The following is a 97,680-nucleotide window of genomic DNA, read 5'->3' as shown; positions in this document are numbered from 1 at the left end:
GCCTCAAGCTCTTTTCTGAAAGTGGCGTTATCAAGCAGATTGGATTTGAGATCGCGTAATAAATTACGCATCGCCAGCATGGCGCGGAGTTGCGGTATTTGCCGGGCAACCTGCTCTGGTTCAAAATCTTTGATATCGGTAAAACGCAGTCTGACATTCTCCTCTTCGCCGTTACCGGCCAGCGTATTCGGCACCGAGAGATTCACCTCCGGGCTAAATTCCGAAAGTACGCTGTTAAAGTTATTTTTATTGACGTTGATCTTTTCTCTTTCCGATAAAGGCCGGTTTTCCTTACCATGACTAAAATCGCCAATGGTAAGCAGCTTCAGCGGCAGTTCGACCTTCTTCTGCGCGCCGCCGGTATGAAGAGATAATTTGAGATTAATGCGCGCCCTGGGGACTTCATTCTGGAACGTATCAGCCATAGCAGTTCCTTTCCTTAAGGAATAATTATTGAAGAGTTGACGATAAAAACCGGATGATAATAGAGCAAAAACAGATTATCGATCAACTTAACAAGAATATTTCTTTAATGCATTCACAAGGCAAACAAGTTTATTTTAATAGTAACAACAATGAATGACTTACAGCCAAATAAAAAGTTCAAAGCCAACACCTTCAATTAACATTGAACACATGAATATTCACATTACATATCATCAAGGCGATAAAAAATAGATTAAATGAATATGATAGCGACAATTCCCGTGAATAATATTGTCATGAGATAATTGATATTATCGTTAGCAGATCAGGCACGCATTTAAGCCACTTCTCCTGTTTTCGTCCACGCTGAACCGTCAACAGCCCTGGCACACAGGCCTGCGGAACCCGCGATATTTTCCACCACAGACAGCCGTCAGTAGCTGAAAAAGGCTATTTTCCCGGGTGACTGACCACACGGCGATGTCGGCAAAAGTTGTCGTTACCAGAAAAAACATGACCCCGATAGCAAGATGCACACGCTACCGTCTTCGGCATCCTGAGGGGGTCGCATTCTGCGGATCGCCAGGCTATATCTAAGACACCTTTCTCCCACAACGAGTAAAAATGATGAGCAAGAAGATCCTGATGCTGGTCGGCGATTATGCCGAAGATTACGAAACGATGGTCCCTTTTCAGGCACTGCAGATGATTGGCCACCAGGTCGATGCCGTCTGCCCGGATAAAGCCGCTGGCGACTATGTCATGACCGCGATCCATGACTTTGACGGCGCCCAGACTTATAGCGAAAAGCCGGGGCACCGCTTCACCCTGAACGCCAATTTTGCCGCGGTGAAGGCCGAGGACTATGACGCGCTAGTGATCCCTGGTGGCCGGGCGCCGGAGTATCTGCGCCTGAATGAGGAGGTTATTAAACTGGTACAGGCGTTCGACGCCGCGCGTAAACCTATCGCCGCCGTCTGCCACGGCCCGCAACTGCTGGCCGCCGCCGGTATTCTGCAGGGCCGCACTTGCAGCGCTTATCCCGCCTGTGCCCCGGAAGTGCGCCTGAGCGGTGGGCACTATGCGGATATTGGTATCGACCAGGCGCATGTGGACGGTAACCTGGTTACCGCCCCCGCCTGGCCGGCTCATCCACAGTGGCTGGCGAAATTCGCCGCCCTGCTGGCGGAATAACCATACTGAGCCGGCGTTTTTGTTGAGCCACCCGCTCCCCTGCGGGAATCTATGCCTCAGCGCGGTGTTTAGTCTCGGGTAAACGCGCTGTTGTAAGTTATACCGATGGCGGGGATGCGCCACGATTTACCGCTTATCTTCAGGGGCCGGTTAAAAAACCAGCCCCTGAAAGATTTATCGCTGCCCTGACGGGCATCATCAATTCAGCAACGCGATCTGCTTGACAACTATGTCATTGATTTTATAGATTATTTCAGGAGTTACGCGTTCTTTGATATCGCGGTCAACAAATACCCGAATGCAATATTTGATGATTTGATACTGATTTAACTTATCACCACATTCAATTAACGGTTTTATTTCGTAGCGGTTCTTAAGATCTTTCACCAAAAGCTTAACTTCGGTTTTATCCAGGTCTTTAAAGGCGCAGTCGGAGACAATATCAACGGCAAATTCATGTGGTTTGAAATGAGGCTGTAATACAGAAGTCAATAACCCGGTGAGTTGACTCTTCCACGCCTTATTTTCCTTGTCAGCGATGTTAGCTTTATACACAGAGTGTTTGGCCTCATAGACCTTCGACCATGGGTGTCGGTTAATAATGTCATCAAGTATTTTTTTATTAACCGCTTCGGTATCGCTGGTATCTATCCATTCACCAACCTTTTCATTCAAAAAATAATCATCACTGCACGCCAAATAAAATTCCTTCAGCGCGTCGATGAAACTTTCATCGCTATGGTCAACGATACGGTCGGTAACGTCAGAGATAATGACATTTTGTGGATCCTTGCTTTGCATAATCTCACATAATGTGCTCAACATCGTCGCAAAAGCGCGGTTTGTTTTATGGTAATACACCTGCGAGAAAAGGCTGGAGCGCGCCCCAATAAACTCAGCGATCGAATCAATCCCACTCTCTTTGTAAGCAAGGTACAATTTTCCCTTTTCCTCGACCGGGACAATTGACATAAACAAGCGATTGTAATCGTAGATACCACACTTGACGCCGGAGAAATAGCCATCTCTGAGTAAGTAATCCATCCGGTCGGCATCGATAGGACAGGAAGAGATGATCGAGGTCATTAACGGCAGGATATCTGTTGCCTTTCCATTAATTTCCTCAATGATCTGTTGGTCACCGTATCTTTTTTCGATGATTTTTAACACATTTTCGATATTTATTTCGTCATCGACCTTACCCTGTGTTCTCAGATCATGATAAATCATCAGGCTGAACAACAGCGAAAGCTGTTCATGTTCAACTTTCTGATCTGGCTTGCTCAATACATTGATGACCGAATGGAAGGCTTTGGGCAGAACATCGGATAATTCCTGCTTATTGGGCATAAAACTATCAAACTGGTGCGATATAGGCCCGTGTCCGATGTCATGCATCAGCGCAGCGAGTCTCAACTCCTGGATGTTATGTTTTGGTATCTGATCGATATAACAAAATACATGTCCATCATTATATTTCTTTTGATACCGTATCGCATTCAGGCGTAAGTTATTCAGTATTTCACTTGATAAATGAAGCACACCAAGAGAGTGTTCGAAGCGACTGTGCACCGCAGAGGGAAAGACCTTATATAAAAAAGAGTTCTGTTTAATGTTGCGTAAGCGCTGGAACAGGGGGTGATTGATAAAGGCAATCTCGAGTGTCGTCAAACGAATAGTGCCGTGAATGGGATCAAGGATCTTACTGGTCAATTCATTTTCAAAATCCATATCTTAAATCCTTTCATAAGTACATTAAATATATTTAGCATATTGACTGTTTATTCAACAATAATCTTGCGCATTCAGGCAATAAGGTCAATCACTAATATTTAACGAGCAACGCGGCAGATTTTTATTTCCTTATCTCTGCACAGCGTCGCGCTATATCGGCATCCACTGACATATCGATTGACTACGGATGAAAACAGCCCCGGTTTTCTTCGCTCAGATCCGCATTCCCCCGGAAACCTCAATGCGCTGGGCATTCACCCAGCGATGATCATCGGATAACAGCGAGGCGATCATCGGCCCGATATCCTCTGGCACCCCCGGTCGACCCAGCGCCGTCATGTTCGCCACCGCCTGAGCGACCTGCGGGTTATCCCGCACCACCCCGCCGCTGAAATCGGTGGCGATGGCGCCGGGCGCCACGCAGTTCACCGTAATTCCGCGACTGCCCAGCTCAAACGCCATATAGCGGGTCAGGGTTTCCACCGCGGACTTCATGATCGCATAGGGCGCCCGGTTCGCCATCACGATACGGGTTAGCCCGGACGAGACATTCACTATCCGTCCGCCATCGGCCATCAGCGGCAATAGTTTTTGGCTGAGGAAAAAAACGCCCTTCACGTGGATACGATACAGCGCATCGAATTCCGCTTCCGTAGCGTTAAGAAAACCCATGCCGCTGGCGTTGCCGGCATTATTGACCAGGTAATGAAACCGATCGGCCCCCAGCTCCGCCAGCGCCTCCTGAAAGGCGCTGACAAATCCCTCAAAGGTATCGGTTTCGCCGGCGCTGAAGGGCAACGCAATCGCCCGCGAACCCTGAGCTTCAACCCGCGCGACCACCTCGTTCGCCTCGGCAAAATGCGCGTTATAGGTCAATACCACATTCACGCCGCGCTGAGCCAGCGCTTCAACGGTCGCGCGCCCCAGGCCGCGACTGCCGCCTGTCACCAGGGCAATTTTTGCGCTATTGTTCATGTTTCCCCCTTTATCTCTGCTGAAAACATGAGCGATTATAGGCTTCTGCATGCCGACGATAAGACCGCGTTGCGCGACAGGATTGTTTTGCCAGCTGGAACAATGCCATGGATAAACTGGATACCCTGACCCTGTTCGTGCGCATCGTCGAACGAGGTTCGTTCAGCGCCGCCGCCGCGGATCTGGGTTTTTCCCGGCCGGTGGCGACCGCGGCCATTAAGGCGCTGGAGGCCAGTCTCGGGGCGCGGCTGCTGCAGCGCACCACCCGGCACGTACGACCGACGGCGGAGGGCTCGCTGTATTATCAGCGCTGCGTGGCTATTCTGGCGACCCTTGAGGAGGCCAACCGCAGCGCCGGGGGGAGCATTGCCGGTATTATCCGCGTGGACGTGGCGGGCAATCTGGCGCGAACCCTGCTGCTGCCCGCGCTGCCACAGTTTCTCGCCCGCTATCCTGCCATGACGCTGCAGATCGGTGAAAGCGAGCGCGACGTCGATCTGGTTCGCGAAGGGGTCGACTGCGTCATTCGCGGCGGCCATCTCCCCGACAGCGAGATGATTTGCCGGCCGCTCGCCAGGCTGCAGGAAATCACCTGCGCCAGTCCGGCCTACCTCGCCCGGTACGGTACCCCGCATACGATTGAAGGACTGACGGGCCACGTGATGATCGGGTTTGTTTCATCGCGCACGCAACGTACCTTGCCGCTGAGCTTTACCCAGGATGGCGGCCAGAGCGAGGTCAGTTTGCCCTGTCGGCTGCTGACCTCCGATGCCGACGTTGGCGCCGAAGCGGCAAGGCTTGGCTTTGGCCTGTATCAGGCCCCCTTGCCCCGCCTTGAGGCCGATCTGGCGTCGGGCGTGTTAACGGAAGTGCTGGCCGATTTTCGCCCTGCGCCGCTCCCGCTCTCCCTGCTCTATCCCAGTAATCGGCAGCTCTCTGCCCGGGTACAGGTATTTATCGACTGGGTGACGGCGCTGATGAAGCCTCCCCTGGTGCAGCAGGCATCCGGAAGGCTAAAATAATATTTGCTATTATTCGCGGCACGTGCGTTAATCGTCGTGTCGATTTACCAGACGAAAAGTTATTATCTGAGTACGAGTTCTCATCTCCAGGCGTTATCCCTGATACCACCTTCCTTTGAGCAGTCCCGTTAGTATTTTGCTTTTTCTGTAAACAGGCCCTGTCAGATCCCCTATCGGCTCACGAAATAAGCCGCCATCTGACCCAAAACCCGGCTTACCACTAACAAAAAATAGCCGCGTTAATTTTCCTGAAAACGACCTTTGTCTTTTCAACAGAACATTACCCATACAAGGTTTACATTATGATTGAACATATCCATTTTAGATGCCCATGCTGCCATGGCTCCCAGTACAGAACGTCCCAGTTTGATGTGACGGAAAAAAATCCCTTTGGTGCGAAATGCATTTTCTGCAAATCGGCGATGATGACATTTGATGCTATCCGCCCTCGTCATCTGGGCGCGCAGTCTACTGCGCAGGCACAACAATAAGTATGCGCGGGTAAAGCATGCCTGTTATCCGCCAGGCGGATGACGTCTTTTTCTCAACCGCCATTTTTGTCGGTTGAATAATTAACAGCGGGATCAGGCAACGCTTTTATCAGGGTGGTAATATTTTTCCCTGCATTCATTTCAACGTCAAAAAAGTCCACCGCACACAGAATAAGCCGCAAGCCTCTACCGCTTTCCGCTAACGGATCGACATCGAAATGCTCATCACCACGCGCCAGCGCCAGGCGCTCGGCGGGAAAGGTTTCCCCCGCGTCGGTAAAGCGCAGCGTCACCCGTCGGTCCGCGACCCTAAATTCCACACCAAAACGACTTTCCCGATCCTCATGCAGCGCATAGCGAATAATATTCGTTGCCGTTTCACAGGCAGCGAGATCGAGCGCGAAGCGCCACTCGTCCGCAACAGGCAGCGGCGCCATTTGCTGGGCAAGCCACTCCGCCAGCGGTGAAAGCGAGGTGAGTTCGGCAGGAAACATCATTTTGCTATTCACGGGCACGTCACTCATTTGGCTGTGCAATTTTGCTGAAATCAACAATCAAATCGGTGCGAGATTCGCCTATCTCCTGGGCGACTGCCGCTTTAAAGGCCACCGCGACGGAAGCATCCAGCCGACGCACCGCCGGCGTCAGGATCGTGACCGTGGCCTGCCGTTCGGTTTCAATTTTCATCACTGTCCCCTGTACGTTCAATAATCAAAAGTGAAACATCATCGGCCATCGCCTGGGTCTCCTGCGCGTCGCCATTGCGCCAGTGGATCAAGTACCGGGCAAACCGCGGCAGCAGCGCGGGCAGCGGCTGCGTCACGCTGTCCTGCAGCCACGCTTGTAAACGCGCTTCGCCAAACTGTTCACCGCTCCGGTTTTCACATTCGGTGATACCGTCGCTGAACAGGCAAAGCCGCTCTCCCGGCGCCAGCGAGAAACTGACATCTGCCCATGAGAGATGGTTTATCAACCCCACCGGCGCCCCACCGCTACCGACCGAGCGCACACCTCCATCCACGGTGACGATAAACGGCGTGGGATGCCCGGCCTGACACAGTTTCCCCTCACCGGTTGTGAGGTCGATGACGCCATAGATGAGGGTGAAATAGCTGACAATCTCTGCCTCGTCGCTACAAAAACGACCATTCAGGATCTGCACTACCTCGGCAGGTGATGCCGGCTGGTTATCAGCAGAGAAAAGAAAACGCTCAACCGCCCTGCCATGCAGAAACTGGCGGGCGACGGCAAGCGACATCATCGCCGCCCCCACGCCGTGCCCGGAGACATCCACACAGTAAAATCCGAGATGCTCCCCCAGCGGGAAAACATTAAAAATATCCCCCGATACCCAGGCCGACGGCAGGAAAATCCAGTCGGAGAAAAAACCCTGATAGCACAGCTGATGAGCCGGGAGAACCGACTGCTGAATGCGCGCCGCCAGCTCCAGATCCTGTTCAATCTGCCGCAGCGCTTCACTTAGCCGCGTATTGCGCGCGGCGAGGTCGGCTTCAAGGGAGAGGATCCGCGCCCCGGCGTGCAGCCGCGCCCGCAGTTCGCTCTGCTCCACCGGTTTGCTGAGAAAATCATCGGCCCCTGCCGCAAACCCTTGCGTTAAATCGCCAGGATCTTCGCGAGCGGTAAGCAATATCAGATAAACGTAGTGACCAAACTGGCGACGGCGAACTTCCCGGCACAGCGTCAGGCCATTCATCTCCGGCATTTCCCAGTCGCTAATCACCAGGCTGACGGGCTGGTTTTCGAGGATCGCCAGCGCGGCGACGCCGTTTTCCGCCTCACTGACGATATAGCCCCACTGCGTCAACATCCGGCTTAGCAACCGACGATAAACCAGCGAATCTTCAACAATCAGGACGTGCTGTGCCGACATCGCGCCTCCTAAATCGGCAGGAACCAGATAAGGCTGATCATTCCTTCACGAAACTTGCCGCTGTACGCTATCAGTTTAGTCAGTAGCGGGTTGGCTTGCTCATCAGCAATGGGGTTGTCAACCAGGCTATACTCCAACCTGACGGCAACGCCAATCGACTTTAGCGACAAACCGGCGATAAATGGCTGGTCAGCAAAAGTATCGTGTGGCTGATGCTGGATAAAGACGGGTGAGCGGCGGCCCGCTTTTCCGCAGAATGGCAACGAGGAAATCCTGTAAGGGGAAAACTCATGCATGGCCAGCGCGTGTCGCCTGCGGATCCTAACCCGCCCGGCCGCTGCCGGGCGAACGGGTCATGAGGAACGCACCATGAAGTTTTATCGCGATCTTTTTGAAGCCAGCCTGAATCGCGTCGTACCGGAGCACGATAAAAAGCGCTTTTTTCAGGCCTTCTACAGCACCTTTATCCATATGTCGCCCGAGACGGAGCAGCACTTCTCACGACGCCCGGGCGAGGAAGGCCAGCAGATGATCTTTAAGAGCTTTTTCGCCATGCTGGCGGTCAACGGCGACCTCTTTGTACCCGATTTTCTGGAACGGCTGGCGCGAGCGCAGAGCGAGGAAGGCCTGCGTCTGCCACCGCGGTTTTTTGCCCTGTGGCGAGAAGCCATGCTCAAAACCGTCCGCGCCAGCGATCCACTGTGCGATGAAGAGATCCTCACTGCATGGGCAATGGCGATCGCCCCTGGTCTTGAGTATCTACGCCGCCAGGCGGAGCTCCACTATCAGACCGCAGGTCACTGATCATGCGCGCCGCTAACCGTGTCGACCTCAACGTCCTGCCCTCAGCGGTGATGATCTACGATGAGCGCGAACGACTGCAGGCCTGGAATGATAAGGTGGCGCTGTTTTATCCCGCGATCGCGCCCTGGCTCGCCGTCGGCGCTCCCCTTGAGAGCCTGGCGGAGAAGTTCATCGATGCAGGGTATAACATCGACCCTGGTCGGCAACAGACGCTACGCGAGACGATTATCCGCAACTGCCGCCAGACGAACCACTGCGAGGTCCGCCAGTCGGGCAACCGCCGGATTTACGTTCAGCATCAGCGGCTGGCGGATGGTGGAATTGTCAGTCTGCATACCGACATCACTGAGCTTGACGAGGCCCGACGCGCACGTCACCAGCTTCACGACGATTTTTTATTCACTGCGGAGTCGATCCAGATCGGTATCTGGGACTGGCAGGTCTCCCACGACAACCTGCAGGTGAATGACACCCTGCTGGCGATGGTCGGCCAGTCGCGGGCACAGTGGCGCTATCCGCTGCGTTTTATGCTCAATCTGGTCCACGAGGAAGATCGCGCTACCCTGCAACAGGCGATGATTGCCTCGCAAAACGAGCATATGCCGGTTTTTGAATGTGAACTTCGTGTCCAGCACCCAACGCAGGGCTGGCGCTGGATGCTGCTCTCCGGGCAGATCGTCACCCTCAATATGCAGCAGCAGGCAGAGCGGGTGATCGGGACGTTGCAGGATATTACCCGGCGCAAAGCCGCAGAGCTGCTGGCCATTGAGGCGGCGAAGGAGGCCCGCGAGGCGAACGAAGCGAAAAGCGCCTTCCTCGCCAATATGAGCCACGAAATCCGCACCCCGATGAACGGCATTCTCGGTATGACGCAGCTCTGCCTCGATACGCCGCTGACCGCGGAGCAGCGGGAGTACCTTTCGCTGGTGATGAGCTCAGCCCAGTCGCTGCTGCACATTATTAACGACATTCTTGATTTCTCACGCATTGAGTCGGGCAAGATGCAGGTGGACGAAGAGCCGCTGGAGATCCGCCCCTTTATCCAGTCGCTGATCCGCCCGCATATGCCTGCCGCCAGCGAAAAGGGCCTTGAGCTGCTGGTGGACATCTCACCTGCGGTACCGGAGGTGCTGATCGTCGATGGCCCCCGGCTGCGGCAAATCCTGACTAACCTGTTGGGTAATGCGCTGAAGTTCACACATCAGGGGGAGGTTCTGCTGGCGATAGCGCCGGCCGACGACGAAAGCCGCTGGCGCTTTCGCATTCGCGATACCGGGATCGGCATCGCCCCGGAGAAGCAAAAGGCGATCTTCGAAGCCTTCAGCCAGGCCGATAGCTCTACCACCCGCCGCTACGGCGGCACCGGGCTGGGGTTAACCATTTCAGCCCGCCTGGTCAGCCTGATGGGCGGCGAGCTGATGGTGGAGAGCCAGCCCGGGGCGGGCAGCGAATTTGCCTTCACCCTGCCGCTGGAAGGCCTGAACGCCACGGCCTCCGGTAGCGCTCCGCTGAGCCGCTTCAACCACCAGCGGGTGCTGGTGGTTGACGACAACAGCACCAACCTGCGCCTGCTCGACACCATGCTTCGCCAGATGGGGCTGATGCCAAGCTGCGTGGACAACGCCAGCGAGGCGTTACGTCGGGCCGCCGAAGGGCCGCCCTGGCCGCTGATCCTGCTGGATGCACAGATGCCGGATATGGACGGCGTATCCCTGGCGCTGGAGCTCTCCGCCCTGCCTGAAGCCCGGCAAAGCCAGATTATTATGCTCAGCTCCATGAGCCGCCATTTCGACGCCAATATGCTCAAGCGCATCGGCATTGCCCACTATCTGCATAAACCGGTGGCGCAGCGCGAACTGCATCAGGTTATCGCCGGGATTCTGGTCCCCACGCCAGTAGCGACAACAGCGCCAGCCCCCGTTGCGGCGCCGGTCAGGGCCCAGGCCGGGCTGCATATCCTGCTGGCCGAAGATAACCTGGTGAATCAAAAGGTCGCCAGACGACTGCTGGAACAGCTTGGCCACCGCTGCGAAGTGGTGAATAACGGCCGGGAGGCGCTGGAGCGCTGGCGCGCCGCCTGCTGGGATCTCCTGCTGATCGACCTGCAAATGCCGGAGATGGACGGTGAAACCGCCATCCGCCTGCTGCGCGAAGAGACGCTGGCGCGGGGCCGGGAGCACCAGCCCGCGATGGCCATGACCGCCCACGCCATGCAGGGCGATAGAGAGCGCTGTCTGGCGATGGGCTTCGACGACTATATCGCCAAACCGGTGAGTCAGGAGGCGCTACGGGAAGCCATCGCCCGCGTCGGCGCAGCGGAAGATAGCGGTTTGGAGGAAGAGAAAGGCCTGCCGGACGAGGCCCACCTGCTAAAACAGTGCGCAGACGATCCTGAGCTGGTCGAGGAGTTGCTGGGATTCTTCGCTGAAGGGCTTGACGCCGCAACGGCGGCCCTTACCCACGCCATTGACGCCAATGACCGGGAGACGCTGCGCCGTACCGCCCACAAGCTGCGCGGCGAGGCGGTCACCCTCGGCTTTCAACGCCTTGCCGGGGTGCTCCAGCAGCTGGAGAGCCAGGCGACGTCGCCCGACCAAACCGTGTCTGACGCTCTGCGCGACGCGCTGGCTGAGGCGATCACAGGCTGCCACTTGTGGCTGCGGCGCAGAGCGCAGGCGGCTTCACGCTAAGCTCCTCTCAGTCGTGGATTTTCACCCCCAGACAGCCGCGAACAAATTCAGGGTTAAAGTGTTTCACCGCTTCGCCAACGTAACCTAAATCCAGGGCGCCGATCTGCGCCATTTCGCTCGTGGTGAGCGAGAAATCCCAGATGGCAAAGTTCTCTTCAATACGCTCCTGGCGGGTGGATTTAGGGATCACCGTGACGCCACGCTGCACGTTCCAGCGCAGGATGACCTGTGCAATGGTTTTTTGATGGGCATCGGCAATCCCCTGCAGCATCGCCTCTTGATACGGATTATGTCTGCCACCGCCTAACGGCGCCCACGCTTCCGGCTGAACGTGATAATGCTTCATGGTTTCCAGCGCCGCAGGCTGCGCGAAATAAGGATGCAGTTCAACCTGGTTCACCATCGGCCTGATTCTGACAGTTTCGCAGAAGTTAGCTAACACATGGGGGTAGAAATTGGAGACGCCAATCGCTTTCAGCTTCCCGGCTTCATACGCGTCTTCCAGCGCGCGCCAGGCGCTGAAATAATCGCCCATCGCCTGATGCAACAGATAGAGATCGAAATATTCCAGCCCGGATTTTTTTAAGGACGCGGCAATCCCGGCTTTCGCCATCCCGGTGTTGGCCATGTCCTGGACCCACAGTTTGGAGGTTATAAACAGCGCCTCACGGGTACACAGACCTTCGGCGATGGCTTCGCGAACGGCTTCACCCACCGCATCTTCATTATCGTAGACGGCAGCGGTATCGATAAGGCGGTAGCCGGTACGAATGGCGTTCAGCACTGACTGCTTACACTCTGCTTTATCGGTCACCTTAAAAACGCCAAAACCCAGCATCGGCATTTTAAGGTTGTTACTTAATACAGAATATTCCACGATGAAGCTCCCCTCTTGTTAAAACATCATGGTAAGACAAGAACGCGGTCACGATTAGCCTGTCATTCCTGATTTGACTTATGCATTCAATTCATTAATCGCAGTGCGCTGAGATGATCTGATTTTGACAGAGAGCAGAAAAGTCCCCCCTGCCGCGCCCAGCAATAACAGACCGCTCAGTGCAAACGTGCTGTGCCATCCCAGACTATCAAACACCAGGCCGCCTGCCGTTGACCCGAGGGCAATCGATAGCTGGATCACAGCAACCATAAGACCACCGCCCGCCTCCGCATCTTCGGGCAGCGTCCGCGCAATCCATGTCCACCAGCCGGTGGGCGCCGCCGTCGCCAGCAGGCCCCACAGGCTTAACAGTACGGTGACAGCACCGGTATGGTGCCCGGCCAGCAAAAGCGCTCCGACAATCGCAGCCATAATCAAAGGGATAGCCACCAGCGTCGGATAAAACCGGGCGTGCAGAACGGTCGAAATGATCAGCGTGCCGACAAAACCAGCGACGCCAATCGCCAGTAATATCAGGGGCAGACCAGAAGAACTGACCCGGGTCACCGTCTCCAGAAACGGTCGCACATAGGTAAATAAGGTAAACTGCCCCATAAAGAACAGCCCGCAGGCCAGCAATCCAAGGGATACCGTCGAGCGGCGGAACAGACGCAGCACGGTTCCCTGCCGCTGTGGTGCGCGCTGGCTTTTCATCGACGGCAGGCTAACGCATTGCCAGATGAAGGCTACCATCGCCAGCGGAACAAGACATAAAAAGGCACCGCGCCAGCCGACAGTGGCCCCCAGGTAGCTGCCCAGCGGCGCTGCCACAACGGTGGCCAGCGCGTTACCGCCGTTAAAGATGGCCAGTGCGCGGGGGACCTGGCGTTGCGGCACCAGCCGAATGGCCGTTGCCGCCGACATCGACCAGAAGCCGCCGATGACGATCCCGATGAGCGCTCTGCCCAGCATATAAACCGGGAAACTGGACGCCAGGGCAATCATCAATCCTGAGGCCGCCATCAACGCCGTGAGCCCCAGCAACAGCCATTTACGGTCCAGCGACCCGGTAAGACGGGAAATCGTCAGGCTGGTCAATACCGCCAGCGCGCCAGAAAGCGCGATCCCCTGGCCTGCTAATCCCTCGGTAATGTGTAAATCACCCGCGATGGGTGTCAACAGACTGACCGGCATAAACTCTGAGGCAATGAGCACAAATACGCAGAGCGTCATCGCCAGGACGCCGCTCCAGTATGCGCGGGTGTTATGTAATCCAGACATTATTTATCTCCGACAAAACAAAGCCGCCTGCAGGCGGCTTTGGGGATGTCTCCGGCACAGGAGAGCTATTGCAGGTTGGTTTTGAAAAATTGAGTGAATGTAGCAAAGGGAATTTTGCCCGCGACGTTGTCATAGAGATCGACGTGGTTTGCGCCAGGGACAATCACCAGCGCTTTCTCTTTACTGCCGATCGCCTTAAAGGCATCTTCGGCAAAATAGCGTGAATGGGCTTGTTCGCCGGTCACAATAAGCGTCGGAATAGTCACTTCGCTGGCGTAACTCAGCAGCGGCATATTCATAAACGACAGCGGCATCGTCGCATTCCAAGCCCCGGTTGAATTAACCGAACGCGCATGGAAACCTCGCGGCATACGGTAATAATCGAAGAACTCTTTCAGGACCGGATTGGGGTTGGCGGGCAAGGTTTCCGGCAAAATACGATCGGCAGCGCTGACGTTGCCTTTATCATCAACATATATGTCATGCCCACCGGGGGCAAAAGTGCCGTTTGCCGCATCCTTCCAGCGCTGCGCGTTCAAATACTGCAGAACCGCTCGGCGGTCGGCTGTCGAGTAGCGATCTTTGCCATCGCCTACCCCATGACCCATCGCGCGGCTCATGTCATACATGACGCTGGTCGCCACCGCTTTGACGCGGGTATCCATCGCCGCGTCGTTTAGGGCCATACCGCCCCAGCCGCAAATGCCGAGCAAACCGATACGGTTGCGATCCACCTCTTTTTGCAGGCCCAGAAAGTCCACCGCGGCACTGAAATCCTCGGTATTGATATCCGGTGAGGCCATGTTGCGTGGGTAACCACCGCTCTCGCCCGTATAGGACGGATCAAACGCCAGGGTGACAAATCCTTGTCCGGCCAGCGTCTGGGCATACAGGCCGCTGGACTGCTCTTTCACCGCCCCGAAGGGACCGCTAACGGCAATGGCGGCCAGTTTGCGTTCACCGCGATCCTTCGGCAGGTAGAGATCGCCAACTAAGGTTATCCCGTAGCGGTTCTGGAAGGTCACCTTACGGTGATCCACTTTCGAACTCTCAGCAAACGTTTTATCCCATTTTTCAATCAATGAAACAGGCGCATTCGGGTTAGTTGTCTCAGCAGAGCTCATCGTTGTGACTCCAGTTAATGAGGCGCAAAGCAGCATGGCGGGTATCGCGGCTGTCAGTTTTTTGGTGAAAACCGTCATCAAAATTCCCCTAAATAAACGTGATCAATGCAAGTCTTCAGTAGACAACGCTGCTGTGCTTTGTTGTCGTGCGCTTAGTGTAGCCAGCAGTAATGGTTCTTATTAGGGGGTGAAAAATGCTAAGATTAATACCATATTGTTCTAAATGGCATGCGGGTGACGAGGCGGGAGAATGGCGAAACGGGAAAACTATAATGACCTTTATCTGTTTATGCAGGTGGTGCGGGAAGGCAGTTTTACCGCCGCAGCGCAACGACTTGGCCTGGCGCAGTCCGGGGTAAGCCGTGCGGTTCGCGAACTCGAAGAGCGGCTGGGCGTTCAGCTTCTGGTGCGCACCACCCGCCGGTTGTCGCTCACTCAGGCGGGTGAGCAGCTCTATCACAATGTCGAATCCGGTTTCGACGCCTTAGATATGGGACTCGCCACGCTGGCCCACTATCGTCAAACGCCCTCCGGTACGGTACGCATCAATGCCAGCCAGCATGCCATTGATAAAGTCCTGCTGCCGAAGCTGGCAGTATTTAAACACCGCTATCCCGATATCAGACTGGAACTGATCAGCGAAAGCCGGTTTGTCGATATTATTGCGGAGCGATTCGATGCGGGCGTGCGTCTGGGCCCGGAAGTCGGGAGTGGTATGATTGCGGTACGCATTTCGCCCGATATGGAGATGGCTGTTGTCGGTACCCCGGAACATTTTCGCCGCTACGGCTTTCCACAAACGCCCGCCGATTTAGTCGCCCACCCCTGCATCGCTTATCAGTTCGGCGACGGCAGCCTTTACGCCTGGGAACTTAATGTGGATGGCAAAAAAATCGCCCACCCGCCTCAGGGACAGTGGGCTTTCGCCGATAGCTATATGGAGGCCAAAGCGGCGAGGCTCGGTCTGGGGCTGGCCTATGTCCCGGAAGAGCTGATTACCGACGATCTAGCCCAGGGCACACTTATCCGGGTGCTCCAGCGTTATAGCCAGCGTCTGGAAGGTTCATTTCTCTATTACCCGCACCGCAATGTGTCGCCCGCGCTGAGAGCGGTCATTGATACATTGCGAATGTAGCTGAGGTTGCCTGCAGGCAGCAGACCACCGGTAGCGGTTGGTGGAGGGGTCTGAACTCAGAGCTTTCGCTTAATTCCGAACCATGCAAATTGTTAGGCGAGGCGGAAATGATCTGATATCAGTATCAATTTTGCGACTTACCTATGTGATCATAAAGTTATAATACAGCACCGCTTCGTAACGAGTTAAAAAAACGCATATTTCCCTGCTACGCAAACCCTTTTTCTTCGCCTACCCACGCCTGTTGTTGAAATACCTCCAAAACGCTTAAGCATGCCTTTCCACCTCAGGGCTGCTACGCTAACTCTCAGTCAATGGCGAAGGAGGCGTAATGAAAGTCCTCAATATCCTGGTCCGTCGATGCGTGCTGATTACCCGCTTTGAAGAGACCGTTTCGTTTTATGAAAACCTTATCGCGCAGACGGCCAGGTTGCGTTTCGACTATCCCGAATACGATCTCAAACTGGCGCAGGTGGGTTCAGTGCTTTTAATCGGCGGAACCGAGCAAAGCCTGGCGCCTTTTCGCGCCACCGAGGCCACTTTCCTGGTCAACGACATTACCGCCTGGGAGAAACATCTGCCTTCCACCGGAGCAACGATTATCAATCCGGTGAAGGCCGTGCCCACCGGCTGGAACATGCTGGTTCGGCATCCGGATGGCATGATTGCCGAATACGTTGAGCATCATGACAAAAACCCAGCAGATGAGATCTTCTGATGCTTCGCTTTCAGAGGGTTGGACCTGGTATCAGTCGGCTATACTGCCAGAAAAGTGCGCTTTCTGCTGTAGCCAGAGAGGGAGAGAGGGAGAAACTGGCGCTGCAAGCCGCAGCGCCACAGTTATCCTCTTACCCGGATAGCATCACAGGCTGACACTGTTCAACCAGTTGAGCAGACTTTCCACTGAGTATTGCGTCGGTGCGCGCGATATCGGCTGCCCCGATGTTATCAACAGCAGCGTCGGCAGGCCGCGTACGCCGAGGTCGCTGGCCAGTTCCTGATGCAGGTCGGCATCCAGATAGCGCGTTTCAAACTGAGCAATCCGCTGGCTGAGTTTTTCATGGGCCAGTAGCTGCCAGTGTTTACGGCAGTGCACACAGCGCTCCGCGCCAACGAACAGCAGCACGGGTCGTTCACCCTCCAGTTCACTCGCCGCGCTTATCGGCCGGAATGCGCTTTCCGCAACGCGGAACAGCTTCGGACTGCGGCGCAGCGTATCGTTATCGGTTGCGACGCACAGCGCATCGGCGCTTTTACTGTACGGCTGTACGCCCGCCACGCGCACCACGCTCTGCGCCGGGCCCGCCGCCGCCGCGCCCGGCTGACGCAGAGTGCGGACATCAACTGCCGCAATCGGCGTCTCCTGCGGTTGCGCAAGCTGCGGGATCCACGCGTAAGGAATGCGGTAGGCGCGGTAAACCATATTATTATTCAGCGTCTTGCCCCAGAACGGCGAAATATATTCCCAGACAATGTCGTGATCGCGGGTCACTTCAAAAATACGGCCGTTCGAACCTTCGTTAATCAACGTATTGCCATTTTCCAGGCGCTGCATATTGCTGATATACGGGCTGTAGAAGCGGTATGAATCAGTCGGCTGCGGCAGGTCCGCTTCATAAGGCGAGTAGCGCCACTCAATATCGAGGGTCAGCGGGTTGATCTCAAGGATCCGTGAATAATCGCGCCAGGCGTTTTTCACCCCATCCGCCGATGCCGGGTTAGGCGCACCGTATCCGGCCCAACCGCCGTTGTCGAAAATCAGGATATTGCCCGCCCCCGGCAACCCCTGGGGGATCATATGCGCATGATGCTGGCCGATGATCCAGCCGATGTGCTTCAGCTCCGGTTTGCTGTAGTCCGGGCCGAGCTGCCAGACTATTTTGCCGCTCTGCTTATCGATAATGGCGATAATATTGGATTCGCGGGCGTCCCAGATAATGTTGTCGGGATGAAAGCGCGCATCGCCGGCGTCATACCATTTATTCGGCCCCAGCGCCGACATCGAGTTGATATGCATCCAGTCGCCCATTCCGCCGCCGCTGGCGCGCATATTCGGGTTATTGTACAGCGCGGTGCGCGCCGCATCGTCGAAGCCCAGCTCATGAAAATGGTCGCTGCAGCGCCACTCCCAGACCACATTGCCCTGCCAGTCGACTTCAATAATGGTGTCGTCCAGCAGCAGCTTGTCGGAGATCGCTTCATTCACCAGATTGGTGTGGGCGAGGATCAGGGTATTGCCGCCATCGACCTGCGGCTCCAGCCCCGGCGCGTAGTAGCCGACGGGGTTACCCGCTCGCTGATAGTCGTGATGAGCGCGCGCCATCCAACGCGTTTCATTGCCAGGGTCGCTGACCTGTTCGTAGTGGTCGAATTTCCAGGTCACGTTGCCCTCCCAGTCCACCTGGATCAGATCGAGCATATCCTGCATGCCATAGCGCGGGTCGCGCTCGCCGCTGTGGCCAAGGATGGCGCCGCCGGGCAGAATTTTGTTGGGAAACCCATGCAGTTCAGGCCATTCCCGCACCACGTGACCATTCATATCCACCAGTACCGCGCCGTGTTCGGTGGCCTGGAAAAGGGTGTAGCCGCTCCAGGCGCGCTGCGGATCGTAAAGGGTGGCGCTGGTCGGGTAAACGGAAGGATGTCCCATATGTTGCTCCTTAAATAATAAAATCAGACAGAAGTAATCAGGTTGCGAATGTGGCGGCAGGCGGCGGTAAACGAGTCATCATCACGCTGGCGCGGATGAGGCAGCGCCAGGTTCACGATTTCTCGTATCCGCCCCGGACGCGGGGAGAGCACGACGACGCGATCGGCCAGGGCGACGGCCTCTTCCACATCGTGCGTCACCAGTAACGTGGTGGTTCCCGCGCTTTGGTGGATCTGTAAAAGTTCCTGCTGCAGGGTGTGACGCGTCAGGGCATCCAGCGCGCCGAAAGGCTCATCGAGCATCAGGATCTGCGGGCGGGCCACCAGACCGCGGGCAATAGCCACCCGCTGGGCCATGCCGCCGGAAAGCTGCGCGGGCAGCGCGCTGGCGAACTCGCTGAGCTGCACGCGCGCCAGCATCTCCAGTGCCCGCTGGCGCTTCGTCGCCCGGGTGAGCTTTTCATCCGCCAGACCGAGCATCACGTTGTCGAGCACGTTAAGCCACGGGAACAGGCGCGGCTCCTGAAACACAATGCCGCGCTCTTTGCCCACGCCGGTGACCGGCTCGCCGTTAATACAAATATCCCCCTGGGTGGCAGACTCAAGGCCCACCAGCATCCGTAGCAGCGTCGATTTACCGCAGCCGCTGCTGCCCACCAGCGCGACCAGTTCACCGGCGGCGATATCCAGGTTGAAATTCTGTAGCGCCGTCACCTGTTGCCAGGATTTACGCACGTGGCGAAAAGAGACCAGAGTTGAAGAGGTCATAACTGCTCCTGTTGACGCCAGCGGGTGGCGCGCATTTCCAGTAAACGTCCGGCTTTATCCAGCGCCGCGCCGGTGATACCGACCAGCACCATGCCGCAGAGAATAGTGGGCATATCCAGCAGCTGCTGGGCATTGATCATCAGGCTGCCGATCCCGACGCCGGAGGACATGAAATATTCCGCGCCGATATTGCCAAGCCAGGCGTAAATCAGCGCCAGCCGCAGACCGGCAAAGATCCCAGGCGCGGCACCGGGAAGAATGACCCGGCGCAGGCGTGCGAATTCGCCCAGCCGCAGCACCCTGGCGACTTCATCGAGTTGCGGGTTTCGCTGAAGCACCGCCTGCAGAGCGCTGAAGAACATAGGAAAGAACGACGCCAGCGCGATAAAGACGATTTTGCCGCCGTTATCGTTACCCACCCATGCCGTCAGCAGCGGCAGCCAGGCAAACAGAGCAATATGGCGCAGCACGTTAAGCGTGGGGGTAAAAATTTGTCCGGCGCGTGGGCGCAGCGCCAGCAGCAGTCCGCAGAGCAAACCGCCGGCAATCCCCAGCGCGCCGCCGACAACCGCTCTCCCCAGACTGGCCAGCATCGCGGCGCTCAGCTCTCCGTTCAGGATCCCCTGAACAAAACGTGCCGCCACCGCCAGCGGCGAAGAGAATAATCCGCTATCAATCCAGCCCCACTGGCTGGCCAGCTGCCACAGCGCCAGCAGGACTATCGGCAGCGGTAACGCCCACCAGCTGGCCTGCGGTTTCCACGCCAGGCGTCCGGCGGCTGGCTGCGGCCAGAACACCAGTCGGGAACAGGCCCGATTCGCCGCCCACTCCATCAGCATGCCGCTCAGGCCAACCACCGCGATGGTGACAAAGACGATATCCAGTTGAAACAGCTGGCGGCCCCAGACCATCAGGTAGCCAATACCTTCGGAAGAAGCCAACAGCTCGACAACGATAAGCGATACCCAGGCCTGCGAAAGCGCCAGACGCAGACCGGTAAACCAGCCCGGCAGGCTTGCCGGGATCACCAGCCAGCGCAGCCGCTGCCAGCGGGAGAAGTTCATCACCCTGCCGGCTTCGCTCAGGGTCTGCGGCACGCTGGCTACCGCCTGCTGAGTGTTGATGGTCATCGGCACCACAGTGGTTTTCACGATAACCGCCAGCTTGAGGCCGTTATCAATCCCGAACAGCACCATCAATAGCGGGATCCAACCGAGCGTCGGAATTTGCGCCAGCGCGTAGAACAGCGGTTCCACCCGCTGCGCGGCCGCTGGCACCAGGCCAAACAGCGCCCCGAGCAGCGTGCCGGCGATGGCGCCCAGCAGCAGGCCAAGCGCCAGATGCTGGAGACTAAATCCCCACTGCGCCAGCAGATCGCCGCTCAGCAGCGACAATGCGGTATCGGCAACCACCGACGGGGCGGGCAAAATTTGCGCGGGCATCCATCCCTCGCGGGCGGCGATGTACCACAGCAACAACAGTAGCGCTGGCAGCAGCCACGGCCAGCCGTTAAGCCGGAAACACGGCCTGCCAGGGGCATCGGTTCTTAAGATCATCTGCGACATATCGGTCCACTCATCGGAAAGTGATGCCGCTATGAAAACGTGACTCACGCTGCCCCGCTATTGCGTAAGGCGAATAATCCCGATGCATCGAATGCATTTCAGCCTGGCGAGCACGCGGCGTCTGATTTAGCTTTTTTTCACCCATGCTTGGCGAATAAAAGCATTTAACACACGGCCCGCCGGCTCTTTAGGGTGAGAAAAAAACTCAAGGGAGCAATACGTTATGATGAAAGCATTTTTTAGCCGCAGCTTGATGGCATTGGTCGCGGTCATCGGTCTGGCGGTAAACGCCCAAGCCGAGACGCTACGAACCATTCGCATCGGCGTGCCGGATCAGAGCGCCGGCAGTCAACCTTTTATTGAGGGGCCGGTCGGCATGGCGTTTATCCGCCATCAGCTGGAAGAGGTGTTTAAACCGCAGGGTGTGGAAGTACAGTGGCAGTTTTTCAAGGGGGCAGGCCCGGCGGTGAATGAAGCGTTAGCCAACCGACAGCTTGATTTTGTTTACCTCGGCGATCTGGCGGCGATTATCGGTAAGGCCAATGGTCTGCCGACACGCCTGCTTCTGGGCAGCCGCGGCTCGGAATCCTGGCTCGCGGTAACCAAAGCCTCGGGTATTAAAACGCTGGCCGACCTGAAAGGCAAACGGGTGGCGGTCTATCGCGGTACGGCGGACCAGCTGGCCTTTGACCGGGCGCTGCAAACCGCCGGCCTCAATGAGCGCAGTTTGCAGGTCATCAACCTTGACTGGAACGCGGGTAAAGCGGCGCTGGCGGCCGGTCGCGTCGATGCGGTATGGGGAGGCGTCTCCCTGCTGGCGCTACGCGGCGACAAAATTGATGTGGTGGTTAAAAGCGGCGATTCAGGCCGCCAGAACACCACTCAGGCGGGGTTCCTCGGCACGCAGACGTTTATCGAGACCTGGCCGCAGGCGACTCAGCAGATCGTTAATGTGCTGGTGAAGAATGCCGCTGAAATCAGCGATCCGGCGAATCGAGACGCCTGGTCTGCCGAGATGGCGCAGCAAAGCCAGATCCCCAAGGCGTTATTTCTGGAAGCGCTGCAGCCACAGGATCTGAACTTTACCACCTCACCGCGTATTGATCCGTTCCTGACCGACAGCTTCAGCAGTAGCGTCGAGCAGGCTAAATCGGGTCGTCTGATCCGCAGCGCTTTTGACGTTAAGCAGTGGGTGGACGGCCAGTTTGTCGAGCAGGCGCTGAAAACGCAGCAACTGGAAAACCGCTGGCCACCGTACGATGCCAAAGGTGAGGCGAAAAACGCCGGTTAATCCCCCTCCTCCTGCGCCAGCAGCTGAAGCTGATGCTGACGGTCGGTGTGGAGGATAATCTCAATCAGCCTCTCAACCAGCGGCGGCTGAATCGCGTGAACCGGGGAGATAATGGCAAACCGGGTCTGCATTAGCCGCCACTCATCTGGCAGATCGCTAAGTTCCAGTTTCACCAGCCGATGGCTGTGCTGGCACAACGCGAAGCCGTCCTCGCTGGCGAAGCTTATCGCGTGGGTTTGCGCCAGAGTGGAAAGCAGCGCGTAAATATGGTCGCACTGGATCGCGGGCGTAAAGTCCTGTTGCTGGCTGAGGGTTGCCAGTACCTTGCGTACCCCCGGCGGCAAATAGGGGGCGGCAAAAGGGTAGCGCAACATCTCCTGAATCGAGATCGTCCCCTGTTTTGCCAGCGGATGTTCGGCATGGCAGACAAAGAAACAGCGTTGTGGGCTAAGCGGCTGCACGCGTAACTGCGGGTCAAGCTCGGCCTGCCAGCTATCGGCGACCACAAAAGGATAGTGCTGGGAGGTAAGCGCCTGATGCAGAGCAAGCCAGTTATCAATGTGAAAACGCACCCTCGCCTGCGGCAAAAGACGATGAAACTCTCCGATGGCCGCCGGAATCAGCCTCGCGCCGGGAGCCGGGCCGCAGCCAAAAGCGACCTCGCCATTTTGCGCATCGTCCGCCTCACGCAGCTGGCTACTAAGCTCAATGTTGAGTTCCTGAAAACGGCGCGCATAAGGCAGCAGCTTTTGCCCGTGCAGCGTGAGCGTCGGTAGCTTGCTCTGGCGGTCGAATAAAGGATGACCGACACTCTGCTCCAGCGCCTGAATGCTGCGGCTAAACGCCGATTGCGACAGGCAAACCGCCTCCGCCGCACGATTAAAACTGCCGTACTCCACTAGCGCTACAAAATTGCGTAACTGGCGAAAATCCAGATGCATCGATCCGCTCCCTTCCCTCTACTATTCAACAAAAGTACTGGAAGGCGGCCTGGCGGTAAACCACAGACACCACTCCCGGTGGATTAGCGCACCGTGACTGGGGTGAAAGTTCGCGTTGCAGAATAGTGATGAACCTGCATGAGCGGCCAGCCACAGAGCCTCACGCTGATCTCACGTTTCAGCCATTAATTCCGTCATCACTTTCGCAAACACTTCGCCCGGCTGCGACAGGGTGCTATGTCCATCCGTCACCGCCACGACAGACACCGGCAACGCATGACGGAACGGCCGCACCGCCAGACCGCTGGTGTCGACGCCCTGTAGAGAAAAACTGTCAACAATAGTCATACTGTTGTTGCCGTGTCTGACAAGATTAATCGCCATGCTGTAGCGGTTGGTTTCTACCGCCGCCACCTGGCGCTGGCGGAACGCCGGCACCTCTTCGGCAATCATGGCAACCAGCCGCGCGTCGGTCGTGATATACACCAGGTCGCGTGTCGGGATATCCTGCCAATGGATTTCCGTCTGCTGCGCCAGCGGATGCTGCCCGGGCAGCACACACACCATTTCACCCCGGCAGATGGCCAACGGGTTCTCCTCTGGTTCGTAGCCGGGTTTCACCAGAAAACCGAGATCGTAACGCCCTTCTTCAACCGCCGTCTCAATTTCATTGTTGAGACACATATCCGCCACCACACCATAATCGGGAAAGGTCTGCCGAAAACGCGCCACCGCCAGCGGCAATATATTCAGCGCCAGCGCAGGCGTGGCACAGACCCGCAACTGACCAACGCGATACTGGCGGATGTGATCAACAAAACGCTCAAAACGAAGCCGGTCCTGATGCACGCGCAGCGCCTCTTTATACAGCGCTCTGGCTTCCGCGGTTGGCTGCATCTTCCCTTGATAGCGCTCAAACAGGCTGAACCCCATCTGCTGCTCGATAAGCGCCAGGCTTTTACTCACCGAAGGCTGCGACATGGCCAGCTGCGCCGCTGCCGCTGTCACTGAACCTAGCTGAACGATACTGATAAAGACCTCGAGTTGCTTGGGTGTCATTGCCATTTTCCTGATAACGATATGCTGATTATGCATTTAAAAAATATGCACTCAGGGTTATAGAATCCATAATTATATTCACCAGAGGGCATAAAATGAAATTTTTCACGTCACGCTTCATGTCGATATTGTTGCTTATACCGGGGATGTTCTTAGCCCAGTCTCCTGCTCAGGCCGGGGAAGAAATCAATACGATTCTGCCAGACCATGTGATCCGCGTCGGTGCGGTCAACGCACCGCCGTGGTATCAGAAAGATCTGCTGACCAACCAGTGGACCGGGCTGGTTCCGGATGTTGTGCAGGCGATATTTAAAAACACCGATATCAAGATTGAATACGTTGATACGCAATGGGGCACCGCCGTCGCGGGTTTACAGTCCAACCGCTTCGATATTTTAGGTGGTTTTAATAATACGCCAGAAAGGGCCAAAGCCGTCGACTTTACCCGCCCTATGGGCTCGCACCAGATGGGCGTCTTGACTCTGGAAAAAGAGACGCAGAAATATCAGCGCTGGGACACCATCAACACTTCGCAGACCAGGCTCAGCGCGATTGATGGCTCGGCAGCCGTCACGCTGCTGCAGCCTCAACTGGACAAAGCCCAGTGGATTATCGTTCCCGATAGCGACAACATGCAGCTCCAGATGGAGAGCGGCCGCGCGGATGCCATCGTCACTAACGATATCCAGATGGCGCAATATATTCAAAAGCGTCATCAGGGCACAATGATTATTCCACAGCCGATCAAAGAACAGGCAACCAATATGGGCCTGCGTAAAGAACGACCGGAATTACAGGCGTGGCTGAATGGACGGCTCGAACAGCTGGATAAAGACGGCACGCTGAAAAAAATATGGCAGAAATATACTCACCCAGCGAAATAACTCTGATGAACCCACAATCATTATTACCGTTACTGAAAATTGAAGCGCTTAGCAAATCATTTTCAGGTAATAAAATTATAGATGATGTTTCTTTCGCGGTTCGTCCCTCGGAGGTGATTGGCATCATTGGCCGCAGCGGCGCGGGTAAATCCACGCTGCTGCGTTGCCTGAACATGCTTGAAGTCCCGGATAGTGGGCATATTTGGCTGGGTGAGGAAGAAATAGGCTTTCACGGCGCGCAGAGAAAACAGGTCACACAGCGCACATTAGCGCGCCAGCGTGCCTCAATGACAATGGTATTCCAGCACTTTAATCTGTGGCCACACCGCAGTGTATTGCAGAATATTATTGAAGGTCCGGTACAGGTCCTGGGCTTGCCGCGTAAAAAAGCCATCGAAAAAGCCATGGCGCTGCTCACGCGTATGGGCCTGCAAGAAAAAGCCGGAGACTTCCCGGTTCAACTTTCAGGCGGTCAGCAGCAGCGGGTATCTATCGCCCGCGCCCTGGCCATGGCGCCGCAAGTGATCCTGTTTGACGAACCGACTTCCGCACTCGATCCGGAATCTGTCGGGGAGGTGTTGTCCGTTATTTCCGAACTGGCGGCCAGCGGCACCACCATGCTGGTGGTTACCCATGAAATGCGTTTTGCCCTGCAGGTATGTAGTCGGCTGCTGTTGATGGATAATGGCAAACTGGTGGAAGAAGCATCCCCTCAGGAGATCTGGTCACGGCCGCCCGATGCCCCTATCCGACGCTTTATGACGCTGTCCGGCGTAACGGCAGAGGAGCTGCGCTAATGTCTTATCACTGGGATTTCTCAATACTGTGGCAATATCACGCGGTTTTGCTGGAAGGGATATTGACCACCTTTAAAATTGTGCTGGCCTCAGTCACGTTAAGCATTCTTGGCGGAGCGCTGCTGGCCCCGTTGCGCGGCGCGTCCAGGGCGGTCATCCGCTTACCCACCCAGGGGTTGATTGAGATTGTGCGTTCAATCCCCCCTCTGGTGCTGATTGTCTGGGCCTACTACTGTCTGCCCATTTTGTTCGGCCTGACCCTCTCCTCGTATCTGACCTGTGTCCTCGCCATCTCGTTATATGGCAGCGTATTTTTCGCTGAAATATTTCGTTCTGGTATGCAATCGGTCGATCATGGTCTGGTCGAAGCGGGCCTGTCGGTGGGGATGTCACCGCTGAAAGTATTAGTTCGCATTACCGCGCCGGTAGCCTTTTTGCGAATTTTACCGGCGTTTGTCAGCCAGTGCGTGATGTCGGTTAAGAATTCCGTGCTGGCGAGTTATATCGCAACGGGTGAGATCCTCTATCAAGGGCAACGGCTGAGTACCGCCACCTTCCGCCCTCTGGAGACACTGACTTTTGTGGCGCTGTTTTTCGTCGCCACCATTCTTCCGCTGTCACTGCTGGCAAGCTATGCCGAGCGCCGGATCCGCAGCCGCTACTTCAAACGTTGAGTAACCATGACTATTTCCGCAACACGCCAGCTGGTCAATTTTGCCAGTACCTTATCTGCGCCAGCTATCCCGGCTCCCCTTCGGCGCAAAATTCGACTGCATTTACTGGATGCCCTCGCCTGCGGTTGGGCGGCCAGTGGCCACCGGGTCAGCGAACCGATGATACGCGCCTCCCGGCTATTTGGTGGAAACGGTCACTGTAGCGTTTTCGGTGAGTCCGGTTTCAGCCCATTGGCGGCCGCGTTCGCGAACGCCGCCATGATAAACGGCCTGGATCACGATGACGGTGTGGAGATCGACGGCAAAGGGCTCGGCCATCCGGGGGCCACACTGGTTGCCGCCGCGATGGTTGCGCTTGACCTCAATCCTGAGCCGGTAGCTCAGGACGTGCTGATTACCACCCTGGCGGCCGGTTTCGAGGTGAATAACCGGCTCATCCACGCCATCCAGCCTTCGGCAGAACGCTTCAGCCAGGTCTACGGCGTGGCGCAGCATCAATCCATCGGCGCAGCCGTGGTGGCCGGTCGGTTGTTGGGGTTAAACCCTGAGCAATTACATCACGCGGTGGGCCTGGCCGCCGCGTTAACACCGCTCCCCAGCCTGCACCAGTATAACTGGCGACAACGGCCGCTGTTGTCGCTCAAAGATGCCGTGGCGCCCGCCGCGCAAGCCGCCGTGCAGGCGGTGATAATGGCGCAGCAAGGCCTCAGCGGCAGCCTTGATGTACTCGATGGCGAACAGGGTTTCTGGCGGATGATTGGCTCCGACCAGTTCGCGCCAGACAGGTTGACCGATGAGCTCGGCAGTCACTGGTACGCTGGCTACGGTAGCTTTAAGCGATATCCCGCCTGCCGCTGGCTGGCCTGCGCGCTGGAATGCATGGAGGGCATCATGCAGCAGACCGGCTGGTCTGTTGCGGATCTCCGCACCATTGAGGTACAAAGCTTCCCCCGCCTGGTCAATGATATGATGGACTATCGGCCGCAAACGGTGACCGACGCGCAGTTCAGCCTGCCGTGGACGCTGGCAGCGATCGCCGCTGGCCTGGCGCCGGGTGCCGACTGGTATACTGAAGACAATATGCAAAACCCAGCCTTGCTGGCGCTGGCGGATAAAGTCACGGCCACTGTCACACCTGAATTTACACAACGAATGAACGGTCCGGCACGCCAGCCTGGCGCGCGCGTTGTGGTCACAAACAGCCGTGGCGAATGTGCAGTGCAGGAACGCTACAAACCCCTGGGCAGCGCCGAGCGGCCGCTTAGCGATGGGGAAATTATTGCCAAAGCGCGGCGAAATTTGCCCGGACATAAGATAAAGGTTAACGAACTGCTTACGAGCGTGATGGAGGAGGAAACGGCTCGGTATTACTCCTCTTCGGCAGACCTGATGGGCTTTTCGCTACCGGCGTAGCAAGGGTTGCCTGACATTGTCAGGCAACCACGACCGGTTAGTGTTTCACGATATACATGGTACGACTGTAGGCCACATCTTCCGGGTTGGTGATCGGGTAGCCTTTCAGCCACGGCTTAATCAGCCGGCCGTTAGTGTACTGGTAGATCGGCGCAATCGGCGCTTTGACCATAATGATCTTCTCCGCCGCGTTGTAATCGTCGTTACGCGCTTTGGCCGAATTCTCCACCGCCGCCTGGGCGAGGATTTTGTCGTACGCCGGATCGTTAAAGCGCGAGATATTTCCGCTGTGGGTGGAGGTCAGCAGCGACAGGAAGGTGGACGGCTCGTTGTAGTCCCCTACCCACGAAGCGCGGATCACGTCGAAATTGCCGGTGTTACGGCTGTCGATATAGGTTTTCCACTCCTGGTTTTGCAACTTCACTTCCACGCCGAGGTTTTTCTTCCACATCGACGCCACCGCGATGGCAATCTTCTGGTGATTCTCAGAGGTGTTATACAGCAGCGTCAGCTTCAGCGGACGATTCGGGCCATAGCCGGCGGCAGCCAGCAGGGCTTTCGCCTGGGCATTAAGTTCGGCCTGACTCATACTCTCAAACTGCGACGGCTGGGGGGTGAAGCCCGCCGTCACGTCCGGCGTGAAACGCCAGGCCGGTTTTTCCCCGGTTCCCAGTACTTTCTCCGCCATCACCCGGCGATCGATGGTCATGCTCAGCGCCAGTCGCACCCGCTCGTCCGCCGTCGGCCCCTTTTGGTTATTGAAAGCGTAATAGTAGGTACCCAGCTGCGGCGGGGTATATACCTGCCCCGGAATATCCTTCAGCAGTTTCTGATACATATTTTTCGGGAAAGATTCGGTGATATCGATATCGCCAGCGAGATAGCGCTTGGTGGCGGCGGACTCCTGGTTGATCGGCACAAAGGTGACCTGCTGGATCACCGTTTTGGCGTTATCCCAGTAGTGCGTGTTCGGCACCACCACCAGCTTTTCATTGACCACGCGATCTTTCAGAACATAGGCGCCGTTGCCCACCAGGCTGCCGGGCCGCGTCCAGTTCGCGCCGCTGTCGACATTCGCCTTCTGTACCGGGTAGAAGGCAAAGCTGGCGGTCAGGTTGCTGAACCACGGCAGTGGTTTATCCAGCTGCACCCGCAGAGTGTGGGCGTCGACGGCGGTAACCCCCAGGGTCTCCGGCGCGGCTTTGCCGTCGATAATGTTCTGCGCGTTGGCGATCCCCGCCAGCGCCGCGAACCAGGCGAACGGCGAAGTGGTTTTCGGATCCACCAGACGCTGCCAGCTATAGACGAAATCCGCGGCGGTAACCGGCGTGCCGTCGGACCAGCGCGCGTCATCGCGCAGGGTAAAGGTCCAGACACGGTTATCGTTGCTCTGCCAGCGGGTCGCCACGCCTGGAACCAGGTTGCCTTTCGCATCCTGATTGACTAAACCTTCAAACAGATCGCGGATCACCTGGATTTCCGGCAGGCCCACCGCTTTGGCGGGATCTAACGAGGCGGGTTCATCTTTGATATGGCGTACTAACAGCTGTTTTTCCGCCAGTACCGTGCCCGGCGGTACGTCCGCCGCCCAGGCTAAAGAAGATACGCTGGCTAACCACAGCGCGCCGCATGTCAAAGCGACAGGATACTTCATAAGATCCCCTTTAAAATGAAAAAAATACCGCCAACAGAGCGATAATTATTTGTTTCATCACCTGAAATTGCAAACGACATATGATAGAAAATTGATGTGTCGTCGGATTTCACGCCTCAGGGAATGGGTTTGATCCCGACACGCTTTTCGCCAACACTGAATAATAACGACACACAGGAAGCCCTATGTCTATTTCACGCCCTCGCCCCCAGCGCGGCGACTTTCCGCCGGGAACCCGGCAGTACGGCAGCTCGGAACTGGGCGCGCCGCTGCTGTGGTTTCCTGCGCCGCAGGCCGACAGCCGTAGCGGCCTGATTATTGCCGGCACCCACGGTGATGAAAATTCGTCGATTGTGACCCTCTCCTGCGCCCTGCGCACTCTGAAACCCGAGCTGCGCCGCCACCACGTGGTGCTGACGGTCAATCCTGACGGCTGCCAGCTCGGGCTACGTGCCAACGCCCGCGGCGTTGACCTCAACCGTAACTTTCCGGCCGCTAACTGGAAACAAGGGGAAACGGTTTATCGCTGGAACAGCGCGGCAGAGGAACGCGACGTGGTGCTGTTGACCGGCGAGCAGCCAGGTTCGGAGCGGGAGACCCAGGCCCTGTGTCAGTTGATCCACCAGATCCATCCGGCGTGGGTGGTCTCCTTTCACGATCCGCTGGCCTGTATCGAAGACCCGGGCCACAGCCCGCTGGGGCACTGGCTGGCCGACGCCTTCTCCCTGCCGCTGGTGGGCAGCGTGGGCTACGACACGCCGGGCTCCTTTGGCAGCTGGTGCGCGGATATCGGGCTCCCCTGCATCACCGCCGAGTTCCCACCGGTCTCCGCCGACGAGGCAACGGAGCGTTACCTGCCGGCGATGACCAATCTGCTGCGCTGGCAGGCTTAAAGATGAAGCACGCCGGTGCTGAACCGCAGCGCCGGCTCAACGTCCACCGCCAGCCATGACGGGCCGTCGAGGTCGGCGAAGCGCGCCAGCGGCGCCAGAGGGAGCGCGGCGGCGATCCCGCGCGAGGTACAGAGCATACAGCCCAGCATCCGTTCAAATCCCTGCCGTTCCGCCTCTCCGGCCAGAGCCAGCGCTTCGGTCAGACCGCCCGTTTTATCCAGTTTGATATTGACCATCTCATAGCGCCCGCGCAGCCGCGGCAGGCTCTCCCGGGTATGGCAGCTCTCGTCGGCGCAAATCGGTAACGGATGAACGAAGTTTTCCAGCGCCGCATCGGCGTCAGCCGGGAGCGGCTGCTCGAGCATCGCCACGCCGAGGTCCGCCAGCAGCTGACAGCGCGCCGCCAGCCCCTCGCTGTGCCAGGATTCATTGGCGTCGACAATCAGCGTAGCCTCCGGCGCCGCCTGACGGATAGCGATTAACCGCTCGCTGATCAGCCGGTCGTCAAGCTTCACTTTCAACAGCTGGGCACCTTTCTGCCACAGCGCCGCGGCGCTGGCCGCCATCTGATCCGCCGTACCAATGACCACCGTTTGGGCGGTGATCACCCGGTTGGGCAACGCCACGCCCAGCAACTGGGACAAGGTTTTGCCTTCGCGCCGCGCCTGCAGATCCCACAGCGCGCAGTCAACGGCATTGCGCGCGGCGCCTGCCGGCAGCAGCCGCTGCAGCTGTTCGCGGGTGAGGCCCGCTTCCAGCTGCTCGCCGATCGCCATCACCTGGGCCATGACCGAAGCGATGCTCTCGCCATAGCGGGGATAAGGCGTGCATTCGCCCACCCCTTTCACACCGTCCTCCTCCAGTTCCACCACCACCACTTTTGCCTCGCTGCGGCTGCCGCGGGCGATCACAAAAGGGGTATGTAGCGGCCAGGCTTCCTCATACACTCGCACGTTGCGCATTCCCTTGTCCTCTCTGGTCAATGTTAAATAGGGTTTGCCGTCTAGCTGGCGGATGTCATACACTACTCGTGACGTTAACTATATGTAAACAGGAAGATAACCATGTCACAAACCGTGCATTTCCAGGGCAACCCCGTTTCTGTTCAGGGCACCATTCCGCAGGCAGGCGCTAAAGCGCAGCCGTTTACGCTGGTCGCCAAAGATCTCTCTGACGTCGCGCTGAGCCAGTACGCCGGCAAACGTAAAGTACTGAATATTTTCCCGAGCATTGATACCGGCGTGTGTGCCGCATCAGTGCGTAAATTCAACCAGCTGGCCGCTGAACTGGACAACACTGTGGTGCTGTGCATTTCCGCTGACCTGCCGTTCGCCCAGTCCCGCTTCTGCGGCGCGGAAGGCCTGAGCAACGTGGTGACCCTTTCCACGCTGCGCGGTGCGTCGTTCCTCGCTGACTACGGTGTCGCCATCGCCGCCGGTCCGCTGGCTGGCCTGGCCGCTCGCGCCGTGGTCGTTATCGATGAAAATGATCAGGTCGTCTACAGCCAGCTGGTGAATGAAATCACCGAAGAGCCGGACTACGACGCCGCGCTGGCCGCCCTGAAAGCCTGATAACAGAGTGCCCGGGCGCATCACGCCCGCGGACAATCTATGTACTCAGCCCCCGCTCTGCGGGGGCTTTTTTATTGCCGTGGCGCATAGCGGGAGATAGCCCGCGCCATCGCCGGGCCGGTCAGTAAAATGGTAAACAGCCGCAACGTCTGTAGCGCCATAATGAACGACATATCCGCCCGGGTGCCGGCGGCGATAATCGCCACCGTGTCCAGGCCGCCAGGGCTGGTGGCCAGATAGGCGGTCATAAAGTCCATCTGCAGAATGTGGGTCAGGGCAAGGGCCATCAGGGCGCACATCAGGATCAGCCCAAGAATAGAGGCGATAATCTGCGGCAGCGTCTTCAGCGCCAGCAGAAAAATGGCTTTATTAAACTGCAGCCCCACCGTCCAGCCCAGCACCGCATAGGCCATCGCCAGCAGCCACTCCGGCAGCTCCAGCATCATCCAGCCGCTGCCCTGGACCAGCGCGCCGAGCAGCATCGGCAACAGCATGGCCCCGGAGGGGATGCGCAGCCGCATGCCCAGCCAACAGGCTAGCGCCGTCAGCAGCAGCGTGAAAGGGAAATTCAGGGTCAACGATGGAAACCAGACAATATCCTGAGTCATTTCCTGCGCTTCATTGCCCAACGCATAGCGCACCACCAGCGCCGCCGCGCCGACGACAAACAGCACCCGCAGATACTGCATCAGCGCCACCAGCCGCACATCGGCCCCGTACTCCTGGGCCATCACCACCATTGCCGACGCGCCGCCGGGAGAGCTTCCCCAGGCGCCGGTGGCGCCCGGCAGCGCGCTGTAGCGAACCAGCAACCAGCCGGTGAGGCCGCTAATCGCCAGGGTGGTCAACAGGATCGCCAGCACCAGCGCCCAGTTGTTGAACAGCACGCCAAAAACAGAGGGATTAATCGCCCGGGCGATCATGCAGCCGACGATGGCCTGCGCCGCCAGATAACAGGGACGAGGGATGCTCAGCTTCACCCCGCGCAGGCTCAAAATGAGACCGGCGATCAGCGGCCCCAACAGTAGCGCTGCCGGCAAATGAAGGCGTAACAGCAGCGAGGAAAAGAGAACAGAGAGCAGCAGCAATGTCAGCCAGTGCCCGATCGCGCGACGCGACGCCAAGATGCACCACCCCGGAAAAAGGATTAAAAAACCAGTATATACAGGTTTGGCCCGCTTTGCAGGCCGAATGCCGGCGACGTGGGTCGCCGGCCTGGCGGGATTATTCGTCGCCCTTTTTCTGACTCAGACCATATTCACGCAGTTTATTGGCGATGGCGGTATGCGACACCCCCAGCCGCTTCGCCAGCTTACGGGTGCTGGGGTAGCTGCGATAGAGCTGGGTCAGCACCGAGCGCTCAAAGCGTCGGGTGATGTCGTCCAGCGACCCTTCCATCGCCTCCTCGCCCACCGGCAGCGACGCGACGTCATGGTCCGGCAGCAGAATGTCCTGTGGGCGCAGCTCAAATCCCTCCAGCTGGGTCAGTGCGCGATAGACGGCATTCTTCAACTGGCGAACGTTGCCGGGCCAGCTGTAGCGGGTGAGCACCGTACTGAGATCGGCGGAGAGCTTCGGCCGCGGGACGCCCTGCTCATCAGCAAAGCGGGCCACGAACAGCTCCGTCAGCGGCATAATGTCCTGCGGGCAGTCGCGCAGCGGCGGCAGATAGAGCGTCAGGACGTTGAGGCGATAGTAGAGATCTTCGCGGAACAGCCCTTTCTGCACCAGTTCGACCAGGTTTTTCTGCGTCGCGCAGATCACCCGCACATCGACGTGCACTTCATGATCCTCGCCAACGCGGCGGAAGGTGCCGTCGTTGAGGAAGCGCAGCAGCTTGGTCTGCATTCGCGGCGACATCTCGCCAATTTCATCCAGCAGCACCGAGCCGCCGTTGGCCTGCTCGAAGAAGCCCTTCTTGCCCTGCAGCGCGTCGCCAAACAGCTCGCTCTCGACCGCGTCCTCGGGAATGGAGCCGCAGTTGAGCGCCAGATAAGGTTTGCCCGCCCGCGGACTGGCCAGATGGCAGGCATGGGCCAGCAGATCTTTGCCGGTGCCGGTGTCGCCGACAATCAGCAGCGGCGCGCTGAGCATCGCCAGCTTGCGCGCTTGCTCCACCACGTGGCGCATTTTCGGCCCCACCGCGAGGATCTGGCTGAAGGCGCTGGTGTCCTGGCTGGTCATGGTCTGCAGCTGGCGTCCCATGCGCACGGTTGAGCGCAGCATCGCTACGGCGCCGGTCAGCACCCGTTCGTTATGCTCCCCTTCCAGATAGACCGGGGTCACTTCCAGCAGATAGTTCTGTCCATTCACCACCACATGCTCCGCATGCGTCTCCTGCGGGCTGCTCTCCAGCCAGCGCTGAACGTTAAAATCGGCGATCAACTGGGCCACCGGATGGTTGCGCAGCTTCGCCTGGCTTTGGCCAAACAGCAGGCAGCTGGCGGGGTTGGCCAGTTCCACCCTGCCTTTGGTATCCAGCGACAGCACCGGCTCCGGCATCGCCACCAGCAGCGCGCTGAGCGCCAGGTGTTCACGCTCAGACGGCATCCACGGCACGGTGCGCACGTCTGTCACGCCGGCGATACGGCGGATCTCTGCCATCAGGCTGCTGAACGTGGCGAACTCCAGTTCGGCAAAATTGAGGTAAATTCGGCCTATAGGGTCAATATCGATACCACGTAGATCAATGCCGCGCAGCACCAGCAAATCGAGCAATTCACGAGTCAGACCGAGACGGTCTTCACAAAAGACTTCAAGACGCATGGGAGTGTTCACCCTAAAAGTGCCAATGACGGGAGAATAATAGGACAGGAATGAGTTTTCGGGAAGCTAACTGTCAACAATTATTGACAGCATGGCGGAAAAATGGGCGTTGTGCCGTAAAGTCAGGCGGTCAGTGGTTAAATGAACGCCTGGGCGAGCCGGGATCCAACCTGCCCGGTAGGCCGGGCAAGGCGAAGCCGCCGCCCGGCAATGTCTCTGAGCGGAGGTTACTTCTCCGGACTGGTTTTGCTTTTCTGCAGGGTCTCTTTCAGCTGCCCAATCAGCTCGCGACGAAAATCGCCGAGCCGCGGTTTATCATCGGCAATCCACGGTAGCGGGCGGCACAGCTCCATCGCCTTGATCCCGAGGCGGGCGGTCAGCAGTCCGGCACCGATGCCCTGTGCGGCGCGCGCCGACAGCCGGGCCGCCAGATCCTGCGACATCCAGTCCATCCCCACCTCGCGCACCAGTTCGCTGGCGCCAGCGAAAGCGATATTCAGCAACACCAGGCGAAACAGTCGCAGACGACTGTAATACCCGAGCTCAATGCCGTACAACGTGGCAATTCGGTTGATCAGCCGCAGGTTACGCCAGGCGATAAACGCCATATCCACCAGCGCCAGCGGGCTGACGGCAATCATCAGCGTCGACTCCGCCGCCGAACGGCTGATTTCCCGCCGCGCCTGGGCATCGAGCACCGGCTGCACCAGCTGCGCATAAAGGCTCACCACTTCGCGATCGCTTTGCGTTTCGTGGATCGCGGCATACCAGCGCTGCAGCGCCGGATGCGATTGATCCAGCCCGGCCTGCTGCGCCAGCTTCTCACAAAAGGCTTTCGCTTTGCCGACCGCGTGACTGTGCAGCATATCGCGCGCTTCATCGCGTTCGTGGGCGCGCTGGCGCAGTCGCCACAGACGGCGCCACTCGGTGGCCACCGATCCGACGCCGGCCCCGACGATCAGCGCCCCGGCGACGCAGCCGCCCAGCGCAATCCAGTCCTGGGTCTGCCAGGCGTTAGCCGTCCACTGCACGCCTTGCGCCACGACGCTGACGCCGAAGATCGCCAGTCCGGCGCTGACCATCCGCCGCCACAGGCTGCGTTTGGGTCGCAGGACCGACTCCACCACCGCTTCCGCCGCCCCCTCTTCCTCTTCGCCGGTCACCAGCCGCGCTGGCGCGAAGTTGTCGGCCTCCAGGGTGTCGAAGGCGCGCGCGCTTTTCAGCGGCGGAATTTTTTCCGCTTGCAGCGGACCATCAAAATCAATCCGCGGTTTTAACGGTTCGCTCATCGCAGTTTATCTCCAATCAAAAATTCCAGCGCCGCGTCGAGGCGAATGTGCGGTAAAGGCCGATCGACATCCATGACCTGCGGACGAAAGTTTTCAAACTGAAATCCCTGCTGCTGCCAGAAGGCCTGGCCCGGCAGACGCGCCGGCACCTCGCCGGGATAGATGGTCAACGGCTGGCCGTCGCTCAGCCGATCGCCGCGCAGGGCGGGAATTTTCTCGCCATTCACCTCAATCAGCCCGCTCTGGGTCGCCTGAATGGACGCCAGCCCCAGGCAATCCATACTGATCCCCTCAAAGGCGGCGTTCTGCCACGCGTCCTGAATCAGTTGCTGCAGGAGCGACACCATATTGCTGTGCTGATCGACCGTGACGTGGTCAGCTTTGGTGGCGGCAAACAGCAGCTTGTCGATAACCGGCGAAAACAACCGGCGGAACAAGGTGCGCTGCCCGTAATGGAAACTTTGCATCAGTTGGGTCAATGCCAGACGCATATCGTTAAAAGCCTGCGGCCCGCTGTTGAGCGGCTGCAGACAGTCCACCAGCACAATCTGCCGGTCGAAGCGCAGGAAGTGCTCTTTGTAGAACCCCTTCACCACCCTTTCGCAATAGTATTTGTAGCGTTCGCGCAGCATGCCGGCGTTGCTGTGTTTATCGGCCTGCGCCAGCTTGGCTTCGCCGATGGCGTCGACGTCGGGCCACGGGAAAAACTGCAGCGCCGGCGCACCCGCCATTTCACCGGGCAGGACAAAGCGCCCGGGCTGGATAAAGTGCAGCCCTTCGCGCTTACAGGCGTGCAGATAGTCCGTCCAGGCGGCAGCGATATCTGCCAGACGGGCCTCATCGGCAGGGGCCAGCGGATCCAGCCCGGCGCACAGCTGCCGCCAGCGGGCCGACCACTCCGCACGCTGTCCCTGCAGGAGCCCGGTCATCTGTCGTGACCAGCTCAGATAATCCTGTGCCAGCATCGGCAGGTCGAGCAGCCACTCGCCCGGATAGTCGACGATCTCCAGATACAGCGTGGAGGTATCTTTAAAATGGCGCAGCAGGGAGTCATTCGAACGGTAGCGCAGCGCGAGACGGATCTCGCTCACCCCGCGCGTCGGGGTTGGCCACATGGGGGGCTGGCCGTACAGCTGGGCCAGCCCTTCGTCGTAGGTGAATCGGGGAATGCCAAAGTCCCGCTGCGGCACGCGCTTGACGCCGAGCAGCCGCTCTTCGCGTGCGGCGCTCAGCAGGGGCAGGCGGGCGCCCGTGTGGATATTCAATAGTTGATTGACCAGCGCGGTGATAAACGCCGTTTTACCGCTCCGGCTCAGGCCGGTCACCGCCAGACGTAAATGCCGGTCAACCCCGCGGTTGACCAGCGCATTCAATTCAGTTTTCAGTCGCTTCATCGCCAGTCCGTTATGCCCTGAAGGTATGTCTCGTCATCATAAGCTATCTGCCGGGGATAAGCAGGACAACGTTAATCCTTTTGCGCCTTCCCCACGGCGGCATTATTTCATCCCGCGCGTGACGCGGTTGGCCAGCCGGCTGAGCAGCGGCTCCAGCGCCACCGCCAGCAGCATTTTCAGCGGCCGACGCGCGACCGATTTGACCGCCCAGCCGGCAACGCCCGCCGGGCCGTAACGCAGCGCGGTCAGCAGCGCCAGCTTACCGACGATTTTCAGACCGGGCTTCACCTGCTGCCCGGCGCGTTGCCATTTGCTATTCATGCGTTGCCTCACTCGTTAAAAACAGGATTTACAGCTGGCGAAAGCGGCTGCGCAGCGTAAAGGTGTCGGAGGTCACATACCGCTCCATTTCACGCAGGCGCTGTTCACCGGAGGCCAGTTCGGCATCCACGGCGGCCAGCAGATCGCCATTGCTCGGCGCCTTGTGACCGTACAGTTCACTGTCCGGCATCGGATCCAGAGCAAAAGTCAAAATGATGTAGGCCACCAGGACAAAGAAAAAGAGGCCGAAAATCATCGCCAGCACGGTAATCAGACGCACCAGCTTCACCGGGACATCAAGATGCTGAGCAATGCCCGCGCAAACGCCCTTCACCATCCCGCGCTGCGGGATACGCCACAGTTTTTTATTCAGATCCAGTCCGGCCATTATTTGTCTCTCCAGTTCGGATGTTCAGCATCCAGGATCGCTTCCAGCGCCTGAATACGTTCGCGCATCCGCTTCGCGTCATCGGTCAACTGCAGCAGCCGTTGCTGCTCATTTTGCGTCATACTGCCGTTGGCGCCGCGATTGTTGTAGTGCAGCCACAGCCAGACCGGCAGAACAAACAGCACAAACAGCGTCAGCGGAATGGCGAGAAAAAGCATGCTCATGTGTACTCCTTACAGGGGGTGAGCCGCGGCGCAACGCCGCGCCGCGCAATCATACTTACTGGTTGGACTGATTCATTTTGGCTTTCAACGCCGCCAGCTGCTCGCTGATTTCATCGTCCGCTTTCAGTTCGGCAAACTGCTGATCCAGCGTCTGCTGCTTGCCAAAGCGGTGGCTCTCCGCTTCCGCTTCCATCTGATCAATGCGACGCTCAAAGGATTCAAAGCGGGCCATCGCCTCATCCAGTTTACCGCTGTCCAGCTGGCGACGCACATCGCGGGACGAACTCGCCGCCTGATGGCGCAGCGCCAGCGCCTGCTGACGAGCGCGGGTTTCGCTGAGTTTGTTCTCCAGCTCGCCAATCTCTTTCTTCATGCGCGCCAGCGTTTCATCCACCAGCTGCACTTCATGATCAAGTTGAGCGATAAGGTCGGTCAGCTTCTGCTTTTCGATCAGCGCCGCCCGGGCCAGATCCTCTTTCTCTTTACGCAGCGCCAGCTCGGCTTTTTCCTGCCATTCCGCCTGCTGGGCGACCGCCTGCTCAATACGACGGGTCAGCTGTTTCTTTTCCGCCAGCGCGCGGGCCGACGTGGAACGCACTTCCACCAGCGTGTCTTCCATCTCCTGGATCATCAGACGCACCAGCTTTTGCGGGTCCTCCGCTTTCTCCAGCAGGGAGTTGATGTTGGCGTTCACGATGTCGGCAAAACGAGAAAAAATACCCATAATTTCAATCCTCATAGTTCTGGTTTCAGGCATTCACCTGTGGCTTAGCTTATACAAATGACGTGCCAACTTTTTATCTTATTGATTTTAAACAGAGTGGTTGCGAATTGTGCAGGGCATTGCTACAGTCACCTGGTTAATCACACTACTTAATGGCGAAATTCATCATGGCGCAGTACAAGGATAATCTGCTGGGCGAGGCCAACAGCTTTCTCGAGGTGCTGGAACAGGTTTCCCGGCTGGCCCCGCTGGATAAGCCGGTGCTGGTCATCGGCGAGCGCGGCACCGGGAAAGAGCTTATCGCTAACCGTCTCCACTACCTCTCCAGCCGCTGGCAGGGGCCGTTTATCTCGCTGAACTGCGCGGCGCTGAACGACAATTTGCTCGATTCGGAACTATTCGGCCACGAAGCCGGGGCCTTCACCGGGGCCAGCAAGCGCCATCCCGGGCGCTTCGAGCGCGCCGACGGCGGGACGTTATTTCTTGATGAGCTGGCGACGGCGCCGATGCTGGTGCAGGAGAAGCTGTTAAGAGTGATTGAATATGGCGAGCTGGAGCGCGTGGGCGGCAGCCAGCCGCTGCAGGTCAACGTCCGGCTGGTGTGCGCCACCAACGCTGACCTGCCGCGGATGGTGGAGGAAGGCCATTTTCGCGCCGACCTGCTCGACCGTCTGGCCTTCGACGTGGTGCAGCTTCCGCCGCTACGTGAACGGCAGAGCGACATCATGCTGCTCGCCAACCAGTTTGCCATTCAGATGTGCCGCGAGCTCGGTTTGCCGCTGTTTCCCGGCTTCAGCGAACGTGCCACCGCAACGCTGCTCGGCTACCGCTGGCCGGGGAATATTCGTGAACTGAAGAATGTCGTTGAGCGCTCGGTCTATCGCCACGGCGACAGCGAGCACGAGCTGGACGCCATTATCCTCAACCCTTTCCGTCAGACCGCCGCCTCCGTGCCGGAGGCCGCGTCCGGGGACGAGCTGCCCGCCCTGCCGCTGGATCTGCGCGATTTTCAGCTCCAGCAGGAAAAACGCCTGCTGCAGCGGAGTCTGCAGCAGGCGAAGTATCATCAGAAGCAGGCGGCGGAGCTGCTGGGGTTAACCTATCACCAGCTCCGCGCGCTGCTGAAAAAACATCAGCTGTGAGAGGCGCGCGGCAGCAGCAGCGCGCTCACCGCCATCGCCCCCAGGCATAAGACGGCGTTGAACCACAGGGCATACTGGGCGGCATGGGCCATGCCCAGCGGCAAAAACAGCGCGAAAAGTGACGCCGTCACGGCAATACCCATCGCCCCGCCCAGCGAGCTGCCCATCTTGTAGATCCCCGAGGCGACGCCGATTTTGTTCTCCGGCGCGTTGGCCACCGCCGTATCCGTTGAGGGTGTGGCGTAGCAGCCCAGCCCGAGGCCAAACAGCACGTTGCTGGCGAACACCACCCCGATATACAGCGCCTTATCGAGAAAAGTGCAGGATATCAGGCCGATGGCAATGGCGGTCAGCACCGGCCCGGCCATCATCGGCAGCCGGGCGCCATAGCGCTGCAGCAGCTTCTCGCCCACCCGGATCATCGCCAGGACGGTCACCAGATAGCCGAGGGTCATCATCCCGCTCTCCAGCGGCGTCAGGTGGTGCCCCTGCTGCAGCCAAATGCTGGCGATCATCATGGTGCCAATCGCCCCATTGAGCAGAAAGTTCGACAGCACTGCCGCGCCGTAGGCCCGGTTACGAAACAGCGCAAAATCAATCAGCGCCGCCTCGCCTTTGCGCATGCCGTTGCGGATAAATACCGCCCCCGCCGCCAGCGCCCCGACCAGCATGGTCAACGACAGCGGACTGCTCCATCCCCAGCCATGGCCCTTGCTGATAAACAAATTCACCAGCACCAGCGCGGCAATCAGGCTCAGCAGACCGCCGACGTCCAGCTTATGCTGGCTGGCGCTGGTGCTGCGGCTCTCCGGCGTGCCGCGCAGCAAAAACAGCGCCAGCAGAGCGACGGCAATGGAGAAGACGAAGATCCAGCGCCAGCCGAGCCCGGTGGCGATGGCTCCGCCAACGAAGGAACAGAGACCGCTGCCGCCCCACGAGCCGATGACCCAGAAGCTGACCGCCCGCTGCCGCGCACGCCCCTCATACCAGGTCTTAATCAGCGCCAGCGTCGCCGGCATAATGCACGCCGCCGACAGCCCCTGTAGCACCCGGCCGGCCAGGAACAGCCCCGGCCCCTGAGCAACCACCAGCATGGCGCTGCCGACGATGCTCAGCCCCAGTCCGAGGGTGGTCATCCGCATCCGGCCAAACTTGTCCGCCAGGCCGCCGCTGGCGACCACGAAACAGCCGCTGAACAGCGCGCTGAGACTGACGGCCAGGGTTAAGGTTTCAAGGGAGATATCAAGACTGCTTTTCATCGCCGGCACCACGTTAATCACCGACTGGGCAAACAGCCAGAAGGTTAAAACGCTTAGCACAATCCCCACCAGCAGGCGATCGCTGCCGACAAAGGGGGTGTCGCTCACGGTGACAGTGCTCATCGCATGGCCCTCCTGTTTCCGGTGATTAACGCAGATAGTGTTCCGCCAGACCGCACCACAGCGCCGCCCCGGTCAGCAACAGCGCGTCGTTGAAGTCATAGCCCGGGTTATGGACCATGCAGCGATCCGGCTCATCGCCGGCGCCGATGGTGAAATAGCTGCCATGCGAGTGCTGTTCCAGCATGAAGGCAAAATCTTCACTGCCCATAAACGGCTTCACCTCGCCCACCTGCTCTGCGCCAAACAGCGATGTCGCCACCTCCCGCACCATCGCGTTGGCCGCCGGATCGTTACGCAATACCGGGCTGCCGTTGACGTGCGTCAGCGTGGCCGTGGCGTTGAAGCTCTCCGCCTGAGCCACGGCGATATCATGGATCCGCTGCAGCACGGTCTCGCGCACCTGCTCATTGAGGGTGCGCACCGTGAGCTTCATCAGCACGTGATCGTTAATGATATTGGGCGCGTGTCCGGCCTGGATGCTGCCGACGGTGACCACCGCCGGTTCGAACGGGGTGATATTCCGCGAGACGATCGACTGCAGCGCGAGGGTGATATGGCAGGCGACCAGCGTGGCATCCACGGTATGCTCCGGTACCGCGCCGTGGCCGCCAACGCCTTTCACCTCAATATGCAGCGTATCGGAGGAGGCCATCATCGCCCCGTCGCGCAGGCCGATCTTGCCCAGCGGCTGACCCGGCATATTGTGCAAGCCGAAGATGGCATCGCAGGGGAACTGGTCAAACAGACCGTCCTCGACCATCACTCGCCCGCCGTACAACAACTCTTCCGCGGGCTGGAAAATCAGCTGCAGCGTCCCGGTAAACTGGCGGGTGCGCGCCAGATATTCAGCCGCGTAGAGCAGCGTGGTGGTGTGCCCGTCATGGCCGCAGCCGTGGAAACGCCCGTCAACCTGGCTTGCCCACGGCTTCCCGCTCCGCTCCTGCATCGGCAGCGCATCCATATCCGCCCGCAGGCCGAGGCGTTTTTTTCCGTGGCCGACGCGCAGCGTGCCCACCACTCCGGTGCCCGCCAGGCCGCGGTGAACCTCGTATCCCCACTCGCCAAGCAGTCGAGCGACCTCATTGCTGGTTTGATGTTCTTCAAAGCCGATCTCCGGCTGCTGGTGGAACTGGCGACGCAGGGCAATAAATTGCGCCTCGTTGACCTGCAAGGCTTCAAGCAACGGATGTGTCATTTTTGTTATTCCTGTGTTGTGTTTGCACGACACTTTCGAGTTTATGCGGGTGAAACAGCTTTCAGGTGCGCTTTTTTGTTTTATATTGACGAGAAATCAATGACTGTTTTTCATACATATCAGTTATGACAAAAAATAACGGGTTGTTTTTTGTCTGCGGAGGAGTGTCACGTGGAGCAGCATTCAGGCGACTTTAGCGTCACCGTGCGCGATGTACGTCAGTTGAACCAGACAGAAGGCGATCTGCTGACGCTGCTATGGGTGCTGGAGGGGAGCGTAAATCTGACGGAGGCGGAAGGTGTGCCGCAGCCGCTCGCCGCCGACGAGCTGGCGATCGTTAACCGCAACCGTCGCTGGAGTCTGCGCAGCGCCGGTACCAACGCGGTGATGATCCTGACCCTTTCCGCCAGCTGGCTGACCCGCCTTGACAGCGATTTTTTTGCTGTCGACTATCAGATAACGCCGCGCACCCGGGATGCGGAGGACGGCCTGCGCCGCCTGATGCGCCAGCTGCTGGTGAGCGGCCTGGTCAAGCATCCCGGCCATTACCGACTGGAGGCCAACCGCTGGCTGAGTGAGATAGCGCTCCTGCTGGCCACGCGCTTCAGCCAGCCCATCGCCTCCACGCCGCGCCGCGGAGCGGAGAACTGGAGCCGGCGAATAGCCAGCGTGGTGGCGCGGATCGACGCCAACTATCAGCGCCGCCTCTCGTTGCAGGAGGTGGCGGCAGCGGAATTTGTCTCCGAGGCCTGGCTGTCACGCTTATTTCACAAAGAAGTCGGGGTGAGTTTTGTTCAGTACCTCACCGCGCTGCGCCTGCGCTACGCCGCCGATCAGTTGTTGACCACCCGCAAACCCGCCCAGCAAATCGCCCGCGAACAGGGGTTCGCCAGTACCCGTATGATGAGCGATCTGTTTAAGCGCCAGCACGGCGTGACGCCGCGCCAGTATCGTGAACAGCATCCCCGGGAGCTTGCCCGACCGCGTCCGCCGCAGGCCGACCGCTGGCAGCTGGTCGCTGTCGACCGGCTCTATGCTCGCCTCAATGAACCGGAACCACGCGACCGGGAAAGTCCCCCGCTGCCGATCAATCCGCCGCAGACCCGGGAGATCAACCTGCACGATCGCCCGGCGCGCGCCGCTGTGCTGCGCCATACCCGGATGGTGGTGACCGTGCGCGAGCTGGACGACCTGCTACGGGAGGATGTGCGCCGGGAACTGGAGCAGCTGCACCGCGCCCTGCCGGTGTATGCCATCGATATCAACGATCCCTTTCTCAGCAGCCGGCTGTTCGGCACCGGCTGGGACGATCCGCAGATGGCCGGCTACGCCTGCTGGTATAACCTGCAGCAGATTTTTAGCTGGCTGGCGGCGATGGGCTGGAACGTGATCCTCCACACCGGCGTCACCACCCGCAGCGACCTGCTGCAGCGGTTTCTGCTGCTCGCCGCCAACCATTTTCCGCCGGCCACGCTCAACAGCTGGCGCTTTGTCTGGCACTGGTCGCCGCAGGCCAGCGAAGCGACCCGCCAGGCGGCCTGGCGCCAGCAGCGCGAGGTTCTTCACCGCCTGCTGCCGCAGCCGCAGCTGGGGATCTGGCACCGCTTTGCTCCAAGCGATCCCGGGAACGATCCGCTGTTTCACTCACCGCTGCTGGCGGAGGCGGATTTTCTCGCCTGCCAGGCAGATGCCAACGAACAACTGGATCTGGCGCAGGCAGACAGCAGCCGCCTGGCCTCCAGCGAACATTATCCGCTGCACAAGCTGCGGCAGATCCACAGCGCCCTGCGCCAGCGACAGCTTAACCTGCCGCTGTGGCTGCTATCCTGGAATACCCTGACCGGCGATACGCGGGATACCAACGGCCGCTTTTTTCGCGGCGCGCTGTTGATGGATAATCTGCTGGGGGTGGCGGACCAGGTCTGGCTGGCGGGCTTCTGGTTAAATTCAGGCCTCCAGGGCGAAGCCCGCGCTAACGGGAAGCTCGATACCTCCAGCCTGGCGCTGCACTATCTGCACGGGCTGCCTCGCCCGGTTTACTGGGTACTGTGGCTCTGGCGGCGGCTGCGCGGCGAGATCCTGTTTCAGGATAAAAACCTGCTGTTGCTTCACCACCAGGGGCACTACCAGCTGCTGCTGCGCAATACGGTGGTCTACAATCCCTGGCTCTCCAGCGAAGCGGCCTTTATCCAGCGTTTCAGCCAGCCCTACAGCGTGCGGCTGCAGGGTCTGGAGGGTGGCTGGCGCGTCAAACAGCACCTGTTCGATCAGCATCATGGCGCGTTATTCCCGCTGGTCGACGCCTTTCGCAGCCGCAGCGGCCCCGACGCTGAGGATTACCAGTGGCTGATGCATCGGGCTCGTCCGGCGCTCAGTGTGGAAGATGCCCGGCTTGACGGACACTGGCTGCGGGTCGACTCGCTGGAAAGCAACGCTTTGGCGCTGTACGAATTTACGCCTCAGCGCGCTCCCGGCGAGGATCCCGCCCCCGCAAGCAATCCGTGAATTTTGCGCTGGCTCTCCGTCGTCGCCGGGTTGAAAACCAGCAGCGACAGATCGGGGCGGCCTTCCACGGCAAAAGAGGTGAACTCCAGATCGAGCGGGCCCATCTGCGGATGGTGAATGCGCTTATAGCCTTCTCCGTGGCCGGCGACGTCATGGCTTTGCCAGAAACGGGCGAACTCAACGCTCTGCTGCGTGAGTTCAGCGATCAACTGGTCAGTTTCCGTCGTCGCCCCCATCCGGGTGACGTCGGCGCGAAAAGCGTTGACGATAAGCTGCCCCACCGTCTGCCAGTCCTCCAGCGTGCAGCGGGCTTCAGGTCGGGTAAACAGGCGACGCAGTACGTTGCGCTCCGCCAGCGGTAGCTGGCTGTAGTCGGTCAGCACCCTGGCCGCCGCCGCGTTCCAGGCGATGACGTCCCAGCTGGCGGTGCGGATAATCGCCGGAATAGTAAAAGCGTCAAGCACCCGTTGCAGCCGCGGCGTCATATCATCTGTCACCGTCAGACGCGTCTGCGGCGGATGGCCAAAGGCGAGAATAAACAGATGCTCGCGCTCCGGGGTGGTCAGCCGCAGACCGCAGGCGATCCGCTCCAGCACCTCGCGGGAGGGCGCCCCGCCGCGCCCCTGTTCAAGCCAGGTATACCAGGTCGGGCTGATACTGGCGAGCTGCGCGACCTCTTCGCGGCGCAGCCCCGGCGTGCGCCGGCGTCCCGCCGGGAAGCCAAACGTCGCCGGATCGAGGCGCTGGCGCCGGGCGCGGAGAAAATCGCCTAAAGCATGGTTGTCAGAAGTGTTCATCATCTGCCTGTGGGTTCTGCCTGTTAGAATTTATACCCCGATAATGTCTCTACTTTTATAGTATGACATCGCAGGTAGGATACGCCTGAAACCCGTTCAGGAGATCCATGATGCGTATATTTCTTACCGGCGCGAGCGGATTTATCGGCTCACGTATTCTTCCGGCCCTGCAGGCGTCGGGCCATCAGGTTATCGGCCTCGCGCGCAGCGACACCGCAGCGCAGACCCTGAAGGCGCTTGGCGTCGAGGTGCACCGCGGCACGCTGGACGCCCCGGACTCGCTACTGGCTGGCGTCGAGGGCGCTGACGCGGTGATCCATACCGCCTTCGACCACGACTTCAGCCGCTTTGCCGCCAACTGCGAGAAAGACCGCCAGGCGATCCTGGCCATGGGTCGGGCGTTGCAAGGCAGCGCGCGGCCGCTGGTCATCACCTCCGGCACATTGATGGGCGACGACGGGGGCGGCGTCCCGGCCCGGGAGTCGTTCTTCAACTCAGGGCACCCCAGCCCGCGCACCGCCTCTGAGCTCGCCGGTCAGCAACTGCTGGAGGCGGGAGTGGATGTTCGGGTGGTTCGCCTGCCGCAGGTGCATGACACCGTGCGCCAGGGGCTACTGACCAGCTATATCGAACGCGCGGTCGCCAACGGGACGGTGGCCCTGCGCGGCGAGGGAAGCAACCGCTGGTCCGCCGCCCACGTCGATGACGTCGCACGTCTGTACGTTAGCGCCCTGCTGCAGGGCGCGGCCGGCGAGCGCTACCATGCGGTGGACGAAGAGGGGATCGCGTTACGCGATATTGCTACGGTAATTGCTCAGGGATTAAACCTGCCGCTGACCCACCTGGATGAGTCGCAGGTCGACGCCTGGTTCGGCTGGTTTGCGCCGTTTACCGCCCTTGACCTGCGCGCCAGCTCAGCATGGACCCGTGAGCGATTGCAGTGGCAGCCGGTCGGCCCCGGGCTGCTGGAGGACCTGCGGAATATGGATTACCAAAAAGTGACGTTGTCACGATAAGCGAGCGAAACCCTCTGTTTAATTTTCTGACGGGCCCGCCCTCTGCCCGTCAGTCCCTCTGCTTTCTCCCCGCTATACTGAATATATCTCCCCGGCGTCAGCGTCTGTTTCATCGTCTGGCAAACCGCGGCCAAACAGACCTGACTGGCGATATCGGCGATAAAAAGTTACCATGTTTCAATATACAGACTCGGTTCCGCTACTATTTTAATCAATTGACTGAATACTATACGCTCCCGGTAACCGCATTATCCCTCAGGCTTGTTGAAGGCGGTGGTGAATGTCTATAAATCTTAATAAGATAGAGTTCAACTCTATAATCAAACAGAAAATATGCGCCTGAAATTGTCATCTCTCCTGGCAGCCGTTTCCCTGCTGTGTGGGCAGGCCTTTGCCGCCCCTGTGCTCCCTGACCGCGCCGATATCCGCGACAGCGGTTTCGTCTATTGCGTCAGCGGCCAGGTGAATACCTTTAATCCGCAGAAAGTCAGCAGCGGCCTGATTGTCGATACGCTGGCCGCTCAGATCTACGATCGTCTGCTTGACGTCGATCCCTATACCTACCGGCTGGTCCCCGAGCTGGCGGAGAGCTGGGAAGTCCTTGATAACGGCGCCACCTACCGCTTCCACCTGCGCCGCCATGTCCCGTTTCAACGCACGGCATGGTTTACCCCGACACGGGACTTCAACGCGGATGATGTGATTTTTACCTTTGGCCGTATTTTTAACCGCGACCATCCGTGGCACAACGTCAACGGCAGCAGCTTCCCTTACTTCGACAGTCTGCAGTTTGCTGACAGCGTGGAGAGTGTGCGTAAGCTGGATAATCAGACCGTGGAGTTTCGCCTCAAGCGGCCGGACGCCTCGTTCCTCTGGCATCTGGCCACTCACTATGCGTCAATTACCTCTGCCGAATATGCCGCCCGCTTAACGCAAGACGACCGCCAGGAGCAGCTGGATCGCCAGCCGGTCGGTACCGGTCCGTTCCAGTTGTCCGAGTACCGCTCCGGGCAATATATCCGTCTGCAGCGTCACCCCGACTACTGGCGCGGCAAACCGTTGATGCCGCAGGTGGTGGTGGACCTCGGCTCCGGTGGTACCGGCCGACTGTCGAAACTGCTCACCGGGGAATGCGACGTGCTGGCCTGGCCCGCCGCCAGCCAGCTGACGATCCTGCGCGACGATCCGCGCCTGCGCCTGACGCTGCGCCCGGGAATGAACATTGCCTGGCTGGCCTTCAACACCGCCAAGCCGCCGCTGGACAACCCTGAGGTGCGGCATGCGCTGGCGCTGGCTATTAACAACCAGCGCCTGATGCAGTCCATCTACTACGGCACCGCAGAGACGGCGGCATCCATGCTACCGCGCGCCTCGTGGGCCTACGATAACGACGCTAAAATTACTGAGTACAATCCCCAGGAAGCCCGCGCCCGCCTGAAGGCCCTGGGGCTGGAAAATCTGACCCTCAAGCTGTGGGTGCCCACCAGCTCTCAGGCATGGAACCCCAGCCCGCTGAAAACGGCGGAGCTGATCCAGGCGGATATGGCCCAGATTGGCGTCAAGGTGATCATCATGCCGGTGGAGGGGCGCTTCCAGGAGGCGCGGCTGATGGACATGAACCATGACCTGACGCTCTCCGGCTGGGCGACGGACAGTAACGATCCGGACAGTTTTTTCCGGCCGCTGCTGAGCTGCGCGGCGATCGCCTCACAAACCAACTTTGCCCACTGGTGTAACCGGGAATTTGATGACGTGCTGCAAAAAGCGCTGCTTTCGCAACAGCTCTCCTCGCGGATGGACGCTTACAAAGAGGCACAGCGGATCCTCGCCCGCGAACTGCCGGTCCTGCCGCTGGCCTCCTCGCTGCGTTTGCAGGCCTATCGCTATGATATGAAAGGCCTCGTGCTGAGCCCCTTCGGTAACGCTTCGTTCGCTGGCGTATCGCGGGAGAAAACCGAAGAGGTGAAAAAACCATGATTATTTTTACCCTGCGTCGTCTGCTGTTGCTGCTGGTCACCCTCTTTTTTCTGACCTTTATCGGCTTCAGCCTGAGTTATTTCACCCCTCATGCGCCGCTACAGGGCGCCTCCCTGTGGAATGCGTGGCTGTTCTGGTTTCAAGGGGTGCTGCACTGGGATTTTGGCGTCTCCAGCATTAACGGCCAGTTGATTTCTGAGCAGCTGCGCGAGGTGTTCCCGGCGACCATGGAGCTGTGCATCCTCGCCTTCGGCTTTGCCCTGCTGATTGGCATTCCGGTGGGTATGATCGCCGGCGTAATGCGCAACAAATGGCCTGATACCCTGATCAGCGCCGTCGCGCTGGTTGGTTTCTCGATCCCGGTGTTCTGGCTGGCGCTGCTCCTGACCCTCTTCTTCTCGCTGACTCTTGGCTGGTTTCCGGTCTCTGGCCGCTTCGATCTGCTGTATGAGGTGAAAACCGTCACCGGTTTTGCGCTGATTGACGCCTGGATCTCGGACTCGCCATGGCGCCATGAGATGATCGTCAGCGCCGCACGGCATATGGTGCTGCCGGTGCTGACCCTGGCGGTGGCGCCCACCACCGAGGTGATCCGCCTGATGCGCATCAGCACCAGCGAGGTGTATGACACCAACTATGTCAAAGCGGCTGCCACCCGCGGCGTGTCGCGACGCAAAATTTTACTGCGCCATGTACTGCACAACTCCCTGCCGCCGGTGATCCCGCGCCTCGGCCTGCAGTTTTCCACCATGCTCACCCTGGCGATGATCACCGAGATGGTGTTCAGCTGGCCCGGACTGGGACGCTGGCTGATCAACGCGATCCGCCAGCAGGACTATGCGGCGATTTCCGCCGGCGTCATGGTGATTGGCGCACTGGTCATTATCGTCAACGTGATTTCCGATATCCTCGGTGCCATGGCTAACCCGCTGAAACATAAGGAATGGTATGCCCTACGATAGCGTTTATCTGGAAAAGCGTCCGCCCGGCGCGCTGCGCACCGTATGGCGTAAATTCTATGGTGACACCACGGCGATGATCGGCCTGTACGGCTGCGCGGGCCTGCTGCTGCTCTGCGTCTTCGGCGGCTGGTTCGCCCCCTATGGCATCGATCAGCAGTTCCTTGGCTATCAATTGCTGCCGCCGTCGTGGTCGCGCTATGGCGAAGTCTCCTTCTTCCTGGGAACCGATGACCTGGGCCGCGATGTGCTGAGCCGGCTGCTGAGCGGCGCGGCGCCGACCGTCGGCGGGGCCTTCGTCGTCACCCTCGGCGCGACGCTGTTTGGCCTGGTGCTGGGCGTGATTGCCGGGTCGACTCACGGCCTGCGCTCGGCGGTGATGAACCATATCCTCGATACCCTGCTCTCTATTCCCTCGCTGCTGCTGGCGATTATCGTCGTCGCCTTTGCCGGGCCGCACCTCAGCCATGCGATGTTCGCCGTCTGGCTGGCGCTGCTCCCGCGCATGGTACGTTCCGTCTACAGCCTGGTCCACGATGAGCTGGAGAAAGAGTACATCATCGCCGCCCGCCTCGACGGAGCCTCGACGCTGAACATTCTGCTGTTCGCCATTCTGCCCAATATTGCCTCTGGCCTGGTGACCGAGATCACCCGCGCCCTGTCGATGGCTATTCTGGATATTGCCGCGCTGGGCTTTCTTGATCTCGGCGCCCAGCTGCCTTCGCCGGAATGGGGAGCCATGCTGGGCGATGCGCTGGAGCTTATCTATGTCGCGCCGTGGACCGTGATGCTCCCCGGGGCGGCGATTATGCTCAGCGTACTGCTGGTCAACCTGCTGGGCGACGGTATTCGCCGGGCGATCATTGCCGGGGTACAATAATGCCGTTACTCGATATTCGTCACTTAACTATCGAATTTAGAACCAACGAAGGCTGGGTGAAAGCCGTCGATCGCGTCAGTCTGACCCTGACTGAAGGCGAGATCCGCGGCCTGGTGGGCGAATCCGGTTCCGGGAAAAGCCTTATTGCCAAAGCTATCTGCGGGGTGACCAAAGACAACTGGCGGGTCACCGCCGACCGCATGCGTTTCGATGACATCGACCTGCTGCGACTGTCGAACCGCGAGCGGCGGAAACTGATCGGCCATAACGTGTCGATGATTTTTCAGGAGCCGCAGTCCTGTCTTGATCCCTCTGAGCGCATCGGCCAGCAGCTGATTCAGAGTATCCCCGGCTGGACCTATAAGGGCCGCTGGTGGCAACGGCTGGGCTGGCGTAAGCGCCGGGCCATCGAGCTGTTGCACCGCGTCGGCATTAAAGATCACAAAGATGCCATGCGCAGCTTCCCCTATCAGTTGACCGAAGGCGAGTGCCAGAAGGTGATGATTGCCATCGCCCTGGCCAACCAGCCGCGCCTACTGATCGCCGATGAACCGACCAACGCCATGGAGCCAACGACTCAGGCGCAGATTATCCGCCTGCTGACGCGGCTCAATCAGAACAACAACACCACCATTTTGCTGATCAGCCACGATCTGCAGATGCTCAGCAAATGGGCGGATAAAATCAACGTCATGTACTGCGGGCAGACGGTGGAGAGCGGGCCCAGCGAAGAGCTGGTCACCCTGCCGCATCACCCCTATACCCAGGCGTTAATCCGCGCGATCCCTGATTTTGGCAGCGCCATGCCGCATAAAAGCCGCCTCAACACCCTGCCAGGGGCGATCCCTCTGCTGGAGCAGCTGCCCATCGGCTGCCGTCTGGGGCCGCGCTGCCCTTACGCCCAGCGCGAGTGTATCGAAACGCCGCGTCTTACCGGGGCGCGCAACCATCTGTACGCCTGTCATTTCCCGCTGAACATGGAGAAAGAGTGAAATGGTCGAAACATTGCTGGAAGTTCGCCAACTCAGTAAGACCTTTCGCTACCGCACCGGCTGGTTTCACCGCCAGACGGTGGAGGCCGTCAAGCCGCTGAGTTTTACCCTGCGTGAAAGGCAGACGCTGGCGATTATCGGCGAGAACGGCTCCGGGAAATCCACCCTCGCCAAGATGCTGGCGGGCATGGTGGAACCCACCAGCGGCGAGCTGTTGATCGACGACCATCCGCTGACTTTCGGGGACTACTCCTACCGCAGCCAGAAGATTCGTATGATCTTTCAGGATCCGTCGACCTCACTGAACCCGCGCCAGCGCATCTCGCAGATCCTCGATTTTCCGCTGCGGCTGAATACCGACCTCGACGCCGAGGCGCGGCAAAAGCAGATTATCGACACGCTGCGCATGGTTGGTCTGCTGCCGGACCACGTCAGCTATTACCCCCATATGTTGGCGCCCGGTCAGAAGCAGCGTCTCGGCCTCGCCAGGGCGCTGATCCTGCGCCCGAAGGTCATCGTCTGCGATGAGGCGTTGGCCTCGCTGGATATGTCGATGCGCTCCCAGCTCATCAATCTGATGCTGGAGCTGCAGGAGAAACAGGGCATCTCCTATATCTATGTCACTCAGCACCTGGGAATGATGAAGCACATCAGCGATCAAGTGCTGGTGATGCATAACGGTGAAGTAGTCGAGCGCGGCAGCACTGCCGATGTGCTGGCCTCACCGCTGCACGACCTGACCCGACGCCTGATCGCCGGCCACTTCGGTGAAGCTCTCACCGCCGACGCCTGGCGCAAAGACGGGAAATAGCCCATCTCATTCACCTCGCCCGGTGACCTCACACCGGCGCGTGGCCAGCCGTCCGCTTGAGGATAGCCACTGCGCTGGCGATGTCTGGCGCCAGCCAGCGATCCTCCTCCCAGCCAGGCACGCTTTGGCGCAGCAGATCGCGCGCCCGACGTGTACCCGCCGCCAGCGTCTGCGGCTCGTGAAAATCGAGCCCCTGGGCCGCGAGTAAATATTCGATACCCAGGATCTGATAGAGGTTGCCGAGCAGGCGCTGCAATTTCAGCGCAGCACTGGTACCCAGGCTTAAATGATCCTCCTGCAAAGCGGAGGTAACAAAATTATCCAGCACCGCCGGCTGCGCCAGCTGCTTATTTTCCGCGCACAGCGACGCGGCGACGTACTGGGCAATCATCATGCCTGAATTCACCCCGGGTCGGGCGACCAGAAACGCTGGCAAGCCGCTCACCAGAGGATTCACCAGCCGGTCAAGACGTCGTTCGGCGATAGCGCCCAGCTCAGCCATGGCAATAGCCAGCAAATCGCAGGCCATTGCCACCGATTCACCATGGGGATGCGCCTGGGACACCACTCGCCACTGCTCAAGGGTGCCCAGGATTAGGGGATTATCGGTACAGGCGTTAAGTTCGATATTTATCTGCGTCTGCGCATGGCTAAATTGATCGCGGCAGGCGCCATGCACCTGAGGCATCGAGCGGAGACTCAGCGCATCCTGGGTGCGAAGACCTTCGCTTTCGGCCAGCAGACGGCTGCCCGCCAGCAGCTCACGCAGCCGCTGGCCGCTGGTCTGGATCCCGGGACTGGCTTTCAGCGCCAGGATCTCGGCATCAAACGCCACAAGCTGGCCGCGCAGCGCTTCAAAGCTCATCGCCCCGGTCACATCGGCCCAGTTCATTAAGCGCTCGGCGTCGTCTAAGGCCAGGCAGGCCAGGCCGGTCATGCACGGCGTACCGTTGACCAGACTGAGCCCCTCTTTCGCTCCCGGCGCGATGGGCTGCAGATTCAGCTGCGACAGGACCTCTGCCGCAGACCACGTTCGCCCTTGCCATAGCACATCGCCGACTCCCATCAGGGCCAGGCCAATGTGCGCCATATGCGTTAAATAGCCAACCGACCCCTGAGAGGGCACCTGGGGGGTGACGCCATGCTGCAAAAACATCAGCAGTTGCTGCACTATCCCGGCGGAAATACCGGATTTACCGTGGCTGAAATTGGCCACCGCGGCGCACATAATGGCCCGGGTTGGGGCGACCTCCAGCAGCGGCCCCACCCCGCAGGCATGACTGAGCAGCGTATTGCGCGACAACTGGTGTAACTGCGCTTCCGGCAGCGTAATGTTGCACAGCGCCCCCAGCCCGGTGTTGATCCCATAGGCCACCTGACCGGCGCTAACGATATGCTGGACAATCGCCCGCCCCTGCTCGATACGCGCCCAGGCGCTTTCGCTGAGGCTCAAGATCGCCTCGCCCCGGGCGACACAAGCCACCTCCTGCCAGCGTATCGGTGCATCGCCCCACTGGATTATATTCATACCACCTGTCCTGGCTGTTGATGGCTGGAGATAAATTGCTTAAAGCGCGCGGAACCCTGAGTGCCAAATAGCGCCTCAGGCGCACCGTCGCAGTCAATCGTCCCCTGGTGCATAAATACCACCCGGTTGGAGACATGGCGGGCGAATCCCAGCTCGTGGGTGACCACCAGCATCGTCCGCCCCTCTTCCGCCAGGCTGCGCATGACCTTTAACACCTCGCCGACCAGTTCGGGATCCAGCGCTGAGGTGGGTTCATCAAAGAGCATGACGTCTGGCTCCATCGCCAGCGCGCGGGCTATTGCCACGCGCTGCTGTTGGCCGCCGGAGAGCTGTGCCGGATAGAAATCCTTTCGGTTCAACATCCCCACCCGCTCCAGCAGCTGCTCCGCCTGTTCAATGCAGGTCCGTTTATCCCGTTTGAGCACATAATGCGGCCCCTCAATGACATTCTGCAGGACCGTCATATGCGACCACAGGTTAAAACTTTGAAAGACCATCCCCAGCCGCGAACGCAGGCGCTCTATCTGCCGGGGATTCGCCGCCAGCCGATGCCCGCGGGCGTGGTGCTTCATTTCAATCGTCTCGCCACCGACGCTGACCACCCCGGCATCGGGCGTTTCCAGCAGATTAATGCAGCGCAGCAGCGTACTTTTACCGGAGCCGCTGGCGCCGAGGATCGAAATGACATCGCCCTGCCGGGCCTGGATGGTGATCCCCTTCAGGACATCCAGGGAGCCAAAGGACTTATGAATATCGCTGACCGATAAGGTCACCGGACGTGAATCGAGCATCTTACTCTCCTTTGGTTATCGGCTTGAGCGACACGGTCGCCGGGTTTTGCCGGGTATGCGGCGTTAATCGCCGTTCTAGCAGGGCGTACAGCTGCACAATGATGAAATTAAGCAGCAAATAGATGGCCGCCGCGCAGAGGAATACCTCCATCGTCCGGTAGGTACGTTGAATAATCTGTTGCGCCACCCCGGTGACGTCCCAGACGGTCACCAGGCTTGCCAGCGCCGTCGACTTGACCAGCAGAATGGCCTCCGTGGAGTAGGCTGGCAGTGCATAACGTAGCATCACCGGGGCAATGATCCGCCGCAACAACAGCCAGCGCGACATGCCGCAAGCCTGACCGGCTTCAATCTGACCCGGCGGTATCGCCAGCAACCCGCCGCGAAGAATTTCCGCGGTGTAGGCCGCTGTACAGAGCGCCAGCGCCAGAACGGCGCAGATAAAGGGTTCGCGCAGCAGCGGCCACAGGAAACTGTGACGGATCACCCCAAACTGACCCAGCCCGTAATAAATGAGAAACAGCTGGATCAGCAATGGCGAACCGCGAAAGATCAGGATATAGCCTTTGGCGAAACCGCTAGCCAGCGGCCAGTGGCTCATTCGCAGCGCTAAAACGCCGAGGGCCAGTACGCCGCCGAGGATAAAAGAGCAAATAAAGAGCCCCAGCGTCACCGGCAGCGCCGCGCCGAGCTTCAATAACGTCTCACCGAGGAAGGCAAAATCGATAAACATACGGGCTCCTTACGCCTGCGCGGCGCTGCGACGCAGCCAGGCGCGGTTGAGATGGCTCTCCGCCCGGGTAAACGCGCGGTTAGAGAGCAGCGTCAGGATCAGATAACAGCCGCCGCCGATCAGATAGAACAGGAAATAATCGCGGGTCGAGCCAGCGGCAATCTGGCTGGCGCGCATCAGCTCAACGATGCCGGTCACCGATACCAGCGCCGAATCTTTGAGGCTCATTTGCCACACGTTGGATAACCCAGGCAGCGAATAACGGATAATCTGCGGCAACAGAATGCGCTGCAGGATCCGCCAGCGCGGCATGCCGATAGCGGTAGCCGCCTCCACTTCACCGGGCATCAGCGCCAGGCGAGCAGCACGGTAGACTTCCGCCTGATACGAGGAGGAGATCAAACCAATCGCCAGGGCGCCAATCAGAAAGGGCGGAACCTCAATAAAACCGTCAGCGCCAAACAGTCGCCCCACCCATGAAATCATCCCTGAGCCGCCAAAATAGAACAGGTAGATCACCAGTAACTCAGGGATACCGCGGAATACTACCGACCAGGCGGCGCCAAACCAGCGCGCTGGCGCATGCCGGGACAGCTTTGCGGCGGCAATGACGCCGCCTACCCCGGCACCGACGGCCAGCGCGGCGAGCGACAGCAGCAACGTGGTCAGCGTGGCACTGAGGATCAGCGTCCCCCACCCGTTTTCACCAAAACTCAGAAGATTCAACATGAGAGCCTCACTCAGGGGGTAACGTCGCTTTTAAACCATTTCTCGCTCAGTTTTTTTACCGTCCCATCGGCCAGCGCCGCCTGAATGGCGCTATCCAGTTTCGCTTTGAGATCGGTATCGGTGAGGCGCACGCCCATCGCCTCACCGCCTCCCCAGATCGGCCCGCTCATCAGCGGACCGCTCAATGCCAGATTGTTATTCTCCGGTCGCGACAGGGTGGTGTTGGCAAAGGTAATATCATCAAACACCGCATCGATGCGCTCAGCCTGCAGGTCGAGGATCGCATCCGCTGAGTTGTTATATTCCCTGATGTCAGCGATATCCTTGAAATACTTATCAATAAACGGGGTGTACACGGTGCCGGAAGCGATGCCGATAGTTTTCCCTTTCAACGCCGCGCGCAGAGGCGCAATCGCCGCCTGAATCTCTTTCTCATCATCATGAAGCTTGACCGTCGGAGACGGAGGGAGCAGCGACCCTTTTACCGCAATGAAAGAGGCCGGCGTGGCAGCGTAGGCCTGGGTAAACGCCACGACCTTCGATCGCTCCGGGGTGACGACAATAGCGTCCATGATCACGTCATATTTTCCGGCGTTAAGTCCGGCAATCATGCCATCCCAGTTCTGTACCACCAGCTTGCATTCGATCTGCATCCGCTGGCATAAATTCGCCATGAGCTCAGGTTCGAAGCCGCTCAACTTCCCTCCGGGAAGCGTCAGGTTCCAGGGTTCATAGCCGCCTTCCGTAGCGATGGTGATTGATTTCCACTCTTTAGCGTATGTTGAGCCACCAGACAGCAGTAGCCCCGAAAACAGGGTGACCAGGCAGGCCTGGCGGAAAGTAATACGCTGTTGCATTTTCATTCTCCCGATCGCGTTTTGTCATGATGGCTCTGGTCACTGCGATAAGATAATTCGTAGATGACTGCTCATGTATATACAAGCATTGACAAACCCACACACGCGCTCGATGATGGATTTGTGAGCCCTGTTGTAAATAATTTGTAAGCATGTTGCGACACACTTGTAACAAAAACCATCCACCCTCTGAATTCCGCCGAGCAGACCATGATCTTTTTTTTTGATATCGCCACCTTACCCATCACGCCGTGGAAGAACGGTGCCGGTGCCACCCGGGAAATTATCGCCGTTCCTTCCACAGACGCCCCCTTTCTCTGGCGAGCCAGCATCGCCACTTTGCAGGCGGATGGTCCTTTTTCCCCCTTCCCCGGCGTCGATCGGGTGATCACCCTGCTGGCGGGACAACCGCTACGACTGTGCGGCGAGGACATCGACCATCCGCTGACGCTCTGGCAGCCGTGGGCATTCCCCGGCGAATGGGCGCTGTCCAGCGTCGGGATCGTTGAGCCAGGGCTGGACTTCAATATCATGACCCAGCGCGGACGTGCCTCGGCGAGAGTAAAGGTGATAAACGACCAGCAACGCCCTGCTACTGAGGGAGTCGCTTATGTTCTTCAGGGCGAGTGGGATCTGGCCGGGCAGCGAAGCGCGGCCGGCAGCGGTCTCTGCTGGCGCGGTGAATCCCCTGGCGAGCTGCAGCCCCTCAGTGCCAACGGGTGTCTGCTGCTGGCGGAGATCGCGCTCAAATAATCATCAGAAGAGAGAGTATACTGGAGCTATCGCGATACGCTTTTGCTCCGCACGCCGCGGGCGCGGCTGAAAAATATCGTGACACAAGGGGTCGTCAGTGGGATATAATTCCCGGCTAAATTTGAGTTATTTTGAAATAACAATGTTAACGTTATGATTGTTAAAGTAAAAATAAGCAATAACGATAAGGATTAAAGCTATGGGTTTTCTTTCCGGTAAGCGCATTTTGATCACTGGCGTCGCCAGCAAACTGTCCATCGCCTACGGTATTGCGCAAGCAATGCACCGCGAAGGCGCGGAACTGGCATTCACCTATCAGAATGAAAAACTGAAAGGTCGCGTAGAAGAATTTGCTGCCGCGCTGGGTTCTGACATTGTGCTGCCGTGCGACGTTGCTGAAGATGAGAGCATCACCGCGCTGTTCACCGAGCTGGAAAAAGTCTGGCCGAAATTCGATGGTTTCGTCCACTCTATCGGTTTTGCCCCGGCTGACCAGTTAGACGGCGACTACGTTGACGTTGTCACCCGCGACGGCTTTAAAATCGCGCACGACATCAGCGCCTACAGCTTCGTGGCGATGGCCAAAGCCTGCCGCAGCATGCTGAACCCGGGCTCTGCTCTGCTGACGCTCTCCTACCTGGGCGCAGAGCGCGCGATCCCGAACTACAACGTAATGGGTCTGGCCAAAGCCTCTCTGGAAGCTAACGTCCGCTATATGGCTAACGCCATGGGTCCGGAAGGCGTTCGCGTCAACGCCATCTCTGCCGGTCCGATCCGTACGCTGGCTGCTTCTGGCATTAAAGATTTCCGTAAAATGCTGGCGCACTGCGAAGCGGTCACCCCGATCCGTCGCACCGTCACCATTGAAGATGTGGGCAACAGCGCAGCCTTCCTGTGCTCTAACCTGTCCGCGGGTATCTCCGGTGAAGTCGTTCACGTTGACGGCGGGTTCAATATCGCCGCCATGAACGAGCTGGAACTGAAGTAAGTTCTTTCCCTCCTCACCCCGGTGAGGAGGGTTCTTCCTTCCCCCCATCCCTTACGCTCCCCCTGTTATTCCAATCGGCTATTTGTTAGCACGTATCAATATTTTCTCCTGCTTCCGGGTTACGCCAGGATAGTTCTGCATAAACGATCCGCGGAACGGCGGTTCGCCACATACCGAACAAGGAAAGCCCATGGAGCCACACCGCGTGAATGGCAAAAACCACTGGTATCACGAAACCCAGTCAACAATCTGCCCGGTGGATGTTCTACCGCTTGTCCCTGAAGCCGCCCATGTTGAAGACCGCTTTTTGCTGGACCTGACGCTGCCGGAAGCCTGGCTACACATCCACGCAGGCTGGCTGCACCCCGCTCGCCAGCTGGCAGAGCGGTTGTTTCCCGACCAGGTGGCGGTGAGTCGCCTGCAGACCTTTACCGCCTACGATCGCCTGAGCACCGCGCTGACTGTCGCCCAGGTTTATGGTGTCCAGCGGTTGTGTAACCACTATGCCGCCCGCCTGGCTCCCCTCCCTGGCCCTGACTCTTCGCGCGAGAGCAACCGTCGCCTGGCGCAGATCACTCAGTATGCTCGTCAGCTCGCCAGTTCGCCCTCCGTCATTAACGCCCTCTCGCGCAGCCAGCTGGACGAAGTGGGTTTAACCAGCCGGGATATTATCCTGATCAACCAGATTATCGGTTTCGTGGGCTTCCAGGCCCGGGCGATTGCCGTCCTGCAGGCGGCGCTGGGCTATCCGGTGCGCTGGATCCCCGGCATGCCTCAGCAAGAGGAGGCCCCTGCCGAACTGTTCACCGCGCCACCAGGAGAGTGGCAGAGCGACCTTGAGGATCCCGATCTGCAGTATGCCGATGATGAGCGCCAGCGGCGCATCGCCGGCTGGCAGTCGCTGCCCGGTCTGGGTGAGCTGGCACCACTGCTGGCCTGCGACCCACCGTTGTTCACGCCTCTGGAGACCTTGATCCGCCAGCTCAGCACGGATGATACCTTTGGCCCGCAGGTCGCCTTACTCGCGGCGCGCACCAATGGCAGCCCCACCTGTTTTGACGCCTGGCTCCCCCACTGGCAGGGTGAAGAGGAGTTCGCCAGCCATCTGCGGGAGGGCGACCAGGCCCTCCATCACTGGCTCCAGCAGCATCCTCAGTCCCGGTCTCTCGTGACCGCGGTGCAGCTGTTAACCCGCTCGCCGGACCGGTTTAGCGCCGCCCAGTTAACGCCCCTCGCGGAATATGGACTCTCTGCGGAACAAGCGATCGATCTGTTGACCTGGAGCGGGCTGTGCGGATGGATGAATCGTCTGAAAATCGCCCTCGGCAATGTGCGTCAGCAGACGTAAATTGCTGAAACAGCGCTTGCTGCGGCAGGCATATTCGCGTAAAAATGTCAGCCGCTCTTTTAGCCACGAAAATACCTAATTATGTTTCAGGATAACCCGCTGCTAGCGCAGCTTAAACAGCAACTGCATTCCCAGACGCCGCGCGCGGAAGGGGTCGTTAAGGGCACGGAAAAGGGCTTTGGCTTCCTCGAAGTGGACGCTCAGAAGAGCTACTTCATTCCGCCGCCGCAGATGAAAAAAGTGATGCATGGCGACCGTATCGTCGCGGTGATCCATTCTGAAAAAGATCGCGAAAGCGCCGAACCAGAAACCCTGGTTGAGCCGTTCCTGACCCGTTTCGTCGGTAAAGTCCAGAAGAAAGACGATCGCCTCGCTATCGTTCCTGACCATCCGCTGCTGAAAGATGCCATTCCCTGCCGCGCCGCCCGTGGCGTTGAGCATGATTTCAAACAGGGTGACTGGGCCGTCGCCGAGATGCGCCGTCATCCGTTAAAAGGCGACCGCGGGTTTTACGCGGAGCTGACCCAGTTCATCACCTTCAGCGACGATCACTTCGTCCCCTGGTGGGTAACCCTGGCGCGCCATAACCTCGAAAAAGAAGCGCCGGACGGCGTGGCCACGGAAATGCTCGATGAAGGGCTGACGCGCCGCGATTTAACCGCTCTCGACTTCGTCACTATCGACAGCGCCAGCACCGAAGATATGGACGATGCGCTGTATGCCGAATCCACTGCTGATGGCAAACTGCTGCTGACGGTCGCCATTGCTGACCCGACCGCCTGGATTGCCGAAGGTAGCAAGCTGGATAAGGCCGCAAAAGTGCGCGCCTTTACCAACTATCTGCCGGGCTTCAATATTCCGATGCTGCCCCGCGAGCTGTCAGACGACCTGTGCTCCCTGCGCGCTAACGAAGTGCGCCCGGTGCTGGCCTGCCAGATGACTCTGGCGGCCGATGGCACCATCGAAGACAACATCGAATTTTTTGCCGCCACCATCGAGTCGAAAGCCAAGCTGGCCTATGACGATGTCTCTGACTGGCTGGAAGGCCGCGGCAGCTGGCAGCCGGGCAGCGACGCGATCGCGCAGCAAATTACACTGTTGAAGGACGTGTGCCAGCGTCGTAGCGAATGGCGTCAGACCCATGCGCTGGTGTTCAAAGACCGTCCGGACTACCGTTTCGTTCTTGGCGAAAAAGGCGAAGTGCTGGATATCGTCGCGGAACCACGTCGCATTGCCAACCGTATTGTCGAAGAGTCGATGATCGCCGCCAACATCTGTGCCGCCCGCGTTCTGCGCGACAAGCTCGGCTTCGGCGTTTATAACGTCCATACCGGCTTCGACCCGGCGAATACCGAACAGCTGGCGGCGCTGCTGAAAACCCACGACGTGCACATCGACCCGACGGAGGTGCTGACGCTGGAAGGGTTCTGCAAGCTGCGCCGGGAACTGGACGCCCAGCCGACCGGATTCCTCGACAGCCGCATCCGCCGCTTCCAGTCGTTTGCGGAAATCAGCACCGAGCCGGGCCCGCACTTTGGCCTCGGCCTTGAGGCCTATGCCACCTGGACCTCGCCGATCCGTAAATATGGCGACATGATCAACCACCGTCTGCTGAAGGCCATCATCAAAGGCGAGACCATTGCGCGCCCACAGGATGATGCCACCGTACAGATGGCGGAGCGCCGTCGTCTTAACCGGATGGCAGAGCGCGACGTCGCCGACTGGCTGTATGCCCGTTTCCTCAACGATAAAGCCGGGACCGATACCCGTTTTGCGGCGGAGATCATCGACATCAGCCGCGGCGGGATGCGCGTGCGCCTGGTGGACAATGGCGCGGTCGCCTTTATTCCGGCCCCCTTCCTCCACGCCGTTCGCGACGAACTGGTGTGCAGCCAGGAGAACGGCACCGTGCAGATCAAGGGCGAGGTGGTCTACAAAGTGACTGACGTTATCGATGTCACCATCGCCGAAGTCCGCATGGAAACCCGCAGCATTATTGCGCGTCCGGCAGTCTGACGCCTCTTCACAGCGGTTCCTCCGGGAACCGCTGCTTCTTTCCTCTCCATCCTGCTATTTCCGTCGCACCGATTAAGGTTGTGCGTTTTTTTCGCTTCTCTTTTTCATCCATTTTTAGCATCATTGATTTCATTCGTTTTTGTTACCAGGATAATGCCATGTCAGATGTGAATGCCCACCTGCTCGCCCAACGTATCGATACCGTGCTGGATATTCTGGTTGCCGGTGATTACCACTCTGCGATCCATAATCTGGAAATCCTCAAAGCGGAGCTGCTGGCACTGGCGGCGGACGACGCTGAGCAAAAAAACCAGCCCAAGGCTCCCTGGGAAATCTGATTATCGCCCATGCCGCAACCGGTGACTCATACCGGTTGCTCGCCATATAGCCCCCTAACAGTGATGTTGCTATGAACGCCCGACAACAAAGTATTTTGCAAGTGGTCATTGATAAAGGCCGGATGAGCGTCGCCGATCTGGCGAAGATGACCGGTGTCTCAGAGGTCACCATTCGCCAGGATCTGAATCTGCTGGAAAAGCAGAGCTATTTGCGCCGCACCCATGGCTATGCAGTCCCACTGGACAGTGAAGATGTTGAAACCCGCATGATGACCCATTTCGCCATTAAACGTGAACTGGCCAGCCGGGCGGCGGCGCTGGTGAGCGCCGGCGAAACGGTATTCATCGAAAACGGCAGCAGCAACGCCCTGCTGGCGCGCACCCTCGCCGAACGCGGCGATATCACCATCATAACCGTCAGCAGCTATATCGCCCATCTGCTGAAAGAGACGCCGGGAGAGGTGATCCTGCTGGGCGGGATTTACCAGAAACGCAGTGAAAGCATGGTGGGCCCGCTGACCCGCCAGTTCATCCAGCAGGTGCATTTCAGCAAAGCCTTCATCGGGATCGATGGCTGGCAGGCAGAAACCGGCTTTACCGGTCGCGATATGATGCGTGCGGATGTGGTTAACGCCGTGCTGGAAAAGCACTGTGAAGCGATTATTCTCAGCGACAGCTCGAAATTCAGCGCGGTTCATCCCTATCCCCTCGGTCCCGCCGGGCGCTTTAACCGCGTTATTACCGACGATCGCCTGCCGGCCGCCTGCCGCGACCAGTTACTGCACAGCGGCCTGACCGTCGATATCGTGCCATACGTCTGATCTTTACCCGCCCCGAGCCATGCCAATGCGCCATTCGGGGCGATATTACGCTCTGAGAGTATTCCGAGCCGCTAATTAAGATTTTTTACCTGACGATACATTTAAAAAAAAGTAAAATTATTATTAGCGATATAACAGGAAGTGACTATCACCTGCGTGATTTTCGTGACACCTGCGCACCCTAACTTCATGGAATTGCCCTAAAGCTGCTATTTCAGGCTATGCTTAAAGGAGCGTAGTATCCATGAATAGATTATTCAGGAGAAAAAAAATGATGACTTCAACGAGCAAAAAAATGGCTGCCGTCGTTCTGGCTGTCACTGTAGCAATGTCTCTGAGCGCTTGTTCTAACATGTCTAAACGTGACCGTAACACCGCTATCGGTGCTGGCGCCGGCGCCATCGGTGGTGCGGTGTTAACTGACGGTAGCGCACTCGGAACCCTGGGTGGCGCGGCGGTCGGTGGTATTATTGGTCACCAGGTTGGCAAATAATATAATTACCTGACGAAATAAAAGAATAATTCACACGAATTGACTTACGCACGTTAAATCATTCAAGGCCGCGGCATTCACCGCGGCCTTGTTATTTCAGCATTACTTTAATTATTGCCGAAATAGCACTCAGCCACCGGCTAACTTAACCTTCATTCCTTTCGCCTCGAGCAGCGATTTGAGCAAATCCCGTTTGTCACCCTGGATCTCGATCACGCCATCTTTCACCGCGCCGCCGCAGCCACATTTCTTTTTCAGCTCTGCAGCCAGGGCGTTCAGCGCGGCATCGTCAGCATCGATGCCGCTAATCAGGCACACGCCTTTGCCCTTGCGACCGCTGGTCTGGCGCTGAATACGAACAATACCATCGCCTTTAGGCCGCACCGGCGCCGGTTTCGCTTCGTCGATACGCCCGGTTTCCGTGGAGTAGACCAGGCGGCTATTGGAATCGCTCATTATGCCTCCTTTGACAACGAGACGTTGATTGCCTGCAGCGTTGCGGCAGGATCGGCCGACTGAGTGACCGGGCGACCAATAACCATATAATCCACCCCCGCCGCCTGGGCCTGCTCGGGGGTCATAATCCGCCGCTGATCCCCAGCCTCGCTCCCCTGCGGACGGATCCCCGGGGTCACCAGCTTAAACGCCTGCCCCAGCTCCTGTTTGAAGCGCACCGCCTCCTGAGCTGAGCACACGACCCCGTCAAGACCACAGCGTTGGGTCAGCGCTGCCAGCTTCGCCGCGTAATCAGCCGGGGATAAGGTAATGCCCAGATCCTGCAGGTCGCTGGCCTCCATGCTGGTGAGTACGGTGACAGCGATCAGCAGCGGAGCCTCTTTACCAAACGGCAGCAGCGCTTCACGCGCGGCGGTCATCATCCGCGCGCCGCCGGAGGCATGGACATTCACCATCCATACGCCGAGTTCGGCCGCCGCCGCCACCGCGCGGGCCGTGGTATTGGGGATATCGTGAAACTTAAGGTCAAGGAACACCTCAAACCCGCGCTGGTGCAGATCGCGAACAAACTGCGGGCCCAACAGGGTGAACATCTCTTTGCCCACCTTCAGGCGGCAGTCTCGCGGGTCGATGCGGTCGACAAATGCCAGCGCTTTATCGCGATTATCATAGTCGAGCGCAACCACAACGGGAGAGGATGTGACAGCGCGGGAAGATGTGATAGCTGTAGACGTCATGACCAGACCTTAGTGTTGATGGGCGCCAGGGCGGCGCAAAAAAGGTAAACGGGCAGCATTCTACCTGTGATGCTAACAAAATAACAGACTGCTGTAGTAGCGCTGGCCGGACGATGGCGCTGCCGGGGCCGCGTCTGGAGAGGAGAAAAACGATGAGTATGTTGTAACTAATGGAGGGATTTTTTTTAACTTTATTGGCCGTCGAGACCGCGAATGGGTTTGATGGTGGCCCACGAGCGGCAGGATGGGCAGTGCCAGTAGAGCGTATGAGCAGTAAAGCCGCATTTCTGGCAGCGATAGCGCGGTTTGCTGCGCACCTGCTCGCCGACCATGTTTCTTAGCACCCCGAGGCTTTCTTTCGCGCGCCCTTCTTCCGCTTCGTTGAGATGGTAGTCCATCAGCTTATGGAAGACGCGCATGGTCGGGTGACGTTCCAGCTGCCGGGTAACGTAGTTTTGCGCGGCTTCGACCCCTTCCCGTTGCTCGAGGATCTGCGCCAGCATCAGTTCAGCGGTGGCCCCGGTGTTCTCATCCACACAACGGCGCAGGAAAACCTCCCACTCTTCGGCTTTACCCAGTTGCTGGTAGCAGGTCTGCAGCATCTCCAGCGTCTCACCGACCAGCTCTTTATCCTGATCAATAACCCGCTCAAGGCTCTCTACCGCTTTGGCGTAATCACCCTTTTCCATCCACACCCGGCCCATCATTATTGAGACCCGGGCGCTGTTGCGGTCTGCTGCGGCGCCTTTCTTCAGCAGCGCCATCGCTTTATCCAGATCGTTGGCCGCCATCTGCTGCAGGGCCAGCTCACACCAGAAATTGGCGATTTCGCCACGATGTTTCTCTTTACCCAGCTTCACCAGCCGTTCAGCGACTTCGATCGCTGACTGCCAGTCGCTGGTCGCCTGGTAGATCTGCAGCAGCTGCTGCAGAGCGCTCAGGCGGAAATCGGTCTCATCCACCAGCTGTTTGAACATATCTTCCGCACGATCGTACAACCCGGCGGCCATATAGTCGCGCCCCAGCTGCTGGACGGCCAGCAGGCGCTGATCGTAGGTTAACGATGCGCTTTCCATCAGGCTCTGATGAATACGGATCGCGCGGTCAACCTCGCCGCGCGAGCGGAACAGGTTACCGAGCGTCAGGTGGGCCTCAACGGTGCCGGTATCCTCTTTCAACATATCAAGGAACAGATCGACGGCTTTATCCTGCTGGTTGCTGAGCAGGAAGTTAACCCCCGCCACGTAATCCCGTGACAGGCGGTTGGCATCGTCCTGTTTGGACTGTTGTGCACTTCTGCGCCCCATGTACCAGCCGTAGGCGGCGGCAACGGGTAAAAGCAGAAACAACAACTCCAGCATAAGAGGTTATTCCTTCACGGCAGGCACGCCTGCGTCGACAGCGACCGGGCTGACGGGGGCAATCTGGTGCTCAAGGCGCTTAATTTTTCGCTCCGCGCGCGCCAGCGAGACACGCACCCGCAGCCAGAACAAGCCGCAGATCAGCCAGCCAATGGCAAAGCCTGCGGCGAACAGCACCGCCAGCAGTGTCGAAATGCGGAATTCACCCTGCGCGAGTAAATAGTTGAACGTGACCTGTTGGTCATTCTGCGCCCCCAGCGTCACTGAAATGACGAAGATTGCTAGCACCAGTAAGAAAATGAGTAAATATTTCACATGACTTCCCGTTATGTGGGTTGCGCGAAAAAAAGCCCGCTTTCAGCCCTATAAAGTACCATTTTCGCCGCAGCGGTGGAATGAAAAAGCATGGCAACTGTACAGGATATGCGGTCGGATGCCGCTAAAATCAACATTATTCTGCTTCGGGCATCCGTTTTTTAATATCCTGCGCCTCTTCTCCCGGCGGCGAGAGCGGCCCGCACAGGCGCTGCGTCAACCAGCAGGCCACCGTGACCAACAGCCAGGAGATCAGCGTGGCGACAATGAGATCCAGCGGCCAGTGCATGCCCAGCGCCAGGCGACTGCCCATCACCGCCGTCGCCCATACCAGCAGCACGGCGACCGTGCCCCAACGCCGACGCGGCCACAGCAGCCCGGCGGCCAGCAGCGCCCAGCTGGCGGCGAACATCGTGTGACCCGACGGGAAAGCAAAGCCTGTCTCTTTCTGCCAGTGCTTGCGTAAAAACGGCGGAATGTCCTGCGCCTGCGCCAGCTGGGCATGCACCAGTTTAGCGCGTTCTTTACGCTTCAACGCATAGAATTGCGTCACCGGCACCTGTCTTGAGTTTTCCAGCCAGATGACAAAGGGTCTCGGCTCCTGAACCCGCGCTTTGACCCAGGATTTAACCCCCTGTCCCACCAGGATGGCGGCGGCAAGAATCAGGAACAGGATCAGTGCCGCGCGCAGCCGGTAGCGAAGACACCAGAGAAACCAGCCGCACAGTGCAACATGCGTGATAATTCCCCACGGCTGCGTCACCGTTTCCGTCACCCACCAGAGGGTTTTCAACATAGCAACCGGCAGTCCTGGCTGCCACAGCCAACCAGACAGCCAGACCGTAACAGGCATAACAAGCAGCAGCGCCGCCGCGAGAGCGGTTCGTCGGGCAATCAACAGCATTTTCTCTCCTTCTCCTTGTAGATGAACATCATAGCGGAAAGTAGTTCGTTTGTGCGCTTTCCACGCGGCTAACCGTTCGCGATTAGGAGAACGTCCCGGCCTTGTGGCAAAATAGCGGCAAACAGAAAGCACATTCAGGTGCTGACAGAATCTGGAGAATCACATGCAGCTTAAACGTGTGGCAGAAGCCAAACTGCCAACCCCATGGGGCGATTTCCTGATGGTGGGTTTTGAAGAACTGGCAACCGGACAAGATCATGTCGCGCTGGTGTATGGCGATATCTCGGGGCAGTCGCCGGTCCTGGCCCGCGTCCATTCAGAGTGTTTGACGGGCGATGCCCTGTTTAGCCTGCGCTGTGATTGCGGCTTTCAGCTGGAAGCGGCCCTGTCGCATATCGCCGAAGAAGGTCGGGGGATCCTGCTCTATCACCGCCAGGAAGGACGCAACATTGGTTTATTGAATAAAATCCGCGCCTACGCGCTGCAGGATCAGGGCTACGACACCGTTGAGGCGAACCATCAGCTGGGCTTCGCCGCCGATGAGCGCGACTTCACCCTGTGCGCCGATATGTTCAAACTGCTCAACGTTGAGCAGGTTCGGTTATTAACCAATAACCCGAAAAAAGTGGAAATTCTTACCGAAGCCGGGATCAACATTGTGGAGCGGGTACCGCTGATCGTCGGGCGTAACCCGAAAAATGCTCACTACCTGGATACTAAAGCCGCCAAAATGGGCCATTTGCTGAACAGCAAGCCGGCGGAATAAACCGATTGAATAAAAGAGAAAGGGCCAGCGATGCTGGCCCTTTGTTTTACAGCATATTGCGGATAACGTAGTGCAGGATGCCGTCGTTGCGGTAGTAGGTGAGCTCGGTCGCGGTGTCGATACGGCACCGACAAGGGATCACTTCCTGCGAACCGTCAGGGCGAGTCAGGGTCACCGGCACCGTAGCGCCAGGCTGAAGCGACTGCAGATTGCTAATATCAATCCGCTCTTCCCCGGTCAACTGCAGCGTTTTACGGGTGACGCCCTGCGGGAACTCCAGCGGCAAAATCCCCATCCCGATCAGGTTGGAGCGGTGGATACGTTCGAAGGACTCGGCGATCACCACCCGAATGCCCAGCAGGCGCGGCCCCTTCGCCGCCCAGTCGCGGCTGGAACCTGAGCCATACTCCTTACCGGCAATCACCGCCAGCGGTATGCCTTCCGCTTTATACTGCATCGCCGCATCGTAGATCGCCACCGGTTCGCGGTCCGGCAGATGTCGGGTCATACCGCCTTCCACTCCCGGTACCATTTCGTTACGAATACGGATATTGGCGAAGGTGCCGCGCATCATCACCTCATGGTTACCGCGACGGGAACCATAGGAGTTAAAGTCGCGCCGGGCAACCCCATGCTCCTGCAGATAGCGGCCTGCCGGGCTATCGGCTTTGATGCTCCCCGCCGGCGAAATGTGGTCAGTGGTCACTGAATCGCCCAGCATGGCGAGGATCCGCGCGCCATGAATATCCTCTACCGGCAGCGGTTCGACGCCCATCTCGTCAAAGAACGGCGACAGGCGAATATAAGTCGAGTCCTCCTGCCAGTCATAGGTATCTGACGCCTCCACCTTGATTGCTTTCCACTCCTCGGTACCGGAAAACACTTCCGCGTACTCTTTGCGGAACATCTCAGTGGACACCTGTTCCACCGCACGGGCAATCTCCTCCCCGCTCGGCCAGATATCTTTCAGATAAACCGGTTCGCCATCGCTGCCCTGCCCCAACGGCTCGCGGGTAAGATCGATATTCATGTTCCCCGCCAGGGCGTAAGCGACGACCAGCGGCGGCGAGGCCAGCCAGTTGGTTTTCACCAGCGGATGGATACGCCCTTCGAAGTTACGGTTACCGGAAAGCACCGCCCCGACGGTCAGATCGCCCTTTTTGATCGCCTCTTCAATAGGTTCCGGCAACGGACCGGAGTTACCGATACAGGTGGTACAGCCATATCCCACCAGATTGAAGCCGAGCTGGTCGAGGTAAGGCGTCAGGCCGGCATGAGCCAGATAATCCGACACCACTTTCGAGCCTGGCGCCAGGGAAGCTTTTACCCACGGCTGCGGCTGCAGGCCACGCTCGACGGCTTTTTTCGCCAGCAGACCGGCGGCCATCAGCACGCTGGGGTTGGAGGTATTGGTACAGGAAGTAATAGCCGCAATGGCCACGGCGCCGTCCGGTAGCGAATAGTGATGCCCGTTCAGCGTATAATCCACCGGCTGGCGCTGACGCTGAGGATGGTTAACTTCCAGCTCGCCGCTGGCAGCAAAGGCTTTCGGCACATCGCCGAGCGCCACGCGATCCTGCGGCCGTTTCGGCCCGGCAAGGCTTGCCTCAACGCTGCCCATGTCCAGCGCCAGGGTGCTGGTAAAGACCGGCTCATCGCCCGGCTGGCGCCACATGCCCTGCGCTTTGGCATAGGCTTCCACCAGGGCGACCTGTTCTTCGCTACGGCCGCTCAGACGCATATAGCTAAGCGTCACATCATCGATCGGGAAGAAACCACAGGTGGCGCCATATTCCGGGGCCATATTGGCGATAGTGGCGCGATCGGCCAGGGGTAAGGTATCCAGGCCATCGCCGTAGAATTCAACAAACTTGCCGACGACACCGTGCTGGCGCAGCATCTGGGTGACCGTCAGCACCAGATCGGTGGCGGTGATGCCTTCGCGCAGTTTGCCGCTGAGCTTAAAGCCCACGACATCCGGGATCAGCATCGACACCGGCTGACCCAACATGGCGGCTTCCGCTTCAATCCCGCCCACGCCCCAGCCCAGTACGCCGAGACCGTTAATCATGGTGGTATGAGAGTCGGTGCCCACCAGGGTATCCGGCCACGCCATCCACTTCCCATTCACCTCTTCGCTCCAGACGGCCCGACCGAGGTATTCCAGGTTGACCTGGTGACAAATACCGGTGCCCGGCGGCACTACGCTGAAGCGGCTGAAGGCCTGTTGTCCCCAGCGTAGAAAAGCGTAACGTTCGTGGTTACGCTCCATTTCCAGACGGACGTTATCTTCGAAGGCCTCGTCATCGCCGAAACGGTCGACGGTGACCGAGTGGTCGATCACCAGATCGACGGGCGACAGCGGATTCACTTTCGCGGTGTCGCCGCCCAGGCGCTTCACCGCCTCGCGCATGGCGGCCAGATCCACGACTGCCGGCACGCCGGTAAAGTCCTGCATCAGGACGCGCGCGGGACGGTAAGCGATCTCCCGGTCGGCATGGGCCTGTTGCAGCCAGCCGGCCAGGGCACAAATATCTTCTTCTGTCACCGAGTCACCGTCCTGCCAGCGCAGCAGGTTCTCCATCAGCACCTTCAGCGACTTAGGCAGTCGACTGAGATCGCCCAGCTGTTTCTCTGCCAGCGGCAGACTGTAGTAATGCCAGGTTTTCTCGTTGACCAGCAGCGTGTCCTTACTGGCTTCTCGTAGGGTTGACGACATAGCTCCTCCTTTATCTCAGGGATGGCATACCCTGATTCTCCTCAGGGTCTCCATTAAAGATAACACATACCGAGCATAACACTTTGATAACAACCCAAATTGCTAAATGCGCCGAGGTCGACAGTGATTAATCGGGAATTATCCTGGAATCGGAGAAATAGCACCAAAATAGTGCAGAAGCGATGATTAAGACGATATTGTATTAGTACACGAGGACAAAAAAAGAGCTAATCGGCCAGCTGGCTATGATTAGCTCTTGTGAGTGATTTCAGATTGGATGAATCCAGCGGCAAAATATATTCTCCCTGTATTGCCGGTCACTGATTTTATATTACAGTTTCCTTTCACTGTCATAAAAATGACATGTATCTACAACGATGACCTACAGCTTTAGCTGACAATCCAGATGTTGCAGATGGTAAGCGCGATGATGCTCCAGAACATCGCCAGCCCTACCAACACTACGCCCCATACGCGACTACGCAGAACGGGATCGATTTCGGTTTTGTCATTCTCGTATGACATCGCCAGTTTCATGTAATCGATATTACTTATCATATTGTCACCACCAATTGCTCAAATCATCAGGTACAGATAAATCTTAATTATGGATAAAAGATTAATCCAGTGAATTTAGGCCTGATGGAATATATTTAACCGGTTATTTGATCGCGGCGGGCATAATGACAAACGTGTTGCCAGAAATTATTAATTTTGTGATTGGTTCGAGGTTTAAGATGTTAAATTAGGACCATGATAGTCAATGGCACTCCCCACAGGGAATGCCATTATTTCTTTAAGGGTTATTTTTCCGGAAGTTTTATATCTTTAAACATCGCTTCAATATCTTCATTCGACCGCAAAGCCACCGCGGTATCCACGACATCCCGGGTCAGATGGGGTGCAAAACGTTGAATAAAATCATACATGTAGCTTCGTAAGAAGGTGCTGCGGCGGAAACCAATTTTGGTGGTGCTGTGGCTGAATATGCCGTTCGCATCCAGCTTCACCAGGTCCGGGTCAGAGACCGGATCGACTGCCATGCTGGCTATCACCCCGACCCCAAGCCCCAGGCGAACATAGGTTTTGATCACGTCGGCATCAGTGGCGGTAAAGACAATGCGCGGCGTCAGACCCGCACGGTTAAACGCGGTATCCAGTTCTGAACGGCCGGTAAAGCCAAAGGTATAGGTCACCAGCGGGTACTGCGCCAGCTCTTCAATGGAAACCGAGCCCTTCGCGGCCAGAGGATGCTCAGGCGTCACCACAATCGACCGGTTCCAGTGATAGCATGGCAACATCACCAGATCGTCATACAGATGCAGCGCCTCGGTGGCGATGGCGAAGTCGGCGTTGCCTTTCGATACGGCTTCTGCAATCTGGGTTGGCGAGCCCTGATGCATATGCAGCGACACGCGCGGGTAGCGTTCAATAAAGCCCTTGATCACCCCCGGTAACGCATAGCGCGCCTGAGTATGGGTCGTCGCCACATATAACGACCCTTTATCAGGCCAGGTATGCTCCCCGGCGACAGATTTAATCGCATCGACTTTCGATAATACCTCGCGGGCGATACGGATGATCTCCTGCCCGGCAGGTGTCACCTGAGTTAAATGTTTGCCGCTGCGGGCGAAAATCTGGATGCCCAGCTCATCTTCCAGCATGCGGACCTGCTTACTGATGCCCGGCTGGGAGGTATAAAGCCCTTCGGCGGTGGATGAAACATTCAGGTTATGGTTCACCACCTCTACGATGTAGCGAAGCTGTTGTAGTTTCATGCTGATATCCGTTTGCGCGTAAAATGAAGCCGCTTAATACACTTTACGTTCAGGCAACTTGTCGACCGTGAGGCCAGCCTCCCGGCAGTTGGCCGTAGTGGCGCCGCAACGCATCCTGAAAGCGATGATGTATAAGACGTTTTAATAATAAAAAAGGGATTAGCTATAACCACTATATCATTTATATCAACAGTGTATAGATACTAACGAAAAATAATATAGGTGGTTATAAGGGGAAGAAAAGACCATCCAGAAGGGGAAACGACGCGGCAGAGGCATCCACTGCCTCTGCCGGCCGTTAGTGCAGGAAAAGCGCGCTTTTCCTGCCTGATACTGCACGATTACTTTTTGGCTTCAGTCCATTTACCGTCAATAAAGAAGGCTGACCAGCCGGTCGCTTTACCCTCTTTTTCGGAAGCCACATACTGCTGTTTCGTTTTACGGCTAAAGCGCACCAGCGTTTTATTACCTTCCGGATCCTGCTGCGGCGCATCGGCGAGATAGCGCAGTTTTTCCGGCAGACGATCGCGGAAGCGGTACAGCTCTTCCACCAGCGGCGCACGCGTTTCCCGTGATTTCGGGAAGGTGTTGGCCGCCAGGAAGACACCCGCCGCCCCGTCGCGCAACACAAAGTACGCGTCAGACTTCTCGCACGGCAGCTCCGGCAGCGGCACCGGATCTTCCTTCGGCGGAGCCACTTCGCCGTTGCGCAGGATCTTACGCGTGTTCTTACACTCGTCGTTGGTACAGGCCATGTACTTGCCGAAACGCCCCATTTTCAAGTGCATTTCAGAACCGCACTTCTCGCACTCCACTACCGGACCGTCATAGCCCTTGATGCGGAACTCGCCCTCTTCAATCTCATAGCCGTCACAGGTCGGGTTATTACCACACACGTGCAGTTTACGCTTAGGATCGATAAGGTAGCTGTCCATTGCGGTCCCGCACTTCTGACAGCGACGTTTGGCACGCAGCGCGTTGGTTTCCGCGTCATCGCCTTCCAGCACGTTGAGGACTTCGTTTTCCGGCACCAGGTTGATGGTGGTTTTGCAACGCTCTTTCGGCGGCAGAGCATAGCCCGAACAGCCGAGGAAAACACCGGTGCTGGCGGTACGGATGCCCATTTTACGTCCACAGGTCGGGCAGTCGATGCTGGTAAGCACCATCGGGTTCGGCTGCATGCCGCCCTCTTCCGGATCTTTCTCTGCGGTCTCCAGCTGAGTGGTAAAATCGCCGAAGAAGTGGTTCAGCACCTCTTTCCATTCGGCCTGGTGGTTGGCTACCTGGTCGAGACGATCTTCCATCTGCGCGGTGAAGTCGTAGTTCATCAGATCGCGGAAGTTTTCTTCCAGCCGATCGGTGACGATTTCGCCCATTTTCTCCGCATAGAAACGACGGTTTTCCACCCGCACGTAGCCGCGATCCTGAATGGTCGAGATGATCGAAGCGTAGGTGGAAGGACGGCCGATACCGCGTTTTTCCAGCTCTTTGACCAGCGAAGCTTCGCTGAAGCGCGCCGGCGGCTTGGTAAAGTGCTGCGCAGGCGTCAGCTCCACCAGGCTCAGGCGGTCGCCCTGTTTAACCACCGGCAACGTCCGGTCTTCATCGCCCTTGCGCAGCGCCGGCATCACTTTGGTCCAGCCGTCGAAACGTAAGGTACGACCGCGCGCTTTCAGTTTGAAATCGCCCGCCGCCACGGTCAACGTGGTGGAATCGTATTGCGCCGGCGTCATCTGACAGGCGACAAACTGGCGCCAGATCAGCTGATAGAGCTTCTGCGCATCGGCTTCCATATCTTTCAGCGTTTCCGCCAGCACGCTCACATCAGAAGGACGAATCGCTTCGTGCGCTTCCTGCGAGTTTTCTTTGCTGGCGTACTGGTTAGCGCTCTCCGGCAGATATTTTTTGCCAAAGTTGTCGCTGATATAACCGCGAACCATGTTCAGCGCGTCCTGACTCAGGTTGGTGGAGTCGGTACGCATATAGGTGATGTGCCCCGCCTCATAGAGACGTTGAGCCATCATCATGGTCTTTTTCACGCCGAAGCCGAGACGGGTGCTGGCCGCCTGCTGCAGCGTGGAGGTGATGAACGGCGCGCCCGGCTTGCTGCTGGTCGGCTTGTCTTCTCGCTCCAGCACGCTGTAGCTGGCTTTTTCCAGCAGCGATACCGCCGCCATGGTCTCATCACGGCTGACCGGACGGAACGGCTTATCGTCTTTGTGAGTCACCTGCAGAGGCAGCGCGTCGCCGCCCGGCGTGGTGGTGCTGGCATCAACTTCCCAGTACTCTTCCGGGACGAAGGCTTTGATTTCACGCTCACGTTCCACCACCAGGCGGACCGCAACGGACTGCACGCGCCCGGCAGAAAGACCACGGGCAATTTTCTTCCACAGCAGCGGCGAGACCATATAGCCCACCACGCGGTCCATAAAGCGGCGCGCCTGCTGGGCGTTAACCCGATCGATATTCAGTTCGCCCGGCTTTTCGAAGGCCTGACGAATAGCGTTTTTGGTGATCTCATTGAACACCACGCGGCTGTAACGCTGTTCATCGCCGCCGATCACTTCCCGCAGGTGCCAGGCAATGGCTTCCCCTTCGCGGTCAAGGTCGGTTGCGAGATAGATGTGGTCAGCTTTTTCCGCCAACTGTTTGAGTTCTGAAACTACCTTTTCTTTACCCGGAAGTACTTCATAGTGCGCATTCCAGTCATGCCATGGGTCCACGCCCATGCGGTTAACCAGAGCACCACGTTCGTCCTTTTTAGGCTTTTTAGCCCCTTTGGTGGCGGTAGAGTCGGTGCTCTTTTTGGAAGCTGATCCACTGGTCGGCAAATCGCGGATATGACCGACGCTGGATTTCACCACGTAGTCATTACCCAGATACTTATTGATCGTTTTGGCTTTTGCCGGGGACTCAACGATAACGAGAGCTTTACCCATATTCACCTTTACCTAATTTGATTCATCCAGGAATACATCGCACATTCATACACCCTCCACTGGCGACTGCCTCATATGTTGCGGCACCGTCGGTGAATATCAACCCTGAACACCCGCTTCATCTCCGTAAAACCAGGCGTTTGAGTTTGCTGACTTTTTTGCGTCAGGTGACATAGCACGAAGAATTTTTGGCCGAATGTCAAGCAAATCTGTTGCCAGATCGCCGAAAGCGTCACACTGTACCTGATAAAATTCGTTACGCAACTTTATTAGCATGCAAAAGCGAAACCCGCCAGTAAACGGCTGTTTCTCCACTGGTTACGATTACCCCTGTTTTGTCCATGGAAAATTTGCCCCACGCCGCCGCGCGGCGTAAACTACGCGCGGAGAAAAAGAGGAGTCCGTTATGCAAGGTACAACCCAACCTATCGATCGCCAGACGCTGCTCGAAAAAGCCAACAAACTTATTCGCGAACATGAGGATACGTTAGCCGGTATCGAAGCCACCGACGTCGTTCAGCGCAACAATGTCCTGGTGTTTAGCGGTGAGTTTTATCTTGACGAGCAGGGTTTACCGACGCCGAAAAGTACGGCGGTATTTAACATGTTTAAGTACCTCGCCCACGAGCTGTCAGACAAGTATCACCTGGTCGATTAAGGCCGGTGGAAACGATAACGCGAGGCCCTGGCCTCGCGTTATGTTGTTTACATCAGCGGTTTCTGACCGCGCTGCCACCAGCGCAGCAGAAGTCGATCGGCGCTCTCCGCGGCGCTACCGGTGAAGCGGTCGAGCATTTTCTTACGCTGTTGATAACGCACCCCGATCACCTCGTGGCTCTCCATGAGCCCCAGCAACAGCTCATCGCTGGTTTCAACCGCATCCACCAGCCCTTTTTCCAGCGCCTGCACCCCGTACCAGTGCTCGCCGGTAGCTACCTGCTCAATATCAAGTCCAGGACGCATCCGATGGACGAAATCCTTGAACAGATGGTGCGTCTCATTGAGATCCTCACGGAACTTGCGCCGCCCTTCTTCGGTATTTTCGCCCAGCATAGTGAGCGTCCGTTTGTACTGCCCGGCGGTATGCAGTTCGATATCAATATCTTTGTTCTTCAGGAAGCGATGGAGGTTAGGGATCTGCGCCACCACGCCAATGGAGCCAAGGATCGCAAACGGCGCCGACACAATTTTGTTGGCCACGCAAGCCATCATATAGCCGCCGCTGGCCGCCACTTTGTCAACCGCCACCGTCAGCGGGATCTGTTTGTCGCGCAACCGCTGCAGCTGAGAGGCTGCCAGTCCGTAACCGTGAACCACCCCGCCGGGGCTTTCCAGACGAATCACCACCTGGTCACGCGCTTTCGCCGCCGCCAGCACCGCCGTGATCTCTTCCCGCAGGCTGTTGACCTCATGGGCATCCATGCTGCCTTTGAAATCCAGCACCCAGGCGCGCGGCTTGCCTTCCGGCTCCACGTTACCCAGCTTCGCCCGCGCTTTCGCGGCCTTCGCCTCTTGTTTTTGCTTTTTCTTCTGCGCTTTATGCCACTGTTTCTGCTGCGGGCCGTCAAGCAGCGCCACCGCCAGCGATTCCTTCATCTCTTTGTAATGCTCGCTAAGATTGGTCACCCGCAGTTCGCCGCGCTGCTTCTTACGCTGGGCCAGGTTGACGATAATAGCGGCAATCACCGCGATAGCGACGACAACCGTCGCGATCTTGGCTAAAAATAAGCCGTACTGAGCAAGTAATTCCACGTTTTCACCTTGTGTAAAGCACTGACGTTGCTGCACAGTGTACATCAGCCCCTGGCGAGAAGTCTTTGTGCTTTGTGTCTTGTGCGCAGCGGATTCCGTTTTTTTTCAGCGAGGCTGAAATCGTTGCAAGATATTAATTTTCTGAATACTTTCCGCTTCGCCGATTGCAATGGCGAGCACTTTCAGGCATAACAGCGCAAAAGTGAGATACCAAAGATGAAGCGCGATCGGGAACCGATCGCCCAAGGAGTCGCCGTGCATTATCAACCGCAACGCCACTTGCTGAAAGATCGCATCATCCTGGTCACCGGCGCCAGCGACGGGATTGGTCGTGAAGCGGCCCTGACCTACGCGCGCTATAGCGCCAGCGTGATTCTGCTTGGCCGCAACGACGAAAAACTGCGCGCCGTCGCCCAGGAGATTGAACGCGAGGGCGGCATTCCCGCCCGCTGGTTTACCCTCGACCTGCTAACCTGCACGCCGCAGGCGTGCCAGCAGCTGGCGCAGCAGATAAGTATGCACTATCCCCGTCTTGACGGCGTGCTGCACAACGCCGGCCTGCTCGGCGACATCTGCCCCATGGACGAGCAGAAGCCGGAGGTCTGGCAGCAGGTGATGCAGGTGAACGTCAATGGCACTTTTATGCTGACCCAGGCGCTTCTTCCTTTATTACTCCGTTCGGATGCGGGCTCGCTGGTCTTCACCTCGTCCAGCGTTGGCCGTCAGGGCCGCGCCAACTGGGGCGCCTATGCGGTCTCCAAATTCGCCACCGAAGGGATGATGCAGGTGCTGGCCGACGAGTACCAAAGCCGTCATCTGCGGGTGAACTGCATCAACCCCGGCGGCACCCGCACCGGGATGCGCGCCAGCGCCTTCCCGACGGAAGATCCGCTAAAACTGAAGACCCCCGCTGACATTATGCCCGTCTATCTATGGCTGATGGGTGACGACAGTCGCCGCAAGACGGGAATGACCTTTGACGCCCAACCGGGCCGTAAGCCAGGAATTGCCCAATGAGTGATGAACGCTACCGCGAACGCCAGCAGCGGCTGAAAGATAAAGTTGACGCCCGGGTGGCGGCAGCCCAGGACGAACGCGGCATTGTGATGGTCTTTACCGGCAACGGCAAAGGCAAAACCACCGCCGCCTTTGGCACCGCGACCCGCGCCGTCGGCCACGGCAAAAAAGTCGGCGTGATCCAGTTTATTAAGGGGACCTGGCCTAACGGTGAGCGTAACCTGCTGGAACCCCACGGCGTCGAATTTCAGGTGATGGCGACAGGCTTCACCTGGAACACCCAGGATCGCGACAGCGACACCGCCGCCTGTCTGGCGGTCTGGGAGCATGCCCGCCGTATGCTGGCTGACGACCAGCTCGATCTGGTGCTGCTGGATGAGCTGACTTACATGGTGGCGTACGATTACCTGCCGCTGGAGTCGGTGCTAAGCGCCCTGCGTGAGCGTCCTGCCCATCAGTCGGTGATCATTACCGGCCGCGGCTGCCATCGCGATATTATTGAACTGGCGGATACCGTCAGCGAACTGCGTCCGGTCAAGCATGCGTTTGATGCCGGGATTAAAGCGCAGATGGGAATTGACTACTGAGGGCCTGATACGGCGAAAGGCAGTACGCGTTCCGGCGGCAATCCACCGGAACGCACAACATTAACCGTTGGTCTTATTGCGAGTACTGGAACGACGGTTGCTGTTGTTACCCTGGCGCGGGTTAGCGCTGGTCTGGCTGTGACGCTTCACCGCCCGACGGATCTGATTGGCTTTCATCCGGCGACGGTCTTTCTCGACGGCAACTTTAGAACTGGTTTCCGGCGTCAGCTCCACCAGCTCGCGCAGGTAGTTGGTCTGCGCCAGGTCCAGTTCGGTATAGCCGCCGCGCGGCAGGCCTTTCGGCAGCAAAATATCGCCATAGCGCACGCGGATCAGACGGCTGACCTGCACGCCGACCGCTTCCCACAGGCGACGCACTTCGCGGTTACGCCCTTCGGTCAGGGTGACGTTGTACCACTGGTTAATCCCTTCACCGCCGGTGAATTTGATGGTTTTAAATGCTGCCGGACCATCTTCTAACTGCACGCCGCGAGACAGCTGACGCAGCTTATCATCATCCACCTGGCCGAAAACGCGAACGGCGTACTCACGCTCGACTTCACGGCTCGGATGCATCAGGCGGTTTGCCAGTTCGCCATCGGTGGTGAACAGCAGCAGGCCACAGGTGTTCACGTCCAGACGGCCAACGGCAATCCAGCGCGCGCCGCGCAGTTTTGGCAGGCGATCAAACACCGTCGGGCGCCCTTCCGGATCGTTACGGGTGCACAGCTCGCCTTCCGGCTTATAGTAAGCCAGCACGCGACAGATCTGCTCAGCAGACTCTTTCACCGAGATCAGATGACCATCGATACGAATTTTTAAACCGGGGACGATTTCCACACGATCGCCGAGGGTGGCGATTTTTCCGTCGACGCTGACGCGGCCAGCTTCGATTTTCGCTTCAATTTCACGGCGGGAGCCGTGGCCGGCGCGGGCCAGCACTTTTTGCAGTTTCTCGCTCATTGAGCTTCCTTAAGGTGTCGCCTTCCCAGGCGTCTGGTATGCTTTATGAAACAATGAGGCCTGTATGAACAACTCATTGTTACGTATATACTTTTTACGTAAAGTCTCGCTGGCATGCGCAAAACATTCACCGCGAGCCCGTAATCGTGGCCGAACATACTACACTAACTTCGTCGGGAAAGCTTCTGTTCGCCGTATCGCACCTTGAGTATGGAACAGATTTTCCTCATTCTCCTGTGCGCCTTCACACATAGAGATCTTTACCGGACAGTGATCCTCCTCACTGCGCGCCCTCCTCAACAACAGCCGGGCGCTGGCCGAGCAGCCAGTCGCGAAAACAGCGGTTGGCAGGCGCCAGCAGCGCGGTCTCGTGGTAAACCAGATGATAGGCCAGCGGACAGGCGATGGGCTGCGCCAGAGGATTAACCAGCCGCCCCTGCGTCAGCGCAGACGCTATGAATGAACGTCGCAGTAATGCCATCCCCATACCAGCGAACGCCGCCTCCGTCACGCCGTTGGAATCAGTGAACACCGGACCGCGGCGCGCGCGGTCCGGCTCCAGCCCCACAGCCTCACACCACAGCGCCCAGTCTTCACGATGCTCATCGTGCAGCAGCGGATACTGCAGCAGATCGCCCGCACCGGCGAGGGACCGGCGCGGAGCAATCAGTTGCGGACTGCAGACCGGGATAAGGTCGTCATCCAGCAGGCGGTAAGCCTGCAGTTCCGGCCAGCCGCCGACACCATGACGCACGGCAAAATCGATCCCTTCACTCACCAAATCTACTCGTCGGTTGGTGGTGCCGATCTGGATCTCAATCTTTGGATAACGTCGTTCAAAATCAGCCAGCCGCGGCAGCAGCCACTGAATGGCGAAGCCGCTGGTACAGCTGAGCGTCACCTTTTCTGGCCCCGCGGGCACCTGCAGGCGCTGGGTGGCGGCGGCTATCTGGAGAAAGGCGGGCTGAACGGCCCGCAGGTAGATCTCCCCCACCTCCGTTAACTGTAACTGTCGGGGAGTACGAATAAAAAGCGGGGTATTCAGCGCTTCCTCGAGGCGGGCAATTTGCTGGCTGACGGCGCTTGCCGTAACGCAAAGCTCACTGGCGGCCTGCTTCAGACTAAGCAGCCGTGCCGCCGCTTCAAAGCAGCGCAGCGCATTCAGTGGTGGAAGTTTCATCGACATGGCATCTCAGTTAAGAATAACTTAACCATGTAAGCATAACGCGTTTGTCGGACGCTGCACGTGAGTTCTACAGTTGACTTCCTTCGTGAATACAAGGAGTCAATCATGCGTGTTATCGACTATGGCCGCCTGCTGCTGCTCGCCGCTCTCTGGGGCGCCAGTTTTTTGTTTATGCGCATCACCACCCCGGCCTTCGGGGCGATGATCAGCGCTTTTCTTCGCGTACTGTTCGCCGCTATCGCGCTCGGGCTGTTACTCGGCGTGCAGGGTAAATGGAGCGGGTATCAGGGAAAATTCATATCCACTCTGAAGCTGGGGGTCATTAATTCAGGCCTTCCTTTTCTGATGTACTGCCTTGCCGCACAGTGGCTGCCGGCAGGGTACTCCGCCACGCTCAACGCCACGGCGCCGATGATGGGAATGCTTATCGGCGCGTTATGCTTTGCAGAACCGTTAACCCTGCGCAAAGGCGGCGGCGCGTTACTGGGCGCCATTGGCGTGGCAGTCATTGCGAGCCCAACCTCCAGCCTCAGCGCCGCCCTCCTGCTGCCAGGGATCGGGGCCTGCCTGATCGCGACCGCTTGTTACGGTCTGGCCGGCTTTCTGACCCGCCGCTGGATCCAGCAGCGGGGCGGCCTTGAGGCTGAGCGCGTTGCGTTGGGCAGCCAGGTCGGCGCCACGCTGTTTCTGTTGCCTTTCTTTCTCTGGTCAGGCTGGTATGGTCCGGTCATAGACTGGCGGCAGAGCCTGCCGTGGATAGCGATAGTCATGCTGGGCGTGGTCTGTACGGCAGCAGGGTATATTCTCTATTTTCGCCTGATTGCTGATATAGGACCGCTGCGTTCGCTGTCCGTGACCTTTTTGATCCCACCTTTTGCGGCGCTGTGGGGCTATTTGTGCCTCGGAGAGACCATACAAAAAGGGCTGATTCTCGGCGCACTGCTGATCGGTCTGGCGCTGTGGTTGATTGTCGTGCCGTCAGGAAGGAAACGCGGGGTGCCGGGCGGAGCATGAACCACCGCCCGACGATGACGATCAGAGGAAAGGCTTCACGTCGCCGACGCCTTCGCGCAGCACCACTGGGGTATCTTCCGTCAGGTCGATAACCGTGGTCGGCTGCTGCCCGAGGAAACCGCCGTGAATGATGAGGTCCACCACTTTCTCCAGACGATCTTTGATCTCTTCCGGGTCGGACTCGGTAAAGTCGCTGCCGGGCAGCATCAGCGACGTGGACAGCATCGGTTCGCCTAAAGTTTCGAGCAACGCCTGAGCAATAGGGTTAGACGGGACGCGCATGCCGATGGTTTTACGTTTCTCCTGCAGCAGCCGGCGCGGCACTTCTTTGGTCCCCTTGAGGATAAAGGTGTAGTTGCCCGGCGTGTTGTTTTTCATCAGACGAAACGCCACGTTGTCGACAAAAGCGTAGGTTGACAGCTCGGACAAATCGCGGCACATCAGGGTAAAGTTGTGGCCGTCCGGCAACTGACGGATACGGCAGATCCGCTCCATCGCGCCCTTGTCTTCAATTTTGCAGCCCAGGGCGTAGCCGGAGTCGGTCGGATAAACGATCACCCCGCCCTTACGCACAATCTCCACCGCCTGGTTAATCAGCCGCGCCTGCGGGTTATCCGGATGGATATAAAAAAACTGGCTCATACTTCCCTCTCAATTTTTATTTGGCGGCCGCTTCCCAGCTGTGCCAGACGCCTTCCACGCCGGCAGGAAGCCAGAGCTTACGGCCAAGCTCGATCCACGCACAGGGCTGATGAAAATCGGAGCCCTGTGACGCCAGCAGACCAAACTGCACGGCCAGGGTGGCCAGCTGGGCGCGTTCATGGGGCGCCTGCTGACACTGGGCCACTTCCATGGCATCACCGCCCTGCTCGCTAAAGTGGGCCAACAGCCGCTTCAACCACTTGGCGGAGAGATCGTAGCGCCCGGGATGGGCTATCACCGCCTTGCCGCCAGAATGATGAATGACATCAATCGCTTGTTTTATTGTACACCACTGCGGCGGCACGTAACCGGTTTTCCCGCGGGCAAGGTATTTTTTGAAGACTTCCGCCATGTTTTTCGCATGGCCAGCCTCCACCAGAAAACGGGCAAAATGGCCGCGGGTGACGGCGCCACCGTCCGCCAGCCGCAGCGCCCCTTCCCAGGCGCCAGGGATCCGCGCCTTCTCCAGACGCTCGGCAATCATCTGGCCCCGCAGCTGGCGTCGCGCTTTCTGCTCCTCCAGCAGCGCGGTCATCGTCGGGTGCGCAATATCAATATTCAGACCCACGATATGTATTTCGTGATTCTCCCAGAGCGTCGAAATCTCGACGCCGTTTACCAGCGTTAAGGGTAATCCGGCACGGGCGATCTCTTCCCGGGCGGCCGGGATCGCCGCCACGCTGTCATGGTCGGTGATCGCCAGGGTGCCTACGCGCATCTCATGGGCGCGATGGACCAGTTCCTGCGGAGTCAGCCGCCCGTCAGAGGCGGTGGTATGGCTGTGCAGATCGTAAATCACTGCGTATTGGCTGTCGCTCAAAAGGACTCCTGCTGGACATCAACGTAAATAAGCGCATTATCATACCGACAGGCAGAGAAAATCTGCAAACAAGGGTTGACTTTATTCCATTGAACTAGTTAACTAGTACGCAAGTTCACATGAAGGGGTATCACGATGAAAATGCACTTTATCACTCTGCACAGCTGGTGGCGCACCTCCTGATAACGGGCGGCGTGATCGCGTTTTGCATTCAGCATACAGATACCCGGCCCGCCAATGAGCGGGCTTTTTATTGGACAAAAAATAATACGAACAGGCGAGAACAATAATGCAAACATCCAAACCGGCACTCGAGCTTCTCACCAGCGACGCCATCTACCGGGAGAACCCGACGGCGTTATTCCACCAACTGTGTGGCGCCCGTCCGGCCACGCTGCTGCTGGAATCCGCTGATATCGACAGCAAAGATGACTTAAAAAGCCTGCTGCTGGTCGACAGCGCGCTGCGCATCACCGCTCTTGGTGACACTGTCACTATTCAGGCGTTTTCCGCTAACGGCGCCGCGCTGCTGGAACTGCTGGACGGCGCGCTGCCCTCCGGGATCGCCAATCAGCGCCAGCCCAACGGCCGCATCCTGACCTTCCCCGCGGTCAGCACCCTGCTCGATGAAGACGCCCGCCTCTGCTCACTGTCGGTGTTTGACGCCTTCCGTCTCCTGCAGGAGCTGGTGACCGTCCCGGCCAACGAGCGTGAAGCGATGTTCTTCGGCGGCCTGTTCGCCTATGACCTGGTCGCCGGCTTTGAAGATCTTCCACCGCTGCAGAGCGACACCGCCTGCCCGGACTACTGCTTTTATCTGGCAGAAACTCTGCTGGTCATCGACCATCAGACCAAGCATACCCGCATTCAGGCCAGCCTGTTCACCCCGCTGGAGAGTGAAAAACAGCGCCTGGAGCAGCGCCTGAGCCAGCTGCGTCAGCAACTGAACGAGCCGCCGGCGCCGCTGCCGGTTACCACTGTGGCCGAAATGCAGTGCGACGTTGACCAGAGCGATGAAGAGTACGGTGCGGTGGTGCGCAAAATGCAGCGCGCGATCCGCGCCGGGGAAATCTTCCAGGTGGTTCCTTCCCGTCGCTTCTCGCTGCCCTGCCCGTCGCCGCTGGCCGCTTATGATGTGCTGAAGAAGAGCAACCCCAGCCCGTACATGTTCTTTATGCAGGACAACGATTTCACCCTGTTCGGCGCCTCGCCGGAGAGTTCGCTGAAATATGACGCCGTCAGCCGTCAGATTGAGATCTACCCTATCGCCGGCACCCGGCCACGCGGCCGCCGCGCCGACGGTTCGCTGGATCGCGATCTTGACAGCCGCATCGAACTGGAAATGCGCACCGACCATAAAGAGCTTTCCGAACACCTGATGCTGGTGGATCTGGCGCGTAATGACCTGGCCCGCATCTGTACCCCGGGCAGCCGCTATGTCGCCGATTTAACGAAGGTTGACCGTTACTCCTTCGTGATGCATCTGGTCTCCCGCGTGGTCGGCGAACTGCGTCAGGACCTCGATGTGCTGCACGCCTACCGCGCCTGCATGAACATGGGCACCCTCAGCGGCGCACCGAAGGTCCGCGCCATGCAGCTGATTGCCGCCGCCGAAGGTAAACGCCGCGGCAGCTACGGCGGCGCGGTGGGCTATTTCACCGCCCACGGCGACCTCGACACCTGCATCGTCATCCGTTCCGCCTACGTGCAGGAGGGTATCGCTACCGTCCAGGCCGGAGCCGGCATTGTGCTCGACTCGGTTCCCCAGTCGGAAGCGGATGAGACCCGAAATAAAGCCCGCGCGGTGCTGCGCGCCATTGCCCAGGCCCATCACGCGAAGGAGATTTTCTGATGGCTGACATTCTGCTGCTCGATAATATCGATTCTTTCACCTATAACCTGGCAGACCAGCTGCGGGCCAATGGTCATAACGTGGTGATTTACCGTAACTCCGTCCCGGCGCAGGCGCTGATTGAGCGTCTGGGCACCATGGACAACCCGGTGCTGATGCTCTCCCCGGGCCCGGGTACGCCGAGCGAAGCTGGCTGCATGCCGGAACTGCTGACCCGTATGCGTGGCAAGCTGCCGATCATCGGCATCTGCCTCGGTCATCAGGCTATTGTCGAAGCCTACGGCGGCTATGTCGGCCAGGCGGGCGAGATCCTCCATGGCAAAGCATCCAGCATTGAGCACGACGGCCAGGCCATGTTTGCCGGTCTGGCTAACCCACTGCCGGTGGCGCGTTACCACTCGCTGGTTGGCAGCAATATTCCCGCCGGGCTGACGATTAACGCCAATTTCAACGGTATGGTGATGGCGGTGCGTCACGATGCGGACCGGGTGTGCGGCTTCCAGTTCCATCCGGAATCGATCCTTACCACTCAGGGCGCACGGCTGCTGGAGCAGACCCTGGCCTGGGCGCTGCAGAAGCTGGAGCACACTAACACCCTCCAGCCGATCCTTGAGAAGCTCTATCAGGCGGAAACCCTGAGCCAGCAGGAGAGCCACCAGCTGTTCTCCGCCGTCGTGCGCGGTGAAGTGAAGCCTGAGCAACTGGCCGCCGCGCTGGTCAGTATGAAAGTGCGCGGCGAGCAGCCGCAGGAAATTGCCGGCGCCGCCACCGCGCTGCTGGAAAACGCCGCGCCGTTCCCGCGCCCGGACTACCTGTTTGCCGACATCGTCGGCACCGGTGGCGACGGCAGCAACAGCATCAATATCTCCACCGCCAGCGCCTTTGTCGCTGCGGCCTGTGGATTGAAAGTGGCGAAACACGGTAACCGCAGCGTCTCCAGTAAATCAGGCTCTTCTGACCTGCTGGCGGCCTTCGGCATCAATCTCGATATGAACGCCGATAAATCCCGCGCGGCGCTCGATGAGCTGGGGGTTTGTTTCCTGTTCGCGCCGAAATACCACACCGGTTTCCGCCACGCGATGCCGGTCCGTCAGCAGCTGAAGACCCGCACCCTGTTTAACGTGCTGGGGCCGCTGATCAACCCGGCGCATCCGCCGCTGGCGCTGATTGGCGTCTACAGCCCGGAACTGGTGTTGCCGATCGCCGAGACCCTGCGCGTGCTGGGCTATCAGCGCGCGGCGGTGGTGCACAGCGGTGGGATGGATGAAGTCTCGCTGCATGCGCCCACGGTGGTGGCCGAACTGCATAACGGGGAAATCAAAAGCTATCAGCTGACCGCTGACGACTTCGGCCTGACGCCTTACCATCAGGCGCAGCTGGCGGGCGGCACGCCGGAAGAAAATCGTGACATTCTGACGCGCTTGCTACAAGGTAAAGGTGAAGCCGCTCACGAAGCCGCCGTCGCCGCCAACGTCGCCATGTTGATGCGTTTACACGGGCATGAAGATCTGAAAGCTAACGCTCAGCAGGTACTGGATGTGCTGCACAGCGGCGCGGCCTATGACAGAGTGACCGCCTTAGCGGCAAGAGGGTAAAGAATGCAGACCGTTTTAGCAAAAATCGTTGCCGACAAAGCGATTTGGGTAGAAGCCCGCAAACAACAACAACCGTTAGCCAGTTTTCAGAATGAAGTGGTCCCGACGCAGCGCAATTTCTATGACGCGCTGGCCGGCACCCGCACCGCGTTTATTCTCGAGTGCAAAAAGGCCTCGCCGTCGAAGGGGTTGATTCGCGAAGATTTCGATCCGGCGGCGATCGCCAGCATCTACAAACACTACGCCTCGGCGATCTCAGTGCTGTGTGATGAGAAATATTTCCAGGGCAGTTTCGATTTTCTGCCGATCGTCAGCAAGGTCGCGCCGCAGCCGATCCTGTGTAAGGACTTCACCATCGACCCTTACCAGATCTACCTGGCGCGCTACTATCAGGCCGATGCCTGCCTGCTGATGCTCTCGGTGCTCGACGATGAGCAGTACCGCCAGCTCTCCGCGGTGGCGCACAGCCTGAATATGGGCGTGCTGACCGAAGTCAGCAATGAAGAGGAGCTGGAGCGCGCCATCGCCCTGAAGGCGAAGGTGGTGGGCATTAACAACCGCGACCTGCGCGATATGTCGATTGACCTTAACCGCACCCGTCAGCTGGCGGCGCGTCTCGGCCCGGATGTCACGGTGATCAGCGAATCCGGCATCCATACCTATGCTGAAGTGCGCGAGCTGAGCCACTTCGCCAACGGCTTCCTGATCGGCTCCGCCCTGATGGAACAGGCGGATCTGGAAGCGGCGGTTAAACGCGTGCTGCTCGGCGAGAATAAAGTGTGCGGCCTGACGCGCCCGCAGGATGCCCAGGTGGCCTGGGAGTCCGGCGCCATCTACGGTGGCCTGATTTTCGTCCCGACTTCGCCGCGGGCGGTGAATGACGCCCAGGCCAAAGCGGTGATCGCCGCTGCGCCGCTGCAGTACGTCGGCGTGTTTCGCAATGCGCCGCTGGACGAGGTGGTCGCCCGCGCGCAGGCTCTGGGGCTGGCCGCCGTCCAGCTGCACGGTGATGAGGACCAGGCCTATATCGACGCACTGCGCGACGCCCTCGCGGACAACGTCCGTATCTGGAAAGCGCTGAGCGTTGGTGAAACCCTCCCGGCCCGTACTCTCCGCCATGTCGACAAGTACCTGTTCGACAACGGCCAGGGCGGCAGCGGCCAGCGCTTTGACTGGAGCCTGCTGCAGGGCCAGGATCTGCGCAACGTCATGCTGGCGGGTGGCCTGGGTGCCGATAACTGTGTGGAAGCGGCCAAAAGCGGCTGTGCCGGACTCGATTTCAATTCAGGCGTAGAGTCGCAACCCGGGATTAAAGACGCCAGCAAACTGGCCTCCGTATTCCAGACGCTGCGCGCATATTAAGGAGCAATAATGAGCACTTTACTGAACCCCTACTTCGGCGAATTCGGCGGCATGTATGTGCCGCAGATCCTGATGCCCGCCCTGCGCCAGCTGGAAGAAGCCTTTGTCAGCGCGCAGAAGGACCCGGCCTTTCAGGCGGAATTCACTGACCTGCTGAAAAACTACGCCGGACGTCCGACGGCCCTGACCAAATGCCGGAATCTGACCGAAGGTACTCGCACCACCCTGTACCTGAAACGCGAAGATCTGCTGCACGGCGGCGCGCACAAAACCAACCAGGTGCTGGGCCAGGCCCTGCTGGCCAAACGGATGGGTAAAACCGAAATTATCGCCGAGACCGGCGCCGGTCAGCACGGGGTCGCCTCAGCGCTGGCCAGCGCCCTGCTCGGCCTGAAATGCCGTATCTACATGGGCGCCAAGGACGTCGAGCGCCAGTCGCCGAACGTCTTCCGTATGCGCCTGATGGGTGCCGAGGTGATCCCGGTGCACAGCGGCTCCGCCACGCTGAAAGATGCCTGTAATGAGGCGCTGCGCGACTGGTCTGGTAGCTACGAGAAGGCGCACTATATGCTGGGCACCGCCGCCGGTCCGCATCCGTTCCCGACCATTGTACGTGAATTCCAGCGCATGATTGGCGAAGAGACTAAAGCGCAGATCCTCGAAAAAGAGGGACGTCTGCCGGACGCGGTGATCGCCTGCGTTGGCGGTGGGTCAAACGCCATCGGCATGTTTGCCGACTTTATTGATGAAACCAACGTCGGCCTGATCGGCGTGGAACCGGCCGGGCACGGTATCGAAAGCGGCGAGCACGGCGCGCCACTGAAGCATGGCCGCGTGGGGATCTACTTCGGTATGAAGTCGCCGATGATGCAAACCGCCGACGGCCAGATCGAAGAGTCTTACTCCATTTCCGCCGGGCTGGACTTCCCGTCCGTTGGGCCGCAGCACGCGTTTCTGAACAGCACCGGTCGCGCTGACTATGTGTCGATCACCGACGACGAAGCGCTGGATGCGTTTAAAGCGCTCTCCCGCCACGAAGGGATTATCCCGGCGCTGGAGTCCTCTCACGCCCTGGCCCACGCGCTGAAGATGATGCGCGAGAACCCGGAAAAAGAGCAGCTGCTGGTGGTTAACCTCTCCGGTCGCGGCGACAAAGACATTTTCACCGTACATGACATCCTGAAAGCGCGAGGGGAAATCTGATGGAACGCTATGAGACGCTGTTTGCCCAACTGAAAAATCGCCAGGAAGGCGCCTTCGTTCCCTTTGTCACCCTTGGCGATCCGGGACCGGAGCAGTCGCTCAAAATTATCGATGCGCTGATCGAAGGCGGCGCCGATGCCCTTGAGCTGGGGATCCCTTTCTCCGACCCGCTGGCGGACGGCCCGACCATCCAGGGCGCGGCCCTGCGCGCCTTCGCCGCGGGAGTGACCCCGGCGCAGTGCTTTGAGATGCTGGCGGCGATCCGCCAGAAGCATCCGACCATCCCAATCGGCCTGCTGATGTACGCCAACCTCGTCTTCAGCCCGGGCATCGATGCGTTCTATGCCCAGTGCGCCCGCGTCGGCGTTGACTCGGTGCTGGTGGCCGACGTGCCGGTGGAAGAGTCCGCCCCGTTCCGCCAGGCGGCGATGCGCCATAACATCGCGCCGATTTTCATCTGCCCGCCCAATGCGGATGACGATTTACTGCGCCAGATTGCCTCTTATGGCCGCGGCTACACCTATCTGCTGTCGCGCGCCGGGGTGACCGGTGCGGAAAATCGCGCCGCGCTGCCGCTGCACCACCTGGTGGAGAAGCTGGCGGAATATCACGCCGCGCCGCCGCTGCAGGGCTTTGGTATCTCCGCGCCGGAGCAGGTGAGCGCCGCCATTGACGCCGGAGCCGCCGGGGCTATCTCCGGTTCCGCCATCGTCAAAATCATCGAACGCCACCTTGATGAGCCGCAGAGCATGCTCGACGAACTGAAAGCCTTCGTCCAGAGCCTGAAGGCGGCGACCAAAACCGCCTGACCATCAGCCGCCTGGTATCGCGCCAGGCGGCGATTTACTCGCGTTACCTTCCCCTCCATGTCATCTTGCACGCCAACACATCAGACGGAACGATGATCGACACCTTGGCGCCAGGCGATGCGCTTTAGCGTGGAAATGGATGGCGGGCGGATACCGAAGATTTGAACAATGTAGAAAGGGAAAAATATCGCTCTCCCTGGCACAGGAGAGCGATACAGTCAGGCAATCAATATTGCCCGAATATCATTGACGTTGGTTAACGTCGGGCCGGTGATCAACAAATCATTAAGCGCGTGAAAATAGCAGTAACTATCATGGCCATCCAGATATTGCGCTGCATTAAGACCGCTCAGCTTGCCGCGCGCAAGCGTATCCGGGAAGACGATCGCACCTGCGGCATCTTCTGTGCCATCAATACCATCGCTATCTCCCGCCATGGCCCAGATACCGTGTTCCCCCTGGAGCGCACAGGCCAGACTGAGTAAAAACTCGGTATTGCGGCCCCCTTTTCCAGGCTGAGTGTTGTTTACTGTCACCGTGGTTTCGCCACCTGACAACAGTACAGCAGGCCCTGAAATCGGGTGACCATACTGCTTCGCCGATTTCGCCATACCGGCCATGACCACCGCCACTTCCCTGCTTTCACCTTCTATCGCATCCCCCAAAATAAGGGGGGTGAGCCCATGTTGTCGTGCGGCCAGCCCCGCCGCCGCTAACGCCATCGCCGGCGTGGCGATAAGCCTGACCTCGCCTGTCGCGGCGTTTTCCATCGGGCCGGCCGGCTGGTTTAGCCGTTCGCTAACGGGCTTCGGGATCGCAATGCCATACCGCTGCAGTACCCGGAGCGCATCACGTGGTGCGCTGTTATCGGCAACGGTGGGGCCAGACGCTACGTCCGTCGGATCATCGCCAGGCACATCGCTGATAATCAGTGATACGATGCGCGCTGGTTGCGCCATGGTCGCCAGCTTTCCGCCTTTCACCGCTGAGAGATGACGACGTACCAGATTCATCTCTTTGATGCTGGCCCCGCTATGGAGCAGGGCCCGGGTGATGGTCTGCTTATCTGCCAGCGTTAACCCCGGGGCGGGCAGCGCCATCAACGCCGACCCTCCCCCTGAAATCAATGCCAGCACCAGATCATCGGCAGTTAAACCGCGCAGCGTCTCCACAATCAGCATTGCGGCAACCTCGCTCATGGCATCTGATACGGGATGAGCCGCCTCAATAATGCGGATGCGGCCCGCAGGAACCGCGTAACCGTAACGCGTCACCACCACGCCCGACACCGCCACATCCGGCCAGGCCGCATCCACGGCAGCCGCCATTGCCGCGGACGCTTTACCCGCACCGATCACCACACAACGGCCGCGAGGTTTTTCCGGCAGGTTAGCCAGGGTCACCGGCCCGGCGCGGGCACTGTTGACCGCATGTTGAAAGATATCCTGCAGGATCTCTGCAGCCTGTTCGTTATTCATGGTTATGCGGTCTCGGCAATGTCAGCTTTAGCGTCAATGTAGTGCACCACGGCGCGTGTCACCTCCGCGGTATTGGCCGAGCCACCGACATCTGGCGTCAGAATGCCTTTTTCACACACATACTCAATGCTTTCCATAATCAGCGCAGCGGCATGGCGTTCGCCCAGATGTTCAAGCATCTGTACCGCGGTCCAGAAAGTGGCAATGGGGTTCGCAATCCCTTTGCCGGTGATATCGAATGCGGAACCATGGATCGGTTCGAACATGGAAGGGAAGCGGCGTTCAGGATCAATATTCGCGGTCGGCGCTACGCCCAGACTACCCGCCAGCGCGCCAGCCAGATCGGAAAGGATATCGGCGTGCAGATTGGTGGCAACGATGGTATCCAGGGTCTGGGGATGCAACGTCATACGGTGCGTCATGGCATCGACCAACATTTTGTCCCACTGCACATCCGGGAATTCCTGCGCCACTTCAGCGGCAATCTCATCCCACATCACCATACCATGGCGCTGGGCGTTGGATTTGGTCACCACGGTCAGCAGCTTACGTGGACGGGACTGCGCCAGTCTGAAGGCATAGCGCATAATGCGTGTCACCCCAACACGGGTAAAGATTGCCACTTCGGTACCGACTTCTTCAGGTAAACCACGGTGCGTACGGCCGCCGTTACCAGAATATTCACCTTCAGAGTTTTCACGCACGATGACCCAGTCAAGATCGCCCGGCCCGCGGTTGCGCAGCGGTGAAGTGACGCCCGGCAGAATTTTGGTGGGTCGCACATTGGCGTACTGGTCAAAGCCCTGGCAAATAGGCAGCCGCAGGCCCCAGAGTGTGATGTGGTCAGGGACATCCGGTGCCCCCACCGCGCCGAAGTAAATGGCATCGAATGCTTTCAGCATGTTCAGCCCTTCTTCCGGCATCATCACGCCATGTTTTTTGTAATAGTCTGACCCCCAGTCAAAGGTCTCTATATCAAATTTCAGTTGCGGATCGTGGCGCGTCAGCGCGTGCAAGACTTCAATACCTGCCGAAATGACTTCCGGTCCGATACCGTCCGCAGGGATGGCAGCAATTTTGTAGTGACGCATCGTTACTTCTCCAGTTAATGAGTATGAGGATGTGGAAGCTCTGCTGTCGGCGATTTGTTCGCTCTGGCAGAAAGAATCACGACCACGAGGGCCGAGAGCGCCAGCAATCCGGCGACAAAGTACAGGCCCCAGCTGTAGCTACCGGTTTGCTCGCGGATCACGCCAATCATCATCGGGCCGACGAAACCGCCGAGGTTGCCGATGGAGTTGATAGCGGCAATGCCAGCGGCCGCAGCCGGGCCGCTGAGGAACAGGGTTGGCATGCTCCACAGCGGGGGTTTTGATGCGCTAATCCCCACAGTGACCAGCGTTAAGGCAAGCATCACGGTAAACAATGTGCTGACGTTACCGGCGTATATCAGTCCGGCCGCCGCCAGCAGGCAGGCGCCAATGACGTGCCAGCTGCGCTCTTTGGTTCGATCGGAATGACGCGCCCAGAGGATCATGGCGATGACGCCGATCACCGCCGGAAAGGCGTTCAGGAAACCAATCTCCAGCGAGGAAGCACCGAAACTGCGAATGATTTGCGGGGACCAGATGCCAAGCGTATACAGCCCGGCTGAGGTACCGAAATAGACCAGCGCCAGCGCCAGGACGCGTATATCCGCTAGCCCTCGCCATGCACTGGAATGGCTCTGTTTTGCCGCCCGCGCCAGCTCCTCGTCTTGCATGGTGTTTTCCAGCCAGGCACGCTCTTGATCAGTTAGCCATTTGGCCTTGGCCGGACGATCCGTCAGGAAGAACAGAACCACAACACCGAGCACCAGCGCCGGCAAAGCTTCCAGTACAAACATCCACTGCCAGCCGGCGTAGCCAAGGAAGCCATGCATCTCCAGCAGTGCGGCCGAAACTGGCGATCCCAGTGCTGTTGACAGGGGAGCTGCGGCCATAAAGATGGCAGTGACCTGCGCACGCCTGGCGGCAGGAAACCAGTAGCTGAGATAGAGAATGATACCCGGGAAGAAACCGGCTTCCGCCACGCCGAGCAGAAAACGCAGAATGTAGAAGCTCGTCGTGCCCTGCACAAAAGCCATGCAGCCAGAGACGAATCCCCAGGTAATCATGACGCGGGCGATCCAGATGCGGGCGCCCACTTTATGAAGAATTAAGTTTGACGGTACCTCAAACAGAAAATAACCCAGGAAGAAAATGCCAGCGCCCAGACCAAAAACGGTGGGTGAAAATCCCAGATCCTGATTCATGGTCAGGGCGGCAAAGCCAATGTTGACGCGGTCAAGGAAGGCAATGAAGTACAGCAGCATGATGAAAGGAATAATGCGCAGGGTAACCTTACGCATCACCTTCTTTTCGAGGTCGTTTTTCATGACGGGATGCTCCATAGTGATGTAGGGTTGTTATCGTTTTGTAATAATCCCAGTATGAAGTTTTGAACCGCTTTATCATCGGCACGGCTTTATATAAATAATTTGTATAATCAGGTTTTGGTGAAAAAATGGATATAAATCAGCTACGTTGCTTTGTGGTGTTAGGTGATGAGCTTCACTTTGGCCGGGCTGCCCGTAAACTCGAAATGATGCCTGCGTCACTGAGTCGCTTTATTAAGCTACTGGAAGATGATTTGGGGATCAGGCTACTGAATCGATCGACCCGCAACGTGTCGCTAACACCTGAAGGCGCCGCCTTTTTAAATGAGGCCAAAACGGTCATTGCTGATTTCGATGCGCTACGGCAGCGATTCCGGAAAAATAGCCTGTTGCAGAAAAGAACGTTGCGGATCGGGGCTATCGACAGCGCAGCCAAAGGATTACTTCCTGAATTGCTTAATCTTTTCGTCAGGCGTTTTCCTGAAGCAGATATTCATCTTACGGAAGATAAATCTCACAAACTTATCCCCCGACTCATTTCAGGGTGGCTGGATGTGGTTTTTGTGCGCCCGCCGGAACACATTGATGCCATGCTGACAACGCGATTTATCGCCAATGAAACTTGCGTGCTCGCCGTGCCCACTAACCACCGGCTGGTCAGTTATGATGAAGTCAGTATCGATGACTTTCGGCACGAGCCTGTTATCTTGCCGGAAAGACGCACCCGGCGTCACAGCCATGACCTGACAATGAATATTTTCAAAGAGGGGGGCAGCATGCCTGTTATCGCGCAGTATGCTGAAGAGAAGCAGACTATCCTGAGTTTTGTTGCCGCAGGACTCGGCATTGCTCTGGTGCCTGCGTCCTATAAAGACATGAATGCGGACGGCGTGAAATACCTTACGCTCACGCCCAAAAAACATATCGAAGGCCTTCCCCTCAGCGCGATGTGGCATCAGGGAAATAACAATATCTATGTACGATCCCTGCTGGAGATACTTTCCGACAACATCGACGAGTTGACCCGTGATTTGTGACGAACAAGATGATTGTTGCGCCAGGGCGGCAGCACGCGAGAATTTAGCTCGGTTGCTGCAAACTGTCGGCGTATTTGCGCGTTAGGCGAAACAGCGCTTGCACCTCCTCTTCCGGCCACTGCGCTAGCACCTGATTCATTAACCGCCGCCGCGCTACCGCAATACTGTTGATCATCTGTTGTCCGCTGGCGCTAAGCGTCACTTCACTGATCCGTCGGTCATGACGGTTAGGTTGCTTACAGGCGAGTCCCTGGGCTTCCAGTTTTTTCACCTGGCGGCTGACGGTGGTGTAATCGCGCCCTAAATGATCCGCCAGCTCAACCACCCCTACCGGGCCATGGCGTCCTACCGCCACCAGCAGCGGAAACAGCATCTGTTCCAGCTGGACGCCGGCCGCCTGGAGGATCTGCTCGTCGCGCAGCGGCTGGTTCATCACGCTGATGATATCCAGTAGCGCGCCGTGAAAGTCGGTAATGTCGTAGTCATTATGTGCATCTTGCATATATTAATTTTCCGCGTATAGTGCTGCAAAACAATATGTGTATTTTACACATAATTCCCGACAGGAGATAATTTATGAAAGCAGCCGTGGTTTTTGACCTCGCAGAAGGCCCGGTTTGGGCCGATTTTATCGACCCGCAGCCCGCGCCCGGCCAGACGATCATTGACGTCCGCGCCGCCGCGCTGAGCCATGTGGTTAAGGCCCGCGCATCCGGACGCCATTACAGCTTCGACGGCAATCTGCCCTTTGTGCCCGGTATCGATGGCGTCGGCACCACACCTCAGGGCCAGCGCGTCTATTTCGCCTTCCCCACCGCCCCCTTCGGCAGTATGGCGCAGCAGGCGCCGGTTGCCCTGCAGAGTTGCCTGCCGGTGCCGGATGCGCTCGATGATGTTAGCGCCGCGGCGATGGCCAATCCCGGCATGTCCGCGTGGGCGTCTCTGGTGACTCGCGCCCAGCTCCAGGCCGGTGAAACGGTGCTGATTAACGGCGCCACCGGCAGCGCCGGTCAGCTGGCGGTGCAGATTGCCCGCTATCTGGGGGCGAAAAAAATCATTGCAACCGGACGGAATGCGCAGACGCTGGCGGCGCTGGACGCCGATGAGTGTATTCAGTTAACCGCTGATGATAAAACCTTGAGCGGGCAATTTTCAGCGACCAGCGCTGCGCAGATTGACGTGGTCATCGATTACCTGTGGGGACACAGCGCGGAAGTGTTATTGCCGGCCCTGGCGAAATATAACCCAGCCGGCAGACCGGTGCGCTATGTGCAGGTGGGGTCCCTGGCTGGCGCCGATATCGCGTTAAATGGCGCAGTTCTGCGTTCCGCACCGCTAGTCCTGATGGGCAGCGGTATCGGTAGCCTGTCGATGCCGCAGCTGCTGGCGGCGACGGGTGAAATGCTGCAGGCGGCGGTGCCGGGTAAATTCACCATCGCCACCACCCCGCGACCGCTGCAGGAGATCGCGGCGGCCTGGCCGCGGGACGACAGTCAGAAGCGTACGGTTTTCACCCTCGGATAAAAAATCGCTTCCGCACAAAAGATGGGGTTGATATCTTAAATGAGAAATATTATCTTTCTCATTACTGAATAGTTGAGTAAATAACTCAGGTATTCAGTACGACATTGCTCACATTGCTTCCAGTATTTTTGCCCGCACTTGTGCGGGCTTTTTTTTACTGGCGACACACCTCACGCACCTGTTGCCGCAGCCAGCAGTGGCCCGGCGCTTGCTCCAGACGACATACGGCGCGGCATTGTTCTCCGTCACGCGGCGGGAGAACGCTCGCTGGTCGTCCCCCCAATAACGCGGTCGCGGAACAGTGCCTGCAGAGGGATCGGTGGGCCGCTATTTTTCATTACACCAATTTCCAGAACGGCGTTCTCCTCGCGCAGAAGGAGGGCATCTTTTATGCCAAAAACCACGAAGCGCCGGGTTAGCCCTGGCGC

Annotated in this window: 92 protein-coding genes, 1 pseudogene and 1 other annotated feature; of the genes and pseudogenes, 41 read left to right on the top strand and 52 right to left on the bottom strand. The window is 58.4% G+C overall.

All coding sequences use genetic code 11. The features are described from left to right. A partial coding sequence (gene tssB / locus N438_RS09820; protein WP_116696259.1) for a type VI secretion system contractile sheath small subunit occupies positions 1–425 on the bottom strand: 425 nt, incomplete at its 3' end. A gap of 628 nt (positions 426–1,053) precedes the next feature. Here tssB and N438_RS09815 point away from each other — a divergent pair. Beyond that, entirely contained in the window at positions 1,054–1,620 is a 567-nt protein-coding gene (locus tag N438_RS09815; RefSeq protein ID WP_008805196.1) for a DJ-1/PfpI family protein, read from the top strand. A gap of 198 nt (positions 1,621–1,818) precedes the next feature. On the opposite strand, the gene N438_RS09810 is transcribed toward N438_RS09815, so the two are convergent. Both N438_RS09810 and N438_RS09805 read right to left on the bottom strand, forming a co-directional pair. Continuing rightward, positions 1,819–3,351 (bottom strand): HD domain-containing protein, encoded by a 1,533-nt coding sequence (locus N438_RS09810; RefSeq protein ID WP_032754175.1) that lies wholly within the window; start codon positions 3,349–3,351, stop codon positions 1,819–1,821. 216 nt (positions 3,352–3,567) lie between these two features. Further along, complete coding sequence (locus N438_RS09805; RefSeq protein WP_043876232.1) at positions 3,568–4,329, bottom strand: SDR family oxidoreductase; 762 nt, start codon at positions 4,327–4,329, stop codon at positions 3,568–3,570. A 107-nt stretch (positions 4,330–4,436) separates the two neighbouring features. On the opposite strand from N438_RS09805, the gene N438_RS09800 reads away from it, so the two are divergent. After that, a complete protein-coding gene (locus tag N438_RS09800) occupies positions 4,437–5,351 on the top strand; it encodes a LysR family transcriptional regulator (protein ID WP_116696258.1) in 915 nt (304 codons plus the stop codon). A 302-nt stretch (positions 5,352–5,653) separates the two neighbouring features. After that, the gene (locus tag N438_RS09795; protein WP_008805199.1) at positions 5,654–5,842 is read left to right on the top strand and encodes a hypothetical protein; all 189 of its coding nucleotides are present in this window, start codon (positions 5,654–5,656) and stop codon (positions 5,840–5,842) included. 53 nt (positions 5,843–5,895) lie between these two features. Here the strand turns inward: N438_RS09795 and N438_RS09790 are convergent, their stop codons facing one another. From N438_RS09790 to N438_RS09775, 4 genes and pseudogenes are all read right to left on the bottom strand, one after another. Continuing rightward, positions 5,896–6,366 (bottom strand): ATP-binding protein, encoded by a 471-nt coding sequence (locus N438_RS09790; protein ID WP_044612810.1) that lies wholly within the window; start codon positions 6,364–6,366, stop codon positions 5,896–5,898. Positions 6,367–6,376: 10 nt separating this feature from the next. Further along, positions 6,377–6,529 (bottom strand): annotated as a pseudogene (locus N438_RS09785) (anti-sigma factor antagonist); the annotation flags it as partial. Continuing rightward, positions 6,519–7,733, bottom strand: coding sequence for a SpoIIE family protein phosphatase (locus N438_RS09780; protein WP_044612811.1), 1,215 nt, complete (start codon positions 7,731–7,733; stop codon positions 6,519–6,521). The pseudogene N438_RS09785 and the gene N438_RS09780, both read right to left, overlap by 11 nt. 8 nt (positions 7,734–7,741) lie before the next feature. Beyond that, complete coding sequence (locus N438_RS09775) at positions 7,742–7,996, bottom strand: hypothetical protein (protein ID WP_022064661.1); 255 nt, start codon at positions 7,994–7,996, stop codon at positions 7,742–7,744. A gap of 106 nt (positions 7,997–8,102) precedes the next feature. Between N438_RS09775 and N438_RS09770 the strand changes: the two genes are divergently transcribed. Both N438_RS09770 and N438_RS09765 read left to right on the top strand, forming a co-directional pair. Then, a complete protein-coding gene (locus N438_RS09770; protein ID WP_012968418.1) occupies positions 8,103–8,537 on the top strand; it encodes a globin in 435 nt (144 codons plus the stop codon). Positions 8,538–8,539: 2 nt separating this feature from the next. Continuing rightward, positions 8,540–11,227, top strand: coding sequence for a response regulator (locus N438_RS09765; protein ID WP_116696257.1), 2,688 nt, complete (start codon positions 8,540–8,542; stop codon positions 11,225–11,227). A 7-nt stretch (positions 11,228–11,234) separates the two neighbouring features. Here N438_RS09765 and N438_RS09760 read toward each other — a convergent pair whose 3' ends face one another. From N438_RS09760 to N438_RS09750, 3 genes are all read right to left on the bottom strand, one after another. Continuing rightward, positions 11,235–12,104, bottom strand: a complete 870-nt coding sequence (locus tag N438_RS09760) for an aldo/keto reductase (protein ID WP_044612814.1) — start codon at positions 12,102–12,104, stop codon at positions 11,235–11,237. A gap of 78 nt (positions 12,105–12,182) precedes the next feature. Further along, the gene (locus tag N438_RS09755; protein ID WP_116696256.1) at positions 12,183–13,385 is read right to left on the bottom strand and encodes an MFS transporter; all 1,203 of its coding nucleotides are present in this window, start codon (positions 13,383–13,385) and stop codon (positions 12,183–12,185) included. A 65-nt stretch (positions 13,386–13,450) separates the two neighbouring features. Next, positions 13,451–14,587: an alpha/beta hydrolase gene (locus N438_RS09750; protein ID WP_044612816.1), complete on the bottom strand. Its 1,137-nt coding sequence runs from the start codon at positions 14,585–14,587 to the stop codon at positions 13,451–13,453. A gap of 172 nt (positions 14,588–14,759) precedes the next feature. On the opposite strand from N438_RS09750, the gene N438_RS09745 reads away from it, so the two are divergent. Next, positions 14,760–15,644 carry a LysR family transcriptional regulator gene (locus N438_RS09745; protein ID WP_023340007.1) on the top strand — a complete coding sequence of 295 codons (885 nt, stop codon included), beginning with the start codon at positions 14,760–14,762 and terminating at the stop codon, positions 15,642–15,644. A gap of 331 nt (positions 15,645–15,975) precedes the next feature. Beyond that, positions 15,976–16,362: a glyoxalase/bleomycin resistance/dioxygenase family protein gene (locus tag N438_RS09740; protein ID WP_012542004.1), complete on the top strand. Its 387-nt coding sequence runs from the start codon at positions 15,976–15,978 to the stop codon at positions 16,360–16,362. Positions 16,363–16,506: 144 nt separating this feature from the next. Here the strand turns inward: N438_RS09740 and N438_RS09735 are convergent, their stop codons facing one another. Genes N438_RS09735 through N438_RS09725 form a run of 3 tightly spaced genes read right to left on the bottom strand, consistent with a single transcriptional unit; the run spans position 16,507 to position 20,626 of the window. Next, complete coding sequence (locus N438_RS09735) at positions 16,507–18,294, bottom strand: aryl-sulfate sulfotransferase (RefSeq protein ID WP_071582729.1); 1,788 nt, start codon at positions 18,292–18,294, stop codon at positions 16,507–16,509. Positions 18,295–18,317: 23 nt separating this feature from the next. Next, the gene (locus N438_RS09730; RefSeq protein WP_008805217.1) at positions 18,318–19,061 is read right to left on the bottom strand and encodes an ABC transporter ATP-binding protein; all 744 of its coding nucleotides are present in this window, start codon (positions 19,059–19,061) and stop codon (positions 18,318–18,320) included. Then, complete coding sequence (locus N438_RS09725) at positions 19,058–20,626, bottom strand: ABC transporter permease (protein ID WP_071582728.1); 1,569 nt, start codon at positions 20,624–20,626, stop codon at positions 19,058–19,060. Before N438_RS09725 ends, N438_RS09730 begins: the two co-directional genes overlap by 4 nt. A gap of 223 nt (positions 20,627–20,849) precedes the next feature. Between N438_RS09725 and N438_RS09720 the strand changes: the two genes are divergently transcribed. Then, positions 20,850–21,917 carry an ABC transporter substrate-binding protein gene (locus tag N438_RS09720; protein WP_063106101.1) on the top strand — a complete coding sequence of 356 codons (1,068 nt, stop codon included), beginning with the start codon at positions 20,850–20,852 and terminating at the stop codon, positions 21,915–21,917. Here the strand turns inward: N438_RS09720 and N438_RS09715 are convergent. After that, positions 21,914–22,858, bottom strand: coding sequence for a LysR family transcriptional regulator (locus N438_RS09715; protein ID WP_012542009.1), 945 nt, complete (start codon positions 22,856–22,858; stop codon positions 21,914–21,916). The genes N438_RS09720 and N438_RS09715 overlap by 4 nt on opposite strands. 171 nt (positions 22,859–23,029) lie before the next feature. Next, positions 23,030–23,917 (bottom strand): LysR family transcriptional regulator, encoded by an 888-nt coding sequence (locus tag N438_RS09710; RefSeq protein ID WP_032735372.1) that lies wholly within the window; start codon positions 23,915–23,917, stop codon positions 23,030–23,032. A 95-nt stretch (positions 23,918–24,012) separates the two neighbouring features. On the opposite strand from N438_RS09710, the gene N438_RS09705 reads away from it, so the two are divergent. The 4 genes from N438_RS09705 to N438_RS09690 are packed head-to-tail and all read left to right on the top strand — an operon-like array spanning position 24,013 to position 27,685. Then, a complete protein-coding gene (locus N438_RS09705; protein WP_038422385.1) occupies positions 24,013–24,801 on the top strand; it encodes a transporter substrate-binding domain-containing protein in 789 nt (262 codons plus the stop codon). 5 nt (positions 24,802–24,806) lie between these two features. Then, positions 24,807–25,598: an amino acid ABC transporter ATP-binding protein gene (locus N438_RS09700; protein WP_008805223.1), complete on the top strand. Its 792-nt coding sequence runs from the start codon at positions 24,807–24,809 to the stop codon at positions 25,596–25,598. Next, on the top strand, positions 25,598–26,272 hold the full coding sequence (locus N438_RS09695) for an amino acid ABC transporter permease (protein ID WP_012542012.1): 675 nt from the start codon (positions 25,598–25,600) through the stop codon (positions 26,270–26,272). The genes N438_RS09700 and N438_RS09695 overlap by 1 nt, the downstream gene beginning before the upstream one ends. A gap of 6 nt (positions 26,273–26,278) precedes the next feature. Further along, complete coding sequence (locus tag N438_RS09690) at positions 26,279–27,685, top strand: MmgE/PrpD family protein (protein ID WP_110196089.1); 1,407 nt, start codon at positions 26,279–26,281, stop codon at positions 27,683–27,685. A 37-nt stretch (positions 27,686–27,722) separates the two neighbouring features. On the opposite strand, the gene N438_RS09685 is transcribed toward N438_RS09690, so the two are convergent. After that, complete coding sequence (locus tag N438_RS09685; protein ID WP_116696255.1) at positions 27,723–29,339, bottom strand: ABC transporter substrate-binding protein; 1,617 nt, start codon at positions 29,337–29,339, stop codon at positions 27,723–27,725. Beyond that, positions 29,336–29,452 carry a hypothetical protein gene (locus N438_RS27930; protein ID WP_012542015.1) on the bottom strand — a complete coding sequence of 39 codons (117 nt, stop codon included), beginning with the start codon at positions 29,450–29,452 and terminating at the stop codon, positions 29,336–29,338. The genes N438_RS09685 and N438_RS27930 overlap by 4 nt, the downstream gene beginning before the upstream one ends. 72 nt (positions 29,453–29,524) lie before the next feature. Here N438_RS27930 and mpaA point away from each other — a divergent pair, with 72 nt between their 5' ends. Beyond that, complete coding sequence (mpaA, locus tag N438_RS09680; protein WP_094285134.1) at positions 29,525–30,232, top strand: murein tripeptide amidase MpaA; 708 nt, start codon at positions 29,525–29,527, stop codon at positions 30,230–30,232. On the opposite strand, the gene ycjG is transcribed toward mpaA, so the two are convergent. Beyond that, complete coding sequence (ycjG, locus tag N438_RS09675; protein WP_032735364.1) at positions 30,229–31,194, bottom strand: L-Ala-D/L-Glu epimerase; 966 nt, start codon at positions 31,192–31,194, stop codon at positions 30,229–30,231. The two genes, mpaA and ycjG, sit on opposite strands and share 4 nt — an antisense overlap. Before the next feature lie 102 nt (positions 31,195–31,296). Here ycjG and tpx point away from each other — a divergent pair, with 102 nt between their 5' ends. Next, entirely contained in the window at positions 31,297–31,803 is a 507-nt protein-coding gene (gene tpx, locus N438_RS09670; protein ID WP_008805229.1) for a thiol peroxidase, read from the top strand. Positions 31,804–31,874: 71 nt separating this feature from the next. On the opposite strand, the gene N438_RS09665 is transcribed toward tpx, so the two are convergent. The 8 genes from N438_RS09665 to pspA form a co-directional block, all read right to left on the bottom strand. Further along, positions 31,875–32,927, bottom strand: coding sequence for an AbrB family transcriptional regulator (locus N438_RS09665; RefSeq protein WP_008805230.1), 1,053 nt, complete (start codon positions 32,925–32,927; stop codon positions 31,875–31,877). A gap of 100 nt (positions 32,928–33,027) precedes the next feature. Further along, on the bottom strand, positions 33,028–34,569 hold the full coding sequence (gene tyrR, locus N438_RS09660; RefSeq protein WP_012542019.1) for a transcriptional regulator TyrR: 1,542 nt from the start codon (positions 34,567–34,569) through the stop codon (positions 33,028–33,030). A 227-nt stretch (positions 34,570–34,796) separates the two neighbouring features. Then, on the bottom strand, positions 34,797–35,858 hold the full coding sequence (locus tag N438_RS09655; protein WP_008805232.1) for a YcjF family protein: 1,062 nt from the start codon (positions 35,856–35,858) through the stop codon (positions 34,797–34,799). Continuing rightward, the gene (locus N438_RS09650) at positions 35,855–37,252 is read right to left on the bottom strand and encodes a YcjX family protein (RefSeq protein WP_008805233.1); all 1,398 of its coding nucleotides are present in this window, start codon (positions 37,250–37,252) and stop codon (positions 35,855–35,857) included. The genes N438_RS09655 and N438_RS09650 overlap by 4 nt, the downstream gene beginning before the upstream one ends. A 102-nt stretch (positions 37,253–37,354) precedes the next feature. Further along, the gene (pspD, locus tag N438_RS09645; RefSeq protein WP_002901915.1) at positions 37,355–37,573 is read right to left on the bottom strand and encodes a phage shock protein PspD; all 219 of its coding nucleotides are present in this window, start codon (positions 37,571–37,573) and stop codon (positions 37,355–37,357) included. A 28-nt stretch (positions 37,574–37,601) separates the two neighbouring features. After that, positions 37,602–37,961, bottom strand: coding sequence for an envelope stress response membrane protein PspC (gene pspC / locus N438_RS09640; RefSeq protein WP_004203911.1), 360 nt, complete (start codon positions 37,959–37,961; stop codon positions 37,602–37,604). Next, positions 37,961–38,185 carry an envelope stress response membrane protein PspB gene (gene pspB, locus N438_RS09635; RefSeq protein ID WP_116696254.1) on the bottom strand — a complete coding sequence of 75 codons (225 nt, stop codon included), beginning with the start codon at positions 38,183–38,185 and terminating at the stop codon, positions 37,961–37,963. The genes pspC and pspB overlap by 1 nt, the downstream gene beginning before the upstream one ends. A gap of 55 nt (positions 38,186–38,240) precedes the next feature. Beyond that, positions 38,241–38,909, bottom strand: a complete 669-nt coding sequence (gene pspA / locus N438_RS09630) for a phage shock protein PspA (RefSeq protein WP_004203910.1) — start codon at positions 38,907–38,909, stop codon at positions 38,241–38,243. A 152-nt stretch (positions 38,910–39,061) separates the two neighbouring features. Here pspA and pspF point away from each other — a divergent pair, with 152 nt between their 5' ends. Continuing rightward, entirely contained in the window at positions 39,062–40,051 is a 990-nt protein-coding gene (gene pspF / locus N438_RS09625) for a phage shock protein operon transcriptional activator (protein WP_008805234.1), read from the top strand. On the opposite strand, the gene N438_RS09620 is transcribed toward pspF, so the two are convergent. Beyond that, positions 40,042–41,433, bottom strand: a complete 1,392-nt coding sequence (locus N438_RS09620; protein ID WP_023340004.1) for an MFS transporter — start codon at positions 41,431–41,433, stop codon at positions 40,042–40,044. The genes pspF and N438_RS09620 overlap by 10 nt on opposite strands. A gap of 25 nt (positions 41,434–41,458) precedes the next feature. Then, complete coding sequence (locus N438_RS09615) at positions 41,459–42,628, bottom strand: M20 aminoacylase family protein (RefSeq protein ID WP_116696253.1); 1,170 nt, start codon at positions 42,626–42,628, stop codon at positions 41,459–41,461. Positions 42,629–42,799: 171 nt separating this feature from the next. Here N438_RS09615 and N438_RS09610 point away from each other — a divergent pair, with 171 nt between their 5' ends. Continuing rightward, positions 42,800–45,133 (top strand): helix-turn-helix domain-containing protein, encoded by a 2,334-nt coding sequence (locus N438_RS09610; protein ID WP_116696252.1) that lies wholly within the window; start codon positions 42,800–42,802, stop codon positions 45,131–45,133. Here N438_RS09610 and N438_RS09605 read toward each other — a convergent pair. After that, positions 45,088–45,930, bottom strand: coding sequence for a helix-turn-helix transcriptional regulator (locus N438_RS09605; protein ID WP_008805238.1), 843 nt, complete (start codon positions 45,928–45,930; stop codon positions 45,088–45,090). The genes N438_RS09610 and N438_RS09605 overlap by 46 nt on opposite strands. Positions 45,931–46,037: 107 nt before the next feature. Between N438_RS09605 and N438_RS09600 the strand changes: the two genes are divergently transcribed. From N438_RS09600 to sapF, 6 genes are all read left to right on the top strand, one after another. Beyond that, positions 46,038–46,946: an SDR family oxidoreductase gene (locus N438_RS09600; protein WP_165818793.1), complete on the top strand. Its 909-nt coding sequence runs from the start codon at positions 46,038–46,040 to the stop codon at positions 46,944–46,946. 333 nt (positions 46,947–47,279) lie between these two features. Further along, positions 47,280–48,923, top strand: coding sequence for an ABC transporter substrate-binding protein SapA (gene sapA / locus N438_RS09595; protein ID WP_008805240.1), 1,644 nt, complete (start codon positions 47,280–47,282; stop codon positions 48,921–48,923). Next, positions 48,920–49,885 (top strand): putrescine export ABC transporter permease SapB, encoded by a 966-nt coding sequence (gene sapB, locus N438_RS09590; RefSeq protein WP_110210861.1) that lies wholly within the window; start codon positions 48,920–48,922, stop codon positions 49,883–49,885. The genes sapA and sapB overlap by 4 nt, the downstream gene beginning before the upstream one ends. Next, positions 49,872–50,762, top strand: a complete 891-nt coding sequence (sapC, locus tag N438_RS09585) for a putrescine export ABC transporter permease SapC (protein WP_008807805.1) — start codon at positions 49,872–49,874, stop codon at positions 50,760–50,762. Before sapB ends, sapC begins: the two co-directional genes overlap by 14 nt. Further along, positions 50,762–51,754 carry a putrescine export ABC transporter ATP-binding protein SapD gene (gene sapD / locus N438_RS09580; protein WP_008807804.1) on the top strand — a complete coding sequence of 331 codons (993 nt, stop codon included), beginning with the start codon at positions 50,762–50,764 and terminating at the stop codon, positions 51,752–51,754. Before sapC ends, sapD begins: the two co-directional genes overlap by 1 nt. Position 51,755: 1 nt before the next feature. Continuing rightward, positions 51,756–52,565, top strand: coding sequence for a putrescine export ABC transporter ATP-binding protein SapF (sapF, locus tag N438_RS09575; protein WP_004140269.1), 810 nt, complete (start codon positions 51,756–51,758; stop codon positions 52,563–52,565). Positions 52,566–52,593: 28 nt separating this feature from the next. Here the strand turns inward: sapF and hutH are convergent, their stop codons facing one another. From hutH to N438_RS09550, 5 genes are read right to left on the bottom strand one after another with little or no spacing between them, the layout of a single operon-like run. After that, positions 52,594–54,093: a histidine ammonia-lyase gene (gene hutH / locus N438_RS09570; RefSeq protein WP_049157985.1), complete on the bottom strand. Its 1,500-nt coding sequence runs from the start codon at positions 54,091–54,093 to the stop codon at positions 52,594–52,596. Next, positions 54,090–54,884: an ATP-binding cassette domain-containing protein gene (locus N438_RS09565; RefSeq protein ID WP_008807802.1), complete on the bottom strand. Its 795-nt coding sequence runs from the start codon at positions 54,882–54,884 to the stop codon at positions 54,090–54,092. Before N438_RS09565 ends, hutH begins: the two co-directional genes overlap by 4 nt. A gap of 1 nt (position 54,885) precedes the next feature. Next, complete coding sequence (locus tag N438_RS09560; protein WP_012968438.1) at positions 54,886–55,617, bottom strand: ABC transporter permease subunit; 732 nt, start codon at positions 55,615–55,617, stop codon at positions 54,886–54,888. 9 nt (positions 55,618–55,626) lie between these two features. Then, positions 55,627–56,346 carry an ABC transporter permease subunit gene (locus N438_RS09555; protein WP_008807800.1) on the bottom strand — a complete coding sequence of 240 codons (720 nt, stop codon included), beginning with the start codon at positions 56,344–56,346 and terminating at the stop codon, positions 55,627–55,629. 11 nt (positions 56,347–56,357) lie between these two features. Then, complete coding sequence (locus N438_RS09550) at positions 56,358–57,203, bottom strand: transporter substrate-binding domain-containing protein (RefSeq protein WP_023322435.1); 846 nt, start codon at positions 57,201–57,203, stop codon at positions 56,358–56,360. A gap of 210 nt (positions 57,204–57,413) precedes the next feature. On the opposite strand from N438_RS09550, the gene N438_RS09545 reads away from it, so the two are divergent. The 7 genes from N438_RS09545 (at position 57,414) to osmB (ending at position 63,960) form a co-directional block, all read left to right on the top strand. After that, a complete protein-coding gene (locus tag N438_RS09545) occupies positions 57,414–57,956 on the top strand; it encodes a HutD family protein (protein ID WP_008807798.1) in 543 nt (180 codons plus the stop codon). Between the two features lie 199 nt (positions 57,957–58,155). Continuing rightward, entirely contained in the window at positions 58,156–58,944 is a 789-nt protein-coding gene (gene fabI / locus N438_RS09540; protein ID WP_008807797.1) for an enoyl-ACP reductase FabI, read from the top strand. Positions 58,945–59,134: 190 nt separating this feature from the next. Next, positions 59,135–60,292 (top strand): carboxymuconolactone decarboxylase family protein, encoded by a 1,158-nt coding sequence (locus N438_RS09535; protein ID WP_008807796.1) that lies wholly within the window; start codon positions 59,135–59,137, stop codon positions 60,290–60,292. An 81-nt stretch (positions 60,293–60,373) separates the two neighbouring features. Next, positions 60,374–62,308: an exoribonuclease II gene (locus N438_RS09530; protein WP_032732848.1), complete on the top strand. Its 1,935-nt coding sequence runs from the start codon at positions 60,374–60,376 to the stop codon at positions 62,306–62,308. A 158-nt stretch (positions 62,309–62,466) separates the two neighbouring features. Next, complete coding sequence (locus tag N438_RS09525; protein WP_012542045.1) at positions 62,467–62,646, top strand: hypothetical protein; 180 nt, start codon at positions 62,467–62,469, stop codon at positions 62,644–62,646. Between the two features lie 71 nt (positions 62,647–62,717). Next, positions 62,718–63,467: a DNA-binding transcriptional regulator YciT gene (locus N438_RS09520; protein ID WP_008807793.1), complete on the top strand. Its 750-nt coding sequence runs from the start codon at positions 62,718–62,720 to the stop codon at positions 63,465–63,467. Positions 63,468–63,741: 274 nt separating this feature from the next. Then, positions 63,742–63,960 carry an osmotically-inducible lipoprotein OsmB gene (gene osmB, locus N438_RS09515; RefSeq protein WP_002901783.1) on the top strand — a complete coding sequence of 73 codons (219 nt, stop codon included), beginning with the start codon at positions 63,742–63,744 and terminating at the stop codon, positions 63,958–63,960. A 129-nt stretch (positions 63,961–64,089) separates the two neighbouring features. On the opposite strand, the gene yciH is transcribed toward osmB, so the two are convergent. The 5 genes from yciH to pgpB form a co-directional block, all read right to left on the bottom strand. Then, positions 64,090–64,416 (bottom strand): stress response translation initiation inhibitor YciH, encoded by a 327-nt coding sequence (gene yciH, locus N438_RS09510; protein WP_008807792.1) that lies wholly within the window; start codon positions 64,414–64,416, stop codon positions 64,090–64,092. Further along, entirely contained in the window at positions 64,416–65,153 is a 738-nt protein-coding gene (pyrF, locus tag N438_RS09505; protein ID WP_110196095.1) for an orotidine-5'-phosphate decarboxylase, read from the bottom strand. The genes yciH and pyrF overlap by 1 nt, the downstream gene beginning before the upstream one ends. Before the next feature lie 191 nt (positions 65,154–65,344). Next, positions 65,345–66,514: a lipopolysaccharide assembly protein LapB gene (gene lapB, locus N438_RS09500; protein ID WP_008807790.1), complete on the bottom strand. Its 1,170-nt coding sequence runs from the start codon at positions 66,512–66,514 to the stop codon at positions 65,345–65,347. A gap of 6 nt (positions 66,515–66,520) precedes the next feature. Continuing rightward, on the bottom strand, positions 66,521–66,829 hold the full coding sequence (locus tag N438_RS09495; protein ID WP_012542047.1) for a LapA family protein: 309 nt from the start codon (positions 66,827–66,829) through the stop codon (positions 66,521–66,523). Positions 66,830–66,965: 136 nt separating this feature from the next. Then, positions 66,966–67,733, bottom strand: a complete 768-nt coding sequence (gene pgpB, locus N438_RS09490; protein WP_008807789.1) for a phosphatidylglycerophosphatase B — start codon at positions 67,731–67,733, stop codon at positions 66,966–66,968. 163 nt (positions 67,734–67,896) lie between these two features. Between pgpB and ribA the strand changes: the two genes are divergently transcribed. Beyond that, the gene (gene ribA / locus N438_RS09485; RefSeq protein ID WP_008807788.1) at positions 67,897–68,499 is read left to right on the top strand and encodes a GTP cyclohydrolase II; all 603 of its coding nucleotides are present in this window, start codon (positions 67,897–67,899) and stop codon (positions 68,497–68,499) included. 46 nt (positions 68,500–68,545) lie between these two features. Here ribA and acnA read toward each other — a convergent pair whose 3' ends face one another. From acnA to topA, 4 genes are all read right to left on the bottom strand, one after another. Beyond that, a complete protein-coding gene (acnA, locus tag N438_RS09480; RefSeq protein ID WP_116696251.1) occupies positions 68,546–71,218 on the bottom strand; it encodes an aconitate hydratase AcnA in 2,673 nt (890 codons plus the stop codon). A 390-nt stretch (positions 71,219–71,608) separates the two neighbouring features. Then, complete coding sequence (locus tag N438_RS09475) at positions 71,609–71,776, bottom strand: YmiA family putative membrane protein (protein WP_002901776.1); 168 nt, start codon at positions 71,774–71,776, stop codon at positions 71,609–71,611. A gap of 245 nt (positions 71,777–72,021) precedes the next feature. Next, on the bottom strand, positions 72,022–72,996 hold the full coding sequence (gene cysB / locus N438_RS09470) for an HTH-type transcriptional regulator CysB (protein WP_008807786.1): 975 nt from the start codon (positions 72,994–72,996) through the stop codon (positions 72,022–72,024). A 341-nt stretch (positions 72,997–73,337) separates the two neighbouring features. Continuing rightward, positions 73,338–75,935: a type I DNA topoisomerase gene (gene topA, locus N438_RS09465; RefSeq protein WP_008807785.1), complete on the bottom strand. Its 2,598-nt coding sequence runs from the start codon at positions 75,933–75,935 to the stop codon at positions 73,338–73,340. A gap of 406 nt (positions 75,936–76,341) precedes the next feature. On the opposite strand from topA, the gene N438_RS09455 reads away from it, so the two are divergent. Continuing rightward, on the top strand, positions 76,342–76,593 hold the full coding sequence (locus N438_RS09455; protein WP_002901761.1) for a YciN family protein: 252 nt from the start codon (positions 76,342–76,344) through the stop codon (positions 76,591–76,593). Between the two features lie 47 nt (positions 76,594–76,640). Here the strand turns inward: N438_RS09455 and sohB are convergent, their stop codons facing one another. Beyond that, the gene (gene sohB / locus N438_RS09450; RefSeq protein WP_008807783.1) at positions 76,641–77,687 is read right to left on the bottom strand and encodes a protease SohB; all 1,047 of its coding nucleotides are present in this window, start codon (positions 77,685–77,687) and stop codon (positions 76,641–76,643) included. A gap of 255 nt (positions 77,688–77,942) precedes the next feature. On the opposite strand from sohB, the gene N438_RS09440 reads away from it, so the two are divergent. Both N438_RS09440 and cobO read left to right on the top strand, forming a co-directional pair. Further along, positions 77,943–78,704: a YciK family oxidoreductase gene (locus tag N438_RS09440; protein ID WP_012542052.1), complete on the top strand. Its 762-nt coding sequence runs from the start codon at positions 77,943–77,945 to the stop codon at positions 78,702–78,704. Next, the gene (gene cobO / locus N438_RS09435; RefSeq protein ID WP_002901749.1) at positions 78,701–79,291 is read left to right on the top strand and encodes a cob(I)yrinic acid a,c-diamide adenosyltransferase; all 591 of its coding nucleotides are present in this window, start codon (positions 78,701–78,703) and stop codon (positions 79,289–79,291) included. The genes N438_RS09440 and cobO overlap by 4 nt, the downstream gene beginning before the upstream one ends. Positions 79,292–79,351: 60 nt before the next feature. Here the strand turns inward: cobO and rluB are convergent, their stop codons facing one another. Next, positions 79,352–80,254, bottom strand: coding sequence for a 23S rRNA pseudouridine(2605) synthase RluB (rluB, locus tag N438_RS09430; protein WP_008807781.1), 903 nt, complete (start codon positions 80,252–80,254; stop codon positions 79,352–79,354). A gap of 280 nt (positions 80,255–80,534) precedes the next feature. Beyond that, positions 80,535–81,434 carry a transcriptional regulator GcvA gene (gene gcvA, locus N438_RS09425; protein ID WP_032738897.1) on the bottom strand — a complete coding sequence of 300 codons (900 nt, stop codon included), beginning with the start codon at positions 81,432–81,434 and terminating at the stop codon, positions 80,535–80,537. 111 nt (positions 81,435–81,545) lie between these two features. On the opposite strand from gcvA, the gene N438_RS09420 reads away from it, so the two are divergent. Further along, entirely contained in the window at positions 81,546–82,454 is a 909-nt protein-coding gene (locus N438_RS09420) for a DMT family transporter (protein WP_044643098.1), read from the top strand. A 21-nt stretch (positions 82,455–82,475) separates the two neighbouring features. Here N438_RS09420 and N438_RS09415 read toward each other — a convergent pair whose 3' ends face one another. Both N438_RS09415 and rnm read right to left on the bottom strand, forming a co-directional pair. Continuing rightward, positions 82,476–83,096, bottom strand: coding sequence for an L-threonylcarbamoyladenylate synthase (locus tag N438_RS09415; protein WP_008807778.1), 621 nt, complete (start codon positions 83,094–83,096; stop codon positions 82,476–82,478). 16 nt (positions 83,097–83,112) lie between these two features. Continuing rightward, complete coding sequence (rnm, locus tag N438_RS09410; protein WP_012542055.1) at positions 83,113–83,976, bottom strand: RNase AM; 864 nt, start codon at positions 83,974–83,976, stop codon at positions 83,113–83,115. 159 nt (positions 83,977–84,135) lie between these two features. Continuing rightward, positions 84,136–84,231 (top strand) — a sequence feature (Trp leader region). Between the two features lie 34 nt (positions 84,232–84,265). On the opposite strand from rnm, the gene N438_RS09405 reads away from it, so the two are divergent. Genes N438_RS09405 through trpA form a run of 5 tightly spaced genes read left to right on the top strand, consistent with a single transcriptional unit; the run spans position 84,266 to position 90,797 of the window. Continuing rightward, positions 84,266–85,828 (top strand): anthranilate synthase component 1, encoded by a 1,563-nt coding sequence (locus N438_RS09405; RefSeq protein WP_116696250.1) that lies wholly within the window; start codon positions 84,266–84,268, stop codon positions 85,826–85,828. Further along, positions 85,828–87,423, top strand: coding sequence for a bifunctional anthranilate synthase glutamate amidotransferase component TrpG/anthranilate phosphoribosyltransferase TrpD (gene trpD / locus N438_RS09400; protein WP_004148109.1), 1,596 nt, complete (start codon positions 85,828–85,830; stop codon positions 87,421–87,423). Before N438_RS09405 ends, trpD begins: the two co-directional genes overlap by 1 nt. 3 nt (positions 87,424–87,426) lie before the next feature. Next, positions 87,427–88,785, top strand: a complete 1,359-nt coding sequence (gene trpCF, locus N438_RS09395; protein ID WP_008807775.1) for a bifunctional indole-3-glycerol-phosphate synthase TrpC/phosphoribosylanthranilate isomerase TrpF — start codon at positions 87,427–87,429, stop codon at positions 88,783–88,785. Between the two features lie 9 nt (positions 88,786–88,794). Continuing rightward, positions 88,795–89,988, top strand: a complete 1,194-nt coding sequence (gene trpB, locus N438_RS09390) for a tryptophan synthase subunit beta (protein WP_012542059.1) — start codon at positions 88,795–88,797, stop codon at positions 89,986–89,988. Next, a complete protein-coding gene (trpA, locus tag N438_RS09385; RefSeq protein WP_044612730.1) occupies positions 89,988–90,797 on the top strand; it encodes a tryptophan synthase subunit alpha in 810 nt (269 codons plus the stop codon). Before trpB ends, trpA begins: the two co-directional genes overlap by 1 nt. 218 nt (positions 90,798–91,015) lie before the next feature. Here the strand turns inward: trpA and N438_RS09380 are convergent, their stop codons facing one another. From N438_RS09380 to N438_RS09370, 3 genes are read right to left on the bottom strand one after another with little or no spacing between them, the layout of a single operon-like run. Next, positions 91,016–92,275, bottom strand: a complete 1,260-nt coding sequence (locus tag N438_RS09380) for a glycerate kinase (RefSeq protein WP_044612731.1) — start codon at positions 92,273–92,275, stop codon at positions 91,016–91,018. Positions 92,276–92,277: 2 nt separating this feature from the next. Beyond that, on the bottom strand, positions 92,278–93,366 hold the full coding sequence (locus tag N438_RS09375) for a tartrate dehydrogenase (RefSeq protein ID WP_002901724.1): 1,089 nt from the start codon (positions 93,364–93,366) through the stop codon (positions 92,278–92,280). Positions 93,367–93,380: 14 nt separating this feature from the next. Further along, positions 93,381–94,691: an MFS transporter gene (locus N438_RS09370; protein ID WP_012542061.1), complete on the bottom strand. Its 1,311-nt coding sequence runs from the start codon at positions 94,689–94,691 to the stop codon at positions 93,381–93,383. Positions 94,692–94,819: 128 nt separating this feature from the next. Here N438_RS09370 and N438_RS09365 point away from each other — a divergent pair, with 128 nt between their 5' ends. Continuing rightward, entirely contained in the window at positions 94,820–95,728 is a 909-nt protein-coding gene (locus tag N438_RS09365) for a LysR family transcriptional regulator (RefSeq protein WP_049157996.1), read from the top strand. Positions 95,729–95,771: 43 nt separating this feature from the next. Here the strand turns inward: N438_RS09365 and N438_RS09360 are convergent, their stop codons facing one another. Further along, complete coding sequence (locus N438_RS09360; RefSeq protein WP_049157997.1) at positions 95,772–96,230, bottom strand: MarR family winged helix-turn-helix transcriptional regulator; 459 nt, start codon at positions 96,228–96,230, stop codon at positions 95,772–95,774. A gap of 74 nt (positions 96,231–96,304) precedes the next feature. Here N438_RS09360 and N438_RS09355 point away from each other — a divergent pair, with 74 nt between their 5' ends. Next, entirely contained in the window at positions 96,305–97,252 is a 948-nt protein-coding gene (locus N438_RS09355; RefSeq protein WP_116696249.1) for a zinc-binding alcohol dehydrogenase family protein, read from the top strand. Positions 97,253–97,680: the final 428 nt, after the last annotated feature.

The organism is Klebsiella sp. GL120222-02 (genome assembly GCF_003097195.1).
GTDB lineage: Bacteria > Pseudomonadota > Gammaproteobacteria > Enterobacterales > Enterobacteriaceae > Klebsiella > Klebsiella variicola.
This window is presented reverse-complemented; position numbering and strand designations above follow the sequence as displayed.

Coding starts and splice junctions, on each gene's coding strand:
- tyrR (WP_012542019.1), bottom strand. CDS start 34,569: ATGCGTCTTGAAGTCTTTTGTGAAGACCGTCTCGGTCTGACTCGTGAA.
- N438_RS09545 (WP_008807798.1), top strand. CDS start 57,414: ATGATCTTTTTTTTTGATATCGCCACCTTACCCATCACGCCGTGGAAG.
- N438_RS09710 (WP_032735372.1), bottom strand. CDS start 23,917: ATGACACCCAAGCAACTCGAGGTCTTTATCAGTATCGTTCAGCTAGGT.
- N438_RS09770 (WP_012968418.1), top strand. CDS start 8,103: ATGAAGTTTTATCGCGATCTTTTTGAAGCCAGCCTGAATCGCGTCGTA.
- N438_RS09790 (WP_044612810.1), bottom strand. CDS start 6,366: ATGAGTGACGTGCCCGTGAATAGCAAAATGATGTTTCCTGCCGAACTC.
- N438_RS09605 (WP_008805238.1), bottom strand. CDS start 45,930: ATGAACACTTCTGACAACCATGCTTTAGGCGATTTTCTCCGCGCCCGG.
- N438_RS09740 (WP_012542004.1), top strand. CDS start 15,976: ATGAAAGTCCTCAATATCCTGGTCCGTCGATGCGTGCTGATTACCCGC.
- osmB (WP_002901783.1), top strand. CDS start 63,742: ATGACTTCAACGAGCAAAAAAATGGCTGCCGTCGTTCTGGCTGTCACT.
- N438_RS09735 (WP_071582729.1), bottom strand. CDS start 18,294: ATGGGACATCCTTCCGTTTACCCGACCAGCGCCACCCTTTACGATCCG.
- sapA (WP_008805240.1), top strand. CDS start 47,280: ATGCGCCTGAAATTGTCATCTCTCCTGGCAGCCGTTTCCCTGCTGTGT.
- rluB (WP_008807781.1), bottom strand. CDS start 80,254: ATGAGCGAGAAACTGCAAAAAGTGCTGGCCCGCGCCGGCCACGGCTCC.
- trpB (WP_012542059.1), top strand. CDS start 88,795: ATGAGCACTTTACTGAACCCCTACTTCGGCGAATTCGGCGGCATGTAT.
- ribA (WP_008807788.1), top strand. CDS start 67,897: ATGCAGCTTAAACGTGTGGCAGAAGCCAAACTGCCAACCCCATGGGGC.
- N438_RS09520 (WP_008807793.1), top strand. CDS start 62,718: ATGAACGCCCGACAACAAAGTATTTTGCAAGTGGTCATTGATAAAGGC.
- pgpB (WP_008807789.1), bottom strand. CDS start 67,733: ATGCTGTTGATTGCCCGACGAACCGCTCTCGCGGCGGCGCTGCTGCTT.
- ycjG (WP_032735364.1), bottom strand. CDS start 31,194: ATGCGCAACGTGCGAGTGTATGAGGAAGCCTGGCCGCTACATACCCCT.
- N438_RS09795 (WP_008805199.1), top strand. CDS start 5,654: ATGATTGAACATATCCATTTTAGATGCCCATGCTGCCATGGCTCCCAG.
- N438_RS09555 (WP_008807800.1), bottom strand. CDS start 56,346: ATGTTGAATCTTCTGAGTTTTGGTGAAAACGGGTGGGGGACGCTGATC.
- N438_RS09455 (WP_002901761.1), top strand. CDS start 76,342: ATGCAAGGTACAACCCAACCTATCGATCGCCAGACGCTGCTCGAAAAA.
- N438_RS09420 (WP_044643098.1), top strand. CDS start 81,546: ATGCGTGTTATCGACTATGGCCGCCTGCTGCTGCTCGCCGCTCTCTGG.
- sapD (WP_008807804.1), top strand. CDS start 50,762: ATGCCGTTACTCGATATTCGTCACTTAACTATCGAATTTAGAACCAAC.
- topA (WP_008807785.1), bottom strand. CDS start 75,935: ATGGGTAAAGCTCTCGTTATCGTTGAGTCCCCGGCAAAAGCCAAAACG.
- N438_RS09565 (WP_008807802.1), bottom strand. CDS start 54,884: ATGCTCGATTCACGTCCGGTGACCTTATCGGTCAGCGATATTCATAAG.
- yciH (WP_008807792.1), bottom strand. CDS start 64,416: ATGAGCGATTCCAATAGCCGCCTGGTCTACTCCACGGAAACCGGGCGT.
- trpD (WP_004148109.1), top strand. CDS start 85,828: ATGGCTGACATTCTGCTGCTCGATAATATCGATTCTTTCACCTATAAC.
- N438_RS09600 (WP_165818793.1), top strand. CDS start 46,038: ATGATGCGTATATTTCTTACCGGCGCGAGCGGATTTATCGGCTCACGT.
- N438_RS09535 (WP_008807796.1), top strand. CDS start 59,135: ATGGAGCCACACCGCGTGAATGGCAAAAACCACTGGTATCACGAAACC.
- N438_RS09745 (WP_023340007.1), top strand. CDS start 14,760: ATGGCGAAACGGGAAAACTATAATGACCTTTATCTGTTTATGCAGGTG.
- N438_RS09380 (WP_044612731.1), bottom strand. CDS start 92,275: ATGAATAACGAACAGGCTGCAGAGATCCTGCAGGATATCTTTCAACAT.
- N438_RS09695 (WP_012542012.1), top strand. CDS start 25,598: ATGTCTTATCACTGGGATTTCTCAATACTGTGGCAATATCACGCGGTT.
- lapB (WP_008807790.1), bottom strand. CDS start 66,514: ATGCTGGAGTTGTTGTTTCTGCTTTTACCCGTTGCCGCCGCCTACGGC.
- N438_RS09405 (WP_116696250.1), top strand. CDS start 84,266: ATGCAAACATCCAAACCGGCACTCGAGCTTCTCACCAGCGACGCCATC.
- N438_RS09360 (WP_049157997.1), bottom strand. CDS start 96,230: ATGCAAGATGCACATAATGACTACGACATTACCGACTTTCACGGCGCG.
- pspC (WP_004203911.1), bottom strand. CDS start 37,961: ATGGCCGGACTGGATCTGAATAAAAAACTGTGGCGTATCCCGCAGCGC.
- cysB (WP_008807786.1), bottom strand. CDS start 72,996: ATGAAACTACAACAGCTTCGCTACATCGTAGAGGTGGTGAACCATAAC.
- N438_RS09655 (WP_008805232.1), bottom strand. CDS start 35,858: ATGAGCGAACCGTTAAAACCGCGGATTGATTTTGATGGTCCGCTGCAA.
- N438_RS09355 (WP_116696249.1), top strand. CDS start 96,305: ATGAAAGCAGCCGTGGTTTTTGACCTCGCAGAAGGCCCGGTTTGGGCC.
- pspA (WP_004203910.1), bottom strand. CDS start 38,909: ATGGGTATTTTTTCTCGTTTTGCCGACATCGTGAACGCCAACATCAAC.
- tpx (WP_008805229.1), top strand. CDS start 31,297: ATGTCACAAACCGTGCATTTCCAGGGCAACCCCGTTTCTGTTCAGGGC.
- N438_RS09475 (WP_002901776.1), bottom strand. CDS start 71,776: ATGATAAGTAATATCGATTACATGAAACTGGCGATGTCATACGAGAAT.
- N438_RS09690 (WP_110196089.1), top strand. CDS start 26,279: ATGACTATTTCCGCAACACGCCAGCTGGTCAATTTTGCCAGTACCTTA.
- N438_RS09560 (WP_012968438.1), bottom strand. CDS start 55,617: ATGTTTATCGATTTTGCCTTCCTCGGTGAGACGTTATTGAAGCTCGGC.
- N438_RS09720 (WP_063106101.1), top strand. CDS start 20,850: ATGATGAAAGCATTTTTTAGCCGCAGCTTGATGGCATTGGTCGCGGTC.
- N438_RS09750 (WP_044612816.1), bottom strand. CDS start 14,587: ATGACGGTTTTCACCAAAAAACTGACAGCCGCGATACCCGCCATGCTG.
- hutH (WP_049157985.1), bottom strand. CDS start 54,093: ATGAATATAATCCAGTGGGGCGATGCACCGATACGCTGGCAGGAGGTG.
- N438_RS09780 (WP_044612811.1), bottom strand. CDS start 7,733: ATGTCGGCACAGCACGTCCTGATTGTTGAAGATTCGCTGGTTTATCGT.
- N438_RS09730 (WP_008805217.1), bottom strand. CDS start 19,061: ATGACCTCTTCAACTCTGGTCTCTTTTCGCCACGTGCGTAAATCCTGG.
- N438_RS09375 (WP_002901724.1), bottom strand. CDS start 93,366: ATGCGTCACTACAAAATTGCTGCCATCCCTGCGGACGGTATCGGACCG.
- N438_RS09705 (WP_038422385.1), top strand. CDS start 24,013: ATGAAATTTTTCACGTCACGCTTCATGTCGATATTGTTGCTTATACCG.
- trpA (WP_044612730.1), top strand. CDS start 89,988: ATGGAACGCTATGAGACGCTGTTTGCCCAACTGAAAAATCGCCAGGAA.
- mpaA (WP_094285134.1), top strand. CDS start 29,525: ATGTCTATTTCACGCCCTCGCCCCCAGCGCGGCGACTTTCCGCCGGGA.
- gcvA (WP_032738897.1), bottom strand. CDS start 81,434: ATGAAACTTCCACCACTGAATGCGCTGCGCTGCTTTGAAGCGGCGGCA.
- N438_RS09810 (WP_032754175.1), bottom strand. CDS start 3,351: ATGGATTTTGAAAATGAATTGACCAGTAAGATCCTTGATCCCATTCAC.
- N438_RS09765 (WP_116696257.1), top strand. CDS start 8,540: ATGCGCGCCGCTAACCGTGTCGACCTCAACGTCCTGCCCTCAGCGGTG.
- pspB (WP_116696254.1), bottom strand. CDS start 38,185: ATGAGCATGCTTTTTCTCGCCATTCCGCTGACGCTGTTTGTGCTGTTT.
- N438_RS09620 (WP_023340004.1), bottom strand. CDS start 41,433: ATGAGCACTGTCACCGTGAGCGACACCCCCTTTGTCGGCAGCGATCGC.
- trpCF (WP_008807775.1), top strand. CDS start 87,427: ATGCAGACCGTTTTAGCAAAAATCGTTGCCGACAAAGCGATTTGGGTA.
- N438_RS09715 (WP_012542009.1), bottom strand. CDS start 22,858: ATGCATCTGGATTTTCGCCAGTTACGCAATTTTGTAGCGCTAGTGGAG.
- sapC (WP_008807805.1), top strand. CDS start 49,872: ATGCCCTACGATAGCGTTTATCTGGAAAAGCGTCCGCCCGGCGCGCTG.
- sapF (WP_004140269.1), top strand. CDS start 51,756: ATGGTCGAAACATTGCTGGAAGTTCGCCAACTCAGTAAGACCTTTCGC.
- N438_RS09685 (WP_116696255.1), bottom strand. CDS start 29,339: ATGAAGTATCCTGTCGCTTTGACATGCGGCGCGCTGTGGTTAGCCAGC.
- N438_RS09550 (WP_023322435.1), bottom strand. CDS start 57,203: ATGCAACAGCGTATTACTTTCCGCCAGGCCTGCCTGGTCACCCTGTTT.
- N438_RS09525 (WP_012542045.1), top strand. CDS start 62,467: ATGTCAGATGTGAATGCCCACCTGCTCGCCCAACGTATCGATACCGTG.
- N438_RS09700 (WP_008805223.1), top strand. CDS start 24,807: ATGAACCCACAATCATTATTACCGTTACTGAAAATTGAAGCGCTTAGC.
- fabI (WP_008807797.1), top strand. CDS start 58,156: ATGGGTTTTCTTTCCGGTAAGCGCATTTTGATCACTGGCGTCGCCAGC.
- N438_RS09815 (WP_008805196.1), top strand. CDS start 1,054: ATGAGCAAGAAGATCCTGATGCTGGTCGGCGATTATGCCGAAGATTAC.
- pspD (WP_002901915.1), bottom strand. CDS start 37,573: ATGAATAGCAAATGGCAACGCGCCGGGCAGCAGGTGAAGCCCGGTCTG.
- N438_RS09365 (WP_049157996.1), top strand. CDS start 94,820: ATGGATATAAATCAGCTACGTTGCTTTGTGGTGTTAGGTGATGAGCTT.
- N438_RS09615 (WP_116696253.1), bottom strand. CDS start 42,628: ATGACACATCCGTTGCTTGAAGCCTTGCAGGTCAACGAGGCGCAATTT.
- cobO (WP_002901749.1), top strand. CDS start 78,701: ATGAGTGATGAACGCTACCGCGAACGCCAGCAGCGGCTGAAAGATAAA.
- pspF (WP_008805234.1), top strand. CDS start 39,062: ATGGCGAAATTCATCATGGCGCAGTACAAGGATAATCTGCTGGGCGAG.
- pyrF (WP_110196095.1), bottom strand. CDS start 65,153: ATGACGTCTACAGCTATCACATCTTCCCGCGCTGTCACATCCTCTCCC.
- N438_RS09755 (WP_116696256.1), bottom strand. CDS start 13,385: ATGTCTGGATTACATAACACCCGCGCATACTGGAGCGGCGTCCTGGCG.
- N438_RS09725 (WP_071582728.1), bottom strand. CDS start 20,626: ATGTCGCAGATGATCTTAAGAACCGATGCCCCTGGCAGGCCGTGTTTC.
- N438_RS09415 (WP_008807778.1), bottom strand. CDS start 83,096: ATGAGCCAGTTTTTTTATATCCATCCGGATAACCCGCAGGCGCGGCTG.
- N438_RS09805 (WP_043876232.1), bottom strand. CDS start 4,329: ATGAACAATAGCGCAAAAATTGCCCTGGTGACAGGCGGCAGTCGCGGC.
- sapB (WP_110210861.1), top strand. CDS start 48,920: ATGATTATTTTTACCCTGCGTCGTCTGCTGTTGCTGCTGGTCACCCTC.
- N438_RS09370 (WP_012542061.1), bottom strand. CDS start 94,691: ATGAAAAACGACCTCGAAAAGAAGGTGATGCGTAAGGTTACCCTGCGC.
- N438_RS09650 (WP_008805233.1), bottom strand. CDS start 37,252: ATGAAGCGACTGAAAACTGAATTGAATGCGCTGGTCAACCGCGGGGTT.
- N438_RS09800 (WP_116696258.1), top strand. CDS start 4,437: ATGGATAAACTGGATACCCTGACCCTGTTCGTGCGCATCGTCGAACGA.
- N438_RS09530 (WP_032732848.1), top strand. CDS start 60,374: ATGTTTCAGGATAACCCGCTGCTAGCGCAGCTTAAACAGCAACTGCAT.
- acnA (WP_116696251.1), bottom strand. CDS start 71,218: ATGTCGTCAACCCTACGAGAAGCCAGTAAGGACACGCTGCTGGTCAAC.